107 protein-coding genes (2 of these 107 cut by a window edge) are annotated in these 113,217 nt (G+C 62.2%); 66 read left to right on the top strand and 41 right to left on the bottom strand.

Annotation, left to right across the window (positions count from 1 at the left end; all coding sequences use genetic code 11):
* Positions 1-361, bottom strand: partial view of a 4-hydroxyphenylpyruvate dioxygenase gene (hppD, locus tag ACFQ6Y_RS03925; RefSeq protein ID WP_378629214.1) — the 5' end (the start) only. The gene continues 845 nt to the left of window position 1, outside the view; the window shows 361 of its 1,206 coding nt (coding positions 1-361); its start codon is at positions 359-361; its stop codon lies off the left edge, out of view.
* A 177-nt stretch (positions 362-538) separates the two neighbouring features.
* Between hppD and ACFQ6Y_RS03930 the strand changes: the two genes are divergently transcribed.
* Entirely contained in the window at positions 539-1,060 is a 522-nt protein-coding gene (locus ACFQ6Y_RS03930; protein WP_378531577.1) for an Lrp/AsnC family transcriptional regulator, read from the top strand.
* Here the strand turns inward: ACFQ6Y_RS03930 and ACFQ6Y_RS03935 are convergent.
* Positions 1,057-2,601, bottom strand: a complete 1,545-nt coding sequence (locus ACFQ6Y_RS03935) for an MFS transporter (RefSeq protein ID WP_378542586.1) — start codon at positions 2,599-2,601, stop codon at positions 1,057-1,059. The genes ACFQ6Y_RS03930 and ACFQ6Y_RS03935 overlap by 4 nt on opposite strands.
* A 56-nt stretch (positions 2,602-2,657) precedes the next feature.
* Between ACFQ6Y_RS03935 and ACFQ6Y_RS03940 the strand changes: the two genes are divergently transcribed.
* Positions 2,658-3,308 (top strand): TetR/AcrR family transcriptional regulator, encoded by a 651-nt coding sequence (locus ACFQ6Y_RS03940; RefSeq protein WP_378629216.1) that lies wholly within the window; start codon positions 2,658-2,660, stop codon positions 3,306-3,308.
* A gap of 1 nt (position 3,309) precedes the next feature.
* Here the strand turns inward: ACFQ6Y_RS03940 and ACFQ6Y_RS03945 are convergent, their stop codons facing one another.
* Positions 3,310-4,314 carry an adenylate/guanylate cyclase domain-containing protein gene (locus ACFQ6Y_RS03945; RefSeq protein WP_317552319.1) on the bottom strand — a complete coding sequence of 335 codons (1,005 nt, stop codon included), beginning with the start codon at positions 4,312-4,314 and terminating at the stop codon, positions 3,310-3,312.
* A 302-nt stretch (positions 4,315-4,616) separates the two neighbouring features.
* Here ACFQ6Y_RS03945 and ACFQ6Y_RS03950 point away from each other — a divergent pair, with 302 nt between their 5' ends.
* A complete protein-coding gene (locus ACFQ6Y_RS03950) occupies positions 4,617-5,336 on the top strand; it encodes a DUF6319 family protein (protein WP_378629219.1) in 720 nt (239 codons plus the stop codon).
* 74 nt (positions 5,337-5,410) lie between these two features.
* The gene (locus tag ACFQ6Y_RS03955; protein ID WP_007732621.1) at positions 5,411-6,067 is read left to right on the top strand and encodes a S1 family peptidase; all 657 of its coding nucleotides are present in this window, start codon (positions 5,411-5,413) and stop codon (positions 6,065-6,067) included.
* A 13-nt stretch (positions 6,068-6,080) separates the two neighbouring features.
* Here ACFQ6Y_RS03955 and ilvD read toward each other — a convergent pair whose 3' ends face one another.
* The gene (gene ilvD, locus ACFQ6Y_RS03960; RefSeq protein WP_378446753.1) at positions 6,081-7,775 is read right to left on the bottom strand and encodes a dihydroxy-acid dehydratase; all 1,695 of its coding nucleotides are present in this window, start codon (positions 7,773-7,775) and stop codon (positions 6,081-6,083) included.
* 142 nt (positions 7,776-7,917) lie between these two features.
* Here ilvD and ACFQ6Y_RS03965 point away from each other — a divergent pair, with 142 nt between their 5' ends.
* The 3 genes from ACFQ6Y_RS03965 (at position 7,918) to ACFQ6Y_RS03975 (ending at position 11,322) form a co-directional block, all read left to right on the top strand.
* A complete protein-coding gene (locus tag ACFQ6Y_RS03965; protein ID WP_378629225.1) occupies positions 7,918-8,259 on the top strand; it encodes a hypothetical protein in 342 nt (113 codons plus the stop codon).
* Positions 8,260-8,362: 103 nt separating this feature from the next.
* Entirely contained in the window at positions 8,363-10,051 is a 1,689-nt protein-coding gene (locus ACFQ6Y_RS03970; protein WP_378629230.1) for an alkaline phosphatase D family protein, read from the top strand.
* Entirely contained in the window at positions 10,048-11,322 is a 1,275-nt protein-coding gene (locus ACFQ6Y_RS03975; RefSeq protein ID WP_378629233.1) for an alkaline phosphatase family protein, read from the top strand. The genes ACFQ6Y_RS03970 and ACFQ6Y_RS03975 overlap by 4 nt, the downstream gene beginning before the upstream one ends.
* Here the strand turns inward: ACFQ6Y_RS03975 and ACFQ6Y_RS03980 are convergent.
* On the bottom strand, positions 11,319-11,876 hold the full coding sequence (locus ACFQ6Y_RS03980) for a TIGR03086 family metal-binding protein (RefSeq protein ID WP_378629238.1): 558 nt from the start codon (positions 11,874-11,876) through the stop codon (positions 11,319-11,321). The two genes, ACFQ6Y_RS03975 and ACFQ6Y_RS03980, sit on opposite strands and share 4 nt — an antisense overlap.
* 101 nt (positions 11,877-11,977) lie before the next feature.
* Between ACFQ6Y_RS03980 and ACFQ6Y_RS03985 the strand changes: the two genes are divergently transcribed.
* From ACFQ6Y_RS03985 to ACFQ6Y_RS04010, 6 genes are all read left to right on the top strand, one after another.
* Positions 11,978-12,973, top strand: coding sequence for an aldo/keto reductase (locus ACFQ6Y_RS03985; protein WP_378629242.1), 996 nt, complete (start codon positions 11,978-11,980; stop codon positions 12,971-12,973).
* Between the two features lie 45 nt (positions 12,974-13,018).
* Positions 13,019-14,290 (top strand): nitrate/nitrite transporter, encoded by a 1,272-nt coding sequence (locus tag ACFQ6Y_RS03990; RefSeq protein WP_378629243.1) that lies wholly within the window; start codon positions 13,019-13,021, stop codon positions 14,288-14,290.
* Between the two features lie 70 nt (positions 14,291-14,360).
* Positions 14,361-14,789: a DUF6325 family protein gene (locus tag ACFQ6Y_RS03995; protein ID WP_317551990.1), complete on the top strand. Its 429-nt coding sequence runs from the start codon at positions 14,361-14,363 to the stop codon at positions 14,787-14,789.
* Between the two features lie 24 nt (positions 14,790-14,813).
* Positions 14,814-15,137 (top strand): SHOCT domain-containing protein, encoded by a 324-nt coding sequence (locus ACFQ6Y_RS04000; RefSeq protein WP_378531639.1) that lies wholly within the window; start codon positions 14,814-14,816, stop codon positions 15,135-15,137.
* Positions 15,138-15,220: 83 nt separating this feature from the next.
* Positions 15,221-17,125, top strand: coding sequence for an alkyl/aryl-sulfatase (locus ACFQ6Y_RS04005; protein WP_378629247.1), 1,905 nt, complete (start codon positions 15,221-15,223; stop codon positions 17,123-17,125).
* Positions 17,126-17,238: 113 nt separating this feature from the next.
* Positions 17,239-18,477, top strand: coding sequence for a DUF222 domain-containing protein (locus ACFQ6Y_RS04010; RefSeq protein WP_378629250.1), 1,239 nt, complete (start codon positions 17,239-17,241; stop codon positions 18,475-18,477).
* Between the two features lie 71 nt (positions 18,478-18,548).
* Here the strand turns inward: ACFQ6Y_RS04010 and ACFQ6Y_RS04015 are convergent, their stop codons facing one another.
* Both ACFQ6Y_RS04015 and ACFQ6Y_RS04020 read right to left on the bottom strand, forming a co-directional pair.
* A complete protein-coding gene (locus ACFQ6Y_RS04015; protein ID WP_378629255.1) occupies positions 18,549-19,544 on the bottom strand; it encodes an endonuclease/exonuclease/phosphatase family protein in 996 nt (331 codons plus the stop codon).
* Positions 19,545-19,611: 67 nt separating this feature from the next.
* Positions 19,612-21,033: a short-chain fatty acyl-CoA regulator family protein gene (locus ACFQ6Y_RS04020; RefSeq protein ID WP_378629259.1), complete on the bottom strand. Its 1,422-nt coding sequence runs from the start codon at positions 21,031-21,033 to the stop codon at positions 19,612-19,614.
* A 168-nt stretch (positions 21,034-21,201) separates the two neighbouring features.
* Between ACFQ6Y_RS04020 and prpD the strand changes: the two genes are divergently transcribed.
* The 6 genes from prpD to ACFQ6Y_RS04050 all read left to right on the top strand — a co-directional run bounded on the left by prpD (position 21,202) and on the right by ACFQ6Y_RS04050 (position 27,052).
* Positions 21,202-22,704: a 2-methylcitrate dehydratase PrpD gene (gene prpD, locus ACFQ6Y_RS04025; RefSeq protein WP_378629261.1), complete on the top strand. Its 1,503-nt coding sequence runs from the start codon at positions 21,202-21,204 to the stop codon at positions 22,702-22,704.
* Positions 22,704-23,621, top strand: a complete 918-nt coding sequence (gene prpB, locus ACFQ6Y_RS04030) for a methylisocitrate lyase (protein ID WP_378629264.1) — start codon at positions 22,704-22,706, stop codon at positions 23,619-23,621. Before prpD ends, prpB begins: the two co-directional genes overlap by 1 nt.
* A complete protein-coding gene (locus ACFQ6Y_RS04035) occupies positions 23,618-24,739 on the top strand; it encodes a bifunctional 2-methylcitrate synthase/citrate synthase (RefSeq protein ID WP_378629267.1) in 1,122 nt (373 codons plus the stop codon). Before prpB ends, ACFQ6Y_RS04035 begins: the two co-directional genes overlap by 4 nt.
* Positions 24,740-24,864: 125 nt before the next feature.
* Entirely contained in the window at positions 24,865-25,647 is a 783-nt protein-coding gene (locus tag ACFQ6Y_RS04040) for an enoyl-CoA hydratase (RefSeq protein ID WP_378629270.1), read from the top strand.
* A gap of 60 nt (positions 25,648-25,707) precedes the next feature.
* Positions 25,708-26,568 carry an SDR family NAD(P)-dependent oxidoreductase gene (locus ACFQ6Y_RS04045; RefSeq protein WP_378629274.1) on the top strand — a complete coding sequence of 287 codons (861 nt, stop codon included), beginning with the start codon at positions 25,708-25,710 and terminating at the stop codon, positions 26,566-26,568.
* Positions 26,569-26,578: 10 nt separating this feature from the next.
* Positions 26,579-27,052, top strand: a complete 474-nt coding sequence (locus ACFQ6Y_RS04050) for a MerR family transcriptional regulator (RefSeq protein ID WP_378629278.1) — start codon at positions 26,579-26,581, stop codon at positions 27,050-27,052.
* Positions 27,053-27,058: 6 nt separating this feature from the next.
* Here the strand turns inward: ACFQ6Y_RS04050 and ACFQ6Y_RS04055 are convergent, their stop codons facing one another.
* On the bottom strand, positions 27,059-27,568 hold the full coding sequence (locus ACFQ6Y_RS04055; protein ID WP_378629282.1) for a MarR family winged helix-turn-helix transcriptional regulator: 510 nt from the start codon (positions 27,566-27,568) through the stop codon (positions 27,059-27,061).
* Positions 27,569-27,662: 94 nt separating this feature from the next.
* On the opposite strand from ACFQ6Y_RS04055, the gene ACFQ6Y_RS04060 reads away from it, so the two are divergent.
* Entirely contained in the window at positions 27,663-28,631 is a 969-nt protein-coding gene (locus ACFQ6Y_RS04060; RefSeq protein ID WP_378629284.1) for an NAD(P)/FAD-dependent oxidoreductase, read from the top strand.
* Here ACFQ6Y_RS04060 and ACFQ6Y_RS04065 read toward each other — a convergent pair.
* Entirely contained in the window at positions 28,589-29,509 is a 921-nt protein-coding gene (locus ACFQ6Y_RS04065) for a TIGR01777 family oxidoreductase (protein WP_378629287.1), read from the bottom strand. The genes ACFQ6Y_RS04060 and ACFQ6Y_RS04065 overlap by 43 nt on opposite strands.
* Entirely contained in the window at positions 29,506-30,183 is a 678-nt protein-coding gene (locus ACFQ6Y_RS04070) for a TetR family transcriptional regulator (RefSeq protein WP_378629291.1), read from the bottom strand. Before ACFQ6Y_RS04070 ends, ACFQ6Y_RS04065 begins: the two co-directional genes overlap by 4 nt.
* A 145-nt stretch (positions 30,184-30,328) precedes the next feature.
* Between ACFQ6Y_RS04070 and ACFQ6Y_RS04075 the strand changes: the two genes are divergently transcribed.
* The gene (locus ACFQ6Y_RS04075; protein WP_030535154.1) at positions 30,329-30,733 is read left to right on the top strand and encodes an EVE domain-containing protein; all 405 of its coding nucleotides are present in this window, start codon (positions 30,329-30,331) and stop codon (positions 30,731-30,733) included.
* 12 nt (positions 30,734-30,745) lie between these two features.
* Positions 30,746-31,192, top strand: coding sequence for a MarR family winged helix-turn-helix transcriptional regulator (locus ACFQ6Y_RS04080; RefSeq protein WP_378629296.1), 447 nt, complete (start codon positions 30,746-30,748; stop codon positions 31,190-31,192).
* Positions 31,193-31,198: 6 nt separating this feature from the next.
* Here the strand turns inward: ACFQ6Y_RS04080 and ACFQ6Y_RS04085 are convergent, their stop codons facing one another.
* Positions 31,199-31,852, bottom strand: coding sequence for a TetR/AcrR family transcriptional regulator (locus tag ACFQ6Y_RS04085; RefSeq protein WP_378446731.1), 654 nt, complete (start codon positions 31,850-31,852; stop codon positions 31,199-31,201).
* 96 nt (positions 31,853-31,948) lie between these two features.
* Between ACFQ6Y_RS04085 and ACFQ6Y_RS04090 the strand changes: the two genes are divergently transcribed.
* The 9 genes from ACFQ6Y_RS04090 (at position 31,949) to ACFQ6Y_RS04130 (ending at position 41,692) form a co-directional block, all read left to right on the top strand.
* Entirely contained in the window at positions 31,949-32,410 is a 462-nt protein-coding gene (locus tag ACFQ6Y_RS04090; RefSeq protein ID WP_054781524.1) for a MaoC family dehydratase, read from the top strand.
* Between the two features lie 28 nt (positions 32,411-32,438).
* A complete protein-coding gene (locus ACFQ6Y_RS04095; protein WP_378629299.1) occupies positions 32,439-33,611 on the top strand; it encodes an acyl-CoA dehydrogenase family protein in 1,173 nt (390 codons plus the stop codon).
* Positions 33,612-33,620: 9 nt separating this feature from the next.
* Complete coding sequence (locus tag ACFQ6Y_RS04100; RefSeq protein ID WP_378629303.1) at positions 33,621-34,754, top strand: acyl-CoA dehydrogenase family protein; 1,134 nt, start codon at positions 33,621-33,623, stop codon at positions 34,752-34,754.
* 130 nt (positions 34,755-34,884) lie between these two features.
* Positions 34,885-36,813 carry a molecular chaperone HtpG gene (htpG, locus tag ACFQ6Y_RS04105; protein WP_378531686.1) on the top strand — a complete coding sequence of 643 codons (1,929 nt, stop codon included), beginning with the start codon at positions 34,885-34,887 and terminating at the stop codon, positions 36,811-36,813.
* A 155-nt stretch (positions 36,814-36,968) separates the two neighbouring features.
* Positions 36,969-37,508 (top strand): DinB family protein, encoded by a 540-nt coding sequence (locus ACFQ6Y_RS04110; protein ID WP_378629308.1) that lies wholly within the window; start codon positions 36,969-36,971, stop codon positions 37,506-37,508.
* A 48-nt stretch (positions 37,509-37,556) separates the two neighbouring features.
* Positions 37,557-39,170 carry an FAD-binding oxidoreductase gene (locus ACFQ6Y_RS04115; protein ID WP_378629311.1) on the top strand — a complete coding sequence of 538 codons (1,614 nt, stop codon included), beginning with the start codon at positions 37,557-37,559 and terminating at the stop codon, positions 39,168-39,170.
* Complete coding sequence (locus ACFQ6Y_RS04120) at positions 39,167-40,084, top strand: diacylglycerol kinase (protein WP_378531690.1); 918 nt, start codon at positions 39,167-39,169, stop codon at positions 40,082-40,084. The genes ACFQ6Y_RS04115 and ACFQ6Y_RS04120 overlap by 4 nt, the downstream gene beginning before the upstream one ends.
* Before the next feature lie 46 nt (positions 40,085-40,130).
* Positions 40,131-40,958: a potassium channel family protein gene (locus ACFQ6Y_RS04125; protein ID WP_378629314.1), complete on the top strand. Its 828-nt coding sequence runs from the start codon at positions 40,131-40,133 to the stop codon at positions 40,956-40,958.
* 47 nt (positions 40,959-41,005) lie between these two features.
* Positions 41,006-41,692, top strand: coding sequence for a TetR/AcrR family transcriptional regulator (locus tag ACFQ6Y_RS04130; protein WP_378629319.1), 687 nt, complete (start codon positions 41,006-41,008; stop codon positions 41,690-41,692).
* 6 nt (positions 41,693-41,698) lie between these two features.
* On the opposite strand, the gene ACFQ6Y_RS04135 is transcribed toward ACFQ6Y_RS04130, so the two are convergent.
* On the bottom strand, positions 41,699-42,886 hold the full coding sequence (locus ACFQ6Y_RS04135; RefSeq protein WP_378629323.1) for a metallophosphoesterase: 1,188 nt from the start codon (positions 42,884-42,886) through the stop codon (positions 41,699-41,701).
* 121 nt (positions 42,887-43,007) lie between these two features.
* On the opposite strand from ACFQ6Y_RS04135, the gene ACFQ6Y_RS04140 reads away from it, so the two are divergent.
* The gene (locus tag ACFQ6Y_RS04140) at positions 43,008-43,637 is read left to right on the top strand and encodes a GyrI-like domain-containing protein (protein WP_378629327.1); all 630 of its coding nucleotides are present in this window, start codon (positions 43,008-43,010) and stop codon (positions 43,635-43,637) included.
* A 3-nt stretch (positions 43,638-43,640) separates the two neighbouring features.
* Here the strand turns inward: ACFQ6Y_RS04140 and ACFQ6Y_RS04145 are convergent, their stop codons facing one another.
* From ACFQ6Y_RS04145 to ACFQ6Y_RS04170, 6 genes are all read right to left on the bottom strand, one after another.
* Complete coding sequence (locus tag ACFQ6Y_RS04145) at positions 43,641-44,033, bottom strand: RNA-binding S4 domain-containing protein (RefSeq protein WP_378629330.1); 393 nt, start codon at positions 44,031-44,033, stop codon at positions 43,641-43,643.
* Positions 44,034-44,057: 24 nt separating this feature from the next.
* Entirely contained in the window at positions 44,058-44,969 is a 912-nt protein-coding gene (locus tag ACFQ6Y_RS04150; protein ID WP_378629333.1) for an oxygenase MpaB family protein, read from the bottom strand.
* A 163-nt stretch (positions 44,970-45,132) separates the two neighbouring features.
* On the bottom strand, positions 45,133-45,981 hold the full coding sequence (locus ACFQ6Y_RS04155) for a 3-hydroxybutyryl-CoA dehydrogenase (RefSeq protein ID WP_378629336.1): 849 nt from the start codon (positions 45,979-45,981) through the stop codon (positions 45,133-45,135).
* A 92-nt stretch (positions 45,982-46,073) separates the two neighbouring features.
* A complete protein-coding gene (locus tag ACFQ6Y_RS04160) occupies positions 46,074-47,231 on the bottom strand; it encodes an acyl-CoA dehydrogenase (protein ID WP_003939784.1) in 1,158 nt (385 codons plus the stop codon).
* Between the two features lie 159 nt (positions 47,232-47,390).
* Positions 47,391-48,083 carry a TetR family transcriptional regulator gene (locus tag ACFQ6Y_RS04165; protein WP_378531702.1) on the bottom strand — a complete coding sequence of 231 codons (693 nt, stop codon included), beginning with the start codon at positions 48,081-48,083 and terminating at the stop codon, positions 47,391-47,393.
* Between the two features lie 72 nt (positions 48,084-48,155).
* Positions 48,156-48,776, bottom strand: coding sequence for a TetR/AcrR family transcriptional regulator (locus ACFQ6Y_RS04170; RefSeq protein ID WP_378629340.1), 621 nt, complete (start codon positions 48,774-48,776; stop codon positions 48,156-48,158).
* A gap of 90 nt (positions 48,777-48,866) precedes the next feature.
* On the opposite strand from ACFQ6Y_RS04170, the gene ACFQ6Y_RS04175 reads away from it, so the two are divergent.
* Positions 48,867-50,234 (top strand): cytochrome P450, encoded by a 1,368-nt coding sequence (locus tag ACFQ6Y_RS04175; RefSeq protein WP_378629343.1) that lies wholly within the window; start codon positions 48,867-48,869, stop codon positions 50,232-50,234.
* 14 nt (positions 50,235-50,248) lie between these two features.
* Here ACFQ6Y_RS04175 and ACFQ6Y_RS04180 read toward each other — a convergent pair whose 3' ends face one another.
* Positions 50,249-51,853 (bottom strand): acyl--CoA ligase family protein, encoded by a 1,605-nt coding sequence (locus ACFQ6Y_RS04180; protein ID WP_378629346.1) that lies wholly within the window; start codon positions 51,851-51,853, stop codon positions 50,249-50,251.
* Positions 51,854-51,996: 143 nt separating this feature from the next.
* Between ACFQ6Y_RS04180 and ACFQ6Y_RS04185 the strand changes: the two genes are divergently transcribed.
* Together ACFQ6Y_RS04185 and ACFQ6Y_RS04190 are read left to right on the top strand one after the other, a co-directional pair.
* Positions 51,997-52,863 carry a response regulator transcription factor gene (locus ACFQ6Y_RS04185; RefSeq protein WP_378629349.1) on the top strand — a complete coding sequence of 289 codons (867 nt, stop codon included), beginning with the start codon at positions 51,997-51,999 and terminating at the stop codon, positions 52,861-52,863.
* Positions 52,864-52,978: 115 nt separating this feature from the next.
* Positions 52,979-54,406 carry an amidase gene (locus tag ACFQ6Y_RS04190; RefSeq protein WP_378629353.1) on the top strand — a complete coding sequence of 476 codons (1,428 nt, stop codon included), beginning with the start codon at positions 52,979-52,981 and terminating at the stop codon, positions 54,404-54,406.
* Between the two features lie 31 nt (positions 54,407-54,437).
* On the opposite strand, the gene ACFQ6Y_RS04195 is transcribed toward ACFQ6Y_RS04190, so the two are convergent.
* The 12 genes from ACFQ6Y_RS04195 to ACFQ6Y_RS04250 form a co-directional block, all read right to left on the bottom strand.
* Entirely contained in the window at positions 54,438-55,118 is a 681-nt protein-coding gene (locus ACFQ6Y_RS04195; RefSeq protein ID WP_317551954.1) for a 3'-5' exonuclease, read from the bottom strand.
* 124 nt (positions 55,119-55,242) lie between these two features.
* The gene (menC, locus tag ACFQ6Y_RS04200; protein WP_378446709.1) at positions 55,243-56,376 is read right to left on the bottom strand and encodes an o-succinylbenzoate synthase; all 1,134 of its coding nucleotides are present in this window, start codon (positions 56,374-56,376) and stop codon (positions 55,243-55,245) included.
* Positions 56,366-57,187 (bottom strand): GNAT family N-acetyltransferase, encoded by an 822-nt coding sequence (locus tag ACFQ6Y_RS04205; protein WP_378629357.1) that lies wholly within the window; start codon positions 57,185-57,187, stop codon positions 56,366-56,368. Before ACFQ6Y_RS04205 ends, menC begins: the two co-directional genes overlap by 11 nt.
* On the bottom strand, positions 57,165-58,328 hold the full coding sequence (locus ACFQ6Y_RS04210; protein WP_378629361.1) for a M20/M25/M40 family metallo-hydrolase: 1,164 nt from the start codon (positions 58,326-58,328) through the stop codon (positions 57,165-57,167). Before ACFQ6Y_RS04210 ends, ACFQ6Y_RS04205 begins: the two co-directional genes overlap by 23 nt.
* Positions 58,325-61,684 (bottom strand): serine hydrolase, encoded by a 3,360-nt coding sequence (locus ACFQ6Y_RS04215; RefSeq protein ID WP_378629365.1) that lies wholly within the window; start codon positions 61,682-61,684, stop codon positions 58,325-58,327. Before ACFQ6Y_RS04215 ends, ACFQ6Y_RS04210 begins: the two co-directional genes overlap by 4 nt.
* Positions 61,681-62,472, bottom strand: coding sequence for an ABC transporter ATP-binding protein (locus ACFQ6Y_RS04220; RefSeq protein ID WP_378629368.1), 792 nt, complete (start codon positions 62,470-62,472; stop codon positions 61,681-61,683). The genes ACFQ6Y_RS04215 and ACFQ6Y_RS04220 overlap by 4 nt, the downstream gene beginning before the upstream one ends.
* Positions 62,469-64,349 carry a dipeptide/oligopeptide/nickel ABC transporter permease/ATP-binding protein gene (locus ACFQ6Y_RS04225; protein WP_378629373.1) on the bottom strand — a complete coding sequence of 627 codons (1,881 nt, stop codon included), beginning with the start codon at positions 64,347-64,349 and terminating at the stop codon, positions 62,469-62,471. The genes ACFQ6Y_RS04220 and ACFQ6Y_RS04225 overlap by 4 nt, the downstream gene beginning before the upstream one ends.
* Position 64,350: 1 nt before the next feature.
* Positions 64,351-65,364, bottom strand: a complete 1,014-nt coding sequence (locus ACFQ6Y_RS04230; RefSeq protein ID WP_378531722.1) for an ABC transporter permease — start codon at positions 65,362-65,364, stop codon at positions 64,351-64,353.
* A 62-nt stretch (positions 65,365-65,426) separates the two neighbouring features.
* Positions 65,427-67,028 (bottom strand): ABC transporter substrate-binding protein, encoded by a 1,602-nt coding sequence (locus ACFQ6Y_RS04235; protein ID WP_378531724.1) that lies wholly within the window; start codon positions 67,026-67,028, stop codon positions 65,427-65,429.
* Positions 67,029-67,255: 227 nt separating this feature from the next.
* Positions 67,256-68,854, bottom strand: a complete 1,599-nt coding sequence (locus ACFQ6Y_RS04240; protein WP_378531726.1) for an ABC transporter substrate-binding protein — start codon at positions 68,852-68,854, stop codon at positions 67,256-67,258.
* Positions 68,855-68,999: 145 nt separating this feature from the next.
* Complete coding sequence (locus ACFQ6Y_RS04245) at positions 69,000-70,601, bottom strand: PucR family transcriptional regulator (protein ID WP_378531728.1); 1,602 nt, start codon at positions 70,599-70,601, stop codon at positions 69,000-69,002.
* 49 nt (positions 70,602-70,650) lie between these two features.
* Positions 70,651-71,565 (bottom strand): SDR family NAD(P)-dependent oxidoreductase, encoded by a 915-nt coding sequence (locus ACFQ6Y_RS04250; protein ID WP_378531730.1) that lies wholly within the window; start codon positions 71,563-71,565, stop codon positions 70,651-70,653.
* Positions 71,566-71,665: 100 nt separating this feature from the next.
* Here ACFQ6Y_RS04250 and ACFQ6Y_RS04255 point away from each other — a divergent pair, with 100 nt between their 5' ends.
* Complete coding sequence (locus ACFQ6Y_RS04255; RefSeq protein ID WP_378531732.1) at positions 71,666-72,283, top strand: TetR/AcrR family transcriptional regulator; 618 nt, start codon at positions 71,666-71,668, stop codon at positions 72,281-72,283.
* 313 nt (positions 72,284-72,596) lie between these two features.
* Positions 72,597-73,748 (top strand): magnesium and cobalt transport protein CorA, encoded by a 1,152-nt coding sequence (locus tag ACFQ6Y_RS04260; RefSeq protein WP_007731382.1) that lies wholly within the window; start codon positions 72,597-72,599, stop codon positions 73,746-73,748.
* Between the two features lie 87 nt (positions 73,749-73,835).
* Here ACFQ6Y_RS04260 and ACFQ6Y_RS04265 read toward each other — a convergent pair whose 3' ends face one another.
* Positions 73,836-74,453 (bottom strand): hypothetical protein, encoded by a 618-nt coding sequence (locus tag ACFQ6Y_RS04265; protein ID WP_007731384.1) that lies wholly within the window; start codon positions 74,451-74,453, stop codon positions 73,836-73,838.
* Between the two features lie 109 nt (positions 74,454-74,562).
* Between ACFQ6Y_RS04265 and ACFQ6Y_RS04270 the strand changes: the two genes are divergently transcribed.
* The 13 genes from ACFQ6Y_RS04270 (at position 74,563) to ACFQ6Y_RS04330 (ending at position 87,370) form a co-directional block, all read left to right on the top strand.
* Positions 74,563-75,609 carry an ATP-dependent DNA ligase gene (locus tag ACFQ6Y_RS04270; protein WP_378629377.1) on the top strand — a complete coding sequence of 349 codons (1,047 nt, stop codon included), beginning with the start codon at positions 74,563-74,565 and terminating at the stop codon, positions 75,607-75,609.
* Positions 75,609-76,649 carry a non-homologous end-joining DNA ligase gene (ligD, locus tag ACFQ6Y_RS04275; protein ID WP_378629382.1) on the top strand — a complete coding sequence of 347 codons (1,041 nt, stop codon included), beginning with the start codon at positions 75,609-75,611 and terminating at the stop codon, positions 76,647-76,649. The genes ACFQ6Y_RS04270 and ligD overlap by 1 nt, the downstream gene beginning before the upstream one ends.
* 58 nt (positions 76,650-76,707) lie before the next feature.
* Entirely contained in the window at positions 76,708-77,259 is a 552-nt protein-coding gene (locus ACFQ6Y_RS04280; protein WP_378629386.1) for a DUF6764 family protein, read from the top strand.
* 108 nt (positions 77,260-77,367) lie between these two features.
* Entirely contained in the window at positions 77,368-78,579 is a 1,212-nt protein-coding gene (locus tag ACFQ6Y_RS04285) for a serine hydrolase domain-containing protein (protein ID WP_378446696.1), read from the top strand.
* Between the two features lie 15 nt (positions 78,580-78,594).
* The gene (locus ACFQ6Y_RS04290) at positions 78,595-78,813 is read left to right on the top strand and encodes a dodecin (protein ID WP_003939815.1); all 219 of its coding nucleotides are present in this window, start codon (positions 78,595-78,597) and stop codon (positions 78,811-78,813) included.
* Between the two features lie 10 nt (positions 78,814-78,823).
* Positions 78,824-79,705 (top strand): hypothetical protein, encoded by an 882-nt coding sequence (locus ACFQ6Y_RS04295; protein WP_378629389.1) that lies wholly within the window; start codon positions 78,824-78,826, stop codon positions 79,703-79,705.
* 81 nt (positions 79,706-79,786) lie between these two features.
* Positions 79,787-81,469 carry an FAD-dependent oxidoreductase gene (locus ACFQ6Y_RS04300; protein WP_378629393.1) on the top strand — a complete coding sequence of 561 codons (1,683 nt, stop codon included), beginning with the start codon at positions 79,787-79,789 and terminating at the stop codon, positions 81,467-81,469.
* A gap of 216 nt (positions 81,470-81,685) precedes the next feature.
* Positions 81,686-82,609, top strand: coding sequence for an Ig-like domain-containing protein (locus tag ACFQ6Y_RS04305; protein WP_378446693.1), 924 nt, complete (start codon positions 81,686-81,688; stop codon positions 82,607-82,609).
* Between the two features lie 74 nt (positions 82,610-82,683).
* Positions 82,684-83,658, top strand: coding sequence for a carbohydrate ABC transporter permease (locus tag ACFQ6Y_RS04310; protein ID WP_378446692.1), 975 nt, complete (start codon positions 82,684-82,686; stop codon positions 83,656-83,658).
* Positions 83,655-84,557: a carbohydrate ABC transporter permease gene (locus ACFQ6Y_RS04315; protein WP_378531745.1), complete on the top strand. Its 903-nt coding sequence runs from the start codon at positions 83,655-83,657 to the stop codon at positions 84,555-84,557. Before ACFQ6Y_RS04310 ends, ACFQ6Y_RS04315 begins: the two co-directional genes overlap by 4 nt.
* Before the next feature lie 37 nt (positions 84,558-84,594).
* On the top strand, positions 84,595-85,926 hold the full coding sequence (locus ACFQ6Y_RS04320; protein WP_283302725.1) for an ABC transporter substrate-binding protein: 1,332 nt from the start codon (positions 84,595-84,597) through the stop codon (positions 85,924-85,926).
* A gap of 15 nt (positions 85,927-85,941) precedes the next feature.
* Positions 85,942-87,027: an ABC transporter ATP-binding protein gene (locus ACFQ6Y_RS04325; protein ID WP_378629400.1), complete on the top strand. Its 1,086-nt coding sequence runs from the start codon at positions 85,942-85,944 to the stop codon at positions 87,025-87,027.
* 16 nt (positions 87,028-87,043) lie between these two features.
* Positions 87,044-87,370 (top strand): YnfA family protein, encoded by a 327-nt coding sequence (locus tag ACFQ6Y_RS04330; protein WP_003940244.1) that lies wholly within the window; start codon positions 87,044-87,046, stop codon positions 87,368-87,370.
* 68 nt (positions 87,371-87,438) lie between these two features.
* On the opposite strand, the gene ACFQ6Y_RS04335 is transcribed toward ACFQ6Y_RS04330, so the two are convergent.
* Positions 87,439-89,397 (bottom strand): M13 family metallopeptidase, encoded by a 1,959-nt coding sequence (locus ACFQ6Y_RS04335; RefSeq protein ID WP_378629404.1) that lies wholly within the window; start codon positions 89,395-89,397, stop codon positions 87,439-87,441.
* A gap of 113 nt (positions 89,398-89,510) precedes the next feature.
* On the opposite strand from ACFQ6Y_RS04335, the gene ACFQ6Y_RS04340 reads away from it, so the two are divergent.
* From ACFQ6Y_RS04340 to ACFQ6Y_RS04350, 3 genes are read left to right on the top strand one after another with little or no spacing between them, the layout of a single operon-like run.
* Positions 89,511-89,960: a helix-turn-helix transcriptional regulator gene (locus ACFQ6Y_RS04340; protein WP_378629407.1), complete on the top strand. Its 450-nt coding sequence runs from the start codon at positions 89,511-89,513 to the stop codon at positions 89,958-89,960.
* A 5-nt stretch (positions 89,961-89,965) separates the two neighbouring features.
* Positions 89,966-90,376 carry a VOC family protein gene (locus ACFQ6Y_RS04345; protein WP_209909792.1) on the top strand — a complete coding sequence of 137 codons (411 nt, stop codon included), beginning with the start codon at positions 89,966-89,968 and terminating at the stop codon, positions 90,374-90,376.
* Between the two features lie 52 nt (positions 90,377-90,428).
* A complete protein-coding gene (locus ACFQ6Y_RS04350; RefSeq protein WP_378629411.1) occupies positions 90,429-92,789 on the top strand; it encodes an ATP-binding cassette domain-containing protein in 2,361 nt (786 codons plus the stop codon).
* 13 nt (positions 92,790-92,802) lie between these two features.
* Here ACFQ6Y_RS04350 and ACFQ6Y_RS04355 read toward each other — a convergent pair whose 3' ends face one another.
* The 6 genes from ACFQ6Y_RS04355 to ACFQ6Y_RS04380 all read right to left on the bottom strand — a co-directional run bounded on the left by ACFQ6Y_RS04355 (position 92,803) and on the right by ACFQ6Y_RS04380 (position 98,322).
* Complete coding sequence (locus ACFQ6Y_RS04355) at positions 92,803-93,786, bottom strand: intradiol ring-cleavage dioxygenase (protein ID WP_378629415.1); 984 nt, start codon at positions 93,784-93,786, stop codon at positions 92,803-92,805.
* A gap of 66 nt (positions 93,787-93,852) precedes the next feature.
* Positions 93,853-94,779: a PaaI family thioesterase gene (locus tag ACFQ6Y_RS04360; protein ID WP_378629418.1), complete on the bottom strand. Its 927-nt coding sequence runs from the start codon at positions 94,777-94,779 to the stop codon at positions 93,853-93,855.
* A 44-nt stretch (positions 94,780-94,823) separates the two neighbouring features.
* Positions 94,824-95,606 (bottom strand): pirin family protein, encoded by a 783-nt coding sequence (locus ACFQ6Y_RS04365; protein ID WP_378531757.1) that lies wholly within the window; start codon positions 95,604-95,606, stop codon positions 94,824-94,826.
* A 114-nt stretch (positions 95,607-95,720) separates the two neighbouring features.
* Positions 95,721-96,467 (bottom strand): pirin family protein, encoded by a 747-nt coding sequence (locus ACFQ6Y_RS04370; protein WP_378629422.1) that lies wholly within the window; start codon positions 96,465-96,467, stop codon positions 95,721-95,723.
* Position 96,468: 1 nt separating this feature from the next.
* Positions 96,469-97,434 (bottom strand): pirin family protein, encoded by a 966-nt coding sequence (locus tag ACFQ6Y_RS04375; RefSeq protein ID WP_378542700.1) that lies wholly within the window; start codon positions 97,432-97,434, stop codon positions 96,469-96,471.
* Positions 97,435-97,599: 165 nt separating this feature from the next.
* On the bottom strand, positions 97,600-98,322 hold the full coding sequence (locus ACFQ6Y_RS04380; RefSeq protein WP_378629426.1) for an IclR family transcriptional regulator: 723 nt from the start codon (positions 98,320-98,322) through the stop codon (positions 97,600-97,602).
* A gap of 138 nt (positions 98,323-98,460) precedes the next feature.
* Between ACFQ6Y_RS04380 and ACFQ6Y_RS04385 the strand changes: the two genes are divergently transcribed.
* The 6 genes from ACFQ6Y_RS04385 to ACFQ6Y_RS04410 all read left to right on the top strand — a co-directional run bounded on the left by ACFQ6Y_RS04385 (position 98,461) and on the right by ACFQ6Y_RS04410 (position 103,930).
* Entirely contained in the window at positions 98,461-98,910 is a 450-nt protein-coding gene (locus ACFQ6Y_RS04385; RefSeq protein ID WP_378542704.1) for a nuclear transport factor 2 family protein, read from the top strand.
* 49 nt (positions 98,911-98,959) lie between these two features.
* Positions 98,960-99,796, top strand: coding sequence for an SDR family NAD(P)-dependent oxidoreductase (locus tag ACFQ6Y_RS04390; RefSeq protein WP_378542706.1), 837 nt, complete (start codon positions 98,960-98,962; stop codon positions 99,794-99,796).
* Positions 99,789-100,571 carry an SDR family NAD(P)-dependent oxidoreductase gene (locus ACFQ6Y_RS04395; RefSeq protein ID WP_378629429.1) on the top strand — a complete coding sequence of 261 codons (783 nt, stop codon included), beginning with the start codon at positions 99,789-99,791 and terminating at the stop codon, positions 100,569-100,571. The genes ACFQ6Y_RS04390 and ACFQ6Y_RS04395 overlap by 8 nt, the downstream gene beginning before the upstream one ends.
* On the top strand, positions 100,568-102,025 hold the full coding sequence (locus ACFQ6Y_RS04400) for an FAD-dependent oxidoreductase (protein WP_378629433.1): 1,458 nt from the start codon (positions 100,568-100,570) through the stop codon (positions 102,023-102,025). Before ACFQ6Y_RS04395 ends, ACFQ6Y_RS04400 begins: the two co-directional genes overlap by 4 nt.
* 76 nt (positions 102,026-102,101) lie before the next feature.
* Positions 102,102-103,415 carry an MFS transporter gene (locus tag ACFQ6Y_RS04405; RefSeq protein ID WP_007731424.1) on the top strand — a complete coding sequence of 438 codons (1,314 nt, stop codon included), beginning with the start codon at positions 102,102-102,104 and terminating at the stop codon, positions 103,413-103,415.
* Positions 103,416-103,441: 26 nt separating this feature from the next.
* Complete coding sequence (locus tag ACFQ6Y_RS04410) at positions 103,442-103,930, top strand: nuclear transport factor 2 family protein (protein WP_378542712.1); 489 nt, start codon at positions 103,442-103,444, stop codon at positions 103,928-103,930.
* Positions 103,931-103,997: 67 nt separating this feature from the next.
* Here the strand turns inward: ACFQ6Y_RS04410 and ACFQ6Y_RS04415 are convergent, their stop codons facing one another.
* Together ACFQ6Y_RS04415 and ACFQ6Y_RS04420 are read right to left on the bottom strand one after the other, a co-directional pair.
* A complete protein-coding gene (locus tag ACFQ6Y_RS04415) occupies positions 103,998-105,638 on the bottom strand; it encodes an ABC-F family ATP-binding cassette domain-containing protein (protein WP_378629437.1) in 1,641 nt (546 codons plus the stop codon).
* A gap of 223 nt (positions 105,639-105,861) precedes the next feature.
* A complete protein-coding gene (locus ACFQ6Y_RS04420) occupies positions 105,862-106,419 on the bottom strand; it encodes a TetR/AcrR family transcriptional regulator (protein WP_378542716.1) in 558 nt (185 codons plus the stop codon).
* Between the two features lie 51 nt (positions 106,420-106,470).
* Between ACFQ6Y_RS04420 and ACFQ6Y_RS04425 the strand changes: the two genes are divergently transcribed.
* The 7 genes from ACFQ6Y_RS04425 to ACFQ6Y_RS04455 form a co-directional block, all read left to right on the top strand.
* Positions 106,471-107,427, top strand: coding sequence for a DMT family transporter (locus tag ACFQ6Y_RS04425; protein WP_378531778.1), 957 nt, complete (start codon positions 106,471-106,473; stop codon positions 107,425-107,427).
* Positions 107,424-109,019 (top strand): amidohydrolase, encoded by a 1,596-nt coding sequence (locus ACFQ6Y_RS04430; protein WP_378629478.1) that lies wholly within the window; start codon positions 107,424-107,426, stop codon positions 109,017-109,019. Before ACFQ6Y_RS04425 ends, ACFQ6Y_RS04430 begins: the two co-directional genes overlap by 4 nt.
* A gap of 776 nt (positions 109,020-109,795) precedes the next feature.
* Positions 109,796-110,737 carry an Ig-like domain-containing protein gene (locus ACFQ6Y_RS04435; RefSeq protein ID WP_378531782.1) on the top strand — a complete coding sequence of 314 codons (942 nt, stop codon included), beginning with the start codon at positions 109,796-109,798 and terminating at the stop codon, positions 110,735-110,737.
* 217 nt (positions 110,738-110,954) lie between these two features.
* On the top strand, positions 110,955-111,464 hold the full coding sequence (locus tag ACFQ6Y_RS04440) for an alternate-type signal peptide domain-containing protein (protein ID WP_378531784.1): 510 nt from the start codon (positions 110,955-110,957) through the stop codon (positions 111,462-111,464).
* Positions 111,465-111,479: 15 nt separating this feature from the next.
* A complete protein-coding gene (locus tag ACFQ6Y_RS04445; RefSeq protein ID WP_378531786.1) occupies positions 111,480-112,025 on the top strand; it encodes a hypothetical protein in 546 nt (181 codons plus the stop codon).
* Complete coding sequence (locus ACFQ6Y_RS04450) at positions 112,022-112,762, top strand: signal peptidase I (RefSeq protein ID WP_378531788.1); 741 nt, start codon at positions 112,022-112,024, stop codon at positions 112,760-112,762. Before ACFQ6Y_RS04445 ends, ACFQ6Y_RS04450 begins: the two co-directional genes overlap by 4 nt.
* 9 nt (positions 112,763-112,771) lie before the next feature.
* A protein-coding gene (locus tag ACFQ6Y_RS04455; RefSeq protein ID WP_378629481.1) for a SipW-dependent-type signal peptide-containing protein crosses the window boundary here: on the top strand, positions 112,772-113,217 show its 5' portion. The gene runs 160 nt beyond the window's last position; 446 of the gene's 606 nt are visible here — the first part of the coding sequence; the start codon lies at positions 112,772-112,774; its stop codon lies off the right edge, out of view.

A 113,217-nucleotide genomic window follows, 5' to 3' on the forward strand; every position in this document is an offset into this window, starting at 1 on the left:
TGAGCGCGATGTCGCGGATGCCGTCGCCGTGACGGCTGTGATGCGCGATCAACTCGCTTGCCGGATCCACAGCACCTTTGACGACAAAGCGCACGGCACCGCTCTTGAGTACAAACGCGTGGTGGTCGCGGTTTCCGGTGGACGGACCCGAATACGCCACCAATTCCATGCCGAATGCGGACTGGAAGAAATGTGAAGTCTGCGTGGCGTTTCCGACGATCCATTCGAGGCCGTCCCAACCACTCACCGGGAAGGGATCGTGATCGCTGTCGTACTCGACCAATCCGACCAACTGGCGTAATTGCTCCAGATCCAGGCCGGCCAACTGTTCGTCGTCGGTGAGAGTCTGTTCGACGGTCATGATGAGTCCCCTCTGAGTGCGAAGTACACAGTGCGGTGCTCGAGTTATGTTCGGCACTGCCAGTACAAACAGATAAGTCCTTCAAAGGTTGGGTAGTCAACGGAGGTAGTTGAAAGTAGACATAGCGCCGGAATCCGAAGATTATGGCACTGTTTTATAGGCAATATGCATAGTTGAATGACGAGTGGAGCAGACGTGAATCTCGACGCAGTGGATCTGGCTCTGTTGGACGCGATGAACAAGCACCCGCGTGCCGGTGCTTTGGAGCTCTCGCGTCAGGTCAAGGTTGCCCGGGCGACGGTGCAGGCGAGACTGAAAAGGATGGAAGATGCAGGCGTCATCGCCGGGTATGCCCCGCACATCAACTTGGCTGCAGCGGGTTTCGGGGTGCAGGCATTCGTGACTTTGCAGATCGCACAGGGGGCGCTCGACACCGTCACCACCGAACTCGAAGCCATACCTGGTGTTCTCGAAGCCTTTGCCACTACTGGCTCCGGCGACGTGCTGTGCCGGATTGCCGCTGCTTCGCACGAGGATTTGCAGGCGACTCTGCTCGAACTGAACCGGTCGGGGGTAGCCACTCGCTCGACCAGCGTCATGGTTCTCTCGGTTGTGGTGCCGCTTCGGTCGATGCCCCTACTTCAGACTTTGCAGTCGAAGCAGACGACCAAGGCTCCGGCGTATCGACACGACGGTTAGTCCCGCTGACGGCCCGGAGCCCAGAATCCGAGGACGATCGCGGATACCCACATGATCGCGGCGAGTGTGAGCGCTCCTTGGTCCATGCCTTTGATGAAGGCGTCACGGGCGAATTCAGCCAATTGTGCGCCTTGCGGTCCGGCTGCTTCGGCGACGTGAAGTGCAGCGGCCAGGGAGCCGGATACCGGCTCCCTGGCGGGTTCGGGCAGCAAATCGACCGCGGGCTGAACATGATTGCCGTACCCGGCGGCGAGGATGCTTCCAGCGAGTGCAACGCCGATGGCAGAGCCGATCTCGCGGGTCGCGTCGTTGACTGCTGATGCAACGCCCTGTTTGGAGTCTGGTGCATTGGAGACGATGGCAGCAGTTGCTGGGGTTGTCGACAAACCCAATCCAATGGCGGCCACTACCAAGGGAACACAGACTTCGGCATAGGTCGAACTGGCATCCAAGCGCGTCAGGAGTGCAATTCCGGTTCCGAGGAAGGCGACTCCGGTTGCGGTGAGGGCGCGTAGACCGATACGCGGAATCAGCAGGGGCGCAACCACGGACAGGGCCATCACCGGCACGGCGATCGGCATGAGGGCTAGCGCCGATTGCAGAGGAGAGTAGTCGAGCACCAGTTGCAGATACTGCACGATCAGAAAGAACAGGCCGAAGGTCGCCAGGAACTGCAGTGTCAGTGACGCTGCGCCACTGCCGAATGCGCGGTTGGCAAACAGCCTGACGTCCAGAAGCGGATGGAGAGTGCGTAATTCGACCCAGCTGAAGACTGCCGTCATGGCAATTCCGCCGATCAGCAGAGCAAGGACCACCGGATCGAGCCAACCACGGGCGGGTGCCTCGATCATCCCCAGGACGAACAGTCCGATCGAGCCTGCGATCAGTGCGGTGCCTGGAAGATCGAGTGGAGTTGCCTCCGCGTCCTTCGACGTCACGATCGTGAACGACACCACGAGGATCAGGACGGAGACGACGGCCAGGCTGACGAATATCGAATGCCACGACCATTTTTCGAGGAGCAGGCCGGAGACGACCAGTCCGGCGATTGCACCCGAACCAGCCACTCCGGACCAGACTCCGACCGCGCGGGCACGCTGGGCCGGCGGAAAACCTGCGGTGAGCAAGGACAATGTCGCGGGCATGACAAATGCGGCGCCGACGCCGGAGATCACTCGGGAGACGATGATCCACGACGGTTCGTCCGCGAAGACCGGAATCGACGAGCCGGCGGCAAAAACGAGTAGTCCGAACATGAGAAGTTCGCGTCGACCGTAACGATCGCCGAGCGCGCCCGCCGGCAACAGGAGACATGCCAGTGTGAGCGTGTACCCGTCTACGATCCACGTGAGCTGGCTCTGTGTTGCACCGGTATCGCGGGCCAAGTCGGGAAGGGCCGTGTTGAGCGCGGCCATCGCTGCGACGACCAGTGCGACAGCGCAGCACGCGACCGTCAGCATCCAGATCTGTCGGATGGTCCACGAGGACTGTTCGAGCGTCGTATCGCTACTCACGAAACCTCCCGATAGAAACAAGACCATCAGTATCGTTACAAGAACGGCAGTTCCACAACCCCCAAGTGGGTATAACTGAAGTTGTGACGGTGGGAATCGACAAGCAGGAGATCGATCAGCGGGTCAGCGACGAGGACCCGCGCAAACAACGCTCCCGGTCCCGGTTGCTCGACGCGGCGACCAAGCTGCTCGCAGAGGGCGGCGTGGACGCGGTGACGATCGATGCCGTCACCAAGTTGGCCAACGTCGCACGTGCGACGTTGTATCGCCATTTCGACAGTGGCACCGAGTTGCTCGCCGCGGCATTTGCTCGCCTGTTACCTCCGGTGCCGGAGATGACCGGTGAAGGCGACCTCCGCGCGCAGTTGCTCGAGTTGTTGACCAGTCAGGCCAAGGCCATCGAAAGCGCACCGATCCAGGTGACGGCAATGTGCTGGCTCGGCTTGGGGCCGGAACTGAAGGGCTACTCGAGCGTCGACGCACTGTCCACGGACAAGCCCGAATTGCGATCTCTGCGCCAGACGGTTTTCGAGCAGTACCGGCATGCGTTCGATCGGATCTTGCGCTCGCCGGAGGCGATCGACGCGTTGGGGGAGTACGACTACGACGTCGCGCTTGCACAGTTGGTCGGCCCGTTGGTGCTCACCAAACTGGCGACGCTGACGCCTCTCGGGGAGGCCGCGTGCGAGCAGATCGTGGACGATTTTCTGGTCGCACGCGGGGTGTCGAGCTGACTCACGGCTCCAGATTGCGTCGTAGAACGTACTGTTCGAGCCTGTCGATTCCGCGCACTCGCCGCGGACGAAGGTGCCGCAGTTTGAAATTGGCGTCCGAGCCGAGCTGGTTGGCCAACTCGGAATCGATCAGCACGGTGCCGGGACGAGCGGAACTGGTCAGGCGCGCGGCCTTGTTGACCACAGAACCGTAAAGATCTCCGAAGCGAACCAACGTCGGACCCATGGCCAGACCGACCCGAAGCTGTGGATCGTCGTGATCGGCGAGGACGGCTTGCTGGATCTGCAAAGCGATCTCGGCGGCGTGGTGGGGACTTTCGGCGGCAAACATGACTTCGTCACCGACGGTCTTGACCACCCAGCCGTAGTTGCGCCCGATGATTTCGGTGGACGCCGACTCGAACCGCTCGAGCAGATCGTTGAGTTCGGCGGAGTCGAGGCCGCGGGTCAGCGAGGTGTACCCCACGATGTCGGCGAAACCCACGACCAGAACACGACTCGCGACTTCTTCGCCGGGGTTTCCGACGTTGCGGCCCGTCGAGGAGGCGACGTGACGCTTCCAGACGTACGTCTGCAGGGATTCGACCGCGGGGATGATCTCGGCGCCGAGGCTCAAAACGATCTTCCGGATCGCTTCGGGCTCGTGATCCGCCGAGTCGGCGAGCTGGTCGATGATGTGGGTGCTGATCAGCGAGACCTGCCACTCGGCCAACCTCGACATCGACTGCCCGAGTGAGCGGGCGGCAGCCACCTCGCTGCTCTGCGAGATGACTCCTCGATTCACCATGTCGATGATCGTCTTGAGGGCGTTCGCGTCCTGCTGGGTGAACATGACTGCGTCGGGATCCTCGTCGACTGCAAAGCCCATCGCGACCCACAAACGATCGGCACGCTCGCGTGTTACACCGGCGAATTCCGCGATCTGCGACTGAGTGAAGCAACGGGGCCCGCCGAGGAGAGACTCCTCGATGTCGGCTTGAATTCGGCTGAGCAGGTGAGCATCCACGTCGACCGGATCAGCAGTGTGAGGTTCGGCAACGAGAGATTCAGCAGAGGCGGGTTCGGTGACCTCGTCGATCCACTCTGACTCCGAACTGCTCACCGTGCTCCTTCTTGCCGCAACGAATTACTGTCCACCATCTTCCACGCGGTGCCCCGAGAACAGTACTGAATCGGCCGAACCGCCTCCGAATCCTCGGGCTCAGTCGGGCGGTGAGAGCGAACACGTCGGTGGCTTGTGCAAGAGTTGCCCCGAGAAAAGCACTATCGATACTGAAATGCACCACATTCTTCTGAAAGGACTTGCGCATGCCACCCCGTAGACGTTCCGGCGCTGCCGCATCAACGCCGGATCACCTCACTGCGGAAAATCTGGCAGCGCTCGCCACGGCTGTCGCCGAAGGTAAGCGCGCCACCGTCTATCTGCGCGAGGCAACCCCCAGCTTGGGGATCGAAGCCGGCACCTCGGCGAAAGTCGTGTCGGTGGACGGCAATACCGTGCTCATCCGTCCCAAAGGCGTCAACGACGAATTGCCTTTCGAAGCAGAAGAATTGCGCATCAACCGTGTGTCCGCGTCACCGGCCAAACTGGCCCCGCGGCCCAAACCAGTTGTGGAGTCCGAACCCCTTATGGAGCCACTCGTAGAACCCGTTCGGCCCAAGCCGCGGGCGCAGGCTGCACCCGCCCCGGTGTCGGCGACTCCGCCGGTTCCTGCCGCGACACCTCGCCCGGCCGTCAAGCGTGCGAAGAAACTGCCGGCCGGCATCAGCGTCACCATCCATGCAGGCGCGGACAACGACTGGAGCGTGACGGTCACCCAGGGCGCGAAGCGTCCGGGCAAAGCGGTTCCGGTTGCACCCGACGCAGTCGAGCGAGCTGTCCGCGAGTTGGGCGAGCCCACCGCCATCGAGGCCGTCGAGTCCATCATCGTCGCTGCGCGAGACATGGCTGCAGCGCGAGTCGACGAGTTGAGTCGTCAGCTCGAGGAGGCGCGCAAGATGCTCGAAGCGCTCGGAGCTACCGACTAGAAACGCTGCGTAGGTCCGCACTTTCCGGGGTATGCGTTTTTTGCAGCGGGGAGATTACCGGCGGAGAGATTGTGATGTTGCAGCGAATTGTTTCGGCTCTGGCAGCGTTGGTCTTGGCACTCGGACTCGGGTTCATCGTCAGCAGTAACGCGGTTGCTGCACCCACGCCCATGGGTGGTGGTTCGGGCATCATCATCGACAATCAGCTGGTCTGTACCTTGACCACCATCGGTCATGACAACGGCGGCAGACTTGTGGGCATTACCGCTGGTCACTGCGGTGGTCCTGGATCGTTCGTGATCCCGGAAAGCAACGAGGACGCAGGCGTGGTCGGCACGTTCGTAGAGTCGAACCCGGACCTGGACTACGGGGTCATCCAGTTCGATCCGGGCAAGGTCACACCAGTTCGGACGGTGGGCGCGGCCACCATCACGTCGATCGGCGCTCCGGCCAGCTTCCCGGCCACAGCCTGCAAGGAAGGCCGCACGACGGGCACCACCTGCGGCGTCGTCTGGGGAGACCTGAGCGCCGACGCATCCACCTGGACTCAGATCTGCGTCGACCACGGTGATTCGGGAGCCCCGGTCACGGTCGGGACGACGCTGGTCGCGATGGTCAACGCCTACCTCTGGGTGCCATGCCTGGGACCGGAACTCGGCACCAACATGACCTCCATCGTGGACACGATCAATGCCCACGGAGGGGTTGGCGCCGGGTACCGGCCCATCTAGCAGCGAGCTGGGATCAGCCGCACACTGCTCCACCCGAGGCTGATCCCACGAGCTTGGAGTACTTGGCCAGCACACCACGCGTGTAGCGAGGCGGCAACGGCTCCCAGCCCTTCTTGCGGGCTTCCAATTCGGAATCGTCGACCAGCAATTCGAGTTGTCCGGTGCCCACGTCGAGCCGGATCTGATCGCCGTCGCGAACGAACGCGATGGGACCGCCGTCGACGGCCTCGGGCGCAACGTGTCCGACACACAGGCCGGTGGTGCCGCCGGAGAATCGTCCGTCCGTCAGTAGCAGGACGTCCTTGCCGAGACCCGCACCCTTGATCGCGCCCGTGATGGCCAGCATCTCGCGCATTCCGGGGCCGCCCTTCGGGCCCTCGTAGCGGATGACGACAACGTCGCCACCAGTGATGGTTCCGTCTTCGAGTGCGTCCATTGCGGCGCGCTCGCGTTCGAAAACCCGTGCAGTTCCGGTGAATACGTCGGATTCGAATCCGGCCGACTTGACGACTGCGCCGCCGGGAGCGAGCGACCCCTTCAGGATCGTGATGCCTCCGGTCGGGTGAATGGGCTTGTTCATCGCCCGCAGAACCTTGCCGTCGGGATCGGGCGGGGTGATGTGCGCCAGATTCTCCGCCACGGTCTTGCCGGTGACGGTCAGGCAATCTCCGTGCATGAGTCCGGCGTCGAGCAATGCCTTCATGATGACGGGGACGCCGCCGATACGGTCGACGTCCGTCATGACGTGCTTTCCGAAAGGCTTGACGTCGGCGAGGTGCGGGACCTTTGCGCCGACGCGAGCGAAGTCGTCGAGCGTCAGCGGGACGTACGCTTCGTGCGCGATCGCGAGGAGATGGAGCACCGCATTGGTGGAACCGCCGAAAGCCATGACCACCGCGATGGCGTTCTCGAATGCTTCCTTGGTGAGGATGTCCCTGGCGGTGATGCCTCGACGCAGGAGCTCGACCACGGCTTTGCCGCTTTCGCGGGCGAATCCGTCACGGCGACGGTCCGGTGCGGGCGGTGAAGCGCTGCCGGGCAGCGACATTCCCATGGCCTCGGCGGCGCTGGCCATCGTGTTTGCGGTGTACATGCCGCCGCACGCGCCTTCGCCCGGGCAGATCGCTCGTTCGATGGTATCGACGTCGGCGCGGCTCATCAGTCCACGCGAGCAGGCGCCAACAGCCTCGAACGCGTCGATGACGGTGACTTCGCGCTCGCTGCCGTCGGAAAGCTTGGCGACGCCGGGGAGAGTGGAACCGGCGTAGAGAAATACGCTGGCCAGGTCGAGGCGGGCCGCCGCCATCATCATTCCGGGCAACGACTTGTCACACCCGGCAAGAAGAACCGATCCGTCGAGGCGTTCGGCCTGCATGACGGTCTCGACGCTGTCGGCGATCACCTCGCGAGAGACAAGGGAAAAATGCATCCCCTCGTGACCCATCGAAATGCCGTCGGAGACGGAGATCGTGCCGAATTCGAGGGGGAATCCGCCGGCCTCCCGCACACCCTCTTTGACGGCTTTTGCCAGGCGATCGAGGGACAGGTTGCACGGCGTGATCTCGTTCCAGGACGAGGCGACGCCGATTTGCGACTTGACCCAGTCGTCGTCGCCCATTCCTACTGCACGCAACATGCCGCGCGCTGCGGTCTTTTCGAGTCCGTCGGTGACGTCACGACTTCTGGGCTTGATGTCGGGTTCGGTCATTTTCCAAGCATAGGCGTCGGCGGAGTGTCTTTCCGGCAGACTAGCGACTCGAGTTGTCACGAAACACCGCCCGTCGTGAATAGACTCGTCGCATCGCAGTTGGGGCTGGGTGCGTAGGTGATTGACGTACAGGGGGATTCACGTGGAGTCGGAACTGATTTCGGCATTCGGATTTGCAGTTCTGGCCGCCTTATTGACCGGTAGTGGTGTCTTCCTGGTTGTTCTGACGGTTCTGCATGAGATTGCCCGGTGGAAGGGACGCTTCGTATCGGTGTGGGTGACGTTCTTTGCCGCACTGCTGATTCTGCCGGTGCTGTTCGGCGCATTGATTGCCGGCTATTCCGCGTTCTCCGAGGTCGACGGGTCCGAGGCTCTGATTCCGCCGGCGTTCTGGATCCTGATCGCGGCCGGGTGCGCACTCGGCGGTTACCTCGGAGTGAAGGTCGGTGTGGTCCGAGGCTCGGCCCTCGACTACCGGTTGTAATCGGGATCGACTCGATCAAACTTCCAGAGAAGCGCAGGCGAAGCCTGGGTGAACATCCCGAAGCTCTCTTGAACGCCCGTTCAGGTGCGGGTTCACTCCTAGCGTGCACACGAATGCCTTCGATCGAATATCCAGACGTGGCCTGCTGCAGGGATCGGCGGCCCTCGCCGGCGCAGTAGGTCTCGGTGTCGCTTCGGCGAGCCACGCCGGTGCCGCGGTTCCGGGTGGCAGCCCGGGCTTCGCGCACGGCGTGGCATCCGGTGACCCGTTGCCGGATGCGGTGATCATCTGGACCCGCATCACCCCCACGGCAGAGGCGACGCCGGGTTCGGGCGTCGGGCCGGCGGTGACGCTCAACTGGCAGGTCGCGACCGATGAGGGGTTCGCGAGCGTTGTTGCGTCAGGAAGTGTTGCCGCTTCGGCAGATTCCGATCACACCGCGAAGGTCGACGTCACCGGACTCGATTCGTCGACGACGTACTGGTACCGATTCACTGCGGGTTCGGCCGTTTCCCCGGTGGGCCGCACCCGCACGGCTCCGTCGAACACGGCAGATCTCGATCGTCTCCGCTTCGGCGTCGTGTCCTGCTCCAACTGGGAGGCAGGGTATTTCGGTGCCTACCGCCACCTCGCACTCCGCGAAGACCTCGACGCGATCATCCATCTCGGTGACTACATCTACGAGTACGGGCAGGGGGAGTACGGCGCGCGGAACGGATCCATCCGTTTGCACGAGCCGGCCCACGAGATCATTTCTCTGGCCGACTACCGAATTCGGCACGCGCAGTACAAGACCGACCCGGATCTGGCAGCACTTCACCTGAAACTCCCGTTCATCACCACGTGGGACGACCACGAATCGGCTGACAACGCGTACCGGGACGGCGCCGAAAACCACACGCCAGGTGTCGAAGGCGATTGGGCTGATCGAAAAGCGAACTCGGCCAAGGCATATTTCGAGTGGATGCCTGTCCGGCCGTCGGGTAGCGGCTCGAATGTTCAGCTGTATCGCCGGTTCCGCTTCGGGAATCTGGCCGAGATCTCGATGCTGGATCTGCGTACCTACCGTGACGAGCAGCCGACGATGAAGCAGGTCGACGATCCGTCGCGCACCATTACCGGACGCGCACAGATGGATTGGTTGACCAACGGGATCGTCAGCTCCCCGACACAGTGGAAGATCGTCGGCAATCCGGTCATGATCACGCCGTGCGTGTTCCCGCCGCTCGAACCGGCGACCACAGCGGCGTTGACCGAACTGGTGGGAGTGCCGCACGCCGGAATCCCGTACAACACCGATCAGTGGGACGGGTACACCGCCGACCGCACCAGGCTTTTCGACGCCATCACCTCGAACGGCGTGGACAACACCGTCTTCATCACCGGTGACATCCACACGTCGTGGGCGTGCGACCTACCGACCAACGCCGCCAACTATCCGGGTGGACCGACCGTCGGCGCCGAGTTCGTCGTCCCGTCGGTGACGTCCCCCAACATCGACGACATGCTGAAAGTACCGCCGCGCACGGTAACCGTTGCGGCAGAAGAAGCATTCAAGGCCGTGAACCGACACGTGCGGTACGTCGAACTGGATTCGCACGGCTACGGCGTCTTCGAAATCGCCCGCGAAGGTACCCAGATGGACTGGTACTACGTCGACGATCTCACCGATCCGCAGAGCAACGCGCACTACGCCGTGAGCTACCGCTTACCGGCAGGTGCTGGCAGTAGAGTCTCACCCACCTCGGCCGCCCTCGATCAGGCCTCGTACCGACCAGGAGTCGACCAGTGAGCATCGAAGTTTCGCGTCGTAGCGTTCTGATCGGTGGAAGTGTTGTTGCGGGAACGGCATTGCTCGGCACACCCGCTCGCGCGAGTGTTCCCACCAGCGCTGGTATCCCAGACCTGGACGTGCATGTCATCGTCGTCGACGGCATGCGGCCGGACGAGCTGCGATCGGAGCTCACCCCGACGCTCACCGGGCTTGCGGCCGGCGGTATCCACTACCCGGATGCCAGCGCCATCACGATCGCGGAGACACTGCCGAACCACACGGCGATGATGACGGGAGTGCTGCCGGCGCGTTCGGGAGTGCCGGCCAACTCCGTCTACGATCCCGCCATCGACAAGAAGCGCGACCTCGATCGGCCTTCCGACCTGCAGACCTCGACGGTTCTGGATCGGGTGCGTACCGAACTCGGATTGACCACTGCGAGTGTGCTGTCCAAGCGCTACCTGCACGGGCTGTTCGGTGATCGCGCCTCACTGGTGTGGGATCCTCAGCCGCTTGTTCCTGGTACAGAGCATGCGCCGGACAACTTCACGATCGACGCCCTGATCCGTGTCGTCGGCGGGAACTCGCCGCGACTGTCGTTCACGAATCTCGGTGACGTCGATCGCGTCGGCCACCTGGATCTGTCCGGTCCGTCCATCCGGATCGCCCGCACAGCCGCACTTCAGAACACCGACAACCAGGTTCGCCGCTTCGTCGACTTCCTTCACGACACCGGTCGTTGGAATCGGAGCATTCTGATCGTGTTGGCCGACCATTCGATGGACTGGTCGGAGCCCGCAAGGCTCATCGGCCTGGATCGACCGCTGAACGCGGACCCGTTGCTGGCAGGCAAGATTCGGATCGCCCAGAACGGTGGCGCAGACCTGATCTACTTCGTCGGACCCGATGGCGAACGGGCCGAAGCCGTCAGCCGGATTCAGCAGATCGTGGACGGAGTCGACGGCGTCGAATCCAGCCACCTTCCGGCCGAATTCGATCTCGGCACCAATGCCGGTGACGTCGTTGCGTTTTGCGCTCAGGGTTGGCGGTTCAGTGATCCGACTCCACTGTCCAACCCGATTCCCGGCAACCACGGTCACTTCGTGACGCTGCCCATCCCGTTCTTTCTCAGTGGTGGGCATCCCGCTCTCGACGGCGGACGGAAGATCGACACGCAGGCTCGCACGATCGACGTCGCGCCGACGGTTGCTGCTTTGCTCGGCCTCGGTGCACCTGCCGGTGGTTGGGACGGCGTCGCCCGCACGGCGGGTGTGTCGCTGAACGTCTAGCGAGGGTCGCGACCGGTCAAAGCAATCAGCCTGTCCTGCAACGACGCATCGTCAGGAAGGTCGACGGGAGCGGAGAACAGGCCGCTCTCGGCGAGCATGTCGCGCTGCCCGTCGAGGTCGGACCAGACGGCCTCGACGAGGTCGGGATCGAGTCGCTCGTCCGCGCCGACTGCTCGCGCGAGATCCCAGGCGTGGATCGTGACATCCGAGGTCTGCTGGCGTAGATACGGTTCCACCTTCACGGTGCCGTACGAGAGGTGAACGTGGGCACTGAGGTCCGTCGATTTCCACGCCTTGATGGCAGCATCGGAATACTTCTGCCATTCGGTCCACAGGTCGTCCCCGACGGGAACGATATCCGGTGTCGCCTCGCCGACCGTCAGTCCGGCCAGGAGCGGCGGTACCCACTGCTGCTCCTCGATGACGTGGCGAACAAGGTGTTCGACGTGCCAGTCGGAGTCAGGCGTGGGTGCGTTCCAGTCCTCGACTGCGGCGAGTCGTGAACCGAATTCGCGGTGGGCGGTGAGCACGAGTTCGAGCCAATCGAATGCCATCACTCGAGGGTAACCCGATCAGCGTGACGTTAATCGGTGCGTGAGGCGTCGATTCGGTGAAGACTGTCGAGGTTGTCGCTCAGTCGAATCGAGGAGTTTTCATGACCGTCCCCACCGTCACTCTGGCCGAAGGTCTCACCGTCAGTGCCCAGGGATACGGCGCGATGTCCGTCGCCCCTGTCTACGGCCCCGTTGATCCGGCCGAGGCGCTCGCCACGTTGCATCATGCGGTGGACATCGGGATCACGTTCATCGACACCGCCAACGTGTACGGCGAGGGATCGAGTGAGCGTGCGGTGGGAGAACTTCTCAAAGACCGCCGGGACGAAGTGCAATTGGCGACGAAGTTCGGGCTGGTCGGCAACATCGCCAACGGTCAGCGTGGGATCAACGGAGACCCGGCCTACGTACCGCAGGCACTCGACGAGTCTCTGGGACGACTCGGCGTCGATCATGTTGACCTCTACTACTTGCACCGGGTCGATCCGAACGTCCCGATCGAAGACACCGTCGGCGCGATCGCAGATCAGGTGAAGGCGGGCAAGGTCCGCAACATCGGCCTGTCCGAAGCGACCGGTGACGAACTGCGTCGTGCGTACGGGGTACATCCGATCGCGGCGATCCAGTCGGAGTGGAGCATCTGGAGTCGGGACGTCGAGAACAAGGTAGTACCCACCGCGGCGGAACTCGGAGTCGGGTTCGTGCCCTTCTCACCCGTCGGTCGAGGCTTCTTGGCGGGATCGTTCGATGCGGAGACGCTCGGTGACAACGACCTGCGTCGACGCTTCCCCCGCTTCTCGGACTCCGCACTTCCCGCCAATCACAAGGTTCTCGACGTGGTCCGCGCCGTCGGTGAGGAGCTCGGCGCGACGCCTGCACAGGTTTCCCTGGCATGGCTCGATGCCAAGGGCCGCCAGTACGGGTTGCCGTCCGTTTCGATTCCCGGCACTCGGTTCGCTGCACGAGTCACCGAAAACGCCGGAGCGTTGGACATCGTTCTGAGCGAAGACCAGATCGCTCGCCTCGACTCCCTCGCCGCGATCACCGAAGGCTTCCGTTCGGCCGATCTGAATTGGGTGTCTCAGGGCCGCGAATGATCATGTCCTGAGCCTTGCGAAAGACAGGAGTAACATACAGACCCGATGAAAAAAGTGTGGTTGGTCTGGGGTGTCGGTGTTTTCGCCTACGTGATCGCCGTGCTTCACCGCACTTCGTTCGGTGTCTCGGGTCTGTCTGCTGCTGATCGGTTCTCGATCTCGCCCAGCGTTCTGTCGAGCTTCGTCGTGCTGCAGATCGTCGTGTACGCGGGCATGCAGATTCCCGCGGGCGTTCTCCTCGACCGTTACGGTTCGCGGATCATGATCGCTGTCGGTGCGTTCATCATGATGTCCGCGCAGTTGGCTCTTGCGTTCACCGAATCGCTGCCCGTCGCGATCGGTGCGCGCATCGCCGTCGGTGCGGGAGACGCACTGACCTTCATCTCGGTGCTGCGATTGGTACCGCAGTGGTTCCCGCCCCGGCAGGTGCCACTGGTCTCGCAGTTCACCGGCATTCTCGGTCAGCTGGGTCAGGTTCTGTCCGCCCTGCCGTTCATGCTTCTGTTGACCGGGCCGGGCTGGACGTTCGCCTATGGCAGCGCGGCGGCCGTCGGAGTTCTGGCCTTCGTTCTTGCGCTGACCGTCATTCGCGATGCGCCACCCGGCGCCGAAGTCGTGGCAGCGCCGGCTGGTGCCACGGAGATCGGTCGACAGATCAAGACGGTGTGGATGCGACCCGGCACACGCCTCGGCTTCTTCAGTCACATGGGTACGCAGTTCTCGATCACCACGTTCGCGTTGCTGTGGGGTGTGCCGTATCTGAAGTCGGCTCAGGGCCTCGATTCCGCGACCGTCGGCTCGCTGTTGACGCTGTCGGTCATCTCGGCAATCGTGGCCGGCCCTATCCTGGGAATCCTGACCGGTCGCTATCCCATGCGTCGATCGTGGTTGGTTCTCACCATCATGGTGGCCAGTGCGCTCATGTGGACGATCGTGCTCTCACGCAGTGAACCGTCTCCGCTCTGGCTGTTGACGATCCTGGTGGTCGTGATCTCGGTGGGCGGGCCGGGTTCGGTGATCGGCTTCGACTACGCGCGCACGTCCAATCCGAGTTCGGCGATGGGCACAGCGCAGGGCATGGTCAACATCGGCGGATTCCTCGCTTCGCTCATCGTGATTCAAGTGATGGGCGTGATCCTCGGACACATGGGCGGATACACGTTCGACGGTTTCCGCGTCGCCTGGATGGCGCAGTATCCCGTCTGGGTTCTGGGCATCATCGGTGTACTCGTCACCAGAGGTAAAGCCCGACGCGAACTCGCGGCAGAGGGCGTACACGTGCGCCCGATTCGCGAAGTCATACGCCGCAACAAATAGTTCGATCGCGGCAGGTAATTCATCCCCTGCGGGTGAGGTCACTGCGCGCCGGAGCCACCAGGCTTGATGGATGAACGACGCAATGAACATCGGACCGGTCGAGCTCGTGGTGCTGGCATTCCCAGGTTCAACTGTGGATCCTGAAGCTGTCGCCGCGCTGCAGAACGTGGTGGAACGAGGTTTTGTCACTCTGCTCGACCTCGTCTACATCGCCAAGGACGCCGACGGACAGGTATCGCAGATCGACGTCGACGAAGATCTCACCGACATCGGACTGGCGATACTGTCCATCGAAGCCAAGGCATTGATCAGTGACGAGGATCTGGACGTGGTCCGCGAGTCACTCGAACCAGGCACGTCCGCCGCAGTCATCGTCTACGAGCAGACGTGGGCGCGCGAACTCGCGTCGACGGTTCGCGGCGGCGGCGGCGAAGTAGTCCTACACGTTCAGATCCCGCGCGAGGTAGTCGTCGCAGCGGTCGAAGCAGCATTTCAGTAGCGACAATTACCTAAGGAGTTCGGCATGGTTTTTCGAGGTGGACGCAGAGGGCGGCCCGGATTGCTCGGCACGGTAGCGCGCACTGCGGTAGTGGCTGGAACTGCAAAAGCGACGTCCAACGCCATGGATCGACGGAGCCAGCGCAAGGCTGACGAACAGCAGCAGGCGTACCAGCAGCAATACCCGCAGCAACAGGCCCCGCCGGCCCAGGTCGCTCCCGTACAGTCCGTTCCCCCCTCCGGCGCCGACGATCTGGTCTCCAAATTGCAGGAACTGGGACAGCTTCACCAGTCCGGCTTGTTGACCGACGCAGAGTTCGCGGCCGCGAAGGCGCAGTTGCTGAGCTAGCCCTGCGATTTCCATCAACACGGTTTCCCTCGAAAACAAGCGGCAATACGGCATTGCCGCAATTCGGCATGAAAGGCTGATCAATGATCGACCCCCGCGCAGCATCGGCCGCAATCGAAGCGGCGAACTCCCGAGTCGCCGAGACTCTGCCGTTCTCCGACGACGCCGATTTCACCGATGCAAAGCGAGGTTTCGTTGCCGCGCTCGATCCGGGAGTGGTAACCGGTTCGGACGGAAAAGTTGTGTGGAACAACGACTCCTACGCTTTTCTTGATGAGGAGTGCCCGCCAACGGTCAATCCGAGCTTGTGGCGTCAGTCGAGGTTGGTCGCCAAGCAGGGACTTTTTGCGGTGACGGATTCGATCTATCAGATTCGGGGACTTGATCTGTCGAACATGACGCTGGTCGAGGGGGAGACCGGAATCATCGTCATCGATCCACTGATCTCTCGGGAAACCGCTGCCGCTGGGCTCGCGTTGTACCGGGAGCACCGTGGTGATCGACCAGTCGTCGCGGTGATCTACACGCATTCACACATCGACCACTTCGGCGGGGTCAAAGGGGTGACCACCGACGACGAAGTCGCTGCCGGGCGATGCGTGATCGTCGCTCCCGCCGGCCTCGTGGAGCATGCTGTCGAGGAAAACGTCTATGCGGGAACGGCAATGGCTCGACGAGCAGCCTACATGTACGGGGCGGCATTACCCCGAGGTCCTCGAGGTAGCGTCGGAGCCGGGTTGGGGCAGACCACCTCCACCGGCACGCCGACGCTCATTTCGCCGACGGTGTCGATCTCGGAAACGGGTCATACCGAGACGATCGACGGCGTTCGGATCGAGTTCCAGATGACGCCCGGTACCGAGGCGCCGTCCGAGATGAACTTCTACTTCCCGGAGTTGCGCGCACTGTGTATGGCGGAGAACGCAACTCATACTCTCCACAACCTGCTCACGCTCCGCGGAGCCCTGGTGCGAGATCCTCACGTCTGGTCTGCGTACCTGACGGAATCGATCAATCGGTACGCCTCACGGTCCGACGTTCTGTTTGCGTCCCACCACTGGCCGACATGGGGGACCGAACGGCTCACCGAGTTCCTGTCGTTGCAGCGCGACCTCTACGGGTACCTCCACGATCAGACACTTCGTCGAATCAACCAGGGGTGGACCGGACTCGAAATAGCCGAATCGATCGAACTGCCACCTGCATTGGCGCAGGCGTGGCACACGCACGGGTACTACGGTTCCGTCAGTCACAACGTCAAGGCCATCTACCAGCGCTATATGGGCTGGTTCGACGGCAACCCTGCGCATCTGTGGGAGCATCCACCCGTCGAATCGGCCAAGCGTCACGTGGAGTTCATGGGCGGATCAGCAGAAGTGATACGGAAAGCTCGGGAATCGTACGAGCGCGGCGACTTTCGCTGGGTTGCGCAGGTGGTGAACTACGTCGTCTTCGCTGAACCGGACAACGTCGAGGCCAAGAACCTGCAGGCGGATACCTTCGAGCAACTCGGGTACGGCGCCGAGAACGGCACGTGGCGGAACTTCTACCTCACCGGTGCGTACGAACTACGCAACGGCTCAGTGGGAACGCCCACGGTTGCCGCGGCGCCCGACATCACCGCGGCACTGTCGGTGAGTCAAGTCTTCGATGCAGTATCGCTGCGCGTGGACGGAGTGCGCGCAGCGGGATCGCACATCGTCATCGATTGGAACATCACTGACGAAAACATCGTTCACCGAACGGAACTCAGCAACGGAGTCTTGATTCATTTCGATATCGATCCACTCGAGGGCGCCGGGTCTGTGGATGCAACCTTCGGTCTGAGTCGGCGCGACTTGCTCGGTGTGCTGCTCGGCGGTGCGGACTTGGGTGCTGAGATCGCGAATGGAACCATCTCGGCTTCCGGCGACCCGGCGAAGCTCGCAGAACTTGCCGGGTACCTTGACGAGCCGGATCCAGATTTTGCGATAGTCACTCCGACCTAGTTCTGTTTCACTCGCGAACGAGTCTGTACTTCAACGGGTCTCGAGTCGTGCACCTTTTGAAGTTGTCCGTTATGTCTCTGGCAATCGAAAATATGTTCGATTAGACTTTGAGCATGGACAGTCGGGAAGCGTGGCAGCTGGATGGTGAGGGCCTCAAGAGTGAGGTTCTGGATCTGGTGCGTGTCCGGCATGAGTTGCAGTCGCGGATGGTGTTGCTGATCGTGGAGATGTTTTCCCGGGAGACTGTGGTCGGGAAGGGTTTTCGGGCGATTGCGCAGTGGTTGCATGGTTCGACGAATGTGGAGATCGGTGAGTGCAGTCTGTTGGTCAGTCTGGCACGGTTGTTGTTGCTCGAACCTGTTGTCGCGGATGCATTCCATCGCGGGGATGTGGATGCATTGAAGGCGCGGCAGGTGGCGTCGTTTTGTCAGCATCCGCCGAAGAACATGACGCCGGCGGATGTGGACAAGGCCCGCGGGATCCTGCTTGACCTGGCGTCGAAGAACATTGCGGATTGTGATGCGGTGCGGGCGGCGATTCGGCGGATCGAGAAGCAGTTCGGCAAACGTGAGGACGGTGTTCCGGTGGGGGAGGATTCGGAGCGTAACGAGTTCTATGCCTCGAAAGGCCTGTACGGGCGCGTGTCGGTGAAGGGCGATCTGGATGCCGTGAACGGGGCCCGTCTGATCACGTTGTTGTCGAGTTTGTCGGCGCCGACGCCGGAGAAGGACGGCGTCAAAGACGCCCGCACTCCGGCGCTACGGCGCGCGGACGGGTTTTGCGAACTGTTGCGGCGGTACGAGCGGGCGGGACTGGGTCCGATCGAGGGCGGAGTGAAACCGCACATCACCGTTACCGCGTCGGCGAAAGACATGACCGACCTCAAAGCATTGAAGGATCTACTGCCGTCCACCGAGGAGTTGGGGTTCGCGTGGACGGATTGGGTAGGTCCGATCAGCATCGACACCGCCCGGATGCTGGCCTGCGACTGCACGGTCACTCGGATTTTGTTGGATGAGAATGGTGTTCCGCTCGACTGCGGCAAAGAAGCGAGAACAGCGACGGTTCCGCAGCGCCGGGCTCTTGCGGTTCGTGACGGTGGTTGCGCGTTTCCGGGGTGCGGAACTCCATCAGGGTGGTGCGATGCCCACCATATCGTTCACTGGGGTGATGGTGGCCTAACGGATCTCGACAATCTGGTCTTGTTGTGTGGCCATCATCATCGGACGATGCACCACACCGAATGGCGGGTGGAGATCGGCCCGGATCGGAAGGCGGTGTTCTATCCCCCGATGTCGATCGATCCGTTCCAGCATCCGATCGGCGGGAACAGTCCACCCACAGCCGCCTGAACGGGCACAAACTGCAGACGCGAGCACCGGGGCCTAACCATGCCCCGGTGCTTGCTCAATCCAGTATTAGCTCAAGACAACGTGATGTCGGCAATCAAGCCGTGGTGATCGGATCCCTCGGTCTTGATCCGTTCGAGGGAAGTCGCCACGGCGCCTTTCGTGATGATGTGGTCGATACCGACCACCGCCGGAAACCATTTGTCGGTCGGATAGGTCGGGATCAGGCCGGAACCCAATTGGTCAGCGGCGCTGGTGTATCCGTTCGTGAGAAGATTCCGGAACTGTTTGTTCGAGTACGACGCGTTGAAGTCGCCGCTCACTATCACGTTGTCCCGCCCGGCGACTTTGTCCATGTAGGACCCGAGCCTTCTCTGCTCGGCCGCCCACTCCGAGGCCGGTGAGATGTAGGCCGGTGCCGGATGTACTGCGAAAAGCGTGACCGGTTGAGACAAGCCGACATTCAGCTCGGCGGAGAGTGTTTCAGGTGAAAATCCGTCGAGGCTACGCGGATTGGAGAGCGGAAAGCGACTGTAGATGCCGGCTCCGCCACCGCCGTCGGTGTACGGGACCAGGAATTGGTGGCTCAGAACCTCTTCAAGCCCGGCGGCTTTCAGGGCTTCGGCTTCCTGGTATGTCAACTCCTGGACGGTCACGACGTCGACGTTGCGTTCGCGAACCGTCGCCACAAGCGACTCCGGATCCGCTGCACCGACCATCAAGTTGGCCTGCATGATTCGAATCGACGGGCCGGTCGCGGACGTCGATTCCCCAGTGCCACCGATATACAGCGGGCTCACAGACCATCCGAACAACCCAAGGACGAGGATCGAGGCGGCGCACACGATCCACTGGCGCCCGATACCCGAGACCACGGCGCCGATCAGCGGTGCGATCATCAACAGAGGCGCCACGGACGCCAGAACGATCACGATGTTGTGATCGACGTCGAGCACGGTCGCGGCCAACGCGGCCAGACCAGTCGCGATTCCGGCAACACCAACCACGGCAGTAATGCGGCGAAGAACACGCCGGCGCGGGGTCACGGTATCGGGTTGCATGACCTCCATGGAAGCAGAAGGGCGTCGTAGCTCCGGGAAACTGCAGGTGGAGTCGGTGCGCCCGACTGTTTGCGTCCTATTGTTGCGGATACGGCAGATGACTACTGCTGTTCTCGCTGACGGAGATCGAGCGGCCGAGTTGAGGGAAGGCGCGTTGAGAGCACGCCGGTCTGTCGCAGACCTTGCAACCTGCACCGATCGGCACGATGGTCGCGGGGTCGTCCGTCTGGATTCCGTGGGAGTAGACCATGCGATCGGCGTAGCCGATGTCGCAACCGAGCCCGACGGCGAAGTTCCGCTCAGGTGCGAGGTATCCGAGTCCGCCGCTGTGGGTAGTGCGCGCCACCCAGAGGTATGTCCGACCGTCGGGCATCTTCGCGACCTGGGTGAGGATGCGTCCGGGGCTCGCGAACGCCTCATGGATGACCCACAGCGGGCAACTTCCGCCAACTCGCGAGAAGTGAAAAGCGGTAGCAGACTGACGCTTCGAGATATTGCCGGCACGATCGGTTCGGACGAAGAAAAAGGGAATGCCGCGCTGGCCGTGTCGTTGGAGGGTGGACAACCGGTGACAGACGGTTTCGAAGCCGACCTCGAATTTGAGGCTGAGCAGGTCGATGTCGTATCGCAGGACCTCGGCGGATTCCAGGAATTGGGTGTACGGGAGTAGCAGTGCGCCGGCAAAGTAGTGCGCGAGGCCGATGCGCGCCAGTGCTGCGGACTCCGAACTGAGCGATTCATCCTCGGCGACAAGGGTATCGATCACGTCTGCCTGTGTGAAGAAGGCCAACTGCATCGCGATCTGGAACGCGCGTTGTCCTGCCGACAGACGCCGCGCCAGGGTGAGGATCGACTTGTCCGGATCGTAGAAGCGCTTGGGGCCGAGCTTGTCTGGTTCGTCCGTGCGGATCGTCACGGTGACGCCGTGCTGGTCGCGAAGCAGTCGTGCCAGTTGCAGGTCTACTGCGCCCACGGACAGTCCGTTGTCCACGAACATCCGCTCAGCAGCGTCGTCGAGTACGGCGATGTGATTCTTTCGGTCGTAGAAGAAGTCCCGAACTTCCTCGTAAGGCATGGGCACCAAAGACACATCAGATGCTGTCTCGCCGGACAACTGCGTCGAGAACTGGTCCAACTGCTCTGTTGCGGCGTGAAGGCGGCGGTGCAACATCACGAGGGTGCGTCCGACCGCCGGCATTCGGGCCACCAATTCGTCCACCTCCGCCAGCGATACGTCCCCAGATTCCGAGGTTTCGGTCAGAGCGTGATGAACGTCCGCAACCAGGCGTGCGTCGGAATCGGAAGCGAAGAATTGCACGTCGAGATCGAACTCGGCGTTGAGCTTGAGGAGGACGGGGACCGTCAGCGGTCGTTGATCGTTCTCGAGTTGATTGACATAACTGGGGGAGAGTTCGAGTGCCTTTGCCAGTGCGGACTGTGACAGGTTTCGTTCTTCCCGCAGTCGTCGCAGCCGCGCTCCCGCGTACATCTTCTTCATCGAATTCTCCTCGGTGCCGATCGCGTTCACCCTACCGAGAAGCCGTTCGCAACATTCGCAACATTGCAGGATTGTTTTTGCACAAATAGGCAATTGCGAGGGCCTATCCCGCGGTGAACGCGCTGCGTAGCGTGCAAATAGATACCGAAGCACGTGAGAAGAGGATCGATGAAGACGCATCTCGTACGCACCCACCGCTCTGCCGAAGAGTTCCCCAAGGAAGACCACCTCGCGTGGAAGATCGCGGAAGTTGCGACGGATTCCGTCGACGTCACCGATGCCACGTCCGACATGATCGTCAACCGGATCATCGACAACGCGGCGGTTGCTGCCGCCTCCCTGGTGCGCCGTCCCGTGGTGAATGCGCGGGCGCAAGCACAGTCGCATCCGTATACGCCGGGCTCCACCGTGTTCGGTATCCCCGGTACGTTCTCGCCTGAATGGGCCGCCTGGGCCAACGGCGTCGCGGTTCGTGAACTCGATTTCCACGACACGTTCCTCGCCGCCGAGTACTCGCACCCCGGTGACAACATCCCGCCGATTCTCGCCGTCGCTCAGCACACCGGCCGTGACGGAAAGGACCTGATTCGTGGTCTGGCAACCGGCTACGAGATTCAGATCGACCTGGTTCGGGCTATCTGCCTGCACGAGCACAAGATCGATCACGTCGCACACCTCGGCCCTTCGGCCGCCGCCGGTATCGGAACTTTGCTCGGTCTGGGCACCGAGACGGTCTACCAGGCAATCGGTCAGGCGCTGCACCTCACGACGGCGACACGGCAGTCTCGCAAGGGCGAGATCTCCAGTTGGAAGGCATACGCGCCTGCGCTTGCAGGCAAGGTTGCCGTCGAGGCAGTCGATCGTGCGATGCGCGGTGAAGGTGCACCTTCACCGATCTGGGAAGGCGAAGACGGTGTCATCGCCTGGCTACTCGGTGGCCCGGACAAGGAGTACCACGTTCCGCTGCCCGGTTCGGGTGAGGCGAAGCGCGCCATCCTCGACTCGTACACCAAAGAACACTCCGCGGAGTACCAGAGCCAGGCGCCGATCGACCTCGCTCGCCGAATGCGTTCTCGTGTCGGCGATCTCGACCAGATCGCCTCGATCGTCTTGCACACCAGCCACCACACCCACGTCGTCATCGGCACCGGTTCCGGCGATCCGCAGAAGTTCGACCCCACCGCGTCACGCGAAACCCTCGACCACTCGGTGATGTATATCTTTGCCGTTGCGCTGCAGGACGGCACCTGGCACCACGAGCGCTCCTACGCGCCCGAGCGTGCACAGCGCCCGGACACGATCGAGCTGTGGAACAAGATCTCCACACGCGAAGACCCCGGATGGACACGCCGTTACCACTCGACGGATCCGGACGAGAAGGCTTTCGGTGCTCGCGCCGAGATCACCTTGAAGAGCGGCGAAGTCATTGTCGACGAGCTGGCGGTGGCCGACGCGCACCCGCTCGGCGCACGTCCGTTCGCTCGCGATCAGTACGTTGCGAAGTTCCGCACCCTCGCCGAGGGCGTCATCGAGCCGAGCGAACAGGATCGCTTCCTGGACGCCGCACAGCGCACAGTGCAGCTGAAGGCCGGCGAGCTCGACCAGCTGACCTTCACCGTCTCCGAAAACGTCCTTGCTCGGGCACCCAAGGTCGCCAAGGGACTCTTCTGATGACGGGCCTCATCGCAGCATCGACGTCCGCAGCCGACAAACGTATCGCTTTCCGCGCCGGGCTGACCTCCGGCAAGATTCAGCGCTTGCCAGGTGCCATCAATCCGCTGACAGCAAAGCTGATTCAGGAAATCGGATTCGAAGGTGTCTACGTATCCGGTGGTGCGTATTCCGCCGGGTTGGCGCTTCCCGACATCGGACTGACCACGTTGACGGAGGTCGCCGGCCACAGCAATCAGATCGCGCGGGTCACCGACCTCCCGACGCTCATCGACGCCGACACGGGTTTCGGTGAACCCATGAGCGCCGCCCGCACGGTCACCATTTTCGAGGACGACGGAGTAGCCGGACTCCACCTCGAAGACCAGATCAACCCCAAGCGCTGTGGGCACCTCGACGGCAAAGCGATCGTGCCCACCGAAGACATGGTTCGCCGGATTCGTGCTGCGGTGTCGGCGCGCCGTGACCCCAACTTCGTCATCTGTGCCCGCACCGATGCTGCCGGAATCGACGGTATCGACGCAGCCATCGAGCGAGCAAAAGCCTATGCGGACGCCGGTGCCGACTTGATCTTCACAGAAGCCTTGGCCACCGAGGCCGACTTCGAGAAGTTCCGCGTAGCAGTCGACACTCCGCTCCTCGCCAACATGACCGAGTTCGGGAAATCGAATCTCATTTCGGCGAAGACGTTGGAGGAGATCGGTTTCAACGCCGTCATCTACCCCGTCACCACCCTGCGGTTGGCGATGTTCGCCATCGAAAAGGGCCTGCGTGAGATTTTTGCGGAGGGCACGCAAGAAGGATTGCTCGGCGAGATGCAGCATCGCAGCAGGTTGTACGAGATTCTCGAGTACGAGCGCTACAACGAATTCGACAGTGGCATTTTCAATTTCAGCTTGGAGGGGAGTAGGACATGACCGAACAGATTCCGACGATCTACAAGGGCTTGGCCGGAGTTGTCGTCGACACGACGGCGATCTCCAAGGTAGTGCCCGAGACGAATTCGTTGACGTATCGCGGTTACGCAGTGCAGGATCTCGCCGCGAACTGCAGCTTCGAAGAAGTCGCGCACCTGCTCTGGTACGGCGAACTGCCGACGCCCGAGCAGCTCGAATTGCTCTGTCTGCGTGAGCGTGCGGCGCGTCGGGCCGATCGGTCGCTGCTCTCGCTCCTGGCCAAGATGCCCGACAACTGCCACCCGATGGACGTGGTCCGGACGGCGATCAGCTACCTCGGCGCCGAGGATCCGGCGGAGGACGACAACTCGGAGAAGGCCAATCTGGCCAAGGCGCTGCGGATGACGGCTGTACTGCCGACCATCGTGGCAGCTGATTTCCGCCGCCGCCGCGGTCAGGATCCCACCCCGCCGCAGCCGGATCTCGGTTTCGCCGAGAATTTCCTGAACATGTGCTTCGGCGCTGTTCCCGAGCCGGCCATCGTGAAGGCCTTCGAGGTCTCGCTGATCCTGTATGCGGAGCACTCCTTCAACGCCTCGACGTTCGCCGCGCGCGTTGTGACGTCCACACTTTCGGACATCTACAGCGCAGTGACCGCTGCGATCGGCACCCTCAAGGGCCCGTTGCACGGCGGCGCGAACGAAGCCGTCATGCACGACATGCTCGAGATCGACGACCCCGATCGCGCGGAAGCCTGGATGTCGGAGAAGTTGGCTGCCAAGGAAAAGGTCATGGGCTTCGGGCACCGCGTCTACAAGAATGGTGATTCGCGTGTTCCGACCATGAAGCAGGCGCTCCTCGACGTCGCGGCGGCGACCGACGGCGCGAAGTGGGTGCAGATGTACGAGATCCTCGAGAAGACGATGGTCAGTGCAACCGGAATCAAGCCGAATCTCGATTTCCCTACCGGCCCTGCGTATTACCTCATGGGCTTCGACGTCGAGATCTTCACGCCGATCTTCGTGATGAGTCGTATCACCGGATGGACGGCGCACATCATCGAGCAGGGGCAGTCCAATGCGCTGATCCGGCCGCTGAGCCAGTATTCGGGCGTGCCACAGCGAACTGTCGTGGCATGACGGTGGCATGACACTGCTCTAGTGTTTCTCTGTTCGCACTATCTGCAACTTTGCATCTCTAATTCGCAAAGATATTCAAGTGCAATGTGTTTCGCTTCTTCTCTACCGGAAATAGCGTGAGTGTCATGACTGAAACGCACGAAGACATCTCGATCATCCGTCATGGCCATACGCTCGACGTCGTGTTCAACCGGCCGGAAAAGCGCAACGCGTTGACCCCGCAGATGTACGACGCCATTGCCGGAGCCTGCCGGCGCGCCGACTCCGACCGCGAGATTCGGTTACTTACCCTCCGCGGAGCCGGGGGAGAGGCGTTCTCGGCGGGCTCCGACATTGGCCACTTTCAGACTTTCTCGAGCTTTCACGACGGACTCGACTACGAAAGTCGGTTCGTCGGCGTGCTGACCGAACTCGAGAAAGTGAGGGTCCCCACCCTCGCGGTCATCGACGGCGTGTGCGCGGGCGCAGGGCTGTTGCTGCCGGCGGCGTGCGACGTGCGGATCGCGACGCACGGGTCCCGCTTCTGCCTTCCGATCGCGCGCACACTCGGAAACTCGTTGTCAATCCATTCCGTGGCGTTGCTGGCGGACAGGATCGGCAGTTCGCGTCTGATGTCGTTGGTCGCTCGGGCGGGGGTCATGTCGAGCGATGAGGCTCTGCGGAACGGCTTCCTCAGCGACTGTGCAACAGAGACAGAGTTCGCGAGCCTGACTGCCCAGGTATCGCGGGAACTGCTGGCGGCTGCCCCGATGACCGTGTGGACGATCCGAGAGTCCCTGCGCCGCATCAGGACCCGATCGGTCACCGACAACAACGATCTGATGAGCATGATCTACAGCAGTGACGACTTCAAAGCCGGTGTCGACGGTTTCCTTCGCGGCGAGCGACCGGTCTGGGCCGGCGTGTAGTTCGGCGGTAGAACCACAGGCTTGCGTTGGAGCGCGCTCTAACCCCTAGCGTTGCCGACCATGACAACAAAGACCTGGATCATCACTGGAGTTTCTCAGGGTTTCGGACGTGAACTCGCACTGTCTGCACTTCGATCGGGGGACGCGGTAGTCGCTGCAGTTCGTCGTCCCGAGTCCGTTGCAGATATTGCGTCGGCGAATCCGGATCGGTTCTCGGCGGTGACGTTCGACGTCAGAGATACCGCAGCAGCTCCGGGCGTCGTCGAACATGCGCTCGGGCGTTTCGGTCGCGTCGACGTGCTGGTCAACAATGCCGGTCGTGGGATGGTCGGCGCGGCGGAGATGGTGGACGATTCGACCTTGCGGGATCTCATGGAACTGCACCTGATCGGACCCGCCGCGATGGTGCGCGCCGTCCTCCCGTCGATGCGAGTGCAGGGCAGCGGGACGATCGTGCAGATGAGCAGTCAAGGCGGCCGTATGTCGTTTCCCGGTGTCGGGGCGTACTCGGCGTCGAAGTTCGCTCTCGAGGGTTGGTCGGAGGCTCTTGCCGGTGAGGTCGCGCAGTTCGGCGTTCGGGTGATGATCGTCGAGCCCAGCCGATTCCGTACAGCATTCAACACGCCTGGCGTTCTGAGCTTCGCCGAATCATCATCGGAATACCGTGATTTGCTGGATCCCGTTCTGCGGGACATGGCGGCCGCAGACGGTGTTCAGGAGGGTGATCCGGAGAAAGCAGCAGAGATCATCACCTCGCTTGTGCACAGCGAGAATGTGCCACTTCGTCTGCCACTCGGAAAGGAAGCCGTGGAGCGTGTCTCCGCGTCGTATCGGAAGAATCTCGCCGAGGTATGCGTCTGGGCCGACCTGGCTCGCAGTGCAGACTTCGCGGATGCTGCCGGCCCTGTCCGCCCGTTCTAGGCTGAGAGTCATGGCTACCGACGACTTGATGCGTAAGGCGCTCGAGGCACTTGGGGAAGTGGACGGGCCCATGTCGATCGAGGTGATTCACCGACTCGTCGATGCAGGGGACGTTCAGGAGCCGATGTCGATCGCCGAAGTCTCGGACCTGCTGGATGTCTCGGCACATACGCTGCGCTACTACGAGAAGATCGGTCTGGTCGAGGTCGATCGTGACTCGAGCGGACATCGTGTGTACGGTCCGGAATCGGTTCGCAGGCTGGTGTTTCTGACCCGCATGCGTATTTCAGGTATGGCGATTCGCGACCTGCAGCACTACGTCGAACTGGTCGACGCCGGTGAAGGGACAGTTCCGGAGAGGCTCGACATGCTGCTCGAACACCGGGACACCGTTCGTCGGCAGATCAAGGAGCTCACGTTGTCTTTGGCCGCGACGGAGTACAAGATTGCAACGTACGGTGGGCGAACCGGGGAGCAGGAGTAGCGCCGGTTACTTGTCCTGCATTCGATCGAGCCCACTTTCCATGGATACTGCCAGTCGCTCGAGCGCGGCAAGGACCTTCCCTCGGTCTCGCCCGAGTTGGGTGAACAATTCACCGTGAGCGGCGAGTTCGAGTGGGAAGACGTCGTCGACAACTTTCTTTCCCTGGGCGGTCATCGTGATCAGTGCAGACCGCCGATCTTCGGGATTGCTCGTGCGGGAGACGAGTCCTCGCTTCTCGAGTCGCGCGAGTGCCTTGCTGACCCCGGCCCGAGACATACCGAGGCGTTCGGCGAGACGAATCGCGGTGACCGGTTCCTCGGCGTATCGCAGTGGCACAAGGAGTTCCACTTCCGACACGGTGAGATCCGCGGTTTGGTATACCGGTTCGACTGCTAGTTCGAGAAGCGCCGTAATCCGTTTGAGTTGCGCGACTACTTCCATGGGCGAGGTGTCGAGGTCGGGATTGTTTTCGGCCCAGAGGTTGCAGGTACGGGAGCGGAGTGTTGGTTCGTTCACGATTCCTCAACTTTGTTAACCGGTAAACAAATTTGCTAGATTGCCAGAATAGCCCACCGTCTCGGGTGGGACGATCTGCGGACTGGGGGAGCACATGAGGTTCGACGTGGTGATTGTCGGTGGCGGTGCGGCGGGGTTGAGTGCCGCGCTTGTTCTGGCTCGGGCTCGGCGGCGAGTGATGATCGTCGATGCAGGTAACCCGCGCAATGGTGTCTCCGAGCACCTGCACGGGTACCTGACGCGGGATGTTGAGAGTCCTACGCAATTACTTGCGGCCGGCCGCAAGGAGGTTCTCGAGTACGGCAGCGAAATGACGACTGGCACCGCAATCCGAATCGAGCGCACGGACGACGGTGGGTTTCTTGTGCAAACCGACGCGACTGCGTCGCTGGAGGCACGGACTGTTCTGGTTGCTACTGGGTTACGTGACGAGCTGCCGAACATCGCTGGGCTGCAGGATCGCTGGGGCGTCGACGTTCTGCATTGTCCCTACTGTCACGGGTACGAGGTTCGAGATTCCCCGATCGGTGTGCTCGGTGGTGGCAATAGGCCGTTCACCATTCATCAGGCGTCGTTGGTGCGTCAATGGTCGGAGGATGTCGTCTTCTTTCCCAACCGTATCGAGCTGACGGGAGCCGAACGGGAGCGGCTGATTGCCAGGGGGATTCGCATTGTCGAAGGCGATGTGGCTGGCGTGTCGGTTGGCGATGGTCGATTGGACGGCGTCGAACTGGCCTCCGGTCAGGTAATTCCGCGAAGCGTAGTGTTTGTCGGCCCACGGTTTGTTCCGCGAGGCGATCTGTTGACTGACCTGGGGTGTGAAGCCGACGAAAATGGTTGGGTGGTAACTGATCCTGCAGGCAGCACAAGTGTGCCTGGAGCCTGGGCCGCGGGGAATGTGTCGGATTCTCCGGCCCAGTTGATCACCGCCGCCGCTGCCGGATCAAAGGCTGCGATTGCACTGAATCACTATCTGCTCGAGCAGGATATCGTGCGAGCGGTTGCGATCGCAGCCGAACTTCAGCCGAGTGAAACCGGAAGCAACCCTCGCGGGATCTCTTGAGCGATCTGGTTCAACGCAGACTCCAACGTCGGAAATTGATACTGGAAGCCGCTGTCCGCGAGCACCCCTGGTGAAACCCAGCGACTCTTCGTTACCAGTTCAGCCTCGGTGCGGATGATTCGTGCGCCGAACTCGAGCATCCAGCCCGGCGTCGGAAACCCATATTGTCGGCCAAGTTTCGCTCGTACCATCCGCATCATGTCGGTGTTGGTTACCGGATACGGGGATGCGATATTGACCGAGCCTGAGATCTCCGGATTCTCGTAGACGTGGATGATCGCGCGAATGACGTCGGCGATGTGAATCCAGCTGAACATCTGTCGGCCGTCGCCCATTCGTCCGCCGAAGCCCATTCGGGCGAGGTTGACGAACGGATTGATCGCCCCACCGCCGGCTCCGAGGACGATCGACATCCGAAGTGCCACTTTGCGAACAGGCGTTGGGGCTGAGAACAATTCGTGTTCCCACGCTCGCGCGACCGCTACGGAGAATCCCTTACCCAGCTCTCCGTTCTTCTCGTCCATCGGTCGATCTCGTGCGTCTCGGTAGATCGTGCCGGTACTGGCATTCGCCCAGAGTGAGGGTGGCTGCGGCGTGCGGGTCAGCGCACGACCCAACAGTGAAGTCGTTTCCACTCGGGAGGAAAAGATGTCGTCGGCATTGCGCTTGTTGTAGCGGCAGCTCACGGAGCGGCCGGCGAGGTTGACGAGCAGATCCGTGCCGCTGAGTACATCGGCGACGCCGTGCTCGTCGGACCACGTGGCATCGCTCGTTCCTCCCCGGCCGATCGTCCGAACGTCGACCCCGTTGGATTCGAGCGTTCGAAGAAGGTGTTGGCCTACGTAACCCGACGCACCACAGACAACAACGGTCTTCATGGTTTTGTGTTCCCCTCTGCAGAAACGACTTTCGTCATCAGGGCGGCGACATCGCCGACCAGACCTCGTGCCACTGGCAGCCGGGCGAGGGTGAGCGCTTTCGCGATGATCGGTACCAGGCCGTCGACGAGGGATCGGGTACGAGTTTGCCCCGGAGACGCGTCGGTGACCCAGTGCAGCGTCACGCCCAGATAGCTGAGCCACAAGAGCGTGGGGAGCTGGGTCTCCAATGACGCCGGAGTCTTCTGCTTCGACGCCGCCAGTGCTTCACGCATCAGATCGACGGCCATCGATCTCGCATCGGTCGACTCGGCCGAGAACGGGCTGGACGGTGATGCGGTGGGCAGTGCAACGTGCAGAAACGCGCTACCGAAGCCGTGATAGGGCCCCATGACATTGAGTCCGGTGTGCAGAACAATCCTGAGATTTTCTGTCAGTGACCCACCTTCGCGAAGGAGTGGAAGCGCCAGAGCGCGGTGATCGCGTTGGATGACGAGATACAGCTCGTGAACCAGTTCGTCCTTACTGGCGAAGTAGTAGTAGGCGTTCCCGAGCGAGACCTCTGCCTCATTTGCGATCTTGCGCATGGTCGTCGCTGCGAAGCCCTCGTCGCGGAAGAGCCGCAATGCTGTTTCCACCAGCTTTTCCCTGGTCTCGATCCCGCGACTACTCATCGACACTCCTTCTTTGAACATGTTCAAGTGCAGCGTACGCCCTGGAGTTGAACACGTTCAAGAGTGGATCTGTTGCGTGAAAGATAATAAGCGCGCATACTAAATGCATGAATGAATGTGCTTTCGGTTCGCCAGGGGGCCGGCGATGAATGCCTGGTTAGGGGTTGTCTCTGCCGAACATGTGCGTCGCGCAGTGGATCTCGGTATCGCACAGATCGGGCACGGAAAGAGAGCTGGTTTGGTACGGATGAAAGCAGGTGACGTGCTTGTCTATTATTCGCCGGTCGAGTCCATGGGCGACCGAGATCCGTTGCGCGAGTTCACAGCTCTCGGTGTGATCGAAGAGGGTGAGATCTGGCAGGCGGACGAGGGGTGTTTCAAGCCGTTTCGGCGGCGAGTTCGGTACGAACAGTTCAACCCCGTTCCTCTCGACGCAGTCCGGAGTCGATTGGCGCTGACCTCGGCACCGAATTGGGGGTATCAACTCCGGCGTGGCTTGATTCCGTTGGATGACAACGACGTCGAGGTTCTGCGTTCGACAACGAGCTGACACACTGGCGCTGTGGCGAAGAAACTGGAAACCGACTTCGAGGACGCGGACGAGAGTCCCGGTCTGATGTTGTGGCGTGTCAACAATGCTTGGCAAGCCTCGATTCGCGCGGCGCTGCGACCTTTCGACCTGACCCACGTGCAGTTCGTTCTGCTCGCAGCACTGACCTGGCTGGATGCAGAGACGCCGATAACTCAACGCGATATTGCCGAGTACGCGCGCACCGACCCGATGATGACATCGCAGGTGGTACGGACCCTCGAATCCAAGGGGTTTGTGGAACGCCGTCCACATCCGACCGATGCTCGGGCACGCTCGGTGGTGGTGACCCAGGCGGGTGCGGCCCTGGCGGGCAAGGCAAACCGTGCGGTGGAAGCATCGGATCGGGAATTCTTTGCCGCTCTCGGGGATCGTCAGGCGGCCTTCGTCGCGATGCTCGGCGCGCTTGATCGACGGTAATAGCCCTCAGTTTCGAGGAGGTTGCTCTGTAGTTCTCTGCAGCAGTGCGTATTTGGCTTCCAGTCCGTCCAGCAGGGATTCCAGTGCGAGTTCGAAGCTGGCGCCGTCGATCTCGGTGGCACGCTCCCGCAACAGGTGTGCTCGCGTGAGGTGCGGGTAACGCTCGGCGTAGATAGCGGGATCGTCCACGAATCCGCCGGAGAACGTCGCCGTCGCAGCACCCATGACCACGTACTTGACGGAAGCGCCGATCAGCGTTGCCGTGCGCTGCGGCCATCCGGCGCGCACCAGGCCGCCGTGGATGGCGTTCGCGCGATCGAGGGCGATGGGCCTGACGCTCGGACCGTAGGCCAGATAGGGAACGATGTTGGGATGCTTGCCCAGGGCAGCGTGGTAGGACCGCGCCCACGTACGCAGCGCGCCGCGCCAATCGTCGGAGTCGAAGCCGCTCACGTCGACGGACTCCATGATGACGTTCGCGACGTCGTCGAGTAACTCGTCCTTGTTGGCGTAATGGCTGTACAGCGACGGTGCCTGTACGCCGAGAACAGTGGCGAGTTTGCGCATCGAGAAGTCGGTCAAACCGTGCTCGTCCACCAGTTTCAGGGCAGTGTCCCTGATGATCGGCTTACTCAGTAGTGGAACCCGCGGTCGCGCCATCGCACAGAACCCTTTCGTCTGAAAGTACTGGACAACCTTACACCGTGAGTTTATTATCGAATTAACCTAACAGTGTTCGGGAACGTGGAGGATCAGATGACACGGGTGTTCGAGAACAAGTCCGATCTCCTGGGGGCAGTCGGTGAAACGCTGGGTTCGAGCGAGTGGGTCGAGGTCACCCGCGAGATGGTCCATCAATTTGCCGACGCGACCGGTGACCATCAGTGGATTCATGTCGACGACGAAAGAGCCAGGCGCGAATCACCTTTCGGTGGACCGATTGCGCACGGGTATCTGACGCTCTCACTCCTGCCGCTTCTGTCGAAGTCCGTGTATCGCATCGACGGCGCGAAAATGGTCATCAACTACGGGTCCGACAAGGTTCGATTCCCGAGTCCGGTGCCCGTCGGGGCCAAGGTTCGAAATACCGCAGTGCTCTCCGCAATCGAAGAATTGCCGAACGGTTCACTACAGAGTCAGATCACCAACACCGTCGAGATCGAAGGCGTGGACAAACCTGCCGTTGTTGCGCAGACCGTCGCGCGAATCTTGTTCTGAAATCCTGCAAGAAGAAAGCAGACTCCACATGAATCTCGAACTGACCACTGAGGAAGTTGCGTTCCGCGAGGAGATGCGAAAGTTCTTCACCACCGAATTCTCGCCCGAACTTCGAGCACGTGCGGCCGGATTCGGAAAGCTGACTCGTGAGGACATCGTTGCGGGCCAACAGATTCTGAACGCACACGGGTTGGCGGTTCCACACTGGCCGGTCGAATGGGGCGGCAAGGACTGGACTCCGGTTCAGCGCCACATCTATTCCGAGGAAATGCAGTTGGCGTCGGTACCCAGCCCGTTGCCGTTCAACGTGAGCATGGTTGGGCCCGTTATCGCTGCCTTCGGTTCGCAGGAACAGAAGGAGAAGTTTCTCCCCGCTACAGCCAACGCCGATATCTGGTGGTGCCAGGGTTTTTCGGAACCCGAAGCCGGTTCGGATCTCGCTTCACTCAAGACGGCCGCTGTTCGTGACGGCGCAGACTACATCGTCAACGGTCAGAAGACATGGACCACTCTCGCGCAGCACGCCGAGTGGATCTTCTGTCTGGTTCGCACAGATGCCAGTGCCCAGAAGCGGCAGGCCGGAATTTCGTTCTTGCTCATCGATCTGGCAACTCCCGGCATCACGGTTCGCCCCATCAAACTGATCGACGGCAGCGTCGAGGTCAACGAGGTGTTCTTCGACAACGTCCGCGTACCTGCGGAGAATCTCGTCGGCGAAGAGAACAAAGGCTGGGACTACGCCAAATTCCTGCTCGGCAACGAACGCACGGGTGTCACGCGGGTCGGGTTCTCCAAAACCCTTGTCGCCACGGCAAAAGAGAAGGCACGGGAGGTTCGCGTCGGAACCGGCACCCTCCTCGATGATCCGTTGTTCGCGGCTCGGTTGGCTGAGCTGGAGAACGATTTGCTTGCACTGGATCTGACTCAACTGCGAGTTGTGGCGAGTTCGGCAGACGGCAAGCCGAATCCGGCGTCCTCGCTGCTCAAGCTCCGCGGCTCCGAATTGCAGCAGGCAGCAACGGAATTGCTGATGGATGTTGCGGGTCCGGACTCGTTGCCGGTGAATACGGCCGAGATCGACTCGCCGGAGTGGGCGCAGCAAGCGGCGCCGCGCTACCTGAACTACCGGAAGGTTTCCATCTACAGCGGATCAAGTGAGGTACAGCGCTCCATCATTGCCTCCTCGATTCTCGGATTGTGAGCATCTGACATGAATTTCGAACTCGACGACGAGCAGACGATGCTTCGCGACACGACGCGCGAATTGCTCAGCCGCAGCTACGACGCGGAGAAGCGCAACGCCACCTCGGCTACTGACGAGGGATGGAATGCCGCGGTGTGGAAGCAGTTCGCGGAGCTTGGGCTGCTCGGCCTGCCGTTCGCGGAGTCTGACGGCGGAATGGGCGCTGGACCGGTCGAGACCATGGTCGTGATGACCGAACTGGGCCGCGCGCTTGCACCCGAGCCGTACCTGGGTGGTGTTCTGATCCCCGGCGGTTTGATCGCTGCGCTCGGTTCGCCAGATCAGCGGGCGCGGCTCCTGCCGGCGCTCAGCGGCGGGACCACTCTGTCGGCCTTCGCACATGCGGAACCTGGCACGCGCTGGCCGGTTGCCACCGTCACGGCCGCGGCTTCACATTCGGGATCGGGGTGGACGATCACCGGCGTCAAGAACCCGGTCCTGCAGGGCGACAGCGCGCACGTCGTGATTGTCAGCGCCGCACTTCCAGGCGGGGGCACCGGGCTCTTTCTGGTAGATGCGGAAAGCGCGGGTGTCTCACGGAGCACATACGCCACTCACGACGGCCGTCGCGGTGCGCAGTTCACGTTCACCGATGCCGCGGCCGAACAGCTTGGTGAGGGCGGCGATGTCACGGAGGCGATCGTCGAAGCAGAGGTTCGAGCGCAGGCAGCTCTGTGCGCCGAGGCGATCGGGATCATGACCGAAGCTCTGCGACTGACGACGGATTACCTGAAGCAGCGCAAGCAGTTCGGCGTTCCCCTCGCGAAGTTCCAGACTTTGACGCATCGGGCTGCCGACATGTACGTGGCGCTCGAGTTGGCGAGCAGTATGAGTCTGTACGCCACCATGGCCATCGCCGACGGCGTGATCGATCCGACCATCGCGTCGCGCGCGAAGCTGGCTGTCGGTCGCGCCGCGCATCAGATCGGTCAGGAAGCAATTCAGATGCACGGTGGTATCGGAATGACAGCCGAGTATCCGGTAGGGCACTACGTCTCGCGGCTGGTGGCCATCGAACACACTTTGGGCGCATCGGACGATCACCTCAGGGTGCTGGCCGCCGGCGTCTCGAACTATTCGATGGTGAACGTCACCGAGTAGATCGGTCGTGAAGATAACGGGAGGTCACGCGCAGGTCGCGTGGCCTCCCTTGTCTGTGCGGGGGCCGACCGGCGGTATTCGAGGTCGAGTAAAATTCCTGTGATCAGTCCGAGAAGAGAAAGGGATCGAAGTGACCGCGCATACCGAGCAGCTCGAGTTCCAAGCAGAAACACGTCAGCTGCTGGATCTGATGGTTCATTCAATCTATACGAACAAGGACAGCTTCCTTCGTGAGTTGATCTCCAACGCTTCGGACGCGCTGGACAAGCTCCGCCTCGAGTCGTACCAGGACAAAGACCTCAACGTCGACGTCTCCGATCTGCACATCGAGATCGACATCGACAAAGCGGCGCGCACCCTCACGATCCGCGACAACGGCATCGGCATGTCTCGTGACGAGGTCGTCGACCTGATCGGCACGCTCGCCAAGTCCGGCACCGCCGAGGTACGTCGTAAGCTCAAGGAAGCCAAGGATGCAGCGGCATCGGAAGAACTGATCGGTCAGTTCGGCATCGGCTTCTACTCCACGTTCATGGTCGCGGACAAGGTCACGCTGCTGACCCGCCGCGCCGGTGAAGATCACGCGACGCGCTGGGAATCGACCGGCGAAGGCACGTACACGCTCGAGCATGTGAACGAGGCACCGCAGGGTAGCTCCGTGACCCTGCACCTGATGCCCGAGGATTCCGAGAACGGCCTGCACGACTACACGTCGGAATGGAAGATCAAGGAACTGGTCAAGAAGTACTCCGACTTCATCGCGTGGCCGATCCGCATGGATGTCGCTCGTACGTCGACGCCAGCCGAGGGTGAGGAGCCCGAGGTCACCATCGAGACCGAGACGATCAACTCGATGAAGGCGCTGTGGACTCGCTCCAAGGACGAGGTGTCCGAGGACGAGTACAAGGAGTTCTACAAGCACGTCAGCCACGCCTGGGACGAGCCTCTCGAGGTCATCCCGATGAAGGCCGAAGGTACTTTCGAATACCAAGCGCTGCTGTTCATTCCGTCGACTGCGCCGTTCGATCTCTTCATGCGTGAGCGCAAGGCCGGCATCCACCTCTACGTCAAGCGCGTCTTCATCATGGACGACTGCGAAGAGTTGGTGCCCGATTATCTGCGATTCGTCAAGGGTGTGGTCGATGCACAAGACCTCTCGCTCAACGTCTCTCGTGAAATTCTGCAGCAGGACCGGCAGATCGCTGCCATCCGTCGTCGTCTGACCAAGAAGGTCCTCTCGACCATCAAGGACATGAAGGCGAACGAGCCCGAGAAGTACTCGACCTTCTGGACCGAGTTCGGACGCGCGCTCAAGGAAGGCCTGATGGCCGATGCCGACAACCGCAAGACGCTGCTCGATATCTCTTCGTTTGCCTCGACCAACAGCGAAGAGGGCGTGACCACCCTCGCGGAGTACGTGGAGCGCATGAAGGACGGTCAGGAACAGATCTACTTCATGACCGGCGAATCTCGTCACCTCATCGAAAGCTCCCCGCACATGGAGGCTTTCAAGGCCAAGGGCCTCGAGGTTCTCGTACTCACCGACCCCGTGGACGAGATGTGGGTCGACGCTGTCTCGGACTTCGACGGCAAGACCTTCCAGTCGATCGCCAAGGGCGAGGTCGACCTGGACACCGAGGACGAGAAGAAGGCGGCCGAGGCCGAGCGCGAAGAGAAGGAAAAGGAATTCGGCGCGCTACTGACGTGGCTGACCGAAACGCTGTCCGACGACATCAAGGAAACGCGTCTCTCGACGCGCCTGACCACGTCGGCTGCCTGCATCGTCGGCGACGCGTTCAGCATGTCGCCGACACTCGAGAAGATGTACAAGGCTTCGGGTCAGCCTGTTCCGCACAGCAAGCGCATCCTCGAGCTCAACCCGGCACACCCGCTGGTCTCGGGTCTGCGGGAGGCGCAGGCCGCCAACGACAATGCAGAGAACCTGACGGAAACCGCTCAGCTTCTCTACGGCATGGCGTTGCTTGCCGAGGGCGGCGAGCTGAGCGACCCGGCGCACTTCACGCGTCTGCTGGCCGATCGTTTGGCTCGCACAGTCTGATCTGGTCCTAGCTGCCCCGAACTCCCGGCACTCACCTTCATCGGTGGGTGCCGGGAGTTTTTTCTTGATCGTTTTCTATTGAGGACCGTTTCTGTCCGCAATAACTTCTAACGTAGTTCCCACAGGGCACGAACCCACGAGCGAAGGAAAACATCATGAACGCACCGACCACCACCGTCACCGGCGAGCGCGCGGATCTCCTCCAGAGCCTGCGTCGGCATCGTGAATTCCTTCTCTTCACCGTCAAAGACCTCACCGACGAACAGGCTGCTTCGAGGCCGACCGTGAGCGAACTGTGCCTCGGCGGATTGGTCAAGCATGTGGGTCAGTCGGAAAAGGGGTGGGTCGACTTCATCCTGGAGGGGCCGGCCGGATTGGGCGGAGACTTCGATCCCACCCAGTGGTCGGAAGAGATGCAGCAGGAACGGGCGAACGAATTTGCCATGGTCGAGGGTGAAACCTTGGCAAGCATCGTTTCCGAATACGAGGAGATCGCGGCCAGGACCGACGAGTTGGTGGCCTCGCTGGACAGCCTCGACATCTCGCATCCACTGCCGTCGGCACCGTGGTTCGAAGCGGGGGCTCGTTGGTCAGCCCGACGCGCGTTGCTGCACATCATCGCCGAGACGGCCCAGCATGCGGGCCACGCGGACATGCTTCGCGAAGCCATCGACGGTTCCAAGACGATGGGTTGATCGACCTGCGATGTTTACACATCACACAAATATGTAACACTAGTGTCTATGAGCACCGAAAAGTCTGCCTTGCAACCGCCGATGCAGTGGGACGCCTGGGGCGATCCGGCCAAGAAGCGTGAACTGTCGGACGCAGTCACATCGTTGTTGACCGGATTTCTCGGTGTCTCCGCACCGACTCGATCGCGTCTCGACATCGAAGACGTTCAGGTGACTCCGTCCGCTATGGCTCAGTCGCATGTCGAAGCGCTGGAAGGGCTGGTCGGGGCCGAGTACGTCAGCACCGAGGATTCCGATCGAATTCTTCGGGCCGGTGGCAAGAGCACCCCGGATCTGCTTCGCCGTCGTAGCGCCGAGCCGCAGGATGCACCGGACGCAGTCGTCACCCCAGGGACAGACGCAGAGGTCGAGCAGGTTCTCCGATACTGCTCTGCCAACCGGATCGCAGTGGTCCCGTTCGGCGGCGGCACCAGCGTCGTCGGCGGGCTCGATCCCATCCGCGACGGGTTCGACGCAGTTCTTTCTCTCGACCTGCGTCGGTTCGATCAACTCGTCGGGTTGGACGAGGAGTCGGGCATCGCGACGTTCGGCGGGGGAACCACCGGCCCACGCGCCGAGGAGCTACTGCGTGAACACGGCTTCTCGGTCGGGCACTTCCCGCAGAGCTTCCTGTTCGCCACTCTGGGCGGGTTTGCCGCTACCCGATCGTCGGGACAGGCGTCGGCTGGATACGGACGCTTCGAGGACATGGTCCAGGGCCTCACCGTCGTCACCCCGAGTGGTGTGGTCGAGACCGGGCGCGCGCCGGCATCCGCCGCCGGCCCCGACCTGGGTGAGCTCTTTGTCGGCTCCGAGGGCACCTTCGGCGTCATCACGCACGTGCGTGTGCGGGTTCACCGCCTGCCCGAGACCACAGTGCGCGAAGGGTGGAGCTTCCCCGACTTTGCCACCGGCGCAGCAGCATTGCGTGAGCTTGTCCAGGAGGGATCGGCTCCGACCGTGCTGCGGTTGTCCGACGAGGCCGAGAGCGGCGTGAATCTGGCGACCACCGACAAGATCGGCGAGAACGCCTTCACCGGTGGTTGCCTCGGCATCACCACCTACGAGGGCACCGCTTCGCACACCGCTGAACGGATGACGGAGGCCCGAGCAATTCTCACCGCTCACGGCGGCACGTCGCTCGGGGAGGAGCCCGGAAACAGCTGGGAACACGGGCGATTCGATGCGCCGTATCTACGTGACGCCTTGCTCGACGTCGGCGCTTTGTGCGAAACCCTCGAGACGGCAACCACGTGGGGTAACCTCGCGAACCTGCGCTCCTCGGTCACCGAGGCGCTGACCAAGGCTCTCGTCGAGCAGGGGACTCAGCCGCTCGTGATGTGCCACATTTCGCACACCTACAAGACCGGTGCTTCGCTGTACTTCACCGTAGTCAGCGCGCAGACCGAGGATCCGATCGCTCAGTGGCACAAGGCGAAAACTGCCGCTGGCGATGCGATCATCGCCGCCGGTGGCACGATCACCCATCACCACGCTGTCGGCGCCGATCACCGCCCGTGGATGAAGGACGAGATCGGTGAATTGGGCGCGAACATCCTTCGCGCAGTGAAGAATGCAGTGGACCCTGCCGGCATCCTCAATCCTGGAAAGCTGATTCCGTGACCGAAACCCGCAGTCAGATCGAGAAGGTTACCGTCCTGATCAATCCGATGGCGGGACATGGTCACGCGCCGGCGGCCGGACGCAAAGGTGTTGCGCGACTGCGTGCTCGGGGAGTTGCCGTCACCGAGATCATCGGAACCGACGCCGACGACGCCAAGAAGTTGGCGCGTCGTGCGATCGAGGAGGGTACGGACGCACTCGTAGTGGTCGGCGGCGACGGTGCCATCAGTATCGGACTGCAGGCTGCCGCGTTGACCGAGACGCCCATCGGGCTCATTCCGGCAGGCACCGGCAACGATCACGCCCGTGAGTTCGGCATTCCCACAGGCGATCCCGAAGCAGCAGCCGATGTCATCGCAGACGGTGTCGTGCAGCAGTCAGATCTGGCGAAGATCACGCTGGCCGACGGTTCCGTCGTCTGGTCGGGAACCATCATCGCCAGCGGATTCGACTCGCTGGTCAGCGAGCGGGCCAATCGGATGTCCTGGCCCAAGGGGCCGATGCGCTACAACCTGGCGATGCTCGCCGAGTTGGCGAAGATGAAGCCGTTGCCGTACCGGATCGAACTCGACGACGAGGTCATCACGGTGGACGCGACGCTGGTCGCTGTTGGCAACGGCCGCTCGTACGGTGGCGGCATGCTCATCACTCCGGGCGCGTCGAAGTCGGACGGGTTGTTGGATCTGACCGTCGTCGGGCACGGTTCGAGGTTGCGTCTGGTGCGCCTGTTTCCGCGGGTGTACAAGGGAACTCACGTCTCGCTCGACGCGGTGCAGACGTACCGATCCAAGAAGGTGCGGTTGGTCTCCGAAGGCATCATCGCTTACGCGGACGGCGATCGGGTGGGGCCGTTGCCCATCACGATCGAGGCAGTTCCCATGGCGCTCAACATCTTGACGCACACTCGGATCTGAGTCGGTTCTGCCGGGCACTAGGTAGCGGTGGTGTCAGACTTCTCGGATGAACGAATCGACGAAGTCGGCGCACCGCCGCACTGCGCGGACGTCGGAGAAATGGCAGCTAGCCACCGACATCCCGTTGACCGCTGCGGCCTGCCTGTTCTTGGTGGCGTACGCGTACCAAGTGCTGGCGCAACCGACGGGCCTTCCACATCGTCTGACCGAATGGACCATGTGGGCCGCGTGGGTCGTTTTTGCCGTCGACTACGCAGTTCGCCTGTGGTTGGCACCTGCCCGCGGTCGCTGGTTCGTCAGGCATCTCTTGGATTTGGCGATGGTGGTGTTGCCCATGCTGCGTCCGCTGCGCCTACTTCGGTTGGTCACACTGCTTGCGATAGTCCACCGCTCGAGCGGGCAAAGCTTGCGTGGACGAGTGGTCGTGTACGCCACCTCTGCCACGGCCTTGCTGATCGGTGTTGCGGCGCTGGCCATGCTCGATGCCGAGCGCCACGCGCAGGGCGCTGCCATCACGTCGTACGGAACGGCATTGTGGTGGGCGATGGAGACGGTCACGACCGTCGGTTACGGAGACATGGCGCCCGTTACCACGACCGGGCGCATGATCGCCGGAGCATTGATGATCGGCGGAATTGCGTTGCTGGGCATCGTGACTGCCACACTCGCTTCCTGGTTGGTCGAGCGCGTGGCGGAACAGGACGTGGCATCCCAGGCTGCGACGCGTAAGCAGGTGACGGATCTGTCCGAGGAAGTCCGAGCCTTGGCTGCCAGCACTCACCGGGTTGATCTCGCGTCCGTCGATACCGATTCGCTGCGTCGTGAATTGGCGTCGAGGGGAGTCGTGGCGCAGCACGCGTCTTCGGACAACTGACATGCATCGCAGCGAACAATAGAACGATGGTCTGATAATCTTGCGTGATGGTGGCGACCCACGGATTCCAGCGCGCGCGCAGGCCCGAGCAGATCGAAGCGCGTCGGTGCGCGATTCTCGATGCGGCCCGCGCGATGCTCGGGTCCAGGCCCGTCGCCGACATCAGCCTGCGTGAGCTCAGTGAGAGCGTCGGACTGGCGAAGTCGAACGTGCTTCGCTACTTCGACAGTCGCGAAGCCATCTTTCTCGAAGTGCTCGAGGAGAACTGGGTTGCGTGGTTGGACGGGTTGTCCGAGTCGTTGACTCCGGCCGGTGACGACTCACCGTTCGCCACTGAAATCCATGTGGCATCGACGGTTGCGGAATCGCTTGTCGCACAGCGTTTACTGTGTGAGTTGATGAGCGTCATGGCAGGTGTCCTCGAAAGAAACATCTCCGTCGACTTCGCCCGTGACTTCAAGAAGCGGGCAACGGTCAACTCGGGAAGGTTTGCGTCGCTGATTCATTCGCAATTGCCTCACCTCTCGGAGGGCGACGCGGCTCAATTCGCCAAGGTGACCCTGGTGATTGTTGCCGGCTTGTGGCCGACTGCCGAGCCTGCCGAATCCATGGTCGTCGTACTGAACGAGATGCAGGCGCCCCCTGCTGCCGACATGTTCGCAACCGGCCTACGTGAAGGTCTGATCAATCAGCTCGTCGGGCTGTCGGCGCGAGCGGCAACCCGAACGAGCTGAGCACGTTCAGGCGCTGTGCAGCGTCAGGACTGTGATCTCGCTCGGTGCGAACACTCGGAAGGGCGGACCCCAGAACCCGGTTCCCCGGCTTGTGTACAACTGCGTGCGGTCGCCGTGAAGGGTGAGCCCGTGCACCGACGGTTGATCGAGTTTGACTAGAAGGTTGAAAGGCCAGATCTGTCCGCCGTGGGTATGACCGGCGAGCTGCAGATCCACTCCCGCGGAAGCGGACTGAGTTACCTGCTTCGGTTGATGGGCGAGCATCAGGATCGGCAAATCGGGGTCGGTGCCGGCAAGGGCCATATCGAAGTTCGCGCCGTGACCGTCGAGCTTCGATCCCAGAGCGGTGGCGTCGTCGACTCCGGCGATGACCAGGTTGTCGCCGCCCTTGGTGACGACGAGGTGCCGGTTGTGCAGGGCATCCCAGCCGATCGAGGTCATGTAGTCGAGCCACTCCTGAGCCTCGTGGAAGTACTCGTGATTCCCGGTGACGTAGACACGAGCGAGTCTGGCTTCCACCGACGCGAGTGGGGTGGCTTGGCCGAGGCGCTGCTCCACTGTTCCGTCGGCAATGTCACCGACGTGGGCCACGATGTCGGCGTCGAGTTCGTTGACTGCCGCGATAACGCGCGCGGACCACTTCTCGCGATTGATCGGGCCGAAATGGGTGTCGGTAATTGCGACTACTCGAAGCTTGTCCATTCCCGCTCCGAGCCGAGGGATGGTGACGTCGACGTGCTTGATCCGTGGCAGTCGCATGGCTTCCCGATAGCCCCAGATCAGCAGCACGGCCGAGACGATCAGCGCCGCAACGGCGACAATTCTCGACCGAAGCGGATCCTCCACGCCGCCGACGAGGAGTCCGAGTCGCAGGATTTCGCCGAGCAGCGTCCACACGAACACGACCCAGATGACTCCGAGGAGCGCATCGCCGACCATGCGGATGGGATCACGATCGGTGTGGCCATGGCTGAGCACCATCGAGGCAGGCAGGGTGATCAGGAGGGCGGCAAACAGAACGGTGCCGAACACTGTCACGGCCGTCGGCGGCCAGTCCGGCCGGATGAACAAACTCCACCACGGGTACACGAACAGTAGGGCCAAGATCGACGCGACAATCGCGGAAATGGCCACGATCCGCAACGGTCTGCGGCGCGGAGCTTGGACGACGTCGGTCGCCTGGGGTGTAGTCACCCCGTCCAGAGTAAAGGTCCACTGGTCTATTAACAAGGAGACGCCGGTCCGCTATTCGGTTGTCGGTGTCTTCGGCTAGTTTCCTGATGTTGAACTTGGTCCGAGCTCAGGTGGGTGGCATATGGAGAAGTACGACGTCAAAAAGGACTACAAGGATCTCTATTCGCCCGGCCGTCGCGATTTTGCCTTCGTGACCGTCCCTCGCTTCGGCTACTTTGCCGTCGACGGTCACGGTGATCCCAACACTGCCACCGAGTACTCCGAGGCGCTCGAAGCGTTGTATTCGGTGTCCTACGCGACCAAGTTCGCGAGCAAGAAGGAACTGGATCGCGACTTCGTCGTGGGCCCGCTGGAAGGGTTGTGGCGGGCAGATGACCCCGAGGTGTTCGTGACGCGGGACAAGTCGTCGTGGGATTGGACGATGATGATCTCGCAACCGGAGTGGATCACGGAGACCGAACTGTCTGCGTCGATTGACGCAATCCGGGCCAAGGCAGTGCGGGCCAAGAAGGACATTGCCGCTCTCGACAAGGTCAGGTTTCTCGAGTTGGAGGAAGGCCTGTCCGTTCAGATTCTTCACGTCGGCTCGTACGACGACGAAGCTCCCACCCTGGACCGGCTGCACAACACATTCATCCCGTCGAACAGCCTGAGCTTCAACGGCGATCATCACGAGATCTACCTCAGCGACGCTCGCCGGACGCCGCCCGAGAAACTGAAGACGGTTCTGCGTCAGCCTGTTTCGAGGTAGCGATTAGGGCTCGAGGCCGCGCAACTTCTCGAGGTCGCGTCGCTCGCGTTTAGTCGGTCTGCCGGCGCCGCGATCACGTCGCGGGATGGACGCGATCAGTTCGGGAGGCGGTGGGGGTGGTGAATTATCCTGCAGGCAATCGGCGGCCAGCACGGCGCTGACTCGTTTCGTGATCGGCTTGACCACGACGACGATGCGCTCGATGCCGGATACGCGCACCCGTACCTCGTCGCCGGCTTTCACCTGCTGAGCCGCCTTTGCCGACGTTCCGTTGACCCGAACGTGTCCTGATCGGCATGCGGTCGCCGCCTGCGAGCGTGTCTTGAAGAGTCGAACGGCCCACGTCCAGCTGTCCACGCGGGCACTGATCGCGTCGGAGGGGAGTTGGGCTGGCACGCTCTCCAGCCTACCGATGCAGGCTCAAAGACCCTGTGTGCGGATACCCGAGTATGCGCGCGGTGCGTACTGCAGACGTAGGGGAAGTAGATGCCAGAACCGATCGGTCAGTGTCAGGAAGCGGGCGAACCAGAAGTACATTCGTTCGTCGCGCGGCGTCCATTCCCATCCGAGGGTTTCGCGCGCCTTCTCCGGCATCAGTGCCTTGCCGATCCAGTTCGCCACGGCCATCGTGGGGCGCGAGGAGAGTTTCCACAACCACGTCGGCACCTTAGGCGCCGGTGCGATGTTGTGCTCGGAGATGCGCGTCGACCACTTCGTGGTGTGAGTGTTGATCAACCGGTTGTCGAGCATGTCTTCCCAGTACGCGCGAAAGCTCGCGTAGTCGTCGAAAGCGGGTCGATCGGTGAGACCGTAACAACGCCACCAGGTTACGGCCTCACGGACAAGCTGGTCCTTCTGCTCCGGTGTGAACTTCTTGTATGCGAATCGTTCGTTGAAATCGAGTATCACCTCGAAGAACGTGACGTGAGTCCACCAGAAAGTGTCAGGAGCGAGGGCGTGGTAGCGCCCGCCGGTTTCGTCTGTTCCTTTGAGATCGGTGTGGAAGTTGCGAACGAGCGTGCCTGTGCCCTCTTCGGTCCGGTCGTACACGACCCCGTAGATGGGAGGAAGTGAGCGGAACAGGCGGTCGAGCGGATTGTCGAAGAAGTTCGAATGATCTTGCAGCGCTCCACTTACCGCGGGGTGCATGTTCTGCAGCGTGCCTGCGCGTCCGAGATACAGCAGACCGCGAACGTCGCCGAAGTGTGTCCACGTCAGGGAACCGGGGCCGATCGGATCGGCTCGTAGTTCCCGGGGCTCTGGTCGCGCCTGGGGCTTCGGTAGTTCCCCGGGCTTGGGTCGACGAGTGTCGGTGTCCGGATCGCTGCTCATCTGGTTGACCCTTCGCCTGCGCTCATGTGACAACGGTTGTTGTCACATGATGACTTTTGCTGCGCCGCGCGAATTTGTCAATGGATTCGGCAAGATCTGCCCGAAACAACTCCGGCCCCTCACCTGCGACAGGTGAGGGGCCGGAAGGGTGAAGCGGTCGGACTCAGGCGTATTCGTAGAAGCCGCGACCGGTCTTCTTGCCGAGGCGACCGGCGTCGACCATGCGGCGAAGCAGTGCCGGCGGAGCGTAGTGCGGTTCTGCGAATTCCGCGTACAGCGACTCTGCTGCTGCGAGAGCGATGTCGAGACCGACGGTGTCGAGGAGCGTCAGCGGACCCATGGGGTAGCCGCAGCCGCCCTTCATGGCCTCGTCGATGTCTTCTGCTGTGGCGTAACCGGATTCGAGCATCCGGACGGCCTGGCACAGGTACGGGATGAGCAGGGCGTTGACGATGAAGCCCGAGCGGTCGCCCGCTCGAACCGTCTTCTTACGCAGCGTGTTCTTTGCGTAGTCGGTGACGGCGAAGACGGTCTCTTCGGACGTCGTGAGGCTGACCACGATCTCCACGAGCGGCATGACCGGCACGGGGTTGAAGAAGTGAACGCCCACAACCTGGCCGGGGCGCGAGGTGGCCTTGGCGATCTTGATGACGGGGATCGACGAGGTGTTGGTCGCCAGAATACCTGCAGGCTTGACGATCTTGTCGAGCTTGCCGAAGATCTCGTACTTGAGAGCCTCGATCTCCGGAGCCGCTTCGATCACCAGATCGCGATCGGCGAACTCTTCGATGTCCAGGGTGACCCGAACGCGTGCGACGGCGGCGTCGGCATCTTCCTGGGTGATCTTGCCCTTGGCTACGCCGCGGTTGATCGACTTGGCGATCCGCTCGCGAGCGGCGGCCGCGAATTCTTCTTTGGTTTCGAGCACCAGTACCGAGCTACCGGCTTTTGCACAAACTTCGGCAATGCCGGCACCCATGGTGCCGCCGCCGATTACGCCTACGAGTTCCACGATTCTCCTCAAGATTCTTCAGACAGGGGACAAGCCCCCGTGCGCGGTTAAGGAGTCTATGGACTGCCTAACCGCGCACAGGGCCGGAGGCCCTACTTCAGCAGCGCACGCGACATCACGACGCGCTGAATCTGGTTGGTGCCCTCGTAGATCTGCGTGATCTTGGCGTCGCGCATCATGCGCTCGACCGGGAAGTCGGTGGTGTAGCCGGCGCCACCGAACAGCTGCACTGCGTCGGTGGTGACCTCCATGGCAACGTCCGAAGCGAAGCACTTGGCGGCAGCGGAGATGAAGCCGAGGTTCTTCTCGCCACGCTCGGCGCGAGCAGCGGAGGTGTAGACCATCAGACGTGCGGCTTCGACCTTCATCGCCATGTCGGCGAGCATGAACTGAACAGCCTGGAAGTCGCTGATGGACTTGCCGAACTGCTTGCGGTCCTTGGTGTATGCCAGTGCTGCGTCGAGTGCACCCTGGGCCAGGCCGACGGCCTGGGCGCCGATGGTGGGACGCGTGTGGTCGAGGGTCTCGAGAGCCGTCTTGAAGCCGGTGCCCGGTTCGCCGATGATGCGGTCACCGGGGATGCGGCAGTTCTCGAAGTACAGCTCGGCGGTGGGGGAGCCCTTGATGCCGAGCTTCTTTTCCTTCGGTCCGACGACAAAGCCCTCGTCGTCCTTGTGGACCATGAAGGAGGAGATGCCGTTGGCACCCTTGTCGGGATCGGTGACAGCCATGACGGTGTACCAGGTGGACTTGCCGCCGTTGGTGATCCAGCACTTGGAGCCGTTGAGGATCCAGTCGTCGCCGTCAGCCTTGGCGCGGGTACGCATCGAGGCAGCGTCGGATCCGGCTTCACGCTCGGACAGTGCGTACGACGCCATTCCGCCGTTGACGAGGTCCGGGAGCACCTTGGACTTGAGCTCTTCGGAACCCTTGAGGATCAGGCCCATGGTGCCGAGCTTGTTCACGGCGGGGATCAGCGAGGAGGAGCCACAGACGCGGGCAACTTCCTCGATGACGATGCAGGTGGCGACGGAATCGGCGCCCTGGCCGTCGTAAGCCTCGGGGACGTGGATGGCGTTGAAGCCCGACGCGTTGAGGGCGGTGAGAGCTTCCTCGGGGAACCGTGCGTTCTCGTCGACGTCCTTGGCGTACGGCGCGATTTCCTTCTCGGAGAGTCCGCGGATAGCAGCCCGCAGTTCGTCGTGCTCTTCGTTCAGCGCGAAGAGATTGAAATCCGGGTTTCCTGCCATGGGAACGCTCCTTGGTGAAGGTGGCTTGAAGGCGGTCGGTGCGGCTCCGGCGTTACCAGCGAGATTCGCGGACAGACCGGTGCCAATGACTCCAGTCAAACACGGCACTGAGTGCCAGGTCAAGGGATGGGCGTGTGAAGTTTCGGTGCACGAGGAGTGTCAGCCGAGTTGTTCGTGGATTTTTCTGCTGATCTCCTCGGGGGAAGTGCCCGGGGCGAACGCTACTACCAGCACAGACTTCGATTCTGGCGTGCTGGTCTTGGATCCGGGGGCCACGCCGTACGTCCGCCGAACGTCGAGAAGCGCCTGACTCAGCGCTTCGGCTGTGGCGTCCTCGTCGCCCTTGATCATGCTTCGCAAGAGGTAGTTGTGGCACGCGGTGACAGCTGCGGCAAAACCGACAACCTCGAGGACGGGTTCGCGCGGAACAGCGCTGCGGAGGTAATCGACGAAAAGGCGCTCGTAGCGGAATCCGGTGACCAGCTCGCGATCGCGGAGGGCCGGGACATGCTGTACGACGCGGTATCGCCGCATCGACAGGTCTCGGTTCCGGCGGAAGAAGTCGAAGACCAGTCCCGCGGCCTCGCACACGGACGCCCAGGGATCGGCGGAATCGGACGCGAGGAACTCGGCGACGTGTTCGAGGAGGGACTCGTGATCGGCGAAGATCACGTCTTCCTTGGAGCGGAACTGCCGGAAGAACGTCCGACGCGATACACCGGCTGCAGCGGCGATCTGCTCGACGGTGGTGGCTTCGTACCCGTTCTCCGAGAACAACCGGATCGCTTGAGACGCGACGTGCACCCGAAACTGTGCGGGGTCAGTTCCGGGCAAGTCTGCGCGTTCACTCATGGGGACAAGTATTGCGCCTGTGGGGACCATCCCGGTGTGACGGGCAGGATCGAGGTGCCGGACAGCCCTGTCTCAATGGTGTGCGGTGGATGTAAATTGGTAGGTTGCCGCCTCGACGATCTCCTCGGGGGAGATGTCGATCTCCTTGTTCAACCATGCGGTCACCAACTCGGCAAGGCCGCCCACGAAGAGCAGTCCGTTGATCTGACCTTGACGTGGTGGCCAAGCTCGGTCGCCGTACATTTGCGTGGCTTCGTCCGCGACCATCTGAGCGAAGCCGTGCAGTACTGCGCGTCGGTGTGTACGCAGGGGTTCGTATGCAGCGGATTCGATCATTGCTACACGGCCCTTGCGGGGATCGTCGGTGAGGATGGTGACAAACGACGCGATTGCATCTCGTACTCGCTGCTCGAGGGTCCCGTCGCTCGCTCGTAGTGCGGCCAGACCTGCGTCGCGGACCTCGTCGGCAATCCCGTCCAGGATCTTTTCCAGCAATTCGTCTCTGCTGGAGAAACTTTCGTAAAAGTAGCGTTCCGTCAACTTGGCCTGTGCGCAGATAGCGGTCATCGTGGCGCCGCGATTGCCTGAGGCCGCGAAGAGTTCCATCCCTGCCTCCATCAAGCTCTCGCGCCGCAGCGCTGAGCGCTGGTCGCTGCTCAGGCCGGCATATCGACGCGGCGTAGGGGGAGTCATAGGTCGATATTGACAGACGCATGAGTGTGACGCAGACTACTGTCAATCTGACAGGAGGCACTGTCAGATTGAGCGAGAGTGGAGGTCACAGTGCCCAAGATCCTGGCTCGTCCCCCGATGAACTCACCGTTGCGCCCGATTTCGGGTCGTTCCGGGCTGCCCCTGGTCGGGCATGCGCTGGCATACATTCGCGATCCGCTCGCCTTGATGCAGGAGAACTGGGATCGATTCGGCGAGGTGTCCTGGTTCTCCATGGTCGGTCGGCGATGGATCGCTGTACTCGGGCCTGACGCATGTCAGGAGGTACTGCAGAACAAAGATCGGGCTTTCGTCAACAGCGACGGTTGGTCGGTGCTGATCGGCCCCTTCTTTCACGGTGGGCTGATGCTGCTCGATTCCGAAGAACACTTACGACACCGTCGAATCATGCAGCAGGCGTTCACTCGGTCACGGCTCGAGAAGTCTGTCGACGTTCTCAACCCGGCAATCGACTCGGCGCTCGACGCATGGTCTCCCGCTGACGGATTCCGTGCCTATACGGCACTGAAGACGTTGACCCTCGATCTCGCCACAGACATTTTCATGGGCGGCGCGGAAGGAAGCACCGAGAGCGAAATATCTTCGGTGAAGAAGGCTTTCGTCGATTGTGTCCAGGCAGCAACCTCTCTGGTTCGCTACCCGGTGCCGGGGACGCGATGGAAGCGAGGGCTCGACGGCCGCCGGGTCCTGGAAGACTTCTTTCGTCGTTACCTGCCGGCGCGTCGAAGTCTCGAAACCGATGACCTGTTCTCCGTGCTCTGTCACATCGAATCCGAAGCGGGACAACGCTTCAGCGACGATGAAGTGATTGACCACATGATCTTCCTCCTGATGGCCGCACACGATACCTCGACGATCACCCTTTCCACGATGATGCAATACCTGGGTCAGCACCCGACGTGGCAGGACAAGTGCCGCACAGAATCACTTGCTCTGGGGAGCTCGATGCCGAGTTATGCAGATCTCGACGGGCTGAGCAGTCTTGATCTGGTGATGAAGGAATGCCTCCGACTCGTCTCTCCCGTACCGGTCATGGCGCGGCGAGCGGTCCGCGACACTCAAGTACGGGGTCACTTCGTGCCGGCCGGAACGTATGTTTCTGTCGCCCCTCACTTCACGCACCACATGGCGCAGTACTGGCCTGATCCCGAGCGTTTCGATCCCGAGCGTTTCGCCGAGAGTCGACGCGAAGACAAGGTTCATCGATACGCGTGGGAGCCGTTCGGCGGCGGAGTGCACAAATGTCTCGGAATGCACTTCGCCGGCGCCGAGATCAAGGCAATCATGCATCACCTCCTTCTGCGCTTCGACTGGAACGTCGACGCCGATTACGTCGCCCCGCTCGACTTCACGTCCTTACCGTTCCCCTCCGACGGTCAACCTGTCGATCTGCGTCGGCGTTCCACTGCGGTGCGCTGAGCCCTACGGCCGAGCTAGTTCGACGCCCGCAGTTCGAACTTGAGGACCTTGCCGGTCGGGGTGCGGGGAAGGTCGAGGGGGAAGACGATGTCACGGGGAACCTTGTACCCGGCAAGCAAGGCACGGGTGTGCTCGACGATGTCTTCTGCGGAAGCCTGTAAACCCTTGCCCAGCAACACGAATGCTTTCGGCCGCTCGCCCCACTTCTCGTCCGGAACGCCGACGACTGCCACGTCGATCACGGCGGGGTGGCTCATGATCGCCTGCTCCACCTCGACGGTGGAGATGTTCTCGCCGCCCGAGATGATGATGTCCTTCGCGCGGTCCTTGAGCTGGATGTAACCGTCGGGATGCATGACGCCGAGATCCCCGGAATGGAACCAGCCACCGGCAAACGCTTCGGCAGTCGCGGCCTCGTCGCGGTAGTACCCCAGCATCACGTTGTTGCCGCGGAGCACGATCTCACCCATGGTCCGGCCGTCGGCGGGAACGTCGTTCATCTCGGCGTCGACAACGCGAGCATTCTCGGCCTGCACCATGCCGACTCCCTGGCGGGAGAGAAGTGCGGCACGCTCGGACTGAGGCTTCTCGTCCCAAGCCTCCTGGTACTCGCAGATCGTGTACGGCCCGTAGACCTCGGTGAGCCCGTACACGTGGACGACGCTGACGCCGATGTCTTCGAGCTTTCCGATGATCGTCGGCGACGGGGGAGCACCGGCGGTGGTGATGCGCAGGGCGTCGACCTTGTGGGCCTGCTCGGCATCGGCGATGGTCGAGCAGACGGTGGGGGCGCCGCACAGATGCGTCACGCCCAGATTGTCGATCGCATCCCAGATCGCGTCGGCGCGGACCGCACGCAGGCAGATGTGGGTTCCGGCTGCCTGCGTGACGGCCCACGGCGTGCACCACCCGTTGCAGTGGAACATCGGCAGTGTCCACAGATACTTCGTCGATCCGTCGAAGCCGTTGTGGAAGGTCTCGCCGAGCGAGTTCAGGTACGCCCCACGGTGGGAGTACATGACGCCCTTGGGTTTTCCGGTGGTGCCCGAGGTGTAGTTGATGGCGATGCACTGCTGCTCGTCGTCCACGCCCCAGTGCAGTGGCTGATCGGCGAGAGCTTCGCCTTCGGCAATCAGGTCAGCGTATTGCCCGGTGACTATCCCAGCGGGAACCTCGGGGTACGGCACAGTGGAGTCCGGGATCTCGATGATCTCGCGCAGGCTCGCCACGTTCGTCTTGGACGAGGTGACTGAACCGACGAATTCGGAGTCGACGAACAGGATCGTGGTTCCCGAGTGATCGAGAATGTACTCGAGTTCGGGGCCGGCGAGGCGCGAGTTGAGGGCAATCAGGATTCCGCCGGCCAGAGGAACCGCAAAATGCGCGAACAGCATCTCGGGGATGTTCGGCGCCAGGTAGGCGACGCGATCACCGGGCTGGATCCGCTCGCGCAGAACTCGTGCCAGGGCGGCCACCTCGTCGCCGAACTCGCGGTAGGTGTACGTCCGGTCGCCGTGGATGACGGCAGTGCGATCAGGGAACACCGACGCGCTGCGTTCGAGAAAGCGCAGCGGACTGAGCGGGGTGTTGTTGGCTGCGAGTGCTGTCGGTGCAGACACGGGTTCCTCCGGATGGACGACGTGGGACGGCCGGTGTCACGGTAATTGTGATCGGCGCTACAAATGGTCTGGATGCACGATATTGCCCAGCCACAGCTGCCGCTACCCTCTGAATTGGGTATGTGGGATGCCGGGAGGTGCGTGTGAGCAGGGTATTGAGGCCGAGCGACGACGACGCGTTGCGCGCCGAGCTGCGTCGACTACATCCCCGGACCGAGTTGCCGGTTCTGTTCGGCGGTTGTGTCAGCGACCGGTCGCTCACCATCACCGGGCACGTGGGCACTCGCAGCAACATCCTGCGAAACCTGCAAATCGACGCCGAATGCGGACTCGGTGGCCGGGCGATCGCAGAACAACGACCGGGCGCGGTCCAGGACTACGCGAACTCGTCGCACATCACGCACGACTACGACTACGAAGTGGGCGCCGAAGCGATCGAATCCTTGATGGCAGTCCCGATCGTCGTACGCGGGGTTACTCGCGGAGCGATCTACGGAGGACTGCGTGCCAACCTGCCGATCGGCGACGTGATCGCCGAGACGATGATGCGATCGTCGTACGCGTTGGCCCGCGAATTCGAGATCCGCGACGAAGTGGATCGCCGCGTGGCGATGCTCGATACCGCTGCGGTGGAACATGGTTCGAACCGCGACGCCCAGATCTCCGAGGGATTGACCGAGAGCGTACTGGCGCTCGGCGAGATCGCGGCAAACCTCGAGGATACGACTCTCAGCGCGCAGGTCCACGCCGTCGAGGCAAAGCTCCGGGCATTGGCCTCGCCGATTCCCTCCGCGAACACTCCAGCCGCGAACGCCGTTGTCCTGTCGCCACGCGAGCGGGAGGTGATGGGGTACGTCGCCCTCGGACTACGAAATGCCGAGATCGCCGAGAGGTTGTGCCTGAGCGTCGAAACGATCAAGACGTACATGCGGAATCTGATGGGAAAACTCGACGTCCGCAGTCGTCACGAAGCGGTCGTGGAAGCGCGGCGGCAGGGTTTGATTCTGTAAGGGCTTGATTCTCTGATCGGTCCCGCCAAGCGGAATTTCGGAACTGCGTCGCCGCCCCGGTTGATATGACGGACCTCACTATCGGCAGAGTTCTACACGAGTGATGAGGGCATCGATGCAGGATTTGTTCGACAACAACGACATGACCGGCCTGGCCGAAGCAATCAAGAGCGGCGACGTCTCCGCCAAGGAAGTCCTCGAGTTCAGCCTGGACAGGCTCGACGAGCGCAACCCGGCAGTCAACGCAGTGATCAGTGAGCGTCGCGAGGAAGCGCGCAACGAGGTATCGGGCGGTCTGCCGGAAGGTCCACTGCACGGCGTCCCGTTCGTGATCAAAGACCTCGGCATGGACGTCGCAGGATTGCCGAGCACCAATGGATCTCGATTGTTCGCCGACGCTGTGGCAGAAAAAGATTCGACGCTCGTCGAGCGCTACCGTCAGGCTGGTCTGGTTGTCATCGGCAAGACGAACACCCCGGAGTTCGGCAAGAACGCGAGTACCGAACCTGCGCTGTTCGGGCCCACCCGCAACCCGTATGCACTTGATCGTTCGCCCGGCGGATCTTCCGGTGGCACGGCTGTAGCTGTTGCCGTCGGAATCGTGCCAGGCGGACATGCCAGCGACGGTGGTGGATCGATCCGAATTCCCGCATCGGCCTGCGGCTTGGTAGGCCTCAAGCCAAGCCGTGGACGCACTCCGACGGCACCGGCGCGCACGCTCTTCTCGTCGCCGATGAGTGTTCATCACGCACTCACCCGAAGTGTCCGCGACACCGCGCTGCTTCTCGATCTCTCCGCCGGACCGACAGTTGGCGATCCTTACGTGATCCTGGCGCCGAAGCGGCCGTACGTCGAGGAAGTGGGTGCGGACCCCGGGCGGTTGCGGATTGGTCTCAGTAACGCGCTGCCGGACGGCACCCCGGTTGATCCGGAGTGCGCGGCCGTCACAACCAGTGTCGCCGGCCTGCTCGAAGAACTCGGTCACGATGTCACCGAGAGTGCCCCGAACTTTCCCCTCGATGCGCTTACTGCCGGGCTTTCGGTGTTGATGGGTATTCCGATGACGATCGAGGTCGACGAACGACTCGCGGTCCTGAACCGCGCAATCCGGGACGACGACCTCGAGCCGATGGCCCGGATGATCTACGACCGTGCGAAGTCCGAAAGTGCGACGAACGTCGTCACGGCGTTGCAGGAACTCGAGCGGGCAGCCCAGGTGATCGGTGCGTTCTTTGTCGATCACGATCTGTTGCTGACGCCGACGATGGCTCGGCCGGCAGCTCCGCTCGGTCTGCTCGATACGGCAAATCCCATGTCGATCTGGGAACACTCGGCCGGATACAGCGGTTTGACCAGTCCGTTCAACAGTTCCGGTCAGCCGGCGATTTCCTTGCCGATGGGGCACGACTCGGCCGGTGTGCCGATCGGCGTTCAGTTGGTCGGTGCGTTCGGGCGCGAAGATTTGCTGATCCAGGTTGCGTCGCAGCTCGAAACGGCCCGTCCGTGGTCCATTGCGCCGGTGTGGCCGCCGGTCCCGGTGTAACGCGCGCGGTTGTTCGAGCAAGGGGAGGGCGTCAGGCGATGATGCGAATTGGCCACTGGCCGTTCACATCTGCGACGTCCCTCCCCTGGCTGAGAAGATACTCGGCGAAATCGCGCTGGCGCTCGGCGTGCCAATCGGCTTGATCGACCATGAGATCGAGCCCCAGGATGTCGGGGAACCGCACGGCCAACTCGCGGGCCAACGCTGCCGCTGCCTTGGCATCGGCCTCAGCCTCGTGGGCCGACTCGAGTGAAATCCCGTAGTGCTCGCACACGGCGGCGAGCGTTCGTTTGCCCTTGCGGAAGGTGTCCATGGCGCGATCGATCACGTACGGATCGATGACCAGCCCCGGAACGAAGGCGGGCTTGCCGATGCGCAGACCCTCGGCATGCATGACCGTCAGATCGTAGGAGGCGTTGAACGCCACGACAGCGTGATCGCGCGCCCAGGAATTGTGCAGAGCCTCACGGATCTCTTCGTAGCCCTCGGAGTAGTTCTGGCCGTGTTGCGCCGCGAACTCGGTGCTGATTCCGTGAATAGCCGAGGCGCCGGCGGGGATGTCGACGCCGGGATCGAGTAGCCACGTGCGCGTTTCGACACTCGAACCGTCGATCACCGCGACGCAGGCACTGACGATACGAGCGGTCGACGGATCTCGTCCCGTGGTTTCGAGGTCGAACGCGCAGATTGGGCGATCGGACCAGCTACTCATCGGGGGCCTTTCGGTGCGGTACATCATGTCCGAATCACTATGCACCGCCCTACCGACACAAACGACAAACAGTCACCTACGCTCGGTGAGGGCGGAGGTGACTGTTTGTCGACGCAGTGGAAACCTACAGAATTTCGGTTCCGACGGTGAAGCGCTCCATGACGTCTTCACGCGGAGTCACACCGAAGCCCGGTCCCTGCGGCACGGCGATGTGGCCGTCCTCGATGACAAACGGTTCGGTGATGTCTTCCTTGTAGAAGCGATCGGACGCCGAGATGTCACCAGGTAGCGTGAAGCCGTCCAGCGCGGCGAGAGCTGCGTTGGCAGCGCGGCCGATTCCGGTCTCGAGCATTCCGCCGCACCACACCGCAATACCGTGCGCCGACGCGAGATCGTGGATTCGCTTGGCTTCCAGGTATCCACCGACACGGCTCGGCTTGATGTTGATGACCGAAGCGGCACCGAGCGTGATGGCGTCTGCTGCATCCTTGGCCGACTCGACCGACTCGTCGAGGCAGATCGGAGTCGAGAGGGACTGGGCAAGCTTGGCGTGCTGAACCAAATCGTCCTCGGCCAAAGGCTGTTCGATGAGGAGAAGTGCAAATTCGTCCAGGCGACGCAGCAGCTGCGCGTCGACAAGTGTGTACGCGGCATTCGCGTCGACCTGCAAGGGGACGTCGTAGCCGAACTCCTTGCGCACTGCTGCGACAGGTTCGATGTCCCAGCCCGGCTTGATCTTCAGCTTGATTCGCACGTAACCCTGCGACAGGTAATTGCCGACGGTCTCGAGCAACTGCGGAATGCTGTCCTGGATACCGACGGATACACCGGACGGAACCCGCGTGCGAGTGGCACCGAGGTACCGAGCGAACGACTGTCCACGAGCACGCAATTCAGCATCGAGGATAGCCATTTCGATGGCAGACTTGGACATCTGATGACCCACGATGTGGTGAAGTACGCTGCCAACCGTCTCGGCCGAGAGCGGCTGATCCGACTGCGACTTACGAAGCGTAGGAACGAGATACTCGCGCAGCATCGCTCGCGCGCCGGCGGTGTACTCCGAGTTGTAGTACGGATCGCTGAGCGAGCCGCACTCGCCCCAGCCGACGGTCTCCACCGGACCGTTGGGGCCCTCGGTGGTGCCACTCACCTTCAGGACGAGCGTGTTGCGCTCGAGCTGGGTGCTGAATGACGTGGTGAAAGGGGAGACGAGAGGGATGCGCAGTTCGCGCAATTCGACGGACTCAATGTGCATGGACTTGCTCTTCTCCGGTTGTCTCGCAGATTTTCGTGAACATGTAATAGCCACTGGGGTCGAAGCCGGTGGATTGCCATTCCTTCGAGGCGATCAATGGTTCGAGGTACTCGCGAAGCGCGTGTCGCCAGGCAAAGGCGGAGGCGCGGTCGACGGTTCTCAGATGCTCTATGTCTCTGGGTATTCCGACTGCGATGTCGATGCAGTCGGGTGGGATCGGGAGCATCCGAGGTGTACCGTCCTCGGTGGGTTGGAGCACCTTGAATGTATCATTCACGGCCACAGTCGAACTCGGAGCTCCATCGGCGTCGAGGTCCCAACTGACCAGCATTCGATCGCTGGCGTCGCCGGCATTGATACCGTCTGCCATCGATCCATAGAAATCCGGATTGTATTCGGCCGGTTCGGCACCGAGACGCTGGATGTTGAAGTAGGCATTTCGTGCGACGAGTGGATCGAAGGTCCAACGGATCGTTTGTACGCCGCGTTCGATGCACCAGTCTCGCTGATGATGCTTCAGAGCGCGGCCGATTCCCTTGCCTGCGTGCCCCGGCAGAACTCCGGCGATGTGCGAGTGCAGGACCTGGCCGAGAGGCTCGACGAAGAAACCGACACAACCGCCGATCATCTCGCCTTCGGAGAAGGCTCCCACAACGTAGTGACCACCGTGATGAAGTGCAACCAACATTGCCGTGCCGAAATGAGCCGGTCCGGGACTGGTAGCCCAGATTTCGTCGAAAACGGCAGACAGATCGGCTATTTCGCGGGTGTCGACCAGTTCTCGAAACTCAACCGCTTTGCTTTTCGACACGAGGGCCCCCTTCAGACGTGATCGAACGAATAAGGCCCGCAACCAACGCCGTTCTCGGGGCGATAGCGGACACGAGCGCATGCTCGGTCTCGGCGTGTGCACCGCCGCCGACGCCACCGAGGCCGTCGAGGGTGGGGATGCCGATGCCGGCAGTGAAGTTGCCGTCCGAGGCTCCGCCGACGGCGAGGCCGACGGGAGGAGTCAGATCATGCTCGAGCGCAACACGTTCCGCCAAGGCAAGCAACGGTGCGGACATCACTGCTTCGAGGGGCGGCCGGTTGACGCCACCCGAGACCGTTACTACTGCTTCGGGGTGGATTGCCTGCAGGGCTCGGATGTTCGAATCGACCCGCTCCTGCTCAGCTGCGCTGGTTGCGCGCACGTCCACGTCGACAAATGCTTCTGCCGGAACCGTGTTGGTGGTGGTTCCCGCCGAAATGACGGTCGGCGTGACGGTGGTTGCCTGCGCGGGAGAGGACAAGTCGTTGATCGCGATCACGAGACGAGACAGCTCGACTGCCGAGTTGATGCCCTTTTCCGGTTCCAACCCGGCATGCGCAGCGCGGCCGGCAACATGAATCCGATACAGAGATACTCCCTTGCGGACGGTCTTGAGTTCACCGCCGTCGCCGCCGGCCTCGAGGACGAGCACCGCGCCCGCAGCAAGTTCCTCGATGAGGGACCGTGACGTGGGCGAACCGATTTCCTCGTCACCGGTCACAAGGAGTGTGATCCCGTCGAGTGCATCGTCACCGTGCAACTCTCGAACGATGGCGAGGGCGTGAATCGCTTGAACAACACCAAGTTTCATGTCGAGGCCGCCTGGACCTCGAAGTGCTCCGTCGGTGACGGCTGCGGGCAGGCGCGTCAGGGTGCCGATCGGCCACACGGTGTCGTGGTGACCGAGCAGCATCAGCCGCATCGGTGAGCTGCCGAAACGGGTCACCAGATGGGTTCGGCCTTCTCTCACTATCGACTCCGGTGTAACGCCGAGTCGTTCGTGGACAAGGTCTGACGTCCATTTCGCGCTGCGAGCAACAGCTTCGAGATCGTGAGACGGCGACTCGACTTCGATGAGCGCGATGGTGTCCTCGAGGATCTGAGGAAGTCGGCGCTCGGCCAGATCGCGGAGAACGGTCATCGGTTGTTCACTCGCGGATATGCGCGGCTTCCGACGTGTAACAATTGTGTACTCCCGTTGTCGGAGAAAGTGATCCGGATCCAACTCGATGTTTGAGGGAGTCGGGTCCCGAACACTCCAGGGTGAACTTCGATCAGGTTGAGAGAGACGGACTCCGCCGTTTCGGTGTTGAGCGAAGGATCGATGTGATCGGTGCGGCGGGCGGTCAGGGAACTGCCGGTCCGTTCCAGGACGAAATCGGCGGCAGCATCGCGGTACAGACCGCACAGCGCATCGAGTTCCTCGGGTGAGGACGTGATACGGGTGTGGGGGTCACCAGGCGAGAATGCCGGTGTCACGGCGACGCCGCCGATCGAACCGATCACCTCAGCCAGAAGATCGCCCGAGAGACCGTCCATCGCTCCGCCGTTGGCCATCAGGACTACCGCTATGCCGCAGGACGGGACCACCCGCAAGAACGATTGCTGGCCGAGAGTTCCACCGTTGTGGCCGTGCGCCAGTACCCCGCCCCAATTGTGCAGCAGCCACGTAGTTCCCATGATGTCTGCAGACGACACGTCACTGATCTGGCGGCGTTCCTCGAGCATCGCCCGATGAGTGGAACGCTGAAGCAGTACCGGATCCTCGCGCATCGAATCCTGCGCGAACAGCAGTAGGTCTTCGGCCGTGCTGTTGATGAGACCAGCGGGGCCCATCGAACGGGGGATGAGGAATTGTGGTGTCTGCTCGAGATTGTCGGCGTCGCCGACGTGCCCGACTGCGGCGCGGTGCAGTGCCGTTTCCTCGGGCAGAGTCGTGGTCTTGGTCAGGCCGAGTGGCTCGATGATCCGCTCGCGCAGAACCGCGTCCCAACTCTTACCTCGGAGAACCTCGATGATTCGTCCGGCGATGACGAAGCCGGTGTTGCAGTAGGACCAATCGGTACCGGGAGCGAAGAGTTGCACCGTCGAGGTCAGGGCTGCGACGTATCGCTCGACGCAGTCGTCGCCGCGCCCGCCGTCGAGGAAGACGTCACCGTCGATGCCACTGGTATGAGTCAACAGGTGGCGAGTCGTGACCGTCTCGGTTGCTACCGTGTCGGCAACCGCGAAGTCCGGCAGAATGTTCCGAACAGGTGCATCGAGGTCGAGCAGTCCTTCTTCGACGAGTTGCATGATCAGTGTGGCTGTCCAGACCTTGCTGATCGAACCCATCTGGAACAACGTGTCAGGTGTGGCCGCGACACCGGTGCGGGTGCTGACGACACCGGAAGTGACCACGGCGCGGTCGAATCCGCTGCGGGTTGTGGTCAGGATTCCCAACGAGGCACCGGGTACCCCGTACTTCGTGCTCAGGGTGTCGAGTCGGTACTGCCAGTAGGCGGGGTCGACTGTGATGAGTGTCGGCGTGGGGGAGAGGTGACGCTCGAGCCACTCGACCAGCCTGGTGCTGTAATCCAGTCGGTGGGACGGCCGACCCGTCAACACAAAGTCGTGCGACGCACCCGGATAGACCACCAGTTCGGTCGGGGTACCGGCCAAACGCATTCCACCGAACCACTGTTCGGCTTGATTGACCGGGCATCGCACGTCGCTGCCGCCGTGAAGAATCAGCGTCGGTGTCGTCACCTGGGAGACTCGCCCCAGCGGCGAAAGTTCCTGTACCCGAGATGACTGCGGGTCGAATTCGACTGTCTGCAGCAAAATGCCCTCGTCCGAGGGGCCGGCCGTGTTCGCGATGTCGCAGACAAGGCCACCGGCGACTGCGACCGCAAACCGATCCGTGACCGACGTCAGGGCGCACGTCATGAACCCGCCGTAGCTGTAGCCCGTGAGCACCAGTTGTTTCGGATCAGCAATCCCCTCGGCGACAAGCGTTTCGACTGGTTCGAGCAGGTCAGCGCGATCCGCCTCGCCCCAGCCGTCCCGCACACCGTCGAAGAAGTCGTTTCCGTAGCCGTCACTTCCGCGCGGATTGATCATCAAGACCGTGTATCCCAGCGTGACCAGTTCCGCGTGGTACGCGTGCATCACGGTGGGCGTTCCGGTCCAGGCATTGTGTGGTCCACCGTGGACGTCCAGAACCAGCGGTCCGGCGCCTGTGACGTTCGGGTCGCGCAGGATCCAACCCTGAACACGGGTGCCGTCGCTGATGTCGAACCAACGCTCGGTGGCGACTGGGAACGCGACTGAAGTTGTCAGTTCCGTGTTCAATTCGGTGACGGTTTCGACGGCGCGAGTCTCGAGATCGATGACGGCGACCTCACCGAAGGACGTCGCCGTTGCCAGCGCGACGACGGCCTTCCCGGACGTCAAGGCAAGGCCGGAGACCACGCTCTGTTCTCCGGTGAGAGGTGGTGAGGCGGAGCCTGATCCGAAATCGACCTTGTGCAGTTCGGTGGAGCCGTGGTTGCGGATGCAGAAAACGATGTCACCGTCGGCGGTGAAACTCGGTGTGCCACCGGGATAACCGGTCCCGCCCGGCATGACGTTTCGATCGAGTTCCGCCGTCAGGCTGCGGTCTTCCACCCGCTGGTCTCGGTGCAGGACAAGGAGTTCGTTGTTGTGAATGATCGGCGTGTGCCAACCGACGGCTACGACGGCGTCACCGGCAGGTGTCCACGCAAGCGGTCCGGCGATGCCGCGTGCGTGCCCCAACATCCGCGGAGCCGAGGCGAGATCAGTCAGCGATACGGTCCAGGCGGAACTCGCCCGTGTCAGATCGGCATTGCCGTCCATTGCCGCGGTGAAAGCAAGTTCGGTGCCGTCGGGACTGTACGCGGGATGCGAAGCGTCCCAATCGCCGTCCGTCAGTTGCCGAAGCGAGCCGGCAGCCAGATCGAACTCGAACAGGTGCGCCCGAACGCTGCCCCGGACGCCGTATCCGTCGACCTTGTAGTTGAGGCGTTTCGTCGTCAAGAGACGTGACGAGCCGCCGGCGCTGCGGTCGACCGGAGCGCTGAACGCGATCCGGTCGCCGTCGGGAGAGAACACCGGTGCCCCTGCGCCGAGCGGAAGCTGTTCCGAGGTGGTCATCTGAACGGCGGGCCCGCCGTTGGCATCGACCTTCCACAGTTGGGGTGTGCCCGAGGAATCCGGTCGAACGAAGACCAACAGCGTGGATACGGGGTGCCACGCGGGGGAGGTGTCGGCCGGTCCCGCTGTGAGCTGCAGTTGCGGGGAAGCCAGCCAGATCGAATGCTCGTTAGTGTCCGCGGCCGGATTCGCTTCGGTACGTACGTATGCAATACGTCCCGAGGCGGATACAGCGATGCCGGTCGGTGTGACCACGGACGCGTAGTCCTGGATACCGGCCGAACGACGTTCTTCGGCCCGGGATACCGCAGCAGGGGATTCGAGAGTAGTCGGTGTTGTCATTGGAACATCGGCTCCCCGAATGTCGGGATGGCGGACAACAGCTTGGCCGTGTACGCCTCCTTGGGCGAATCGATCACGTCGAGAACCGGTCCGTGTTCGACGATCTCGCCGCCGAGCATGACTGCGACGTGGTCGCAGACGTAGCGGATCACCGCGAGGTTGTGACTGACGAACAGAACCGTCAGACCCAGCTGCTTCTGCAGATCGACCAAGAGATTCAGGACGGCGCCCTGCACAGACACGTCCAGAGCGGAGGTGATTTCGTCGGCAAGCAGAACTGCCGGTGCGGCTGCCAAAGCCCGCGCGAGGGCAACGCGTTGGCGCTGACCACCAGACAACGACGACGGGTATTCGTGCGCCTTCTCCACCGGCAGTTGGACGGTGGTGAGGAGTCGAGCCACCTCGGCAGCGCGGTCGCCGCGGCTGCGGCGAGCTTTGTCACGACGCTCGGTGGACCGCAGCGCCTCGGCGAGTGACTGGCCGATGGTCATTCTCGGGTCGAGGCACGAGTACGGATCTTGGAAGACCATCTGGATCCGGTGGCGCAGACGAGCCGTCGCGCCGCGGGCGTGAGCGACGTCCACACCGTCGAGAAGGATCTGGCCGGAACTGGGCTCGGCCAGGCCGACAGTTGCTCGCGCCAGTGTCGACTTTCCGGAACCCGATTCACCGACGAGACCGACCACCGATCCGGAGGGGATGTCGAGATTGATGTTCTTGACAGCGTGGAATTTTTTCGAACCGCTACCGAGGTGGACGTTGACGTCACGGAATTCGAGCCTGCTCATCGGATCTCCTCTGCAACAGCCAACAGTTCTTCCAACTCGATGTCGGCGGTGCTCTCCTCGGCGTCGAGGCTCTCCACCTGCCAGGCTTCGTCGACGGTGGCAAGCGGCTTGTCGCGATCGGTGCTCATGGTGGGGACCGCGGCGATCAGCGCGCGGGTGTACGGATGCTTTGCACGACCGGCAGTCAGATCGTCGACTGCGATGTCTTCGACGATTTCGCCGGCAAACATGACCAGGACACGGGTGCACATGCCGGTGATGACGGCCATATCGTGCGAGATGAGAAGGATTGCGGCGCCGGTTTCTTCGCGAACCTCGTGGAGCAGCCCGAGGACCTCACGCTGAACGGTCACGTCGAGCGCAGTGGTGGGTTCGTCCGCGATGATCAGAGCGGGCTTGCCCATCAGACCCATGGCGATCATCGCGCGCTGACGCATACCGCCGGAGAACTCGTGGGGGTACTGCTTCGCACGCCTGGGCGCGTCGGGGATCTTGACGGCGTTCAGTCGCTCGACTGCCGCCTTCTTCGCGTCGGCCTTGCTCATACCTTCGTGGAGCCAACCGATCTCGGCGACCTGGTATCCGACCTTGAGAGACGGATTCATCGACGACATCGGATCCTGGAACACCATCGCCATACGTGTGCCGAGTTGGCGGGCAACCTTGCGCGAAGCCACGTCGTCCGGCCGCTTCCCGTCCTTCATCAGCACAGTGCCGTCGAACTCGATGAGCCCGGCGTCGACCACGGTGGGGTGGTCGGTCAGCTGCGCGATGGCCATGCAACTCAGTGACTTTCCGGAGCCGGATTCACCGACGATGCCCACGGTTTCGCCGCGATGAACTGTAAAACTGATGTTGTCGACGGGGCGACGCCAGTCGTCACCCGCGGGGACCGCGACGGACATGTTGCGAACGGTCAGTACCGCGTCTTCGTCGCTGGGCGTCGAATCCGTCTGAGCTGTGCGTGCATTGATCGGCTTCCACTTCGGCAGACGACTGCTGATCGGGCTGCGAACTCCCGCACCGCGTGCAATGGCCTCGCCGAGCAACGTGAAGGTCAAACCGGCGAGCACGACGGCGATGCCGGGAGCAAGTGCGGTGGCCGGGTTGACGAAGATCTTCGACAGGCCTTCGTTGAGCATCCGGCCCCAGTCGAACGCGGGCGGCTGAATGCCCAAACCGAGGAACGAGAGTCCGGCGAAGACCACAAGGCCGCTGCCGACAGCGATGCTGGCGTTGACGATGAGTGGTTCACGGATGTTGGGGAGAATGTGGCGGAACAACAACCCGGGCTTGGTGACCCCGAGGATGCGTGCCGCGTCGATGAAGTCGCGTCCGTTGACCGAGGAAGCCAGCGCGTACGTCAACCTCGCGAACGGCGAGGCCAGGGCGAGACCGATGGCGATCACCGCGCTGCCAGCACCCTGTCCGAGAACGACCAACAGGAAGATGGCCAGAAGGAGACCGGGGAACGCGATGGCGAAGTTGAGGAATGCCACGACCATTCGTCCGACCCACCGAGGAGCCAGCGTCGGGAGCGTACCGAGGATCAGGCCGAGTGTGACACCGAGCGCGACTGCTCCGAGCGCCATGAGCACCGACAGTCGCGCGGCGGTCATCGTGCGCGCGAAGACGTCACGCCCGCCCGCGTCAGTGCCGAAGATGTGCTCGGAACTCGGTCCCTGAGACAGTGCCTTCGGGTTGGCCGCGACGGCGGCGTCACCCCAGATCATCGGTCCGAAGATGACGAGGGCGATCAGAGCGGTCAGGAACGTGAGGGCGAGGATTCCCAGTGGGGTGCGAAACGTTCCGACGATCCAGTGTCGTCGCGGAGGCGTCTTGGGGGCCGCAGTGGGGGCCGTAGGTGAGGTGCTCAACTCAGTTCTCCCGAATTGTGGATCGTGGGTCGATGAGAGCGAGCACCACGTCGACGATGAAATTGATGAGAAGGACGATGGCGCCGTAGATCACGACCAGCGTCTGGGCGAGCGGGTAGTCCTTCTCGGTGATGGACTTGACCAGCGCCATGCCCATGCCGGGCCAGGCGAAGATGCTCTCGATGAGCACGGTGCCGGCAATCAGACCACCCAGGAGGAGTCCGGCGAGCGTCAGTGTCGACGTCATGAGGTTGGGCATTGCATGACGGAAGTAGATTCGCGCCACAGTCATTCGCTTGGCGCGTGCGGTGCGGATGTAATCCATGTCCAACACGCCGAGCGCCTCTGCACGGACGATGCGCGACATCGAGGCGATGGCACCGATCGACATGGCCGCGACCGGAAGGATGTAGCTTTCCGGTCCACCGCGGCCGGCGACGGGCAGAACAGGGAACGTGACGGCAAAGAGGTAGACCAGCGCCGTACCGAACATGAACTCGGGGATCACGGCGATGGTGCCCGACGTTGCGGTGTAACCGATCTCGACTCCGCGTCGTCGACCGTTGCGGGTCAGTGCAGCGAAGATGAGGCCGATCGGAATGCCCACTAGCAGCACCGTGACGACTGTGAGTACAGCCAGTTCGAGGGTTGCCGGTAGGCGGGACGCGATCACCTCGAAGACCGGAGTCCTCAAGGTGATCGAGTCACCGGGATTCCCGCTCAGCAACCCGCCGACGAATCGGAAGTACTGCTGCCACAAGGGAAGGTCGTAACCGAGCTGAGACCTCGTTGTCTCCACCAGTTCGACCGGTGCGTTCATTCCCAGTGCCAACCGAACCGGGTCTCCCGGAATCAGTTGGAGCATCAGGAACGCCGCAGTCACCAGCGCCCAGAGTGAAATCACGAAGGTGCCGAAACGACGCAGAAGATATGCGGGCCAGCTGTCGGACTCGAGCCACTTTGCTCGAGCCTGAGGCGCCGCTTCTGGTTTCGCGGCTTCAATAGTTTGACTCATGGGCTGTCTTTCCGGAGGGCGGGATGCTGGGGCGGGAAGATATTTCAGAGTGGGCGGACGGCCTACTGGTACAGGCGCAGTGCAGAACCGTTGAGCGACTTGCCGAATGAGAGTCCGGCCTTGTTGAAGTACACGTTCATGACTGAGTCTGCGAAGGGCACGGCCGCGATCGTCTTGGTGAGCTCCGACTCGGCGTCGGCCCAAGCGTCACAAGCGTCGCTACCGGTCAGACCGGAAGCCTTGGTGGCTGCTGCTTCGTAGGCGGGGTTGCTGACCGATCCGAAGTTCTTGCCTGCTGCGGGAACCGGCCCGGCAAAGTACGCAGTGAAGGTGCTGGGCAGCGAGGAGTTGACCTGGACCCAGGCGATGTCCCAGGCAGAGTTGTCCTTGCCGCTCAGAATGACGTCGATGATCTTGTTCGAGTCGCCCCCGGTCACCTCGACGTTTGCGCCGAGTTCGGACCACGCCGACTGAGCAAGTTCGGCTGCTGCGTTGCGCGGATCGTCGGTGCCGTCGTATACGAGACGGAGATTGAGCGGCTTTCCGTCCTTGCTTCGCTTGCCGTCGGAGCCGGCCGTCCAACCAGCGGCGTCGAGTGTTGCTTTTGCGGCAGTGAGGTCGAAGTCCGGAATGTTGCCTGCGACAGAGTCGTAAACGCAGGCGCGCGGTTCGACGGCGACGAGGCTGGTTGCCCGGACCCCGTGTCCGGCGGTGATGACCTGAGTGAGGTCGTCGAGATCGACCGCTTGGATCAGGGCCTTGCGGACTGCGGGATCGCTGGTGGGATTGCTGGCGATCTGGTTGAAGTACATCTGGCCCGCGGGCACCGGACGGCCAACCGAGTCCAGATTGGCTGCCGCGACGCGGTCCTTGTCCGGCCCGGCGATCGGAGCTGCATTGAGTTCACCCGAGAGAAGCTGATTTGCGGCGGTGCTCACGTTCGGTGCCATGGCGGCGATGACCGTCTTGGGGACGCCGGGGGTATCGGAAGCGGTGCCGTCGGGGCCCCAGTTGTAGCCATCACGTCGCTGGAACGTGTAGTGGTCGTTGGCGGCGACTTCGGTGACTTCGAACATGCCGGTGCCGAGCGACTTCTTGTTCGATGCTGTCGGATCTTTCAGCCCGGCCTCGCACAGGATCGGCAGTCGACCGACGTTGAGAAGCAGGAACGGGCTCGGCGCCGCAGTGGTGACCGTGACGGTGCGCGCTGCCGGATCGGCGGTTGCGGTGGCACCGGTCGGTACAGAGGACCCGCGCAACTGTGAACCGTTGTCCGGATTGGCCACGAAGTTGATGTTGTCCGCGACGGTCTGGGAAGTCAGCGTGGATCCGTCGGTACAGGTCACCCCGTCACGGATGGTGAAGGACGCAGAGGTCGGGGTCTCCTCCCACTTCTCCGCCAACCACGGTCCGACTTCGCTGGTATCGGGATCCTGGTAGATCAGGTAGTCGTAGGCCAAACGAGACAACTCGGCGGTTGCCTGAGAGGCCGACATGATCGGGTTGAGTGCACCTGGATCGGCCTGCAGGGCGAAACGGAAGGTCCCGTCGGTGGCCGGTTCACCGCCACCGGCGCCCGAGGACGTGCCTCCCGAGCCACAAGCGGACAACACGAGAGCGAGCCCAGCGGCTGCTGCAAGTGTTGGATAGGAGCGGTGTTTCATGGTGCCTCCGGGATGGAGCTGGTGCCCGAGCGAAGTTCGAGAGGGCGCGGTTGAGTGTTGACTGCTAAATCTTGGCGCATGACGTGACGCGCATCTCTGTCGATCCTCACGAAAATCGGGTCGATTTTCGTCCGCTCCCACGAAAACCGCCAGGATCAGTGAATACCTGTCCGTATCCCGACAGCGACCGACGAAACACGACGATTTCCCCGGTCGCTACGGGCGGTCTACTGGTACAGGCGCAGGGCCGAACCGGTGAAATTACGGCCGAATGCAAGACCCGCATTGTTGAAGTAGAGAGTCGTGATCTTGTCGGCAAAAGGTACCGCTGAGTTTGCTTTGATGATCTCCGATTCGGCGTCTGCCCAAGCGGCACAAGCATCCTCGCCGGTCAGTCCCGAAGCCTTGGCGACGGCGGCGTCGTAGGCAGGGTTGGAGATCGACGAGAAATTGAGTCCCGCAGCGGGCACCGGACCGGAGAGGAAGGGTACGAGCATGCTGGGCAGCGCGACGTTGATCGGCTCCCACGCAACATCCCACGCGGTGTTGTCCTTGCCGCTGAGTGCTACATCGAGGATCTTGTTCGAGTCTCCGCTGGTGAGTTCGACAGTTGCGCCCAGATTGTTCCACGCGTTGAGTGCGACGTCGGCGGCAGCATCGGTCGAGTCACCGAAAGTTTCGTAGACCATCCGAAGTCGGAGCGGTGTGCCGTCCTTGCTGCGCTTACCGTCGGCACCGATTTTCCAGCCCGCTGATTCGAGAGTTGCTGCGGCTGCGCTGGTATCGAAGGCCGGCAGGTTTCCGGCGACCGAGTCGTAGATGCAGGCCCTCGGTTCGATGGACACCATCGTGGTAGACCGGGTTCCGCGGCCGGCGGTGAAGATCTCGGCGAGGTCGTCGAGATTGAGCGCCTGGACAAGGGCTTTGCGCACGGCCGGATCGCTGGTCGGATTACCCGGGCTGTGATTGAAGAACATCTCGCCCGCCGGAGCTGGCTGCTTGACCGTGTTCAGGTTCGCGGCATTCAACCGGTCCTGATCGGCGCCGGAGACGGCGGCGGCATTCAGATCACCGGACAACAGCTGATTCGCAGACGTACTCGTATTGGCCACGATGGACGCGACGACATTCTTGGGCACTCCGGCAGTGTCGGAGGTGGTGTCGTCAGGTCCCCAGTTGTATCCGTCGCGCCGGACGTACGAGTAGTGATCGTTTGCCACGGCCTCCGTCATTTGGAACATGCCCGATCCGATGGTCGTCTTGTTTGCCGCCGTCGGATCCTTCAACCCCGCCTCGCACATGATCGGAATCCGCGCCAGATTGAGGAGCAGGAAGGGAGAGGGCTCCGGAGTTGTAACCGTCACTGTCCGTGTTGCCAGGTCGGCGGTGGCGCTCGCCGTTGCCGGTGCGTACACCCCGCGGAGAGCGGATTTGTTTGCGGCGTTGGTGATGAAGTTGACGTTGTCTGCGACAGTCTGTGCCGTCAGGGCGGATCCGTCCGTACAGGTGACGCCATCGCGAATGGTGAACGACGCGGAAGTAGTTGTCTCTTCCCATTTTTCGGCCAACCACGGCTTGGTGACGCCGGTATCGGGATCTGGGTTGAGCAGATAGTCGTAGCTCAGACGTGCCAGTGAGTGTGCCGGTGAAGCGGCAGTCATCAGCGGATTCAGAGCGCCGGGGTCGGCCACGAGTGCAAATTTGAAGGTGCCGTCGGTGAGGGGCTCACTACCGCCCGAACCCGACGATCCGCCCGACGAGCACGCGGTCAGAGCTAGAACGGTGCCGGTTGCTGCAGCCAGTAGTGCGTAGGACCGTTGTTTCATGGTGCCTCCGGAAGATGAAGTCCCGACCCGAGCGACGCGTGATCTCTCGAGTGGGGAGCAAAAGACGATTGCATGAATCTTCACCCAACGAAAGAAGGAGAGCATCGTCCGAATCTACGAAGGTTCCGTGAGATTTGGTAGATCGCTACGACGTCGCCGGATAGAAGAGACGAATCTGAAGCATCAGGCTGAATCGGGTCTCGGGGTCGTCGAGATCGATGCCGGCGATTCCGGCGAGCTTCTTGAGGCGGTACCGGAACGTGTTGACGTGGATGTGAACCAAGGAGGCAGCCGCCGGAATGTCGCCGAACGTGTCGAGCCAGGCGCGGAGAGTGTCGACGAGGTTGATGTCGTGCGTGCGGTCGTATTCACCTAGCACGGCGAGTGGACCCGACGCGGTCTCGTTCTCGTCCGCCAGGGCGTCGGATAGGCGCAGAAGAAGGGAATTGATCTGCACGTCGTCTGCGCGCGCGACGGTCCGGCCCGAGGAATTCCACGTCGATCTCAGAACGCGAAGCGCTCGGTCGGCTTCGTCGCGTGACTTCTCCAGCGTCATCACGTCGGCCACCGTTGCGCCGATTCCGATGACCACCGACTTCTCCGAACGGGAACGGTCTGCGAACTCCGACGCGATCCGGCGCACGTAGTCGTCGTCGGTCTGGTGCCGCGTGTGGGGGATGACGGCGTAGACGGTACCGCCGATCGCTGCCGCCACCGACAGCGGAAATACCTGGTGGAGATAGGTATTGAGTGTCAGGGCCAGTTGATCGACGTCGGCTTCGGCCTCCAACGACGCGCCGGCGCCGCCACGGAAGCCGGCCGCCAGCACGGTTGCCTTCGAACGACCGTAGCCCAGTCGCTCGGCCGCTTCCTTGGCCGAAGTGCCGCCACTGAGTAGTGTGATCACCTCACCCAGCCTCAGCCGTCGTGCCGAATCCGCGGCCAGTTTGGCGCGAAGCAAACTCATGGCGGCCACGCCCGCAGCCTCGACGAGCGTTTTGACCTGCAATTCGTTCGGCTCCTCGTCCAGGATCACCCAGATCGAACCGAGGATTTGAGATGCCGCATGTATTCGCATGCCGACTCGGGGCCTGATGCCCGGCCCGATTCCCGGTAGAAAGACCGGAAGGGCCGAGCCGTAGATCTTGTTGAAGTACCCCATGGACCTGAGGCGGTCGGAATAGTGCTGCGGCACTTGATGTCCGAGGACACTCTGTTTGCGTGCCTCGTCGCCGAAAGCTTGATCCGCCGAGAACGCGAGGATCCGGCTCGACTGGTTCTCGATGGTGACGGGGCCGTTCATCACCTGAGCGATCGAGTTGGCGAGATCGAACAGGTCGGCATCGGCGGCCGTCGTGCGGTCCCCGTTGTTGCCGGATTCGAGGATCTCGTTGATCAACGACGCGCTTTGCAGCCAGCTCGCATCCTTGACCATTCCGAGGAGTGCGACGTCGGTGTCGGCTACCGCCTTCTCGACGAGTCCGTCGAAGTCCAGGGGTTCCTTGACGATCAGTGCTACCGCGCCCGCCGAGCCGTATTCTCTTACCGCCGTTGCGATATCGGCCGAGCCGGCGAGACCTGCACCGAGCACGACGGCGCCCGCACTGTCCTGCGTAGCTTCGGACCCTTCATGCAGGGTCACGCGGCTGACAGTGCGGGCGCCGTCGACGGTGTCGCCACCGCTGAGGAACGTCATTCCCAGTCTGTCGACGATGTCGACGATCGATACTCCCGTGGGTGTGGTCACCACCACACCTTAGGGGGAGCATGGTCGATCAGTTGGCTGGTTGCCCTGCTCAGTTGGTCGGCTGCTCCGCTACAGCCTTCTCGACGAACCGGCGGGTCTGATCGAATGCCGCGGGTACCTGAACGGAATTCGTCATGTCACTGATCTCGGCCCACCGCTCGGCAACGACCTCGGGCGAGAGTGCGCTTTCGGGGATGTACACGCCCTGCGACTCTTCCATGCGAGCGATCGCGAAGACGCCGGCGCCGGCGCTGAGGATGGTCTTGGTTGGCGCATCGTCGGAGACCATGAACAGTGCGCCGGGTGAAATCGATTCGGGTGCAAGCAGAGCGAGAGTCTTCTCGTCGAGGAGGTCTTCGGTCATACGGGTTGCGGCGGTCGGAGCCAGCGAGTTGACCCGGATGCCCTTGCGTTCACCCTCGATGGACAGAACGTTCATCAGGCCGACGACGCCGGACTTGGCGGCGCCGTAGTTCGCCTGGCCGAAGTTGCCGTAAATTCCCGATGCAGACGTAGTCATGAGGATGCGTCCGTAGTTCTGTTCGACCATGTGCGGCCAGACCGCCTTGGAACAGATGACGGAACCCATCAGATGCACGTCGATGACTTTGCGGAAGTCGTCGAGCTCGGCCTTGATGAACGACTTGTCGCGCAGGATTCCGGCGTTGTTGATGAGGATGTCCACGCGGCCCCACTTGTCCACGGCCGTCGCAACCATGGCCGCAACGGCGTCGGCATCGGTGATGTCGCAGTGGTCCGCGATGGCCTCGCCGCCCAGCTCGACGATTTCTGCCACGACCTTGGCTGCTGCGGTATCGGCGCCGCCACTGCCGTTGACCGAGCCACCCATGTCATTGACGACGACGCGGGCACCGCGTGCCGCGAGGGCCAATGCGTGTGAACGGCCGAGTCCGCCGCCTGCGCCCGTGATGATCGCTACCTTGCCGGAAAAATCCAACGACATTGGAAAACCTCTCTGATCTGGGATACTACTCAGTATTACTATGCGACAACGTGGAAACAGTCAAGGGCTGGCAGGCAGTGTGAATGGGAGTGGAAGTCGAATGAGTAGTGATTTTCCGGACGTGCGATCCGCGATCATCACCAGCGCCGCCGACGCCTTCGCCGAAGACGGTTACGCGGCCACGACTGTAGATTTACTGGCCGATCGGATCGGTGCCACCAAAGGTCTTGTCTACTATCACTTTCGCTCGAAGTTCGACATTTACCTGGCAATCTACGAGCGCGGGATGAGCATGCTCCGCGCCGAGGTCGAGGCTCGGATGGACGTCGCAGACAGCGGCCTCGCGCGTCTCGAAGCGATGTCGCACGCCCACCTGGTCAATCTCATGACACATCTCGGGTATCACCACACGATCCACCAGGGGGTCCGGGGCCAGATGAACTCGGCGCTCAAACCGAGGCAACAGCAAGTCCTGGTGGAACTGAATTCTCTGCGGCTCGACTACGAGAATCTGTTCGTCGACGTGATGACCGAAGGTGTCGCGGATGGTTCCATTCGTGCGGGTTCACCTCGAATGGCGGCAAAAGTACTCCTCAGCAGTCTCAACGGCATCGACCTCTGGTACCGAAGGCGTGAAGGGCAGACGTTGGCGGAGACGGAGTCGTTGGCGGACCAGATCGTCGAACTCTTGGTCGGCGGATTGCGCGCCGCGAGCTGACTGAAAGCTGCATTCACCGTGCGGGTTTCCTTCGGCCGTTTCGGGCGGTCCTGCGGCTTGGCGTTCGGTTTGTCGTGCGGTTTGTCGAGCCCTGGCAGTCGGGGTAGCATGTTGGCGTCGTGCGCAGACTTGCGCAGGAATTCAGGGAGAGGAGGTGTGGCTGTAATGCGTGGCCAACCTCCGAGTACCAACTGAAGCTGTAGCCGCCCGGTTTGATCCGGTATTTTGCTGCAGCTTCATCGTGTGTTCATCGGCTTCGGCTTTGCTGTGAAGCAAGCGTCGTCGTTCACTCTTCCCTTGAAAGCTGTTCAGCATGCGCGAATTTCGTCGTTCACGGTCGGTACTGCCACGTCGTTCTGCGGGTCTCGGTGACTCGCATCCCGGACACTCGCGTGCCGCGCGCACCGTCGTCAAGGCCGCCCCGCCCGAGGCAGTAGCGCCCGTCGAATCGACCGTCGTCAACAGTGGCGTGTACCGCGACGGCGAGCGGATAGCGTCACCGTCCACGCTGGCGGAAGCGCTGTCCTGCCTTCCGGATTCGCAGTCGATGGCGTGGATCGGCATGTACCGCCCCGACGACGCTCAGTTGTATGCCGCTGCACAACATTTCGACCTCCATGAACTGGCGGTCGAGGATGCGATTGTCGCGCACCAACGCCCCAAGCTCGAGCGCTACGGCAAGACGCTGTTCGTGGTCCTGCGGGCAGCGCGGTACCGCGACGAGACCGAGCGGGTCGAATTCGGTGAACTGCACATCTTCTGTGGTCCGAACTTCATTCTGACGGTCCGGCACAGTGAATCGCCGGATCTGTCGGCGGTGCGAACTCGTATGGAGAACGATCCCGACCTCTTGCGATTGGGTACCGAGGCCGTTCTCTACGCCATTCTCGACGCGGTCGTCGACGGGTACGCCCCGGTGGTGGCCGGTCTGCAGAACGACATCGACGAGATCGAAACCGAAGTGTTCAGTGGCGATCCCGGAGTATCGCGTCGCATCTACGAACTGACCCGTGAGGTGATCGAATTCCAGCGGGCGACTCGTCCGCTGCTGGGGATGCTGCGTGGGTTGTCGGCAGGATTCGACAAGTACCACACGGACGAAGAACTCCAGCGATACCTCCGCGACGTCACAGACCATGCGACGACGGTGGTGGAGCGGGCCGACGGATTTCGTCAGTTGCTCGGAAACATCCTCACGGTGAACGCAACTCTGGTGTCGCAGAACCAGAACGAGGAGATGCGCAATCTGACGCAGGCAAGCTACGCGCAGAACGAGGAGATCAAGAAGGTCTCGGCGTGGGCGGCAATTCTCTTCGCGCCGACGCTCATCGGAACCGTGTACGGGATGAACTTCGACGACATGCCGGAACTGCACTGGCACTTGGGCTATCCGTTTGCACTCTCGATGATGTTCCTGACGTGTGGAAGTCTCTACACGATCTTCAAACGTCGTGGCTGGCTGTAGAAAAACTCGTTGCAGAAAGCGCTGTGCGCCTTGCCAAACGAGATCGGTTGGCAAGGCGCACAGGTGTTTTTCGGGAGGGCGCTCGAATCAGAGCGTGGCGACGCAGACCGTGAACTTACGTTCCGGGTGCTCGAATCCCGAGTCTGCCCCCGAACCGCATTCGTCGATCGACGTGGAGTTCTGCAGAATTTCGACGACCTCGACGACATTGGTGCCGCTGGTATCCGAGCATTCGATGCGGGCAGGCTCGTCCATTCCGCTGCCGAGATCCATGCATCCGCCCACTACCCAGTCGACGTCGAGACAGACAGCGCCCTGCTCGTCACCCGCGAGAGTCTCGTAGTAGTACGAGTCGACATCGGAGGCACACAGATCAGAGGTGGGAACCTTGGCGACCACCTTGTAGTTGGAATCCTTGCTACCGCAGTCCGCGTTGTCGATTTCCGCGGCCGTCGTGGTACCGCCGAGCTTGACGCAATCACCGATCGACACGTCGATGTCGACGTCGCCGCCGTCGTCCGAGCCCTCCTGGCCGGTGATCTTCGAGGTGGTCGGGGCCGCTGAGGTAGTTGTCGAATCGGCAACCGAGGACGAAGATTCCGCAATGGCTTTCGGCTCGATGTCGGAACCGCAACCGACGGTGAAGGCGGCGATTGCAGAAGTTGCGATCACCGCAGTGCAAAGTCGCCGGACGATTCCGGACATAGGGACCCCTTTGTTGATTCTTGGATAATTCTGATGGTTCGTAGATTGTTCGGGACCTATTCCAATACATCGGTAGTCGAATTGCCAACCGGACTGTCAGTATGGGTAGGTGGACCTACCCCTGATGCCGCCGCTTGCCCCGATGCTCGCGAAGGCCGCGGCCACCGTGCCGTCTCAGCCCGAGTCCGGTGATCCGACGTGGTCGTACGAGCCGAAATGGGACGGATTTCGAGCAATCATCTTTCGCGACGGTGACGAAGTGGTGCTCGGGTCGCGGGGAGGAAAAGACTTGGCGCGGTATTTTCCCGAAGCAGTTGAAGCTGTCAAAGCTGAATTGCCCGAGAAATGCGTCGTGGACGGCGAACTGGTGGTTCCCCGTGAAATCGACGGTGTGACGCGCCTGAGTTGGGAAGCATTGTCCGAACGTATTCATCCCGCCGCGAGCCGCGTTGCATTGTTGTCGGAACAAACGCCCGCACAGTTTGTCGGGTTCGATTTACTTGCGCTCGGGGATAGAGACGTCTCGATCGAGGATTTCGGTGTGCGGCGTGCGCTGCTCCTCGATTCCGTCGGCGGCGGACCGAGTTGCCACGTGACAGCAGCGACGGCGGACAGCGCCGAAGCAATGGCCTGGTTCGAAACCTTCGAAGGCGCGGGCCTCGACGGGGTTGTCGCCAAGAAGCTGGCGGGGCCGTACCTGCCGAACAAGCGCGAGATGATCAAGGTGAAACACGCCAGGACCGCGGATGTCGTACTGCTGGGCTACCGTCCCCACAAGAGTCAGCCAGGTATCGGGTCGATGCTTCTGGGTCTGTTCGACGGTTCGGAATTGAAGATGGTCGGTGGCGCTTCGGCTTTCACCGCGGCGCGGAGAATCGAGTTGCTGGCAGAGCTCGAGCCTCTGCGGCTCGGGGACGACGTTGTGGCCGAAGGCGAGGCCAGTCGGTGGAGATCTGCTGCAGACCGCTCGTGGATTCCGCTTCGTCCGGAGCGGGTGCTGGAAGTGGCATACGACCAGATGGAAGGGGAACGCTTTCGGCACGCTGCACGATTCCTGCGCTGGCGTCCGGACAGGGTGCCCGACGAATGCACATTCGATCAGTTGGAGGTTCCGGTGCGATACGACTTCGCGGATGTACTTGCAGGTGGTAAGTGATGGCGAGTCCGGCAGAGGAATTGGACGTCGACGGGATCGCGGTCCGGTTGTCGAGCCCGGACAAGATCTACTATCCGCAGCTGGGTGAGGACGGCGGAACCAAGCGACATCTTGTCGAGTACTACCGCACGGTGGCGCTGCAGGGTGCAGCGCTGCGAGCACTCCAAGATCGCCCCACACATCTTCAGCGGTTCCCCGACGGCATCGAGGGCGAAGAGGTCTACCAGAAGCGTCTGCCGGCAAAGCGGCCAGAGCACGTCGAATCCTGCGAGGTCACGTTCCCGTCGGGTCGCAAGGCCGATGTCCTTCGAGTGCGCAGTGCCGCGAACATCGTGTGGGCTGCAAATCTCGGGACCGTCACGTTTCATCCGTGGGCCGTGCGGTGCCCGGACACCGATCACCCGGACGAACTCCGCATCGATCTCGATCCGCAACCGGGGACCGGATTCGACGAGGCCGTTGCCATCGCGGATGAAGTTCTTCGCCCACTGCTCGACGAGCTGGGATTGGAGGGATTCCCCAAGACGTCCGGTGGCCGAGGCCTTCACGTCTACATCCCGCTCGAAGCGCGCTGGGATTTCGTCGAGGTCCGTCACGCGGGTATCGCCCTCGCTCGTGAGGTCGAGCGTCGCAGTGCCGATCGAGCCACCACGGCGTGGTGGAAGGAAGAGCGCGGGGAGCGAATCTTCATCGACTTCAATCAGAATGCCCGCGACCGGACCATCGCGGCGGCGTACTCCGCCCGTAAGACACCGATCGCGACAGTGTCGACCCCGGTGACGTGGAACGAACTGCGCGACGTGCATCCCGACGACTGCACCATCGCCACGGTTCCCGGCCTGCTCGCAGACCGCGGAGATCCCATGGAAGCGATGCACGACAAGGCCTTTGCCCTCGACGTTCTGCTGGACATGTGGGAGAAGGATCTTGCGGCAGGGTTGGGCGATCTGCCGTACCCGCCGAACTATCCCAAAATGCCCGGTGAACCCAAACGTGTTCAACCGAGCAAGGACCGCGATCGGAAGAACAAAGACGGGTAGCGTCAGAGGCGGACATATCGGGTAATTCGATTAGACGTCGAATGTACGGTCACGTCGAATGCACGTCACGTCGAATGCACTGTGGGGGTTGGATATGGATCGCCGGAAAACGCGAGCAGTAGGTATAGCGGCGGGCGGCATGATTCTTGCCGCCTTCGGATTGTCACTCGGTAGCGGAACGGCCTCAGCTGCGACGTTGGATTGTTCGGCGCGCGGCCAAGATCAGACGATCGTCGAGGGGGCGTCTGCGTGCCGAGCGGTGGCAGATCCCTCCAGCTACGCGATTTCACACGTGGAGGGCGACGGCGTCGGCGTCGCGGATTCGCGAGACGGTGGCCGGTCGGCGGGCGTGGGACTCTTCGGCGGAGTCGCGGCGGCGGAGTCGCGCGGTGGTCTACTTGCCGCCGTTGCGTACGGTCCGGGTTCGCTGGCACTCGGCCGCACCGACTCCTCGCCTTTTGCCGTGGTGCTCAGCGGGCCCGGCGGCAGAGCGGCGGTGGGTGACGCGGACGTCGGGGCGATCTGCTCGGGCGGCCCCACCCTTGTTTTCAACATCGCCACAGGTCAGGGATGTTTCAGTGACGGCACTTCGACGTGGGTCACCCCGTGAGGGCACCCCGGCCCTGAGCCTCGTGCGTGACAGTGGTCACAATGGTGTCAAGCTCCTGTCACCGATCGGGTGACCGGGCAACTTGATCAGTGGGGATCGGAGGACGCGATGACTCCCAATGCACGACGGGGTTCGCTCGCCCGGGTGGAGGTGCCTTCGCGCACCGAGCTGTACGTGGACCGGCGATTCCTTCCTTTGGCAGACCGCTTCTTCGCGATGTACCGCCAACCACAACAAGGTGGCGGCGCGCTCGTCGTGTACCTGGGCGGCGAGAAAGTGCTCGATATCTGGGCCGGCAATGCCGATCGCGATCGGCGCTGGGACCACGACACGGTGTCGCTGTCGTTCTCGACCGGCAAAGGCGTCGCCAGCACTGTCGTCCATCGGCTCGCCGAACGAGGACTCATCGACTACGACGCTCCGGTTGCTCAGTACTGGCCCGAATTCGCGGCGGCAGGCAAGGACAAGATCACCGTCCGCGAACTGATGTCGCATCGGGCGGGCCTTCATCGAGTGCGCGGCCTCATGCCGCATCCACTCGACCTCATGGACTACGACGCGGTCGTGGCTGCCTTGGCCGCCGAGAAGCCTGATCCGCGTCGGCTCCGAGGCCCTGGCTATCACGCTGTGACCTATGGCTGGTTGGTGGCCGAACTTGTCGCCCGGGTGTCCGGTCAGTCGTTCATCGACGTAGTGCAGGCCGAAATTGCGAAGCCTCTCGGAGTCGACGAATTCTGGTATCGCGTACCCGAAACCGAGCGTCCACGTATCGCGAAGCTGTTCCCACATATCAATCCTGCGGGCCTGAACTGGGCCTTCGCTTCGACCGTGCTCTCACACGTCGGTCCGACTCGCGGACTTGCGGAGGCCGCGATGCCGGACGGTTTCGACGTCATGGTGCGCAACCCCGCTGTCCACGACGCCGTGATGCCGGGCTGGAACGGAGTGTTCAGCGCACGTGCTCTCGCGAAGATGTACGGCGCCATCGCGAACGGCGGCGTGATCGACGGGAAGCGGTTCCTGAAGGAATCGACCATCGACCAGATGTCGACGATTCAGACTCGCGATCGTGACTACGTCCTTGCGGTGCGGCCCAACTGGACTCTCGGTTACCACCCGCCGATCATCGCCGCGCGTCGGCAGCCGCGTAATGCGATCGGCCACTACGGAGTCGGCGGTTCGGGCGCGTACGCGGACCTGTCCAGCGGGCTCTCACTCGGTTTCACCACCAACAGGTTGGGTAGTGCTGTGACAGCTCTCGGTGATCTTCGCCTTGCGAGGCTCGGTGCCGAGGCGCAGGAGTTGGTTCGTCGAATCTGACACGAAGGGAATGCCATGAGCAGCAACGTGTACCGGGTGACCGAGATCGTCGGCTCGTCCACCGAGAGCAGTGACGCGGCAATTCGCACCGCCATCGCCCGGGCGAACGAGACGGTCCGCAACCTCGAATGGTTCGAAGTGGTGGAAACCCGCGGGCACATCGAGAACGGCGCCGTAGCGCACTTCCAGGTCACGTTGAAGGTCGGCTTCCGACTCGACGGCGACGAATCTTGAGCCGTCCTTGTTGAGCGTTGACCTCACGGCGGCCGTCGGGTTCATGGCAGGACACGCCAGGACGCTCGATCGGCATCGACTGAATCTGATTCTCGGACAGGGTGACCGGACTGCGGCATTGGCGGCTGTGGACAGCTATCGCAACCCGGACGGTGGGTACGGCTGGGGACTCGAACCTGATCTCCGCTCGGCAACCAGCCAACCTGGCGGAGCGCTGCATGCCTTCGAAGCTTTTGCCGACATCGGAACGCCGACGCGCAGAGCCGTCGAACTGTGCGATTGGTTGCAGGCGAATTCGCTGGCCGGCGGCGGTTTGCCGTTCGCCTTCCCGATCGCCGACCCGGCCGGTTGTGCGCCCTTCTGGGTGAGCGCGGATCCGACTGCGCCGTCGTTGCAGATCACCAGCATCGTGTGTGCTGCAGCGGCCAGCGTCGCAGAATTCGACGAGGCTGTCGCCGAACATCCGTGGTTCGTCTCTGCCGTTCGATATTGCCTCGACTCGATCGACGGGGCGGAGTCTCTGCATGCCCTCGAGTTGGCCTTTGCGTTGCAGTTTCTCGACGCGGTTCACCGGAGCAACCCCGAAGCGTCGTCATTGGTGACCGCTCTTGGTTCGCGGATACCAGCTGACGGCTTGGTTCGCGTGGACGGCGGAGCGGAGGGCGAATTCATGCGGCCACTCGATTTCTCACCGCTTCCAGGTGGTCCGACCCGCACGTTGTTCGATGCATCGGTGATCGAGTCCGAAGTGTCCGCGCTCGCTGCGCGACAACGTGATGACGGCGGATGGGCGGTGGATTTCGACAGCTACTCGCCCGCCGCTGCACTGGAATGGCGAGGTCACGCCACCGTGCAGGCGGTGTGGCTGCTGAAGCGCAATGGCGTGATCTGAAAACGATTCTCGCGCCAAATTGGAACACGTTATAGTCTGGGAACCAGTTCGAGCTTCGTGTTTCAGGGATAGGGGAATGTCATGGCGTATGTGATCACGCAGCCGTGCTGCAACGACGCCTCGTGTGTTGACGTGTGTCCGGTCAATTGCATTCATCCGACACCGGACGAAGCTCCGTTCGCGACCACCGAAATGCTCTACATCGACCCGGACACCTGCATCGATTGTGGTGCCTGCGTGGACGAATGCCCTGTTGAGGCAATTTTTCCGGACAACGAACTCGACGAGGACGACGCGCCGTATCTGCAGATGAACGCGTCGTACTTCGAGAAGCATCCGATGGGCCCGGATTGGCCCGAGCCGATCACGATGGCCAAGATCGATCCCGAACTGGGAACGCTGAAAGTGGCGATCGTCGGATCCGGCCCGGCCGCCTGCTACGCGGCGATGGAATTGACCGGCAAGCCTCGCGTTGAGGTCGACATGTTCGATCGACTTCCCACTCCCTACGGATTGGTGCGTGCCGGTGTGGCTCCGGATCATCCCGGAACTAAAGGCGTCACCGACCAGTTCCGTGCCGTGGTCGCGAAGAAGACCGTGCGCTGCCACTTCAACGTCGAGGTGGGCGCGCACATCTCGCACTCCGAACTCTTGGACCATCACCATGCGGTGATCTACGCGGTGGGTGCGGCGGGGGACCGCAAGCTCGAGATCCCGGGTGAGGATCTGCCGGGAAGTCACGCAGCCACGGAGTTCGTCGCCTGGTACAACGGCCACCCTGGATATGCCGACCGAACTTTCGACCTCTCCGGAGAGCGAGCGGTGATCGTCGGAAACGGCAACGTCGCACTCGACGTCGCGCGAATCCTGGTGACCGACCCCGACAAGCTTGCGAAAACGGACCTCGCCGAGCATGCATTGGAAGCGCTGCGCAACAGCAAGATTCGTGAGGTCGTCATTCTCGGACGTCGCGGGCCGGCACAGGCCGCGTACACCAACCCCGAACTGTTGGCACTCGGACAGATGGCGGACGTGGACGTGTTGGTCGACCCGATCGAGTCCGAACTCGACGAGGCCAGTCAGGCATTCGTGGACAGTGATGCTGCCGAGCCGTCCGTGTTGTTCAAGGTCAAGCAGGCGCAAGAATTTGCTTCACGTACTGCCGATCCGTCTCGCAAGAGGATTGTTCTGCGGTTCCTCACCTCTCCCGTCGAGATCCTCGGTGACGACGCGGTCTCTCAGGTGCGCATCGTGAAAAACGAGCTGGTTGCAACGCCGACCGGTCAGCTCTCCGCCCGACCCACCGAAACCGAGGAGACGATCGACACTTCGCTGGTGCTTCGATCCGTGGGATACCGCGGTACGCCGATGACCGACTTGCCCTTCGACGACGCTCGCGGCGTGATCCCCAACGAGAACGGCCGAGTGATCGACACCGAGACCGGCACACCGATCCCGGGTGTCTACGTCGCGGGTTGGATCAAGCGTGGACCGACGGGCGTGATCGGCACCAATAAGTACTGCTCCGCGGAGACCGTTTCGATGATCTTCGACGACTTCGCAGGTGGACGCCTTGCCGCTCCCACCGAGGATGCCGACAAGTTGCAGGTTCTGCTGGCAGACAGGTCGCCGGATCAGGTGGACTATCAGGGTTGGCAGCGTATCGACAAGGCAGAACGCGCATCCGGTGCCGCGGCCGGACGCCCGCGAACCAAACTCATCTCCATCGAATCCATGTTGGCCGCTGCCCGCAGCGAGGGATAGCAACGGTTGGGCGAACATCCGAATTGCTCGATTGCCGCATTTGTGTGTTAATGACTATGGAAATGTGCGGTTTGCTCTCTTCGGCGTGCTCGGGTGTGTAGGTGTGCGCCCGGCGGGTGCGTCCGAATGGTGCATCGGCATCGGTACCAGGCGGGTATCGATGCCGGCCGCGCACGATCCACGTGAGTACGTGGTCAGTCGAGCGAAGGTAGTGACATGGGCAGCAAACAGGGTCGTCGGACGTCGCGGGTTGCCGTGGCAATCGTCGGAGCGGTGGCTGCCGGCCTCGCACTCGCCGGACCTTCCGCGGCTGTTCCTCTCTTTCCCGGTGGACCCGACATTCCGTTGCCCGTGATCCCCGGCGTTCCGTACCTCGACCCGGCAATTCCGGTTCCGGGCATCCCGGGTACGCCGATTCAGGCGCCCATCGGTGCACCCAACTTCTCCGCGCCGTCGCTCAACCCGTCCGCGGGCGAGACCGTCGGCATCGCGCAGCCGATCATCATTCGTTTCAACGAGGCCGTCGATGACCGTGCCACGGCAGAACGCGCTATTCGTGTGACCACCAATCCGCCGGTCGAGGGCAACTTCTACTGGATCAACAACAGTCAGGTCCGTTGGAAGCCGGCACAGTTCTGGCCGGCGAACATCTCCGTGACCGTCGACGCCGGTGATTCGCACTCCACGTTCAACATCGGTGACGCACTCGTCACCGTCGCGGACGACAACACCAAGCAGGTCACCGTCACCCGCAACGGCGAGGTGGTGCGCACCATGCCGACGTCGTTCGGCAAGCCGGGACACGAAACACCGAACGGCACGTACATCGTCGGCGAGCAGCTGCGTGACATGTACATGGATTCGTCCACGTACGGCGTTCCGATCGATTCTCCGGAGGGCTACCGCACCTACGTCGAGTACGCGACACGAATCTCCTACAGCGGCATCTTCGTCCATGCTGCTCCGTGGTCGGTTGCGCAACAAGGTTTCACCAACGTCAGCCACGGCTGCCTCAATGTCAGCACCGAGAATGCCAAGTGGTTCTTCGAGAACGCAGGCAAGGGCGACCCGGTGATCGTGCAGAACACCGCAGGTGGAGTCCTCAGCGGCGCTGACGGATTGGGTGACTGGAACCGCTAGACCTCGTCGACGAAGGCCCTGCGCGAGAAGTATTCGCGCAGGGCCTTTTTCGTGTCGCGTTCAGCTCGAGTGTCTTGTACGTTCACCATTCATTCTTTGCGGGCGGTCAGACTGCCTCAGTGAGATCGAGTCCGGAAAGAACGCTGCCCACTTCAGGCAAGCCAGGTCTGTGGGGCAGACCATGGCGTGACTACGCGCTCTTTGCGCTCTTGGTAGGTCCCAATCTCGCGTTGCTGATCTTGTTCACCTATCGTCCGTTGGTCGACAACATCCGACTTTCGTTCTTCGACTGGAACATTGCGGACCCGAAGGCGACGTTCATCGGTCTGAGTAACTACCGCGAGTGGTTCGGACGAAGCGACACCTGGCAGATCGTCACCAACACAGTGGTATTCACGTTGGTCACCGTCGTGGGTTCGATGGTCATCGGCTTGGCGTTGGCCATGCTGCTCGATCGCAAACTCGTCGGACGAAACCTGGTCCGATCGGCAATCTTCGCTCCCTTTGTGATCTCCGGTGCAGCGATCGGTGTGGCGTTTCAGTTCGTCTTCGACCCCAACTTCGGATTGATCCAGGATCTCCTGCACCGCGTCGGACTCCAATCGCCCGACTTCTATCAGGATCCCCACTGGGCACTGTTCATGGTGACGGTGACGTACATGTGGAAGAACCTCGGGTACACGTTCGTCATTTATCTCGCTGCGCTGCAGGGAGTTCGGCAAGAGTTGAACGAAGCCGCTGAAATCGACGGCGCCAAGCCGTGGACAAAGTTCCGCCGCGTGCTCCTGCCTCAGTTGCGCCCGACGACGTTCTTTCTCTCCATCACCGTCATGCTCAACTCGCTCCAGGTCTTCGACATCATCAACGTCATGACCCGAGGTGGCCCGCTGGGGACGGGGACGACGACGATGGTCTACCAGGTTTACAACGAGACGTTCCGAAACTTCCGGGCGGGCTACGGCGCGACGGTTGCCACCATCATGTTCTTGATCCTGCTGATCATCACCGTCTACCAGGTTCGTGCCATGGATCGGGGAGAAGAGAAATGACAGCGGTAGAGGAAAAGAAAAGCGCTGCTCCGACTTCCGTCGTCCGGCCGGGCCCGGACCGCAGGAACGTGGATCGGCGTGAGGTCGGCGTCAAGATCCTCGGCTACGCGGCAATGGTGATCGCCTTGGTCATCATCGTCCTGCCGCTGTACTGGATCGTGATGACTTCGTTCAAGGAGCGACCGGAGATCTACACCCAGCCGGCAACGTGGTGGCCGTCGTCGTTGCATCCCGAAAACTATTCCGAAGCAACGACATCGGTTCCGTTCTGGATGTTTCTGCGAAACTCGATAGTGATCACGACGATCCTGTCCGCGGCGAAGTTCGTTCTGGGGACGCTCAGTGCCTACGGATTGGTGTTCCTGCGCTTCCCGGGGAAAAACTTCGTCTTTCTCGGCATCATCGCAGCGTTGATGGTTCCGAACCAGATCACCGTGATCTCGAACTACGCGCTCGTGGCAGAGTGGGGATGGCGTAACACGTTCCAGGGCATCATAGTTCCGCTCGCGGGTGTAGCCTTCGGTACGTTCCTCATGCGCAACCATTTCCTCTCGATCCCTTCGGAGATCATCGAGGCGGCGCGGATGGACGGCGCCGGCCACTGGCGACTGCTCTGGCGCGTGGTGCTTCCCGTGTCGGGGCCGACGATGGTGGCGTTCGGCATCATCACGGTGGTGAACGAATGGAACGAGTACCTGTGGCCGTTCCTCATGTCCGACGATTCCTCGGTAGCGCCGCTGCCGATCGGATTGACCCAACTGCAGAACAACGACGGACTCACCAACTGGGGTCCGGTCATGGCAGGAACGGTGCTGACGATGCTACCGATCCTGGTGATTTTCCTTCTGCTGCAACGACACATGATCAAGGGCCTCACCTCCGGTGCGGTCAAGGGCTGACAGCTTTCCCGTCACATTTCTTTTTCGAGGAGCAGTAATGGCAAACATGAACAGGCGTGGTTTCTTGAGCCTCGGCGGAGCAATCGCCGCCGGCGCCGCACTGACCGCGTGCGCGGGTTCCGGGGGGTCGAGCGCTGATGCTGCGGGAACATCCGGTGCTGCGGGTGATTCCAACACCATCACCTTCTGGTCGAACCACCCGGGTAAGTCCACCGACGTGGAGAAGGAACTGATCAACCGCTTCCAGACCAAGTACCCGGACCTGAAGGTCAACTTGGTGGACGGTGGCAAGAACTACGAAGAGGTGGCACAGAAGTTCAACGCTGCACTCTCCGGCGGAGATGTTCCCGATGTGGTTGTGCTGTCGGATGTCTGGTGGTTCAACTATGCACTGGCCGGGGCAATCGAGCCGCTCGACGGACTCTTCTCCGAGGTGGGCGTCGACTCGGCCGACTACGTCGATTCGCTGCTCGCCGACTACCTTTTCCAGGGTAAGCACTATGCGCTTCCCTACGCTCGGTCGACGCCGTTGTTCTACTACAACAAGGCGGTCTGGTCGCAGGCCGGCCTTCCCGACCGTGGGCCCGCGACGTGGCAGGAGTTCGACGAGTGGGGACCTGAGCTGCAGAAGGTCGTGGGCAATGGCAAGTTGGCACACGGGTGGGGCAACGCGAAGGATTACCTCGGCTGGACCTACGAAGGCCCCATCTGGACGTTCGGCGGCTCGTACTCCGACCAGTGGAATCTGCAGCTCGACAACGAGAAGACCATTGCCGCAGGGCAGTTCCTCTCCAGCATGATTCACGACAAGAAGTACGCCGCGGTCTCCACCGACATCGCCAACGAATTCGGTACCGGCATTCTGGCGTCGACCATTGCGTCGACGGGTGATCTGTCCGGCATCAAGAAGACTGCGAACTTCGACTTCGGCACCGCTTTCCTCCCCGCCGTGGACGGAACTCCCGGTTGCCCCACCGGCGGCGCCGGGCTCGCCATCCCGTCCAAGATCTCCGATCAGCGGAAGAAGAACGCGCTCAAGTTCATCGACTTCATCACCAATGGCGAGAACACGGCGTACTTCTCGCAGAACGTCGGCTACATGCCGGTCCGCAAGTCGGCAACGTCGGAGCCGAGCATGAAGGCGTTCCTCGACGCGAACCCCAACTCCCGAACCGCAGTGGATCAGCTTGCGCGCACGCGCTCGCAGGACTACGCACGCGTGTTCGTGCCGGGTGGAGATCAGATCATCGGTACCGGACTCGAACAGATCGCTCTCCAGAAGGCCGACGTCGCATCGACATTCGCCGGCGTCGCGACCCAGCTGCAGCAGATCATCGACCGGCAGATCACCCCCAAGCTGCCGAAGTAGTAGGAGAGAACACTCATGGCCAACGTGCAATTCGCGGGAGTAACGCACCGCTACGAAGGAACCGATCGACCGGCAGTCGACCGTCTCGACCTCGACATCGCCGACGGTGAGTTCCTGGTACTCGTAGGACCTTCCGGTTGCGGTAAGTCCACCAGCCTGCGAATGCTCGCCGGTCTCGAATCCGCGTCGGACGGCCGGATCGAGATCGGCGGCACGGACGTCACGCACCTCGCTCCGCGAGCACGTGACGTCGCCATGGTGTTTCAGAGTTACGCGCTGTACCCGAACATGACCGTCGAACAGAACATGGGTTTCGCGCTCCAGAACGCGGGAGTAGGAAAGGCCGAGCGACGGGAACGGGTACTCGAGGCAGCACGGATGCTCGAACTCGAACCGCTCCTCGGACGTAAACCGGCAAAGCTGTCGGGCGGGCAACGTCAGCGAGTTGCCATGGGTAGGGCCATCGTTCGCCATCCCAAGGTGTTCTGCATGGATGAGCCGCTCAGCAATCTGGATGCCAAACTGCGCGTCAGTACGCGGTCACAGATCGCCGCCCTGCAACGTCGGCTCGGCACCACAACGGTCTACGTCACCCACGATCAGGTGGAAGCGATGACGATGGGAGACCGGGTGGCGGTCATGCTGGACGGTCGCTTGCAGCAGGTGGCGAAGCCGCGCGAACTCTACGACAACCCCGTCAACACTTTTGTGGCCGCCTTCATCGGGTCGCCGGGCATGAACTTGATCGAAGCGCCGGTCGAGGGCACCGTCGCAGTGCTCGGTGATCTACGGATACCGCTGCCCACCGGGGCGTCCGAGCGGGAACGGGTCGTCGTGGGAGTTCGCCCGGAGTCGTGGGATCTGGTGGGAGCGTGGCGAAGGGGCTCGCTGGCCGTGGATGCCGACCTGCTCGAAGAGTTGGGCGCCGAATCGTTCGTGTACGCGAAGGGGTCGCCGGATTGCCAGTGGCAGAGCCGATCCGGACGGATTGTCATCCGCGTCGACCGGAAGATGTCCGTGACACCAGGAGAGTCGCTTCACCTGCTGCCCAAAGCAGGTGAGGTGTACTTCTTCTCCGCGGAGACCGGGGTCCGTCTGTAGCGATACTGTGTGCGGCATGACCGTCGCACGTTCGCTGCTGTTGTTCGTTCTCGCCGCGCTGCTCGAAATTGGGGGCGCGTGGTTGGTGTGGCAGGGAATTCGCGAGCACAAGGGTTGGATCTGGGTAGGGCTGGGCGTCATCTCGCTCGGCCTCTACGGCCTGGTCGCGACCATGCAACCTGATGCCAACTTCGGCCGTATCCTCGCCGCGTACGGCGGCATCTTCGTTGCGGGGTCGCTGCTCTGGGCAGTGGTGATGGACGGATTTCGCCCGGATCGCTTCGACATCGCCGGTGCGCTGATCTGTCTGGTCGGTGTCGGGGTGATCATGTACGCCCGGTAGGGCCTTCGGCCCCGTGCGCGCTCAGGGAGTCCAGGGGGTCCTTAAGCGCGCACAGGGGCTTGCCCCACTTACCAGATCTTCACACGCTTCTCCGGCTCCAAATACAGTGCGTCACCGGGCTTGACGTCAAACTCCTCGTGGAACGTGTCGAGGTTGCGGACGACGCCGTTGCACCGGAACTCCGGCGGCGAGTGCGGGTCGACGGCCAGGCGGCGAAGCGCTTCGGCCTCCCGAGCCTTGGTGCGCCACACCTGCGCCCAACCGAAGAACACGCGCTGCAAGCCGGTGAGTCCGTCGATGACCGGCGGTTCGGTACCTTCGGTTGCGATCTTGTACGCCGCGATCGCGATCGACAGTCCGCCGAGGTCGCCGATGTTCTCGCCGATCGTGAACTCGCCGTTGACGTGGTGGCCTGGCAGTTCCTTCGGCTCGAAATCGTTGTACTGCTCGATGAGAGCCTTTGTGCGCTTGCCGAATTCGCTGCGATCCTCGTCGGTCCACCAGTCGACCATGTTGCCGTCGCCGTCGTACTTCGCGCCCTGATCGTCGAAGCCGTGACCGATCTCGTGTCCGATGACTGCGCCGATGCCGCCGTAGTTGGCAGCGTCGTCGGCTGCCGCGTCGAAGAACGGCGGCTGGAGAATGGCTGCGGGGAAAACGATTTCGTTCATGCCCGGGTTGTAGTAGGCGTTGACGGTCTGCGGTGTCATGAACCACTCGTCACGGTCGACGGGGCCGCCCAGCTTGGCCAGGTCACGGTCGTACTCGGCGGCGTATCCACGACGGTAGTTGCCCACCAGGTCGGTAGCCGAGATCTCGAGACCGGCGTAGTCCCGCCACTTGTCGGGGTAACCGATCTTCGGAGTGAACTTCTCGAGCTTGGCCAATGCGGCCTCACGCGTCTGCGGGCTCATCCACTCGAGGTCGGAGATGTTGCGGCGGTACGCCTCCTGCAGGTTTGCGACCAGTTCCAGCATCCGGGTCTTGGCCTCGGCGGGGAAGTGCCGATCGACGTAGAGCTTGCCGACGGCCTCTCCGAGCAGATCCTGAACCAGGCTGACCCCGCGCTTCCAGCGCTCACGGTTTTCTTCGGTCCCGGACAGCGTGGTGCCGTAGAACGCAAAGGTTTCGTCGACCAGGGCCGAATGCAGGTAAGGGGAGCGGGCATGAAGCACCTTCCACGCCGCCCACGCCTTCCAGTCGTCGAGTGACTCCGACGCCCACAGAGCGGTGAAGGTGTGCAGGAAGTCCGGCTGACGGACGACGATCTCGGCGAACTTCTCCGAATCGGCGCCGAGACCCGACAACCACGCCGCCCAGTCCAACCCGGGGTTCTGCTCGGTCAGTTCCTCGAAGCCCACGAGGTTGTAGCTCAGATCTGCGTCACGACGCTTGACGACGTCCCAGTGCCCGGCCGCGATCTTCTTCTCGAGTTCGAACACACGCTGTGCGTCGTACCCGACGCCGGCGAGGGTGAACATCTTGTCGATGTGCGCGACGTACTTCTCGCGGATTTCCGCGTAATTGTCCTCGCGGTAGTACGACTCGTCGGGCAGGCTGATGCCCGACTGGCTGAAGTGAATCAGGTATCGCTCGGAGTTCTTGGCGTCGGTGTCGACGTAGTGAGAGATGGCGCCACCGACGCCGACGCGCTGGTGGCGTCCGATCACGGTGGCGAGCGACGACCGGTCCGGCGCATCGGCGACGGCGTCGAGCTCGTCGTCGATCGGGTTCAGACCAGCTGCTTCCACGGAATCGGCGTCCATGAAGCTCGAGTACAGGTCACCGATGCGCTGAGCATCGGTACCAGCGGCGGAGTTGGACTCCGCAGCTTCGGTGATGATGGTTTGTACGTCTTCTTCGGCCTTGTCATAGAGCGTGCGGAACGCCCCATCGACGGCGCGGTCTGCCGGAATCTCGTATTCGGCAAGCCATTTTCCGTTGACGTGGACGAACAGATCGTCCTGCGCCCGTGTGTCGCCGTCGAGGTGGGTGAGGTCGATGCCTGAGCGATGAGCCGTGGTCATTTCTCCATCCTTACACGATCATGACGAACTGCTCGGTGTGTGCATGATCGCTCCGAGCCCCAGTTCAACTATTGCGCTGGGCAACGTCGGTATGGCATGGCACGATCGATTACGTGACCAGCAGACCTGCCGCAGATCCGCACCTGCAGGACCTCGCGCGACTACGACGCGTTCGTGACCGTATCGACCGCGAGTACGCACGACCTCTGGACGTGGAGGCGCTCGCGCGGGGAGCGAACATGTCTGCGGGGCATCTCAGTCGTCAATTCCGCCAGGCGTACGGCGAACCTCCGTACGCCTACTTGATGACCAGGCGAATCGAGCGAGCGATGGCGTTGCTGCGGCGCGGAGACCTCAGTGTCACGGACGTCTGCTTCGAGGTCGGTTGCAGCTCTCTCGGCACTTTCAGCAGTAAGTTCACCGAATTGGTGGGGGTTCCGCCCAGTGTCTATCGGCGCGAGGCCGAGCAGTCGACGGCCGGAATGCCGTCCTGTGTGTCGAAACAAGTCACCAGACCGATCAGGAATCGAGAAGCGCAGACCCCACAACCGCAATTAACGTGATCGCCATGGACATCACCATTCACTCGAGTTTCCTTCCGCAGGACGACCCCGATGCCGCCCTGAACTTCTATCGCGACACGCTCGGCTTCGAGGTTCGCAACGACGTCGGCTACGACGGGATGCGTTGGATCACCGTGGGGCCGCCCGGCCAGCCCGGCACCTCCATCGTGTTGCATCCGCCGGCCGTCGATCCCGGCATCACCGACGAGGAGCGCCGCACCATCATCGAGATGATGGCCAAGGGCACCTACGGCGGACTTCTCCTGGCCACGAAAGATCTGGACGACACGTTCGAGCGGCTTCAGGCCGGCGACATCGACGTCGTGCAGGAACCGACCGAGCAGCCCTACGGTGTTCGAGATTGCGCCGTCCGCGACCCAGCGGGAAACCTGATCCGTATTCAAGAACTGCGCTGAGACCGTCAACTGCGCTGAGACCGTCGGCGATCGACTGACAGATGGAGACACGATGACTGCCCTGCACACTGCAGACAGCCACGATTTGATCCGCGTGCAAGGTGCGCGGGTGAACAATCTCGAAGACATCAGTGTCGAGATCCCGAAGCGGAGGCTGACGGTCTTCACCGGCGTCTCCGGTTCGGGGAAGAGTTCGCTGGTGTTCAGTACGATCGCCGCGGAATCGCAGCGGATGATCAACGAGACCTACAGCGCTTTCGTTCAAGGATTCATGCCGACACTCGCGCGGCCGGACGTCGACGTTCTCGACGGCCTGACCACCGCGATCATCGTCGATCAGCAGCGGATGGGCGTCGACCCTCGTTCGACTGTCGGAACCGCAACCGACGCCAACGCGATGCTTCGCATCCTGTTCAGCCGTCTCGGAAAGCCTCACATCGGTTCGCCCCAGGCGTTTTCGTTCAACGTCGCCTCCGTCTCCGGAGCAGGCGCGGTCACCATGGAACGTGGTGGCCGTCAGACGAAAGAGCGTCGCAGCTTCAAGATCACCGGCGGCATGTGCCCGCGGTGTGAGGGACGAGGGGCGGTCAACGATTTCGATCTGACCGCGTTGTACGACGACACCAAGTCGCTCAACGAGAGTGCGATCACGGTCCCCGGTTACAGCATGGAGGGTTGGTACGGCCGGATCTATCGCGGCTGCGGCTTCTTCGATCCCGACAAGCCGATCAAGAAGTACACGAAGAAAGAACTGAACGACCTTCTCTACAAAGAGCCGACCAAGATCAAGGTCGAAGGAATCAATCTGACGTACACGGGTCTGATTCCGCAGATTCAGAAGTCGTTCCTGGCCAAGGACGTCGACGCGATGCAGCCCCACATCCGGGCTTTCGTCGAGCGCGCGATCACGTTCACCACCTGCCCCGAATGCGACGGCACGCGACTGAGCGAGGGGGCGCGGTCGTCGAAGATCAAGGGCGTCAACATCGCCGACGCCTGCTCGATGCAGATCAGTGATCTCGCGGAATGGGTCAGCGGACTGAAGGAACCTTCGGTCGCGCCGTTGCTCACGACGCTCGGTGAAACGCTCGACTCGTTCGTGGAGATCGGGCTCGGCTACCTCAGCCTCGATCGGCCGTCGGGAACCCTCTCCGGCGGTGAAGCTCAGCGCACCAAGATGATTCGTCACCTGGGTTCCTCGCTCACCGACATCACGTACGTATTCGACGAGCCCACCACCGGTCTGCATCCGCACGACATCGCCAGGATGAACGACCTACTGCTGCGCCTGCGGGACAAGGGCAACACGGTGCTCGTGGTCGAGCACAAGCCGGAGACGATCGTGATCGCCGACCACATCGTCGACCTCGGTCCGGGCGCGGGCAGCGCCGGCGGAAACGTCTGCTTCGAGGGCACCGTCGACGGTTTGCGTGCCAGCGACACCGTCACCGGCCGTCACTTCGACGACCGGGCCGCAATCAAGGAGACCGTGCGCGAGTCCACTGGCGCAATCGAGATTCGTGGAGCGAACTCGCACAACCTGCAGGACGTCGACGTCGACGTACCGCTGGGCGTACTGGTCGTGGTCACCGGTGTCGCCGGGTCGGGCAAGAGTTCGCTGATCCACGGCTCACTCGCGAAACGCGAAGACGTGGTGTCGGTCGATCAGAGCGCGATCCGTGGCTCGCGTCGGAGCAACCCGGCAACGTACACCGGGCTGCTCGACCCGATCCGCAAGGCATTCGCGAAGGCCAACGGCGTGAAGCCTGCGCTGTTCAGTGCCAACTCCGAGGGCGCCTGCCCGACGTGCAACGGCAACGGCGTCATCTACAGCGACCTGGCGATGATGGCCGGCGTTGCCACTCTCTGCGAGGAGTGCGAGGGCAAGCGCTTCCAAGCCGAGGTACTCGAATACAAATTCGGTGGCAAGGACATCAACGAGGTTCTCACGATGTCGGTGGCAGAGGCCGAGGAGTTCTTCGGCGACGGTGAGGCCAAGACCCTCGCTGCGCACAAGATCCTTGTCCGACTGGTCGACGTGGGGCTCGGATACCTCACGATCGGCCAGCCACTGACGACGCTGTCGGGCGGTGAGCGTCAGCGCATCAAGCTGGCAACGCACCTGGGCGAGAAGGGCGGTGTGTACGTTCTCGACGAGCCGACCACCGGACTGCACCTGGCCGATGTCGAGCAGTTGCTCGGCCTGCTCGATCGACTCGTCGATTCCGGCAAGTCAGTCATCGTCATCGAGCACCACCAAGCGGTGATGGCGCACGCCGACTGGATCATCGACCTCGGCCCTGGTGCCGGTCACGACGGCGGCCGGATCGTCTTCGAGGGCACTCCCGAGGAACTGGTCGCCGACGGCTCCACCCTCACCGGAAAGCACCTCGCGGCATACGTCGGCGGCTGACCTGGCTCCTACCTCAGGCGTCGATACCCAGGTTGATGACGGCGAGGTAGGAACCGTCCGACTGCTTTTCGACGGTCATGAGGCCGGTGTCGTCGTAGATGCCGTCACTGGCGTTGTTCGTGTTGTTCTCACGACCGGTGTGCTCGCTGTACGGGGACTGCGAGTACACCTCGTCGAGGAGCGTCTCGTCGAAGAAGGTCTGCGACGTGAGGACCGTTTTCTTGTCGATGTGCACCTTGACGTGGATGTGCGTCGTGCGGCCCATGTACCAGCCGGGGAAGATCGTGGTGAACTGCGCGATGCCGTTTGCATCGGTGGTCTGGGCCCCGCGTAGGTAGGTGCCGTCGTCGGTGGTGGTGGCTTCGGTGTCGCCGACGCTGTACGAACCGTCCGACGTCTCACCGGAACCACCCATGCCGCCGCCCATCCCGCCGGGTGCGCCTGACGGAGGTTCCCCCATTCCGCCGCCGGGTGCACCTGACGGAGGTTCCCCCATTCCGCCGGCCGGGGGAGTTCCGCCGCCACCGCCGCCGTTGGCGCTCAGGGAACCGGATTCGAAACCGGAGTACACGCCGCCGGCGTCGCAGTGCCAGATCTCGACGACGGCGTTACCGACCGCGCCGATACTGCCGTCAGCGTTGCACTGGCTGTTGTCCTGCACGCGCATCGCCACCTGCAGCGTGGTGCCCGGACGGTCCTCGCGGATGTCGCCGCGAATGGAGTCGACGTCGAACCAGTAGGGGCCCTGTGTCTCTTCCTTGCTCATGACGCACTGCGGTGCCTTGGCCAGAAGTGCGGTCACGGCGTCGCCGGACGTGGCCGCAGCGGAAGTGCCGGAAGCTGTTGTCGTTGATGCGGCCGCAGCCGAAGTCGTCGTGGCGGTGCCACTGTTGCCGGAACAAGCTGCGATGAGCCCGCCCAGGCTGATGGTTCCGCCGAGTGCGAGGGCCCGTCGACGGCTCACGCGTAGCCGGCTTGCTTCGATGTCTTTGTTCACGCCGCTGTACCTCCATTGTGTGGGCTGTTGTCTCAATGGTGGACGGGCGACCTGGTTCGGAACTGGTTATCCGCTGTGAACTTGCTGGGAGAGCATTTGAATGCTCGAGGTGGCACGCACGTAGACCTGTCCGCCGGCGTCGACGATGCGAGTTTCGATCAGTGCGAGCCTGCGCCCGGCACGAATCACGACGGCCTCGGCGCGCATGATCGGCCCACCGATGTCGGGGGAGCGCAGGAAGTCGATCTTGTGGTCGAGGACGCGATAATCCTGATCGACGCTGGTCAGCGTCTGCGCTGCCAGACCGGTGATGGCATCGACCGCCGAGATGAGGACACCTCCCTGAACGGCGCCCAACGGGTTGGCCATCCAGGCGACCGGGGCGAACTCGCCTACGACGGAACCCGGGGTCACGTCGACGACCGCAAGATCGAGGAGCCCGGCGAGCGGACCGCGTTCGAGTTTGCCGTCGCGGATTCCTTCGACGACGTCGGACCCGGACAACCCGCTCAGGTTGCTTGTCTTCTCCGGCGTCGGGACGGGCAGCGGCTCACCCTCCACATAGTCGTCGATTCCCACGACGGGAGGACGCGAGACCACCATGGCGCGGCCGGCCATCACTGCCAGGAGCGAGCCGTTCTCGTCGCGAAGTTGACCGGACGCGAGCCCGACGCCGTCGTCGAGATGCACGAGTGTGCCGGTGGCGCCGACGTCGGCGACAGCGGGGATGTCGGCGCCCGCACTGACTGTGACCTGCGCGAGCACGGACTGATGGCCCGAGGTCAGTCCCGAGTACACCGCGCCGCCCATGGCACCGTCGATCATGACTCCGACGGAACCGAGCACGGTCTTGCCACGGTGATCGTGGAATCGCTCGCCGACGGCCTGCGCGAAGGCCAGGTCCCCGGGCACGACCGACACGGCGCGCACACCCATCAACGTGTTGAGTGGGTCAAGTTTCTTGACGGGCGCGGCGGAGTTGTCGATGCTCATGCGTCGAGTATCTCCAGCGCACCCAGTCTTGCCGAGACCGGGTCTCAACCACCGATACGTGAATGCATCTCCCAGACGAGGACTTCGGCCCCGGCGTCGGAGGTCAGTTGCTGCCCACCCGAATCGCTCAACCGGACGGCATCACCCTCGTACAGTGTGCCGACGCCTTCCATCTCGGCAGTACCCTGCGCGACGAAGACGTGCAGGAACGGTGCGCTGGGAAGATGTACCGAGGTGCCGGGCAGAATGCGCGCGACGTGCATGGCGGCGTTCTTGTTGTTGATGCGAATCGCCGAATGATCCTTGTAGCGGCCCATTCCGGAGGCAACCGGGATCAGACCGCCGCGCAGCAATTCGTCGTCGATCTCGAGTTGTTCGTACCCGGGAGTGAGTCCACCTTCGTCCGGGACCACCCACATCTGGATGAAATGCACGGGGTCGGAATGCTGTTCGCCGCCAATACGCCACGAATCGTTCTTCTCACTGTGCATGATTCCGGTACCGGCGCTCATGCGCTGGGCGAGCCCCGGATAGATGACGCCGGTGTGGCCGATGGAATCCTGGTGCACGAGTGAACCGCGAAGCACCCACGTCACGATTTCCATGTCCTTGTGCGGATGGGTGTCGAAGCCGGTTCCCGCCAGTACGGTGTCGTCGTTGTTGACGAGAAGCAATCCGTGATGGGTGTTGTCGGGGTCGTAGTGCTGCCCGAACGAGAACGAATGTTTCGAATCCAGCCAGGAGACGCGGGATTTCAAACGATCACCGGAGCGGTGCACATCGATGTGCGGTGTCGTCCGTGGGGCCTGTGCTCGACCAGATGCCATGGCTCCTCCTTCTGTGCCACCGGGATCCATCACTGCCGGATCCACCACTACCGGAATCCACCCTACGACGAACCTGCTGTGTAGTCCGAGCATTGGGCGTACTCGGTGGTGTCGTCAGTTCGTCGACGCGTGCATCTCCCACACGAGTATCTCCGCATCGTCGATCCCCTCGACTCGTTGACCGCCAGTATCCTTGAGACGCAACGAATCTCCCGGACCGAGCAATCCGACTCCCTCGACGTCGACAGTGCCACTGGCAATGAAGCCGTGCACGTACGGTGCGTCCGGCAGGAATACCGACCTGCCGGTCTCGAGGCGTGCAACATGAAGGGCCGCATGTTTGTTGTGCAAGCTGATCGCGCTGTGATCACGATGCGCGGGCATCCCCGACGCCAGGGTGATCAGGCCACCGGCGTCGAGCTCGGTGTTGATGTCGAGTTCTTGATAACTCGGAGTCACTCCGGATTTGTCCGGCGGTATCCACATCTGAACGAGGTGAACGGGTTCGGTGACACGTGAGCCGTCGGCCCGGAAGCGGTCGTTGCGTTCGGAGTGCAGGATCCCGGTACCGGCGCTCATTCTTTGCGCGAGGCCCCGATGGATGACTCCGGAGTGCCCAGCGGAATCCTGGTGAACCAGGGATCCGCTGAGCACCCACGTCACGATCTCGGTGTCGCGGTGCTGATGAGTGTCGAAACCGTAGTCGGCTTCGATGATGTCGTCGTTGTTCACCAACAGAAGTCCGTGCGCGTACGCGGCGTGATCGAAGTTTCCAGCGAAGGGGAAACTGTGACGCGCCGTGAGCCAGCCGTAGTTGAGATGCGCACGTTCGTCAGCTCGTTGGACGACTATCGACGACATGTCAGCTCAGCGTCTCGTGTGCCGCCGGGATGGATCCGAGGCGTCCGGCCTGGAAGTCCTCGAAAGCCTGCATGACCTCGGACTTGGTGTTCATGACGAAGGGCCCGGCCATCGCGATGGGTTCGCGGATCGGCTTGCCGCCGAGGATGAAGACCTCGAGGGATTCGGTCCGTGAATCCTGGCGATCGGAAGCGGCGACGGTGATGGAGTCACCACGTCCGAAGACAGCTGTCTGTCCGACACGAATGGGCCGACGCTCGGCCCCGACCGTGCCTTCGCCGGCGAGGACGTAGACGATCGCGTTGAACTCGGGATTCCACGGAAGCGTCAGGCTCGCACCCGGGGCCACAGTCGTGTGGGAGAGCGCGATGGGTGTGTACGTCGAACCGGGTCCGGCGTGGCCGGCGATGTCTCCGGCGATGACGCGTACCAAGGCTCCGCCGTCGGGGGAGGAGAGCAATGCCACCTTGTTGCCGGTGATGTCCTGGTACCGCGGCGCTGCCATCTTGTTGTCGCGGGGCAGGTTGACCCACAGCTGGACACCGTGGAACAGGCCGCCGCTGACGACGAGGTGTTCCGGCGGAGTTTCGATGTGGAGGATGCCGCCACCCGCCGTCATCCACTGGGTGTCGCCGCCGCCGATAATGCCGCCGCCGCCGTTGGAGTCCTGGTGCTCCATAATGCCGTCGATCATGTAGGTGACGGTTTCGAAGCCGCGGTGCGGGTGCCACGGTGTGCCCTTGGGTTCTCCGGGTGCGTAGTTGACCTCACCCATCTGGTCCATGTGGATGAAGGGGTCGAGGGCGGAGAGGTCGATGCCTGCGAAGGCGCGGTGAACGGGGAAGCCTTCACCTTCGTATCCGACCGGTGCGGTGGTGATGCTCTTGACCGGGCGGTCGACTGCCGACTCTGCCGGCTCGTCGAGGCGGGGCAGGGCCAAGATGTTCTCGACTGTCACAGCAGGCATGTCGTACTCCTCGTGTCCGTGAAGCTGAAGTCAGGTAGTTGATTGTTCAACTATCTCATCAGGAGTCAACAAAGTCGAGCCCCGGGTATTCCCGGGGCTCGACTGGTGTTCGGATCAGCCTGGTGTTCGGATCAGCCTGGTGTTCGGATCAGCTCGGTGTCTGGATCAGCGCAACATGCTGCCGAGGGTTCTTGCGGCTGCCATGACCTCGGCGCCCAGCGCTGCTTGGTCCTCGGAGTCGAAGACGGAAATTCCGAGACTGGAAATGGCGTCGCGGCGTCTGCCTGGGATCACTGCCGAGATTCCCAGGACGGACGGGATGACTTCGCCGACGGTCACTGCATAGCCGCGTGCGCGTGCAGCCGTCACTTCCTCTCGTTCCCCACTCGTCGGCGGGAGTGAGGCAAGAATGGAAAGCCCGGCGGAGCCGCGGTCGATAGGATCAACCTGCCCTGGATGGAACGCGACGTGGACTTTGGCGCTGCGCGGTTCGACCACCATCAGGGCGCGCACTTCGGTGTCGCTCTCGCGGACCACCAGGTGTGCGGTCGCCTCGGCGGCCTCGGCGAGTTCTTGGAGAATCGGGCGAGCGAGGGTGCGCAAATCTTGTTCCACCGGTTCGGCGAGGGTGACCAGGCCGGCGCCGAGAGTGACGCGCTTGAAGGAGTCCTTGCGGCACAGGTGATGAGCCTCGAGTGTGCGGATCAATCGATGTGCGACGGTTCGGTGGACTCCCACGCCGTCGGCGATGTCGGTGACCGACAAGCCGTGCGGATAGGACGTCAGGAGTTCCAAGATCTCGAGTCCGTGGTGCAGCGTTTTCGACATGCTCGAGTCCACTTGAACTGCACTTTTGCGCGGTCGGTGTTCCTCGCTCAGCTCTGACATCAAATCCCTTTCTTGACGTTTGTGAGGTATGCCACCTACGCTTTGAACATATCGCACAGTGTGTGCGATTATCGCACACTTTACGAAGCTGCACAACCTTCGGGTGGATGCAGCGCAGCGTGTTCGGAGAGAACCTTCATGAGCAACTACCGCGTCGTGGCAACGGAGGACGTTGTCGCAATCCATCAGCTGTACGGCCACCAGAGTCATTGCATAGACTCTGGGCGCCAGCAGGATTGGGCGCAGACATTCACCGAAGGCGGTGAGTTTCATTCCCCCAGCTATCCGGAACCCGTGGTCGGTTTCGACGACCTTGCGGCTTTTGCTGCTCGCTTCTACGCTGCGGCGGAAGCTGCCGACGAGGTGCATCGTCACGTTCTGACCAATCTCGTCGTCGAGGCGGTGGACGAGAGTGCTCTGGCAGTGCGCGGGTACCTGCAGATCGTTGCCACCGCTCGCGGCGGCGAGTCGCGACTGGTGCGGATGACGACTGTCGCTGATCGTGTGGTTCGGGTCGGTGAGGAGTGGAAGATCGCCCGCCGCACCGTCTTCCGTGACGACGCGCCCCGAGCGTCCGAACACGCTTGAAGTGCCGAAATGTTTCTTGCACAACAATATTCAGTAGGAGAAGTACATCATGACCGAAAGCTCTGACCAGACGAACCCGGGCCGCACCGTAGTGACGCAGATGTCGGCGGTATACCCGGAGTTGGCAGGCAAGGTCGCAGTGGTGACCGGCGCGGCTCAGGGTATGGGTGCGACGTTCGCCGAAGGACTGGCAACGCGCGGCGTACATGTCGTCGGCGCCGACATCAACGAAGAGCAGATGCTCGCCACGGCCGCACGAATCAACACGAACCTGGAGTCGAATGCACTGGCGGACAAGCCGGGTCGCGTCGTCGGAGCTCGGGTCGACGTCACCAAGCCGGACGAGCACGAACTGCTTGCCCAGTTGGCGCTGAAGGAGTTCGGCCGGGTTGATTTTTGGATCAACAATGCGGGAATCTTCCCGTTCGCACTGGCCGAGGAGATCACCCCGGAACAGATCGGGGCTACGTTGAGCGTCAATGTCGAAGGAGTGCTCTACGGCGCTCAGGCCGCGGCGCGGCACCTCGGTCCCGGCGGCGCCATCGTCAACATGTCCTCGGTGTCGGCGCTGCGTGTGCGAAAGGGGAGAGGGGCATACTGCACGTCGAAGGCTGCCGTCGCGCACCTCACGGAGTCTCTTGCAGTGGAGTTCGGCGACAAGGGTATTCGGGTCAACTCCATTGCGCCCGGTTACATCGACACGGCGATGACGAAGTGGGTCCAGGAAGATCCGATCGCGCTTGCGAACGCACTCGACGCGGTACCGCTGCATCGTCTGGGCTCGCCCGAAGAGGTCTTCGGCCCGCTGCTGTTCCTGCTCTCGGACAGCGCGCGCTACGTCACCGGGCACAGCATTGCGGTGGACGGTGGTTCGCGGCATGTCTGAGTCCACGACATATCCCGGCGTCGTTCTCGTTACCGGCGGTGCTGCCGGGATGGGAGCGCATCACGCGCGCACCCTCGCCGCGCGCGGTTCGCACGTCTGCATCGCCGATGTTTCGGATTCATCCGGCGTGGTCGACGACATTGTCTCCGCCGGCGGATCAGCGTCCGCTCATCTTCTCGACGTCACCGATGCCGATGCCTGGGACCGGGTTGTCGACGAAATTCGCATCACTCGTGGGGAACTCGGCGGACTGGTCAACAATGCCGGCATCTCGCGTCGGCTCGAATTCATGGACACCCCGAACGACATCTGGGAACTGACCATGAAGATCAACCTCTTCGGCCCGTTCTACGGTATGAAGGCGGTGGCGCCGCTGATGCGCGAGAGTGGTGGCGGATCGATCGTCAACATCTCGTCCATCGCCGGTCAGATCGGATACTTCTCTCCGGCTTACTCGTCGAGCAAGTGGGGTCTGACCGGTCTGTCGAAGTCGGCGGCAGGCAACTTCGCGCAGTGGGGGATTCGCGTCAACTCGGTGCACCCGGGACTGGTCGGTACCGCGCTGCTCGGCGGCGCAAACGACTTCGTCGCCGCGTCCCTGAAGTCGGTTCCCTTCGGACGCATGGGCACTCTTGACGAGATTACCGAATCTGTGCTGTTCCTGCTCTCGGACAGTTCGACCTACACCACCGGTACGGAACTCACTGTCGACGGCGGGTTGGTGTCGAACGGTCTTTACCACCGCATCATCGCGGAGACTGGAGAACTTTCATGACCGAGCACTGGGACGTCGTTGTCATCGGTGGCGGCGGAGCAGGTCTCGCCGCTGCGGTGTCGGCAGCTGAAGAAGGCGCATCCGTTCTGCTGTTCGAATCCGAAACCGAACTCGGTGGATCCACCGCGCTGTCGGCCGGCATCTTCACGGCCGCCGGAACGAGCGTGCAGGCCGGCCTCGGCATCGACGACTCGGCAGAGAAGTTCTTCCAGCACTACATGGACCTCAACCAGTGGATGCTCTCACCCGGATTGATTCGTGCGTTCTGCGAAAACGCCGGTCCGACACTGGAATGGCTCATCGGACTCGGCGTCGAGATTCCCGCGGCGATCTCGGGTAACGCTCACCAGCCGGGACTCGCCCAGGCCGGCGTCGAGGACGTCTGGCGCGGCCACGTGCCCAAGGATCAGGGATACGGACTGATTCAGGTGCTGGACAAGGCTCGTCGTAAGCACGGGATCGAGGTCATCTTCGGAACACGGGTGCAGAAGCTGATCGAGGAAGACGGTCGGGTTGTCGGCGTTGTCGCCGACGACATCGAGGTGCCTGCGGGCGCCGTCGTTGTTGCCTCCGGTGGATTCGCGCAAGATCCGGGTTTGGTTGAACGCCACTTCCCGGACGCGAACAAGGCTGGGGACGCGTTGTTCGTCGTCGCGGCGGCGGGTAGCCGCGGAGATCACCTCCGCTTTGCCGAGGACCTCGGGGCTTCGGTGGCCGGCGACGGCTGGGGCTTGATGCTGCCCACCGTCTACTTCCAGCGATTCCATCACTGGCAGGCCGGTTTTCCGCCGAAGTCACGGATCTACGTCAACCAGGACGGCCGTCGATTCATGGACGAGGACAGCTCGTACGCCGTCTCGACCGGCATCATCGACCATCAGGGTGGATACGGTTGGATGATCTTCGACGAGAATGCTCGCGTGAATCTGGCTCCGGGATATGCAGATTGGAATCCCGAACGCGTCGAAGAAGAAGTTGCCGCCGGTGGCACGATTCGTGCGGACACGATCGAAGACCTCGCAGTGGCTACGGGTGTTCCGGTTGCGACGTTGGCGCAAACCCTGCTTCGATGGAACGAGCAACTGCCCAGCGGTCACGACGACGACTTCCTCCGCCATCGCACGTTGCGGAACAAGGGTGCCGTCGGCAATCCGGATCCTATTGCGACAGCTCCGTTCTATGCCGCGAAAATCCTTCCGGCAGAGCTCGTCTGTACGCATGCGGGAATGGAGATCAACACCGATGCGGCCGTGCTCGGCAGCACCGGAGTACCTATCGAGGGTCTGTACGCGGCCGGTGAGGCCGGCGCCGGAATCCTCGGACTGAGATACGTGGGCGGCGGCAATGCGGTTGCCAACGCTTTGACCATGGGCCGCGTAGCGGGACGTAATGCGGCGAATTACACCAGGACCAGCGCTGAGAGCGCACCGGTCCATTCCATCGCGCACACCTGACGTCCGACGTCTGCGCGGCACCGAATCCAGTCAGTATCCAATCCAGGCAGGGAACAACATGTCAGAGAATGAGACCATGGCGAGAGCCGAATCCACCGAGGGCAGCAGCGTGGCAACCGAACGACAGTCGACGACGAAGGTAATTCGCGCGGCCATCGTCGGTACCGTCGTCGAGTACTACGACTTCGGTATCTACGGATACATGGCCACGACGATCGCCGCGCTGTTCTTCGTTTCCCATGACCCGAACGCAGCACTGCTCGGTACCTTTGCAGCATTCGCCGTGGCCTTCTTCCTACGCGTGCCCGGCGGCATCTTCTTCGGCCACATCGGCGACAAGTACGGCCGCAAGAACGCGCTGTCCTGGACCATCCTCCTGATGGTTCTCGCGACAGCCGGAATGGGCCTGCTGCCGACTTACGCCACGTTGGGTGTGTGGGCGACGTCCATCCTGGTTCTGGCTCGTTGCCTGCAGGGCTTCGCGGCCGGCGGTGAACTCGGCGGCGCCAACGCGTTCGTCTCCGAGTCCGCTCCCAAACGGTGGCGTGCGACGCAGACCTCGATGGTCAATACCGGCACCTACCTGGGTTCGCTGGCAGCTTCGCTCATGGCCCTCGGCCTGACGTCGGTGTTCTCGCAAGAGCAGATCCTCGAATGGGCTTGGCGTATCCCGTTCCTGCTCAGCCTGCTGATCGGTGGCATCGGTATCTGGATCCGCAGCCAGATGGAAGACACTCCTCAGTTCGAAGAACTGCAGGACAAGGGTGAGACCAAGAAGCTTCCCATCCGTGAGTTGCTCAGCACCTCCGGTGGCAGCGTCGTCAAGATCATCCTGCTGGGCGCACTCATCACCGGCGGTTACTACATCGCCTCGGTGTATGCCGCGACGTACCTGCAGACCACCGGCGGTCATTCGTCGCGCGTTGCTTTCCTTTCCACTTCTCTTGCACTGGTTCTCGGCGTCATCACGTTGCCGATCTCGGGATACATGGCAGACAAGTACGGGCGTCGGCCGGTGCTGTTCGCCGGTAGTGCCGCCGCAGTGGTTCTCGGAATCCCGATGTTCATGATGATGGCCGGTTCTGGCATCTGGCAGGCGGTTGTCGGTCAGTCAGTGCTCTTCATCTGCGTTTCCGTTGTCAACGGTGCTTCGTACGTGACCTATGTCGAAATGCTGAAAGCATCTGTGCGGTACAGCGGTCTGGCCCTGGGTAACAACGTCACCAACATGTTCCTCGGCGGCACCGCGCCTTTCATCGCCACCTATCTCATCAGCTTGACCGGTAACTCTCTCGCTCCGGCTGGATACTTCGTCTTCTGTGCGGTGATCACCCTCGTCACGGTCTTCTTCATCAAGGAGACCAAGGGTGTTGAACTGCAGGTTGATTGATCCTCGGGTAGAACAGGAGCGTGACCGTGTCCCTCGCTGACAAGCAAGAAATCACCGAAGTCCTGTATCGCTATGCTCGGGCCGTCGATCGGAAGGATTTCGACAGCGTGGCCCTCTGCTACTTCGATGACGCGATAGACAACCACGGTGGTTACATCGGAACCGTCGACGGGCTCATCGAAGACATGAAGCTCAGACACAAGACGATCGACTCGTCGATTCACTGCATTTCCAACATACTGATCGACGTCAACGGCGATGTCGCTCAGTGTGAGTCGTACTGCTTGTGCTTTCTGCGGCAAGAGCGTTCCGGTACGGATACGGTGCAGACGCTTGCGACAATCAAATGCCGTTACGTCGACAGGTTCGAAAGGCGCCATGGTGAATGGCGAATCGCCGATCGGATCGTCGTGTTCGACGAATCCCGTGAAGACGTGATCGAGAACGTCTTACCCACGGACTGGGTGACGCAACGTCGATCCTTCGACGATCCGGTCTACACCAGGACGCCTTGACCAGTAGTGCAGACGAAGGCCTTCACACACGATGTGTGTGAAGGCCTTTCGTCTGTTCAGCGCTTGGTCAGTCCACTACATCCGGCGCCGCGACCTCGGTCAAACAGCCGTCCGAGAGTCGAAGCCAGCGTTCGACCTTCACCTCGGCCAGGAACCTCTCGTCATGACTGACCACCACGAACGCCCCCTGATATGCGTTCAGGGCGCTTTCGAGTTGAGCGACACTCACCAAGTCGAGGTTGTTGGTCGGCTCGTCGAGAAGCAGCAGCTGTGGGGCCGGATCGGCAAAGAGAACGCATGCCAACGTAGCTCGCAATCGTTCACCACCCGAGAGGGCAGCCACGGGCAGGTGAGCACCCGCACCCCGAAAGAGGAAGCGCGCCAGTATGTTCATGCGTTCCGGCGCCGGGAGATTCGGAGCAGACAATGCAAAGTTCTCCGCGACGGTGCGCGTGGGGTCGAGAAGGTCGAGCCTTTGCGACAGGTAGGCCACCCGACCGTCGGCTCGCTTGATCTCACCGGAAGTCGGCGCCACATCCCCGTTGACGATTCTCAGTAACGTCGACTTTCCGACGCCGTTCGGCCCCGTCAAGGCGATACGTTCCGGCCCTCGAATGGCCAGGTCAGCCCCGGGGTCGGCGAAGATCGCGCGATCGTCGAACGCGAATTGCATTCGCTCACCGAGGAATACCGTCCGGCCGGCGGGTACGTGAGTTCCCGGCAGTTCGAGCGAAATCGTCTGATCGTCGCGAAGAGCGCGGCCGGCTTGGTCGAGTCGGTCCTTCGCCGCGTCGACCCGGGCGAGGTGTGTCTCGTTGGCCTTGCCGGCCGACTCCTGAGCATTGCGCTTCATGGTCCCCGCAAAGATCTTGGGCAAGCCCGCGTTCCCGAGATTGCGGGCGGCGTTACTTGCGCGTCGCGAAGCACGTTCTCGGGCCTGCTGCAGCTCGCGCTTCTCGCGCTTGACCTCTTGCTCGGCGTTGCGGATGTTCTTCTCCGCCACTTCGCGAGCCGAGCGTGCCGCGACTTCGTAGTCGGTGAAATTGCCACCGTAGAAGCTGATCTCGCCGCTGTGAAGTTCGGCGATGCGGTCCATGCGGTCGAGTAGTCCTCGATCGTGACTGACCACCAACAGACAACCACTCCAGTCGTCGAGAACGTCGTAAAGCCTGCGGCGCGCGTCCAGGTCGAGGTTGTTGGTGGGTTCGTCGAGGAGAAGGACATCGGGGCGTCGCAGGAGTTGCGCGGCCAGTCCGAGCGAGACGACCTGCCCGCCGCTCAGAGTGTCGAGGCGACGATCGAACGTCATGTCGGCCAAACCGAGTCGACCGAGTTGGGCTCGCGTTCGTTCCTCGATATCCCAGTCGGACCCGATTGTCGTGAAGTGTTCTTCTCGTGTGTCCCCGGATTCGACTGCGTCCAACGCAGCGAGCGTCGGGGCGATGCCCAAGACCTCGGCAATGGTCAGATCACCCGTCAGGGGCAGGTCCTGCGGAAGGTATCCGAGAACCCCGTCGACAGACACACTTCCCGAGCGCGGGTGCAGTTGACCGGCGATCAGTCTGAGCAAAGTGCTTTTCCCGACGCCGTTCTGGGCCACCAGTCCGGTTCGGCCGCCGGGCACGGTGAATGACAATTCGTCGAAGACCGGAGTGTCGTCCGGCCAGGCAAAAGACAGATTCGAGCAAACGATGTAGATATCGGACATGAATAGACCTCAGGTGTCGTGCGGGCGCGGCAACGCTGCTCCGCGAAGAGCCGGGTAAGTGAACGACAACATGGCCACGACGGCAGCGCTCGAAGCGTCTACCGGTGGCCGTCATGCCCGGTTTTATCCGGAGATGTCGAGTTCACCAACCATGTCTGATCCTTTTGGTCTGTGTCGTTTCATCCGACGATAACAGGAGCAGGTATTTACATGCGAGCGTTGTCTACATGCGAGCAATGCCGGCGCAGAGAAGTTCGACCAGTCGTCGATACACCCGATCGGGGTCGGTTCCTGCTGGTTGGCCCTCTACCGATTCGAGGATGCAGAAGCCGTGCAGCGCGCTGCGAAGAGACCACGCCGCCTGCTCCGAATCATCCGGGCTCAGACCGTATCCCGCGATCACCTTGTTGATGACGTCGACCACCTCGCCGACGGCCGAGACCAGATCGGGATGCGGAGCGGTGGGGTAGCGATCGGTGATGGCGTAGAGGCCGGGGTGCGCTCGGACGAAGGCGCGCCATGCGTCGGCAAGCGCCATGACGGCGTCGTCGCGGGAGAGGCCGACCGCGGCGGCGCGCAGTTGTTCGGCGAGGAGGTTGCGTGCGAGGAGGCTGAGTTGATGTTGGACGTCGTCGACCCCGTCGACGTGTTTGTAGAGGGCTGACTGCCGGACATCGAGCGTCTCGGCGAGTTGACTCAGTACCAGAGCGTCGGCGCCTTTGCTGTCGACCAGGTCGGCTGCGGCCGCGATCACGCGTTCACGGGTAACCGGAGTTCTCATGCACGCATCTTCCCTGTATGACAGGCCTCGCGTTGGTGATACATTATCACCATGAGTGATGATGTTTTGCCGGGCGCGTTGTCCGGCGACCACCTGCGCCGTCGTGACCTGCGCGTAGTCGTGACCGGTGCATGCATCCTCGGGTTGACCTCGGTGCTCTACGAACTCTCCGGGGTGTCGCCGTCGACGGGTGCGTTCTTTCGGTGCCTCTATGCGCTTGTCCCGCTCGGCGTACTCGTGCTCGTCCAGCGCCGCCGGTCACCCCGGCCGTCTTCGGGGCCCTGGATTGTGAAGTCTTCACTTGCCGGCGCTTTCCTCGGAATCGATCTGGTGCTCTGGCACGAGTCGATTCATTCGATCGGGGCAGGACTTTCGACCGTGATCCTGAACCTGCAGGTGCTGTTCGTCGCAATCCTCGGCTACGTTGTTCTGCGCCAACGGATCGGCCGGGAATTGGTCGCGAGCCTTCCGTTGCTCTTCGTCGGAGTTGCTCTGGTGGCCGGGACGAGCACCACGCTCACGGGATCGAATCCTGCTGTCGGAGTCTCGTTCGCCATGGTCGCGGCGGGTGCCTACGCGGTCTACATCTTCCTCATGGGTCTGGCCACTCGGGCGGCGGGCAGAACGGCTCTGCCGATGTTCGTCTCGACCGGAGCCACTGCCCTCACTGCAGGTGTCTACGGCCTCGTGAGTGGAACTTTGGATCTGACGCCTTCGCTCGTAGCTCAAGGCTGGCTTGTGCTGCTCGCGTTGGTGTCTCAGGTGATCGGGTGGCTGTTGGTGGCCAGCGCCAGTCAGCGTCTGCCTGCCAGTGCCGTCGCCGCCAGCCTCGTGTTGCAATCGGCGTCGGCCCTGTTGTTCGGTGCGGTGTTGCTTGCGCAGACCCCGACACTCGTCCAACTCGCGGGTGCCGGAATGATTCTCGCCGGAGTGGTTGTCGCGACGCGGACACCCCCGAAGAAGTCCTCGACGACTGTTGTCGGAAAACGAATGGAGACAAGCGTATGACCACGGCGGCTGACCGCATCTACATCAACGGCGATATCAGGCCCATGGACAGTACGGTCGGCGACAACCCGACCGCAATGGCTGTAAAGGACGGCAGATTCGTCGCCCTCGGAACTGATGCCGAGATCTCGGCGTTGTCCGATCACGACACCGCTGTCGTCGATCTTGCCGGAGCGGTGGTCGTTCCGGGGTTCATCGAGACGCACCTTCATCCGATGATGTGGGGTTTGATGCTCAGTGGGGTCGACGCAACGACGGGTGCGTGCCCCACCATCGAGGAGCTGATCACGGCGTTGGCTGCGCGGGCCGCGATCACACCAGTCGGCGAGCCTATCGAAGCCTGGGGCTTCGACGACAGCCTCGTGGCGGAAGATCGCGGCCTGACCGCGGCTGATCTCGACAGGGCTTCCACCGAGCATCCGATTCTGGTGCGGCACTTGTCTGCTCACGGGATCTATGTCAACTCGATCGCACTGGAGAAGGCCGGGATCGATTCGACCACGGTCGATCCGGAGGGTGGTGTCATCATTCGGGACAGCGACGGTGTACCCACCGGTGAGCTGTGTGAGATTCCGGCAATGTCTCTGGTGCACGGCCTTGTTCCGGAAATGAATTCGGATGCATCCAAAACTGCGATGCTGCGGGCGCAGGAAGTCATGGCGTCAGTGGGCGTGACGAGTTTCCACGATATGTACGTCACGGCCGGGATGTACCAGGCGTACCGGCAACTCGATACCGATGGTGACCTGCGTCTGCGTGCGCGCCTCTATCTGGGTCATGGGGTGCACGATCAGTTGGGTGAGCTCGCCGATCCGAGCGACCGAATCCGTGTGGGTGGCGTCAAACTCATTTCGGACGGGTCGATTCAGTTGCACACTGCTGCTCTGAGCGAGCCTTATCACGATCTGGATGGATGTCATTGCGGCGGAATGGCAATCCCGGCAGGTGCACTCGGGTCACTCGTCGAGGAGCATCACGTTGCCGGCCGGCAGGTTGCTATCCACACCAACGGTGATCAAGCCATCGATTTTGCATTGGACGCAATTACCGCGGCTCGGGCAGCGCACCCGGACGTCGAAGTCTCGCATCGACTCGAGCACGTTCAGACCTTGCGGGAAGATCAGATCGCGCGAATGGTCGAACTCGGGGTGGTCGCGTCGATCTTCGTGAACCACGTCTACTACTGGGGCGACCGGCACCGCGATCGTTTTCTCGGACCGGGTCGCGGCGAACGGATCAGTCCCGTGGCGTCGGTGGTGGCGGCCGGTCTTGCTTACGCGCTGCATTGCGACTGCCCCGTCACTCCGGTGAACCCGCTGTTCACCATGAACACAGCCGTACATCGCGTGACGCGAGAAGGTCATGTTCTGGGTGCAGATCAACGGGTTTCCGCGTCCGATGCGTTGGCCGGCTACACGAGTGCTGCCGCTCGTCTCACCGGTGAGTCATCGGACAAAGGTCGGATAGCGGTGGGACTTTTGGCGGATTTTGTTGTGCTCGACGGAGATCCGTTGAACAGCGCTTCGGTGGATTTGAATGAATTGTCGGTCCTGCGCACGGTTGTCGGCGGTGAGACCGTCTTCGAGGCGTAGTCGCACACTTTATTTTACTTTGCATTTGGGTGTCGGTAGTCAACTCCTTACCGGCGCCGGTGACTGTCGGTGTACGTGGGCCGGGAAGCGAATTTGCTTCCCGGCCTAGTGCTTTGGGCCAGGCGCGCGTGTTCGCGATTCGATGATGCGGAAAAGCTGTTGGTGGAGTGTTGATTTCGCCAGCGCTCGCGTTGTCATAGCCGGCCGATCCGGGACCCTGCAGTGATTTGATCGCGCCCTTCCTCGGCCGCACATGTGAAACCGATGTGACTCCTCGTCGAATGCGTTTACTCCTTCTGTTTGCTCGAGGGTCGCTGTTATCTGTGTGCAAGCGTGTGAGGATGCTCAGGCGAGCCTGGAGTATGTAGAACGTGTTCTCGTCGACAATCGAACGAATCGTCCTTTCGGCCGCAGGTACTATTTTGCAAACTAGTTGCGATGCACAGCTAACTAGTTCAAACAGCACTGGTCAGAGTGCAATATTCACGCTTTGTGGGTTCCGGAATCCCTTCTGAACGTTTGACCAGTAAAACCACCACAAAAGCTGATACGTGTGATAAAAATTGATTTCGAAGCGGAACAGTAGCTATGTATGAGCGAGGGCATACACAGCATCTCGGTTCGGCTTGCAAGCTTTCTGCAACATGTTCGGCGCTTTGTAGTTCGGCACTTTTGATGTTCGGCATTTTCGACGTTCGGCACCGATGACGGATGTACCTGGATCCGTCGTCTCTTCACCCATACCCGGCAACGGGACAGATGAAATGAGTCTTCACATGCCTCGATTTTTCCCGGTCGGGGGCGGACGCGAATCCCGTCTCCCCCGGCGCGCCACTGCTGTGTTGGCGGCGCTGCCGGCTGCATTGCTCCTCGCGACTTCGGGTGCGTTGCTCGCACCCGGTATCGCCTCGGCCGCCCCGGGCGACGACATCACGGACCAGTGCCTGGAGATGTCCCAGGACGGTGGACCCTGGGTGAAGCCAGCGGCCTTCGATCCCAGTGGAACCGACTACATCCCGATCCCCGGTGACGAGGGCACGCAGTTGGCCTTCAATGTTCGTAATGTCTGCGACCTGCCCGCCACCCTCACTCTTTTCAGTGAGAGCTGGTCCGTCTCGGGCGGCGGCACTGCGACAGTGCGGGGCAAGCTCGACGGCCAGGTCGGCCAGCAGTTCGTGATCGGGCCGAATGCGGATTCGTCGACTCGGATCGAGCTGGTGAAAACGCCTCTCGCACAGAACGCCAACGTGATGGCCGGTTTCATGATCGGCATCCCTGCCGGCGAAGTTTTGCAGGGATACGAGATCAACCCCGGCTGGGGTCTCGTCCTGGTGGAGGGCGAGCCCGCCGTGGTTGCTCCCAGTGCGCCGACCGGTTTGACTCTGGGTTCGGCCGAGGTAGAGGCGGGCACACCCGTCAAGGTCTCCGGCAAGGCAGAGCCGAACAGTACCGTCACCGTGACCGGAGGCGGCGCCACCTGCACCGCCACCGCGGATACGAGTGGGAACTTCAGCTGCAATCTGACGATCACCACGCCCGGCAGTCATCCGATTACCGCCACGGCGACAAATGCGGGTGGGACCAGCCCCGCCTCCACGGCGGTCACGGTCAAGGTCACAGCGAAAACCACCGATCCGGGTGGCAGCAGCAGCGGTTCGCTCGGCAGTAGCACCGGTTCGCTCGGAAGCCTGGACCTGTTCGGAAGCCTGGGCGGATAGCCCTCCGGCCCACGCGGCCACTTAGACCTCGCGATGCGCGGGGCGATCTCGAATATCTCCGCGCATCGCCAGCCTTCTCGGCCACCGAATTCAATTCGGCGGCTTCAATTCCCATGCCCCTTCCTGGGGCTGTTTCACCGGAGTGCACATCCGCACGGCCCGGGCTCAACCAAGCGCGTCGGATGTCCCGCCGCGAACTGCACAGGAGGAATACCAGATGAACAAGACCACAAAGGGTGCCATCGCCGCTGGTGCGGCCGCCGTTCTGCTCGCCGGCGGTGCCGGAACCATGGCCGCGTGGAACTCGTCCACTAACGGTGGCGCTCCGCAGACGGTTGGCGCCGGTTCGCTGTCGGTCGAGCAGGTCGGCGCTGGCGTGTGGAAGTGGGCCAACGGCAGTACCTTCAATCCCGCGAGCGACCTGATCGTGCCTGGCGATGTCGTCACCTACACCGCCAACTACAGCATTGACCTCATTGGCACGAACCTGAAGGCGAAGTTGACGCCTTCGCTCACGGGGGTCACCGGAGACCTCGTCACACTGAACCAGCTGACCGTGGCCCCGGCTAGTGGCACCGTGACGACGTACACCGCCGGCCTGGACCAGGCGGCAACATTCACGACCACGATCACGTTCAACGCGGGGACCGCAGGCGACAACACTGGCCAGACGAAGACCGCCAGCCTCGCCGGCGGCGCGGTCACCCTCGAGCAGACGCTCAACTAAGCCAAAGAAGGTCACGTGAAGACCCAGTACAAATGGGCGATCGCAGCGTCGTCGGTTCTGCTCATCGGGTTCGTCTCGGTGCAGCAGACCGGCGCGCTGTGGCGCGATACCGCAGAATCGACCGGAGCCACCATTCAGGCGGGCATGCTCGATATCTCTGCCGGCGGTGAAGGGGTCAAGCAGTTCAACCTCGATGGGTTCAAGTTGGACAACAAGGGCCCGGGCGACAGCATTCAGATGCCTCTGCCGGTGATCAACTCCGGCAACGTGCAGATGAGCTACGTGCTTTCCGACGTGGTTCTCAATGGCGCCACCCCGCCGCCGCTCACCCTGCGGGTGGCCAAGGTGGCCAACGAGGCAGCATGCACCGCGACCGGTGATGTGGGTGCAGAGCTCTACAACGGGTCCATGGACGGCGCCGGCTTTGCTCAGGCCCAGCTTGTGCCGGCCGGTCAGGTGCAGGTGCTGTGCCTGCGGGCCACGTTGGGCCAGGGCGCGGCAGCGAGCCAACAGTCCAACGCGACGTTCACTTTCGACGCAAGCTCGGTGAGTCAGTCATGACCGTCACCGCGAGAAGCCAGCGCGCGGGCGATCGTGCCGAGTACCAACCCCGGCACAGCGCACACGTGGAAAAGTCTGAGCGGCAACATGATCCCGAACAAGGCGCAGACGAGAAGACCACCCTCTGGTGGTGGACTCGCACCATCGTCTCGTGGGTGCTGTTGCTGCTGATGGTCGGACTTCTCGCGGTGATGGTCGTCATCCCTCGACTCACCGGCTCGACCGCGTACACGGTGCTCACCGGTTCGATGGAACCGACCATGCCTCCCGGCACGCTCATCGTGGTCAAGCCGACCCCCAACGAGGATCTGACCACCGGGGACGTGATCACGTTCCAGCCTGTCTCCGGCGATCCCGCCGTGGTTACCCACCGTATCGAGGGCATCTACTACACCGGTGAAGGTGAGCGTCGCATCCATACTCGCGGCGACAACAACCCCGTCGCCGACTCGTGGTCGCTGGTGCCCGAGCAGATCCGTGGTCGTGTCATCTACTCGGTGCCGTATCTGGGCCGGGTGAACTCGGTGATCAACGGGCAATCGCGTTCGATACTCACTACAGGCGTGGCTGCGGGCCTGGCTGTATATGCGGTGTGGATGGTCGTCAGCGGCATCCGCGACAAGCGGGGCAAAGCCGATGACGACGAAAGCGGCACCGACTCGACTCCCTCCGGCCCGGAGTTCGGCGCGCCAGTATTGCCCGCCGACCCATCGGCACCAACCTCCGAATCGAAATAGGACAGCAGAATGTCTACAGAACAGAAATCGGGCGGCGAGGCGCGTCTCGGGGCGCGGATGCGAAGCCGTCTGGGCGAGACCGGTTGGATACGAACCCGGGCCGTGCTCTCACTGGGTATGGTCCTGGGCCTCGGAGCGGTCGGCACAATGGCGGCCTGGTCCGACAGCGCTACCGCGACCACCGGAATGTTCAGCACTTCGTCGGTCCAGCTGAAAATCGACAATCAGCGGCCTGCCCACCAGTTCACCGAACTCAAGCGCAACAGCATGTTGCCAGGCCAGAGTGAGGCCGGGGCGTTGACGGTACAGAACACCGGAACGGCCGACTTTCAGTGGGCTGTATCCGCCGCTGCCACGGGCTCACCCGCGCTGATCGGCAAGCTCAAGGTGTCCCTCCATCAGACTGGCGCCAATGACGGCAGCACCTGTTCGGGACCGATCATCGGCACGCAGCA

Origin of the sequence: Rhodococcus sp. NPDC056516 (genome assembly GCF_042794655.1) — a bacterium.
Classification (GTDB): Bacteria; Actinomycetota; Actinomycetes; order Mycobacteriales; family Mycobacteriaceae; genus Rhodococcus_F.

What these genes read in the sequence shown, in the direction of transcription:
- ACFQ6Y_RS03930 (WP_378531577.1), top strand. Translation starts at nt 539, where the DNA reads ATGACGAGTGGAGCAGACGTGAATCTCGACGCAGTGGATCTGGCTCTG.
- ACFQ6Y_RS03935 (WP_378542586.1), bottom strand. Translation starts at nt 2,601, where the DNA reads ATGGTCTTGTTTCTATCGGGAGGTTTCGTGAGTAGCGATACGACGCTC.
- ACFQ6Y_RS03950 (WP_378629219.1), top strand. Translation starts at nt 4,617, where the DNA reads ATGCCACCCCGTAGACGTTCCGGCGCTGCCGCATCAACGCCGGATCAC.
- ACFQ6Y_RS03955 (WP_007732621.1), top strand. Translation starts at nt 5,411, where the DNA reads ATGTTGCAGCGAATTGTTTCGGCTCTGGCAGCGTTGGTCTTGGCACTC.
- ilvD (WP_378446753.1), bottom strand. Translation starts at nt 7,775, where the DNA reads ATGACCGAACCCGACATCAAGCCCAGAAGTCGTGACGTCACCGACGGA.
- ACFQ6Y_RS03980 (WP_378629238.1), bottom strand. Translation starts at nt 11,876, where the DNA reads ATGGCATTCGATTGGCTCGAACTCGTGCTCACCGCCCACCGCGAATTC.
- ACFQ6Y_RS03985 (WP_378629242.1), top strand. Translation starts at nt 11,978, where the DNA reads ATGACCGTCCCCACCGTCACTCTGGCCGAAGGTCTCACCGTCAGTGCC.
- ACFQ6Y_RS03990 (WP_378629243.1), top strand. Translation starts at nt 13,019, where the DNA reads ATGAAAAAAGTGTGGTTGGTCTGGGGTGTCGGTGTTTTCGCCTACGTG.
- ACFQ6Y_RS03995 (WP_317551990.1), top strand. Translation starts at nt 14,361, where the DNA reads ATGAACGACGCAATGAACATCGGACCGGTCGAGCTCGTGGTGCTGGCA.
- ACFQ6Y_RS04000 (WP_378531639.1), top strand. Translation starts at nt 14,814, where the DNA reads ATGGTTTTTCGAGGTGGACGCAGAGGGCGGCCCGGATTGCTCGGCACG.
- ACFQ6Y_RS04005 (WP_378629247.1), top strand. Translation starts at nt 15,221, where the DNA reads ATGATCGACCCCCGCGCAGCATCGGCCGCAATCGAAGCGGCGAACTCC.
- ACFQ6Y_RS04010 (WP_378629250.1), top strand. Translation starts at nt 17,239, where the DNA reads ATGGACAGTCGGGAAGCGTGGCAGCTGGATGGTGAGGGCCTCAAGAGT.
- ACFQ6Y_RS04015 (WP_378629255.1), bottom strand. Translation starts at nt 19,544, where the DNA reads ATGGAGGTCATGCAACCCGATACCGTGACCCCGCGCCGGCGTGTTCTT.
- ACFQ6Y_RS04020 (WP_378629259.1), bottom strand. Translation starts at nt 21,033, where the DNA reads ATGAAGAAGATGTACGCGGGAGCGCGGCTGCGACGACTGCGGGAAGAA.
- prpD (WP_378629261.1), top strand. Translation starts at nt 21,202, where the DNA reads ATGAAGACGCATCTCGTACGCACCCACCGCTCTGCCGAAGAGTTCCCC.
- prpB (WP_378629264.1), top strand. Translation starts at nt 22,704, where the DNA reads ATGACGGGCCTCATCGCAGCATCGACGTCCGCAGCCGACAAACGTATC.
- ACFQ6Y_RS04035 (WP_378629267.1), top strand. Translation starts at nt 23,618, where the DNA reads ATGACCGAACAGATTCCGACGATCTACAAGGGCTTGGCCGGAGTTGTC.
- ACFQ6Y_RS04040 (WP_378629270.1), top strand. Translation starts at nt 24,865, where the DNA reads ATGACTGAAACGCACGAAGACATCTCGATCATCCGTCATGGCCATACG.
- ACFQ6Y_RS04045 (WP_378629274.1), top strand. Translation starts at nt 25,708, where the DNA reads ATGACAACAAAGACCTGGATCATCACTGGAGTTTCTCAGGGTTTCGGA.
- ACFQ6Y_RS04050 (WP_378629278.1), top strand. Translation starts at nt 26,579, where the DNA reads ATGGCTACCGACGACTTGATGCGTAAGGCGCTCGAGGCACTTGGGGAA.
- ACFQ6Y_RS04060 (WP_378629284.1), top strand. Translation starts at nt 27,663, where the DNA reads ATGAGGTTCGACGTGGTGATTGTCGGTGGCGGTGCGGCGGGGTTGAGT.
- ACFQ6Y_RS04065 (WP_378629287.1), bottom strand. Translation starts at nt 29,509, where the DNA reads ATGAAGACCGTTGTTGTCTGTGGTGCGTCGGGTTACGTAGGCCAACAC.
- ACFQ6Y_RS04070 (WP_378629291.1), bottom strand. Translation starts at nt 30,183, where the DNA reads ATGAGTAGTCGCGGGATCGAGACCAGGGAAAAGCTGGTGGAAACAGCA.
- ACFQ6Y_RS04075 (WP_030535154.1), top strand. Translation starts at nt 30,329, where the DNA reads ATGAATGCCTGGTTAGGGGTTGTCTCTGCCGAACATGTGCGTCGCGCA.
- ACFQ6Y_RS04085 (WP_378446731.1), bottom strand. Translation starts at nt 31,852, where the DNA reads ATGGCGCGACCGCGGGTTCCACTACTGAGTAAGCCGATCATCAGGGAC.
- ACFQ6Y_RS04090 (WP_054781524.1), top strand. Translation starts at nt 31,949, where the DNA reads ATGACACGGGTGTTCGAGAACAAGTCCGATCTCCTGGGGGCAGTCGGT.
- ACFQ6Y_RS04095 (WP_378629299.1), top strand. Translation starts at nt 32,439, where the DNA reads ATGAATCTCGAACTGACCACTGAGGAAGTTGCGTTCCGCGAGGAGATG.
- ACFQ6Y_RS04100 (WP_378629303.1), top strand. Translation starts at nt 33,621, where the DNA reads ATGAATTTCGAACTCGACGACGAGCAGACGATGCTTCGCGACACGACG.
- ACFQ6Y_RS04110 (WP_378629308.1), top strand. Translation starts at nt 36,969, where the DNA reads ATGAACGCACCGACCACCACCGTCACCGGCGAGCGCGCGGATCTCCTC.
- ACFQ6Y_RS04115 (WP_378629311.1), top strand. Translation starts at nt 37,557, where the DNA reads ATGAGCACCGAAAAGTCTGCCTTGCAACCGCCGATGCAGTGGGACGCC.
- ACFQ6Y_RS04125 (WP_378629314.1), top strand. Translation starts at nt 40,131, where the DNA reads ATGAACGAATCGACGAAGTCGGCGCACCGCCGCACTGCGCGGACGTCG.
- ACFQ6Y_RS04130 (WP_378629319.1), top strand. Translation starts at nt 41,006, where the DNA reads ATGGTGGCGACCCACGGATTCCAGCGCGCGCGCAGGCCCGAGCAGATC.
- ACFQ6Y_RS04140 (WP_378629327.1), top strand. Translation starts at nt 43,008, where the DNA reads ATGGAGAAGTACGACGTCAAAAAGGACTACAAGGATCTCTATTCGCCC.
- ACFQ6Y_RS04150 (WP_378629333.1), bottom strand. Translation starts at nt 44,969, where the DNA reads ATGAGCAGCGATCCGGACACCGACACTCGTCGACCCAAGCCCGGGGAA.
- ACFQ6Y_RS04160 (WP_003939784.1), bottom strand. Translation starts at nt 47,231, where the DNA reads ATGGCAGGAAACCCGGATTTCAATCTCTTCGCGCTGAACGAAGAGCAC.
- ACFQ6Y_RS04165 (WP_378531702.1), bottom strand. Translation starts at nt 48,083, where the DNA reads ATGAGTGAACGCGCAGACTTGCCCGGAACTGACCCCGCACAGTTTCGG.
- ACFQ6Y_RS04170 (WP_378629340.1), bottom strand. Translation starts at nt 48,776, where the DNA reads ATGACTCCCCCTACGCCGCGTCGATATGCCGGCCTGAGCAGCGACCAG.
- ACFQ6Y_RS04190 (WP_378629353.1), top strand. Translation starts at nt 52,979, where the DNA reads ATGCAGGATTTGTTCGACAACAACGACATGACCGGCCTGGCCGAAGCA.
- ACFQ6Y_RS04195 (WP_317551954.1), bottom strand. Translation starts at nt 55,118, where the DNA reads ATGAGTAGCTGGTCCGATCGCCCAATCTGCGCGTTCGACCTCGAAACC.
- menC (WP_378446709.1), bottom strand. Translation starts at nt 56,376, where the DNA reads ATGCACATTGAGTCCGTCGAATTGCGCGAACTGCGCATCCCTCTCGTC.
- ACFQ6Y_RS04210 (WP_378629361.1), bottom strand. Translation starts at nt 58,328, where the DNA reads ATGACCGTTCTCCGCGATCTGGCCGAGCGCCGACTTCCTCAGATCCTC.
- ACFQ6Y_RS04215 (WP_378629365.1), bottom strand. Translation starts at nt 61,684, where the DNA reads ATGACAACACCGACTACTCTCGAATCCCCTGCTGCGGTATCCCGGGCC.
- ACFQ6Y_RS04220 (WP_378629368.1), bottom strand. Translation starts at nt 62,472, where the DNA reads ATGAGCAGGCTCGAATTCCGTGACGTCAACGTCCACCTCGGTAGCGGT.
- ACFQ6Y_RS04230 (WP_378531722.1), bottom strand. Translation starts at nt 65,364, where the DNA reads ATGAGTCAAACTATTGAAGCCGCGAAACCAGAAGCGGCGCCTCAGGCT.
- ACFQ6Y_RS04235 (WP_378531724.1), bottom strand. Translation starts at nt 67,028, where the DNA reads ATGAAACACCGCTCCTATCCAACACTTGCAGCAGCCGCTGGGCTCGCT.
- ACFQ6Y_RS04240 (WP_378531726.1), bottom strand. Translation starts at nt 68,854, where the DNA reads ATGAAACAACGGTCCTACGCACTACTGGCTGCAGCAACCGGCACCGTT.
- ACFQ6Y_RS04250 (WP_378531730.1), bottom strand. Translation starts at nt 71,565, where the DNA reads ATGTCGTTGGATTTTTCCGGCAAGGTAGCGATCATCACGGGCGCAGGC.
- ACFQ6Y_RS04255 (WP_378531732.1), top strand. Translation starts at nt 71,666, where the DNA reads ATGAGTAGTGATTTTCCGGACGTGCGATCCGCGATCATCACCAGCGCC.
- ACFQ6Y_RS04260 (WP_007731382.1), top strand. Translation starts at nt 72,597, where the DNA reads ATGCGCGAATTTCGTCGTTCACGGTCGGTACTGCCACGTCGTTCTGCG.
- ACFQ6Y_RS04265 (WP_007731384.1), bottom strand. Translation starts at nt 74,453, where the DNA reads ATGTCCGGAATCGTCCGGCGACTTTGCACTGCGGTGATCGCAACTTCT.
- ligD (WP_378629382.1), top strand. Translation starts at nt 75,609, where the DNA reads ATGGCGAGTCCGGCAGAGGAATTGGACGTCGACGGGATCGCGGTCCGG.
- ACFQ6Y_RS04280 (WP_378629386.1), top strand. Translation starts at nt 76,708, where the DNA reads ATGCACGTCACGTCGAATGCACTGTGGGGGTTGGATATGGATCGCCGG.
- ACFQ6Y_RS04285 (WP_378446696.1), top strand. Translation starts at nt 77,368, where the DNA reads ATGACTCCCAATGCACGACGGGGTTCGCTCGCCCGGGTGGAGGTGCCT.
- ACFQ6Y_RS04290 (WP_003939815.1), top strand. Translation starts at nt 78,595, where the DNA reads ATGAGCAGCAACGTGTACCGGGTGACCGAGATCGTCGGCTCGTCCACC.
- ACFQ6Y_RS04300 (WP_378629393.1), top strand. Translation starts at nt 79,787, where the DNA reads ATGGCGTATGTGATCACGCAGCCGTGCTGCAACGACGCCTCGTGTGTT.
- ACFQ6Y_RS04305 (WP_378446693.1), top strand. Translation starts at nt 81,686, where the DNA reads ATGGGCAGCAAACAGGGTCGTCGGACGTCGCGGGTTGCCGTGGCAATC.
- ACFQ6Y_RS04315 (WP_378531745.1), top strand. Translation starts at nt 83,655, where the DNA reads ATGACAGCGGTAGAGGAAAAGAAAAGCGCTGCTCCGACTTCCGTCGTC.
- ACFQ6Y_RS04320 (WP_283302725.1), top strand. Translation starts at nt 84,595, where the DNA reads ATGGCAAACATGAACAGGCGTGGTTTCTTGAGCCTCGGCGGAGCAATC.
- ACFQ6Y_RS04325 (WP_378629400.1), top strand. Translation starts at nt 85,942, where the DNA reads ATGGCCAACGTGCAATTCGCGGGAGTAACGCACCGCTACGAAGGAACC.
- ACFQ6Y_RS04330 (WP_003940244.1), top strand. Translation starts at nt 87,044, where the DNA reads ATGACCGTCGCACGTTCGCTGCTGTTGTTCGTTCTCGCCGCGCTGCTC.
- ACFQ6Y_RS04335 (WP_378629404.1), bottom strand. Translation starts at nt 89,397, where the DNA reads ATGACCACGGCTCATCGCTCAGGCATCGACCTCACCCACCTCGACGGC.
- ACFQ6Y_RS04345 (WP_209909792.1), top strand. Translation starts at nt 89,966, where the DNA reads ATGGACATCACCATTCACTCGAGTTTCCTTCCGCAGGACGACCCCGAT.
- ACFQ6Y_RS04350 (WP_378629411.1), top strand. Translation starts at nt 90,429, where the DNA reads ATGACTGCCCTGCACACTGCAGACAGCCACGATTTGATCCGCGTGCAA.
- ACFQ6Y_RS04360 (WP_378629418.1), bottom strand. Translation starts at nt 94,779, where the DNA reads ATGAGCATCGACAACTCCGCCGCGCCCGTCAAGAAACTTGACCCACTC.
- ACFQ6Y_RS04365 (WP_378531757.1), bottom strand. Translation starts at nt 95,606, where the DNA reads ATGGCATCTGGTCGAGCACAGGCCCCACGGACGACACCGCACATCGAT.
- ACFQ6Y_RS04370 (WP_378629422.1), bottom strand. Translation starts at nt 96,467, where the DNA reads ATGTCGTCGATAGTCGTCCAACGAGCTGACGAACGTGCGCATCTCAAC.
- ACFQ6Y_RS04375 (WP_378542700.1), bottom strand. Translation starts at nt 97,434, where the DNA reads ATGCCTGCTGTGACAGTCGAGAACATCTTGGCCCTGCCCCGCCTCGAC.
- ACFQ6Y_RS04380 (WP_378629426.1), bottom strand. Translation starts at nt 98,322, where the DNA reads ATGTCAGAGCTGAGCGAGGAACACCGACCGCGCAAAAGTGCAGTTCAA.
- ACFQ6Y_RS04385 (WP_378542704.1), top strand. Translation starts at nt 98,461, where the DNA reads ATGAGCAACTACCGCGTCGTGGCAACGGAGGACGTTGTCGCAATCCAT.
- ACFQ6Y_RS04390 (WP_378542706.1), top strand. Translation starts at nt 98,960, where the DNA reads ATGACCGAAAGCTCTGACCAGACGAACCCGGGCCGCACCGTAGTGACG.
- ACFQ6Y_RS04395 (WP_378629429.1), top strand. Translation starts at nt 99,789, where the DNA reads ATGTCTGAGTCCACGACATATCCCGGCGTCGTTCTCGTTACCGGCGGT.
- ACFQ6Y_RS04400 (WP_378629433.1), top strand. Translation starts at nt 100,568, where the DNA reads ATGACCGAGCACTGGGACGTCGTTGTCATCGGTGGCGGCGGAGCAGGT.
- ACFQ6Y_RS04405 (WP_007731424.1), top strand. Translation starts at nt 102,102, where the DNA reads ATGGCGAGAGCCGAATCCACCGAGGGCAGCAGCGTGGCAACCGAACGA.
- ACFQ6Y_RS04415 (WP_378629437.1), bottom strand. Translation starts at nt 105,638, where the DNA reads ATGTCCGATATCTACATCGTTTGCTCGAATCTGTCTTTTGCCTGGCCG.
- ACFQ6Y_RS04420 (WP_378542716.1), bottom strand. Translation starts at nt 106,419, where the DNA reads ATGAGAACTCCGGTTACCCGTGAACGCGTGATCGCGGCCGCAGCCGAC.
- ACFQ6Y_RS04425 (WP_378531778.1), top strand. Translation starts at nt 106,471, where the DNA reads ATGAGTGATGATGTTTTGCCGGGCGCGTTGTCCGGCGACCACCTGCGC.
- ACFQ6Y_RS04430 (WP_378629478.1), top strand. Translation starts at nt 107,424, where the DNA reads ATGACCACGGCGGCTGACCGCATCTACATCAACGGCGATATCAGGCCC.
- ACFQ6Y_RS04435 (WP_378531782.1), top strand. Translation starts at nt 109,796, where the DNA reads ATGCCTCGATTTTTCCCGGTCGGGGGCGGACGCGAATCCCGTCTCCCC.
- ACFQ6Y_RS04440 (WP_378531784.1), top strand. Translation starts at nt 110,955, where the DNA reads ATGAACAAGACCACAAAGGGTGCCATCGCCGCTGGTGCGGCCGCCGTT.
- ACFQ6Y_RS04450 (WP_378531788.1), top strand. Translation starts at nt 112,022, where the DNA reads ATGACCGTCACCGCGAGAAGCCAGCGCGCGGGCGATCGTGCCGAGTAC.